Source organism: Thauera propionica (assembly GCF_002245655.1).
In the GTDB taxonomy this organism is placed as follows: Bacteria; Pseudomonadota; Gammaproteobacteria; order Burkholderiales; family Rhodocyclaceae; genus Thauera; species Thauera propionica.
Map to the genome: position 1 here is coordinate 57,134 of NZ_NOIH01000008.1, position 110,328 is coordinate 167,461.

109 protein-coding genes and 2 tRNA genes (2 of these 111 only partly in view) are annotated in these 110,328 nt (G+C 66.7%); 66 read left to right on the forward strand and 45 right to left on the reverse strand.

Going from position 1 to position 110,328, the window contains the following annotated elements:
• From infB to pnp, 5 genes are all read left to right on the forward strand, one after another.
• Positions 1–85 carry the 3' portion of a translation initiation factor IF-2 gene (infB, locus tag CGK74_RS08290; protein ID WP_094268032.1) on the forward strand. 2,741 nt of this gene lie to the left of the window's left edge, so 85 of the gene's 2,826 nt are visible here — the last part of the coding sequence; its start codon lies beyond the left edge, outside the window; its stop codon occupies positions 83–85.
• 3 nt (positions 86–88) lie between these two features.
• Entirely contained in the window at positions 89–514 is a 426-nt protein-coding gene (gene rbfA / locus CGK74_RS08295; RefSeq protein ID WP_094268033.1) for a 30S ribosome-binding factor RbfA, read from the forward strand.
• The gene (gene truB, locus CGK74_RS08300) at positions 492–1,469 is read left to right on the forward strand and encodes a tRNA pseudouridine(55) synthase TruB (protein ID WP_094268034.1); all 978 of its coding nucleotides are present in this window, start codon (positions 492–494) and stop codon (positions 1,467–1,469) included. The genes rbfA and truB overlap by 23 nt, the downstream gene beginning before the upstream one ends.
• Before the next feature lie 78 nt (positions 1,470–1,547).
• Positions 1,548–1,817, forward strand: coding sequence for a 30S ribosomal protein S15 (rpsO, locus tag CGK74_RS08305; protein WP_004260598.1), 270 nt, complete (start codon positions 1,548–1,550; stop codon positions 1,815–1,817).
• A gap of 199 nt (positions 1,818–2,016) precedes the next feature.
• Positions 2,017–4,116 carry a polyribonucleotide nucleotidyltransferase gene (gene pnp, locus CGK74_RS08310; RefSeq protein WP_094268035.1) on the forward strand — a complete coding sequence of 700 codons (2,100 nt, stop codon included), beginning with the start codon at positions 2,017–2,019 and terminating at the stop codon, positions 4,114–4,116.
• 174 nt (positions 4,117–4,290) lie between these two features.
• Here pnp and dksA read toward each other — a convergent pair whose 3' ends face one another.
• Positions 4,291–4,716 (reverse strand): RNA polymerase-binding protein DksA, encoded by a 426-nt coding sequence (gene dksA, locus CGK74_RS08315; protein ID WP_094268036.1) that lies wholly within the window; start codon positions 4,714–4,716, stop codon positions 4,291–4,293.
• A gap of 177 nt (positions 4,717–4,893) precedes the next feature.
• On the opposite strand from dksA, the gene CGK74_RS08320 reads away from it, so the two are divergent.
• Positions 4,894–5,901, forward strand: a complete 1,008-nt coding sequence (locus tag CGK74_RS08320) for a nucleoid-associated protein (RefSeq protein WP_094268037.1) — start codon at positions 4,894–4,896, stop codon at positions 5,899–5,901.
• A 210-nt stretch (positions 5,902–6,111) separates the two neighbouring features.
• Here CGK74_RS08320 and CGK74_RS08325 read toward each other — a convergent pair whose 3' ends face one another.
• The 4 genes from CGK74_RS08325 to CGK74_RS08340 all read right to left on the reverse strand — a co-directional run bounded on the left by CGK74_RS08325 (position 6,112) and on the right by CGK74_RS08340 (position 10,580).
• A complete protein-coding gene (locus CGK74_RS08325) occupies positions 6,112–7,386 on the reverse strand; it encodes a porin family protein (protein WP_094268038.1) in 1,275 nt (424 codons plus the stop codon).
• Between the two features lie 115 nt (positions 7,387–7,501).
• The gene (gene ettA, locus CGK74_RS08330; protein WP_094268039.1) at positions 7,502–9,166 is read right to left on the reverse strand and encodes an energy-dependent translational throttle protein EttA; all 1,665 of its coding nucleotides are present in this window, start codon (positions 9,164–9,166) and stop codon (positions 7,502–7,504) included.
• Positions 9,167–9,203: 37 nt separating this feature from the next.
• Positions 9,204–9,686, reverse strand: a complete 483-nt coding sequence (locus tag CGK74_RS08335; protein WP_094268040.1) for a glutathione peroxidase — start codon at positions 9,684–9,686, stop codon at positions 9,204–9,206.
• 117 nt (positions 9,687–9,803) lie between these two features.
• Positions 9,804–10,580, reverse strand: a complete 777-nt coding sequence (locus tag CGK74_RS08340; RefSeq protein WP_094268041.1) for a ferredoxin--NADP reductase — start codon at positions 10,578–10,580, stop codon at positions 9,804–9,806.
• 101 nt (positions 10,581–10,681) lie between these two features.
• Here CGK74_RS08340 and CGK74_RS08345 point away from each other — a divergent pair, with 101 nt between their 5' ends.
• The 6 genes from CGK74_RS08345 (at position 10,682) to purT (ending at position 18,343) form a co-directional block, all read left to right on the forward strand.
• The gene (locus tag CGK74_RS08345; protein WP_094268042.1) at positions 10,682–11,608 is read left to right on the forward strand and encodes a LysR family transcriptional regulator; all 927 of its coding nucleotides are present in this window, start codon (positions 10,682–10,684) and stop codon (positions 11,606–11,608) included.
• Between the two features lie 154 nt (positions 11,609–11,762).
• Positions 11,763–12,935, forward strand: coding sequence for a M20 aminoacylase family protein (locus tag CGK74_RS08350; protein WP_094268043.1), 1,173 nt, complete (start codon positions 11,763–11,765; stop codon positions 12,933–12,935).
• A 9-nt stretch (positions 12,936–12,944) separates the two neighbouring features.
• A complete protein-coding gene (locus CGK74_RS08355) occupies positions 12,945–15,443 on the forward strand; it encodes an ABC transporter permease (RefSeq protein WP_094268044.1) in 2,499 nt (832 codons plus the stop codon).
• A gap of 9 nt (positions 15,444–15,452) precedes the next feature.
• On the forward strand, positions 15,453–16,658 hold the full coding sequence (locus CGK74_RS08360; RefSeq protein WP_094268045.1) for a DNA recombination protein RmuC: 1,206 nt from the start codon (positions 15,453–15,455) through the stop codon (positions 16,656–16,658).
• Between the two features lie 74 nt (positions 16,659–16,732).
• On the forward strand, positions 16,733–17,023 hold the full coding sequence (locus tag CGK74_RS08365; RefSeq protein WP_094268046.1) for a hypothetical protein: 291 nt from the start codon (positions 16,733–16,735) through the stop codon (positions 17,021–17,023).
• A 120-nt stretch (positions 17,024–17,143) separates the two neighbouring features.
• Positions 17,144–18,343, forward strand: coding sequence for a formate-dependent phosphoribosylglycinamide formyltransferase (gene purT / locus CGK74_RS08370; protein ID WP_094268047.1), 1,200 nt, complete (start codon positions 17,144–17,146; stop codon positions 18,341–18,343).
• Here purT and CGK74_RS08375 read toward each other — a convergent pair.
• The 5 genes from CGK74_RS08375 to CGK74_RS08395 all read right to left on the reverse strand — a co-directional run bounded on the left by CGK74_RS08375 (position 18,333) and on the right by CGK74_RS08395 (position 24,514).
• Positions 18,333–19,082 (reverse strand): phosphatase PAP2 family protein, encoded by a 750-nt coding sequence (locus CGK74_RS08375; RefSeq protein ID WP_094268048.1) that lies wholly within the window; start codon positions 19,080–19,082, stop codon positions 18,333–18,335. The genes purT and CGK74_RS08375 overlap by 11 nt on opposite strands.
• 4 nt (positions 19,083–19,086) lie before the next feature.
• On the reverse strand, positions 19,087–20,808 hold the full coding sequence (locus tag CGK74_RS08380) for a phosphoethanolamine transferase (protein WP_094268049.1): 1,722 nt from the start codon (positions 20,806–20,808) through the stop codon (positions 19,087–19,089).
• An 84-nt stretch (positions 20,809–20,892) separates the two neighbouring features.
• Positions 20,893–22,152: a sensor histidine kinase gene (locus CGK74_RS08385; protein WP_094268050.1), complete on the reverse strand. Its 1,260-nt coding sequence runs from the start codon at positions 22,150–22,152 to the stop codon at positions 20,893–20,895.
• A 43-nt stretch (positions 22,153–22,195) separates the two neighbouring features.
• Entirely contained in the window at positions 22,196–22,864 is a 669-nt protein-coding gene (locus CGK74_RS08390) for a response regulator transcription factor (RefSeq protein ID WP_094268051.1), read from the reverse strand.
• A 48-nt stretch (positions 22,865–22,912) separates the two neighbouring features.
• Positions 22,913–24,514: an alkaline phosphatase family protein gene (locus CGK74_RS08395; protein WP_094268052.1), complete on the reverse strand. Its 1,602-nt coding sequence runs from the start codon at positions 24,512–24,514 to the stop codon at positions 22,913–22,915.
• Between the two features lie 98 nt (positions 24,515–24,612).
• Here CGK74_RS08395 and CGK74_RS08400 point away from each other — a divergent pair, with 98 nt between their 5' ends.
• The gene (locus CGK74_RS08400) at positions 24,613–25,449 is read left to right on the forward strand and encodes a creatininase family protein (protein WP_094268053.1); all 837 of its coding nucleotides are present in this window, start codon (positions 24,613–24,615) and stop codon (positions 25,447–25,449) included.
• A gap of 32 nt (positions 25,450–25,481) precedes the next feature.
• Here CGK74_RS08400 and ribA read toward each other — a convergent pair whose 3' ends face one another.
• Entirely contained in the window at positions 25,482–26,639 is a 1,158-nt protein-coding gene (ribA, locus tag CGK74_RS08405; RefSeq protein WP_094268054.1) for a GTP cyclohydrolase II, read from the reverse strand.
• Between the two features lie 251 nt (positions 26,640–26,890).
• On the opposite strand from ribA, the gene CGK74_RS08410 reads away from it, so the two are divergent.
• A complete protein-coding gene (locus tag CGK74_RS08410; RefSeq protein ID WP_094268055.1) occupies positions 26,891–27,586 on the forward strand; it encodes a RibD family protein in 696 nt (231 codons plus the stop codon).
• Here the strand turns inward: CGK74_RS08410 and CGK74_RS08415 are convergent.
• The 4 genes from CGK74_RS08415 to CGK74_RS08430 are packed head-to-tail and all read right to left on the reverse strand — an operon-like array spanning position 27,583 to position 31,990.
• Positions 27,583–28,524, reverse strand: coding sequence for a lysylphosphatidylglycerol synthase transmembrane domain-containing protein (locus tag CGK74_RS08415; RefSeq protein WP_094268056.1), 942 nt, complete (start codon positions 28,522–28,524; stop codon positions 27,583–27,585). The genes CGK74_RS08410 and CGK74_RS08415 overlap by 4 nt on opposite strands.
• Positions 28,525–28,566: 42 nt before the next feature.
• A complete protein-coding gene (locus CGK74_RS19165; protein WP_240498671.1) occupies positions 28,567–30,525 on the reverse strand; it encodes a glycosyltransferase in 1,959 nt (652 codons plus the stop codon).
• A 31-nt stretch (positions 30,526–30,556) separates the two neighbouring features.
• Positions 30,557–30,955 (reverse strand): 6-pyruvoyl trahydropterin synthase family protein, encoded by a 399-nt coding sequence (locus CGK74_RS08425; protein WP_094268057.1) that lies wholly within the window; start codon positions 30,953–30,955, stop codon positions 30,557–30,559.
• A gap of 27 nt (positions 30,956–30,982) precedes the next feature.
• Positions 30,983–31,990: a zinc-dependent alcohol dehydrogenase gene (locus CGK74_RS08430; protein WP_094268173.1), complete on the reverse strand. Its 1,008-nt coding sequence runs from the start codon at positions 31,988–31,990 to the stop codon at positions 30,983–30,985.
• 116 nt (positions 31,991–32,106) lie between these two features.
• On the opposite strand from CGK74_RS08430, the gene CGK74_RS08435 reads away from it, so the two are divergent.
• Together CGK74_RS08435 and CGK74_RS08440 are read left to right on the forward strand one after the other, a co-directional pair.
• Positions 32,107–32,859 carry a CDP-alcohol phosphatidyltransferase family protein gene (locus CGK74_RS08435; protein ID WP_094268058.1) on the forward strand — a complete coding sequence of 251 codons (753 nt, stop codon included), beginning with the start codon at positions 32,107–32,109 and terminating at the stop codon, positions 32,857–32,859.
• A 26-nt stretch (positions 32,860–32,885) separates the two neighbouring features.
• Positions 32,886–33,494, forward strand: coding sequence for a YceI family protein (locus tag CGK74_RS08440; protein WP_094268059.1), 609 nt, complete (start codon positions 32,886–32,888; stop codon positions 33,492–33,494).
• A gap of 15 nt (positions 33,495–33,509) precedes the next feature.
• Here the strand turns inward: CGK74_RS08440 and moaA are convergent, their stop codons facing one another.
• On the reverse strand, positions 33,510–34,589 hold the full coding sequence (gene moaA, locus CGK74_RS08445) for a GTP 3',8-cyclase MoaA (RefSeq protein WP_094268060.1): 1,080 nt from the start codon (positions 34,587–34,589) through the stop codon (positions 33,510–33,512).
• A 166-nt stretch (positions 34,590–34,755) separates the two neighbouring features.
• On the opposite strand from moaA, the gene CGK74_RS08450 reads away from it, so the two are divergent.
• A complete protein-coding gene (locus CGK74_RS08450; RefSeq protein WP_094268061.1) occupies positions 34,756–37,185 on the forward strand; it encodes a Lon protease family protein in 2,430 nt (809 codons plus the stop codon).
• A gap of 52 nt (positions 37,186–37,237) precedes the next feature.
• On the opposite strand, the gene CGK74_RS08455 is transcribed toward CGK74_RS08450, so the two are convergent.
• Genes CGK74_RS08455 through CGK74_RS08465 form a run of 3 tightly spaced genes read right to left on the reverse strand, consistent with a single transcriptional unit; the run spans position 37,238 to position 39,191 of the window.
• Positions 37,238–37,849 carry a DUF2238 domain-containing protein gene (locus CGK74_RS08455; protein WP_094268062.1) on the reverse strand — a complete coding sequence of 204 codons (612 nt, stop codon included), beginning with the start codon at positions 37,847–37,849 and terminating at the stop codon, positions 37,238–37,240.
• A gap of 11 nt (positions 37,850–37,860) precedes the next feature.
• Positions 37,861–38,532 carry a 2'-5' RNA ligase family protein gene (locus tag CGK74_RS08460; RefSeq protein ID WP_165770062.1) on the reverse strand — a complete coding sequence of 224 codons (672 nt, stop codon included), beginning with the start codon at positions 38,530–38,532 and terminating at the stop codon, positions 37,861–37,863.
• Positions 38,533–38,564: 32 nt separating this feature from the next.
• Positions 38,565–39,191 (reverse strand): LysE family translocator, encoded by a 627-nt coding sequence (locus CGK74_RS08465; protein ID WP_094268064.1) that lies wholly within the window; start codon positions 39,189–39,191, stop codon positions 38,565–38,567.
• A gap of 253 nt (positions 39,192–39,444) precedes the next feature.
• Between CGK74_RS08465 and CGK74_RS08470 the strand changes: the two genes are divergently transcribed.
• A complete protein-coding gene (locus tag CGK74_RS08470; RefSeq protein WP_094268065.1) occupies positions 39,445–40,521 on the forward strand; it encodes an alkene reductase in 1,077 nt (358 codons plus the stop codon).
• Between the two features lie 68 nt (positions 40,522–40,589).
• Positions 40,590–40,796, forward strand: a complete 207-nt coding sequence (locus tag CGK74_RS08475) for a HAMP domain-containing histidine kinase (RefSeq protein ID WP_094268066.1) — start codon at positions 40,590–40,592, stop codon at positions 40,794–40,796.
• Between the two features lie 116 nt (positions 40,797–40,912).
• Here CGK74_RS08475 and CGK74_RS19170 read toward each other — a convergent pair whose 3' ends face one another.
• The 4 genes from CGK74_RS19170 to CGK74_RS08500 all read right to left on the reverse strand — a co-directional run bounded on the left by CGK74_RS19170 (position 40,913) and on the right by CGK74_RS08500 (position 43,450).
• Entirely contained in the window at positions 40,913–41,497 is a 585-nt protein-coding gene (locus CGK74_RS19170) for a nuclease-related domain-containing protein (RefSeq protein WP_240498672.1), read from the reverse strand.
• Positions 41,498–41,933: 436 nt separating this feature from the next.
• Positions 41,934–42,009: transfer RNA gene (locus CGK74_RS08490), tRNA-Asn, on the reverse strand.
• A 64-nt stretch (positions 42,010–42,073) separates the two neighbouring features.
• Positions 42,074–42,149, reverse strand: a tRNA-Asn gene (locus tag CGK74_RS08495).
• Positions 42,150–42,241: 92 nt separating this feature from the next.
• A complete protein-coding gene (locus CGK74_RS08500; protein ID WP_094268067.1) occupies positions 42,242–43,450 on the reverse strand; it encodes an amino acid aminotransferase in 1,209 nt (402 codons plus the stop codon).
• A gap of 151 nt (positions 43,451–43,601) precedes the next feature.
• Here CGK74_RS08500 and uvrB point away from each other — a divergent pair, with 151 nt between their 5' ends.
• On the forward strand, positions 43,602–45,698 hold the full coding sequence (uvrB, locus tag CGK74_RS08505; RefSeq protein ID WP_094268068.1) for an excinuclease ABC subunit UvrB: 2,097 nt from the start codon (positions 43,602–43,604) through the stop codon (positions 45,696–45,698).
• A gap of 17 nt (positions 45,699–45,715) precedes the next feature.
• Complete coding sequence (locus CGK74_RS08510) at positions 45,716–46,186, forward strand: low molecular weight protein-tyrosine-phosphatase (protein WP_094268069.1); 471 nt, start codon at positions 45,716–45,718, stop codon at positions 46,184–46,186.
• A gap of 99 nt (positions 46,187–46,285) precedes the next feature.
• Here CGK74_RS08510 and CGK74_RS08515 read toward each other — a convergent pair whose 3' ends face one another.
• On the reverse strand, positions 46,286–49,282 hold the full coding sequence (locus tag CGK74_RS08515; RefSeq protein WP_094268070.1) for an Rne/Rng family ribonuclease: 2,997 nt from the start codon (positions 49,280–49,282) through the stop codon (positions 46,286–46,288).
• 445 nt (positions 49,283–49,727) lie between these two features.
• Here CGK74_RS08515 and CGK74_RS08525 point away from each other — a divergent pair, with 445 nt between their 5' ends.
• Both CGK74_RS08525 and CGK74_RS08530 read left to right on the forward strand, forming a co-directional pair.
• Positions 49,728–50,687, forward strand: a complete 960-nt coding sequence (locus CGK74_RS08525) for an RluA family pseudouridine synthase (protein WP_094268175.1) — start codon at positions 49,728–49,730, stop codon at positions 50,685–50,687.
• Entirely contained in the window at positions 50,680–51,336 is a 657-nt protein-coding gene (locus CGK74_RS08530) for an HAD-IA family hydrolase (RefSeq protein ID WP_094268071.1), read from the forward strand. The genes CGK74_RS08525 and CGK74_RS08530 overlap by 8 nt, the downstream gene beginning before the upstream one ends.
• Before the next feature lie 15 nt (positions 51,337–51,351).
• Here the strand turns inward: CGK74_RS08530 and CGK74_RS08535 are convergent, their stop codons facing one another.
• Both CGK74_RS08535 and CGK74_RS08540 read right to left on the reverse strand, forming a co-directional pair.
• Positions 51,352–52,098 carry an SAM-dependent methyltransferase gene (locus CGK74_RS08535; RefSeq protein ID WP_094268072.1) on the reverse strand — a complete coding sequence of 249 codons (747 nt, stop codon included), beginning with the start codon at positions 52,096–52,098 and terminating at the stop codon, positions 51,352–51,354.
• Positions 52,095–52,670: a Maf family protein gene (locus CGK74_RS08540; protein ID WP_094268073.1), complete on the reverse strand. Its 576-nt coding sequence runs from the start codon at positions 52,668–52,670 to the stop codon at positions 52,095–52,097. The genes CGK74_RS08535 and CGK74_RS08540 overlap by 4 nt, the downstream gene beginning before the upstream one ends.
• A 104-nt stretch (positions 52,671–52,774) precedes the next feature.
• On the opposite strand from CGK74_RS08540, the gene CGK74_RS08545 reads away from it, so the two are divergent.
• From CGK74_RS08545 to CGK74_RS08585, 9 genes are all read left to right on the forward strand, one after another.
• Positions 52,775–53,305, forward strand: coding sequence for a YceD family protein (locus tag CGK74_RS08545; RefSeq protein ID WP_094268074.1), 531 nt, complete (start codon positions 52,775–52,777; stop codon positions 53,303–53,305).
• A gap of 29 nt (positions 53,306–53,334) precedes the next feature.
• A complete protein-coding gene (rpmF, locus tag CGK74_RS08550; protein WP_004255959.1) occupies positions 53,335–53,514 on the forward strand; it encodes a 50S ribosomal protein L32 in 180 nt (59 codons plus the stop codon).
• Positions 53,515–53,616: 102 nt separating this feature from the next.
• On the forward strand, positions 53,617–54,633 hold the full coding sequence (gene plsX / locus CGK74_RS08555) for a phosphate acyltransferase PlsX (RefSeq protein WP_094268176.1): 1,017 nt from the start codon (positions 53,617–53,619) through the stop codon (positions 54,631–54,633).
• Positions 54,630–55,595 carry a beta-ketoacyl-ACP synthase III gene (locus tag CGK74_RS08560; RefSeq protein WP_094268075.1) on the forward strand — a complete coding sequence of 322 codons (966 nt, stop codon included), beginning with the start codon at positions 54,630–54,632 and terminating at the stop codon, positions 55,593–55,595. Before plsX ends, CGK74_RS08560 begins: the two co-directional genes overlap by 4 nt.
• 36 nt (positions 55,596–55,631) lie before the next feature.
• Positions 55,632–56,561, forward strand: coding sequence for an ACP S-malonyltransferase (gene fabD, locus CGK74_RS08565; protein ID WP_094268076.1), 930 nt, complete (start codon positions 55,632–55,634; stop codon positions 56,559–56,561).
• Positions 56,562–56,564: 3 nt separating this feature from the next.
• Positions 56,565–57,314 carry a 3-oxoacyl-ACP reductase FabG gene (gene fabG, locus CGK74_RS08570; RefSeq protein ID WP_094268077.1) on the forward strand — a complete coding sequence of 250 codons (750 nt, stop codon included), beginning with the start codon at positions 56,565–56,567 and terminating at the stop codon, positions 57,312–57,314.
• 90 nt (positions 57,315–57,404) lie between these two features.
• Positions 57,405–57,644 carry an acyl carrier protein gene (gene acpP / locus CGK74_RS08575; RefSeq protein WP_004255952.1) on the forward strand — a complete coding sequence of 80 codons (240 nt, stop codon included), beginning with the start codon at positions 57,405–57,407 and terminating at the stop codon, positions 57,642–57,644.
• A 90-nt stretch (positions 57,645–57,734) separates the two neighbouring features.
• Complete coding sequence (fabF, locus tag CGK74_RS08580; protein ID WP_094268177.1) at positions 57,735–58,970, forward strand: beta-ketoacyl-ACP synthase II; 1,236 nt, start codon at positions 57,735–57,737, stop codon at positions 58,968–58,970.
• A 24-nt stretch (positions 58,971–58,994) separates the two neighbouring features.
• Positions 58,995–59,477 carry a protein YgfX gene (locus tag CGK74_RS08585; protein WP_094268078.1) on the forward strand — a complete coding sequence of 161 codons (483 nt, stop codon included), beginning with the start codon at positions 58,995–58,997 and terminating at the stop codon, positions 59,475–59,477.
• A gap of 4 nt (positions 59,478–59,481) precedes the next feature.
• Here CGK74_RS08585 and nadB read toward each other — a convergent pair whose 3' ends face one another.
• Positions 59,482–61,077: an L-aspartate oxidase gene (nadB, locus tag CGK74_RS08590; protein ID WP_094268178.1), complete on the reverse strand. Its 1,596-nt coding sequence runs from the start codon at positions 61,075–61,077 to the stop codon at positions 59,482–59,484.
• A gap of 237 nt (positions 61,078–61,314) precedes the next feature.
• On the opposite strand from nadB, the gene rpoE reads away from it, so the two are divergent.
• From rpoE to mnmL, 17 genes are all read left to right on the forward strand, one after another.
• Positions 61,315–61,914, forward strand: coding sequence for an RNA polymerase sigma factor RpoE (gene rpoE, locus CGK74_RS08595; protein ID WP_094268079.1), 600 nt, complete (start codon positions 61,315–61,317; stop codon positions 61,912–61,914).
• Positions 61,915–61,922: 8 nt separating this feature from the next.
• Positions 61,923–62,480, forward strand: a complete 558-nt coding sequence (locus CGK74_RS08600) for a sigma-E factor negative regulatory protein (RefSeq protein ID WP_094268080.1) — start codon at positions 61,923–61,925, stop codon at positions 62,478–62,480.
• Positions 62,477–63,445, forward strand: coding sequence for a MucB/RseB C-terminal domain-containing protein (locus tag CGK74_RS08605; protein WP_094268081.1), 969 nt, complete (start codon positions 62,477–62,479; stop codon positions 63,443–63,445). Before CGK74_RS08600 ends, CGK74_RS08605 begins: the two co-directional genes overlap by 4 nt.
• On the forward strand, positions 63,445–63,912 hold the full coding sequence (locus CGK74_RS08610; protein WP_094268082.1) for a SoxR reducing system RseC family protein: 468 nt from the start codon (positions 63,445–63,447) through the stop codon (positions 63,910–63,912). Before CGK74_RS08605 ends, CGK74_RS08610 begins: the two co-directional genes overlap by 1 nt.
• Positions 63,909–65,324, forward strand: coding sequence for a Do family serine endopeptidase (locus tag CGK74_RS08615; protein ID WP_094268083.1), 1,416 nt, complete (start codon positions 63,909–63,911; stop codon positions 65,322–65,324). Before CGK74_RS08610 ends, CGK74_RS08615 begins: the two co-directional genes overlap by 4 nt.
• Before the next feature lie 32 nt (positions 65,325–65,356).
• Positions 65,357–65,596 (forward strand): glutaredoxin family protein, encoded by a 240-nt coding sequence (locus CGK74_RS08620; RefSeq protein WP_420823172.1) that lies wholly within the window; start codon positions 65,357–65,359, stop codon positions 65,594–65,596.
• 69 nt (positions 65,597–65,665) lie between these two features.
• Entirely contained in the window at positions 65,666–67,462 is a 1,797-nt protein-coding gene (gene lepA, locus CGK74_RS08625) for a translation elongation factor 4 (protein WP_094268085.1), read from the forward strand.
• Between the two features lie 10 nt (positions 67,463–67,472).
• Complete coding sequence (gene lepB / locus CGK74_RS08630) at positions 67,473–68,261, forward strand: signal peptidase I (protein WP_094268086.1); 789 nt, start codon at positions 67,473–67,475, stop codon at positions 68,259–68,261.
• 17 nt (positions 68,262–68,278) lie between these two features.
• Complete coding sequence (locus tag CGK74_RS08635) at positions 68,279–68,641, forward strand: DUF4845 domain-containing protein (RefSeq protein WP_094268087.1); 363 nt, start codon at positions 68,279–68,281, stop codon at positions 68,639–68,641.
• Between the two features lie 4 nt (positions 68,642–68,645).
• A complete protein-coding gene (gene rnc, locus CGK74_RS08640) occupies positions 68,646–69,317 on the forward strand; it encodes a ribonuclease III (RefSeq protein ID WP_094268088.1) in 672 nt (223 codons plus the stop codon).
• A complete protein-coding gene (gene era, locus CGK74_RS08645; protein WP_094268089.1) occupies positions 69,314–70,243 on the forward strand; it encodes a GTPase Era in 930 nt (309 codons plus the stop codon). The genes rnc and era overlap by 4 nt, the downstream gene beginning before the upstream one ends.
• Before the next feature lie 12 nt (positions 70,244–70,255).
• Positions 70,256–71,008: a DNA repair protein RecO gene (recO, locus tag CGK74_RS08650; RefSeq protein ID WP_094268090.1), complete on the forward strand. Its 753-nt coding sequence runs from the start codon at positions 70,256–70,258 to the stop codon at positions 71,006–71,008.
• Positions 71,008–71,760 carry a pyridoxine 5'-phosphate synthase gene (locus CGK74_RS08655; protein WP_094268091.1) on the forward strand — a complete coding sequence of 251 codons (753 nt, stop codon included), beginning with the start codon at positions 71,008–71,010 and terminating at the stop codon, positions 71,758–71,760. The genes recO and CGK74_RS08655 overlap by 1 nt, the downstream gene beginning before the upstream one ends.
• A gap of 22 nt (positions 71,761–71,782) precedes the next feature.
• A complete protein-coding gene (acpS, locus tag CGK74_RS08660) occupies positions 71,783–72,160 on the forward strand; it encodes a holo-ACP synthase (RefSeq protein ID WP_094268092.1) in 378 nt (125 codons plus the stop codon).
• Between the two features lie 18 nt (positions 72,161–72,178).
• Positions 72,179–73,324 (forward strand): beta-N-acetylhexosaminidase, encoded by a 1,146-nt coding sequence (gene nagZ / locus CGK74_RS08665; RefSeq protein WP_094268093.1) that lies wholly within the window; start codon positions 72,179–72,181, stop codon positions 73,322–73,324.
• 194 nt (positions 73,325–73,518) lie between these two features.
• Positions 73,519–75,336 carry an excinuclease ABC subunit UvrC gene (uvrC, locus tag CGK74_RS08670; protein WP_094268094.1) on the forward strand — a complete coding sequence of 606 codons (1,818 nt, stop codon included), beginning with the start codon at positions 73,519–73,521 and terminating at the stop codon, positions 75,334–75,336.
• A 92-nt stretch (positions 75,337–75,428) separates the two neighbouring features.
• Positions 75,429–76,403, forward strand: coding sequence for a tRNA modification radical SAM protein MnmL/YtqA (gene mnmL, locus CGK74_RS08675; protein ID WP_094268095.1), 975 nt, complete (start codon positions 75,429–75,431; stop codon positions 76,401–76,403).
• Between the two features lie 54 nt (positions 76,404–76,457).
• On the opposite strand, the gene CGK74_RS08680 is transcribed toward mnmL, so the two are convergent.
• The 4 genes from CGK74_RS08680 to CGK74_RS08695 form a co-directional block, all read right to left on the reverse strand.
• On the reverse strand, positions 76,458–76,895 hold the full coding sequence (locus CGK74_RS08680) for a GatB/YqeY domain-containing protein (RefSeq protein WP_094268096.1): 438 nt from the start codon (positions 76,893–76,895) through the stop codon (positions 76,458–76,460).
• A gap of 84 nt (positions 76,896–76,979) precedes the next feature.
• The gene (locus CGK74_RS08685; protein ID WP_094268097.1) at positions 76,980–78,338 is read right to left on the reverse strand and encodes a GAF domain-containing protein; all 1,359 of its coding nucleotides are present in this window, start codon (positions 78,336–78,338) and stop codon (positions 76,980–76,982) included.
• The gene (locus CGK74_RS08690; RefSeq protein WP_094268098.1) at positions 78,335–78,829 is read right to left on the reverse strand and encodes a hypothetical protein; all 495 of its coding nucleotides are present in this window, start codon (positions 78,827–78,829) and stop codon (positions 78,335–78,337) included. The genes CGK74_RS08685 and CGK74_RS08690 overlap by 4 nt, the downstream gene beginning before the upstream one ends.
• 89 nt (positions 78,830–78,918) lie before the next feature.
• Positions 78,919–79,401, reverse strand: a complete 483-nt coding sequence (locus tag CGK74_RS08695) for a cytochrome C (RefSeq protein WP_094268099.1) — start codon at positions 79,399–79,401, stop codon at positions 78,919–78,921.
• Positions 79,402–79,624: 223 nt separating this feature from the next.
• Here CGK74_RS08695 and CGK74_RS08700 point away from each other — a divergent pair, with 223 nt between their 5' ends.
• A complete protein-coding gene (locus CGK74_RS08700; protein WP_094268100.1) occupies positions 79,625–80,542 on the forward strand; it encodes a YihY/virulence factor BrkB family protein in 918 nt (305 codons plus the stop codon).
• Positions 80,543–80,557: 15 nt separating this feature from the next.
• Here the strand turns inward: CGK74_RS08700 and CGK74_RS08705 are convergent, their stop codons facing one another.
• Both CGK74_RS08705 and cobA read right to left on the reverse strand, forming a co-directional pair.
• The gene (locus tag CGK74_RS08705) at positions 80,558–82,000 is read right to left on the reverse strand and encodes a DUF294 nucleotidyltransferase-like domain-containing protein (protein WP_094268101.1); all 1,443 of its coding nucleotides are present in this window, start codon (positions 81,998–82,000) and stop codon (positions 80,558–80,560) included.
• Between the two features lie 72 nt (positions 82,001–82,072).
• A complete protein-coding gene (gene cobA, locus CGK74_RS08710) occupies positions 82,073–82,987 on the reverse strand; it encodes a uroporphyrinogen-III C-methyltransferase (protein ID WP_094268102.1) in 915 nt (304 codons plus the stop codon).
• A gap of 231 nt (positions 82,988–83,218) precedes the next feature.
• Between cobA and CGK74_RS08715 the strand changes: the two genes are divergently transcribed.
• The 9 genes from CGK74_RS08715 (at position 83,219) to ahbB (CGK74_RS08755) (ending at position 90,832) form a co-directional block, all read left to right on the forward strand.
• Positions 83,219–84,901: a nitrite reductase gene (locus tag CGK74_RS08715; RefSeq protein ID WP_004255893.1), complete on the forward strand. Its 1,683-nt coding sequence runs from the start codon at positions 83,219–83,221 to the stop codon at positions 84,899–84,901.
• 107 nt (positions 84,902–85,008) lie between these two features.
• Entirely contained in the window at positions 85,009–85,572 is a 564-nt protein-coding gene (locus tag CGK74_RS08720) for a NapC/NirT family cytochrome c (protein WP_094268103.1), read from the forward strand.
• Between the two features lie 50 nt (positions 85,573–85,622).
• Entirely contained in the window at positions 85,623–86,498 is an 876-nt protein-coding gene (locus CGK74_RS08725) for an ethylbenzene dehydrogenase-related protein (protein ID WP_094268104.1), read from the forward strand.
• 159 nt (positions 86,499–86,657) lie between these two features.
• Positions 86,658–86,990 (forward strand): cupredoxin domain-containing protein, encoded by a 333-nt coding sequence (locus CGK74_RS08730; RefSeq protein ID WP_094268105.1) that lies wholly within the window; start codon positions 86,658–86,660, stop codon positions 86,988–86,990.
• Between the two features lie 119 nt (positions 86,991–87,109).
• The gene (locus CGK74_RS08735; RefSeq protein WP_094268106.1) at positions 87,110–87,484 is read left to right on the forward strand and encodes a c-type cytochrome; all 375 of its coding nucleotides are present in this window, start codon (positions 87,110–87,112) and stop codon (positions 87,482–87,484) included.
• A gap of 61 nt (positions 87,485–87,545) precedes the next feature.
• Complete coding sequence (locus CGK74_RS08740; RefSeq protein ID WP_094268107.1) at positions 87,546–88,760, forward strand: cytochrome D1 domain-containing protein; 1,215 nt, start codon at positions 87,546–87,548, stop codon at positions 88,758–88,760.
• Positions 88,760–89,809 carry a siroheme decarboxylase subunit beta gene (ahbB, locus tag CGK74_RS08745; protein WP_094268108.1) on the forward strand — a complete coding sequence of 350 codons (1,050 nt, stop codon included), beginning with the start codon at positions 88,760–88,762 and terminating at the stop codon, positions 89,807–89,809. The genes CGK74_RS08740 and ahbB (CGK74_RS08745) overlap by 1 nt, the downstream gene beginning before the upstream one ends.
• A complete protein-coding gene (locus CGK74_RS08750) occupies positions 89,802–90,317 on the forward strand; it encodes an Lrp/AsnC family transcriptional regulator (RefSeq protein WP_094268109.1) in 516 nt (171 codons plus the stop codon). Before ahbB (CGK74_RS08745) ends, CGK74_RS08750 begins: the two co-directional genes overlap by 8 nt.
• Positions 90,314–90,832 carry a siroheme decarboxylase subunit beta gene (gene ahbB / locus CGK74_RS08755; RefSeq protein WP_094268110.1) on the forward strand — a complete coding sequence of 173 codons (519 nt, stop codon included), beginning with the start codon at positions 90,314–90,316 and terminating at the stop codon, positions 90,830–90,832. The genes CGK74_RS08750 and ahbB (CGK74_RS08755) overlap by 4 nt, the downstream gene beginning before the upstream one ends.
• Positions 90,833–90,928: 96 nt before the next feature.
• On the opposite strand, the gene CGK74_RS08760 is transcribed toward ahbB (CGK74_RS08755), so the two are convergent.
• Complete coding sequence (locus tag CGK74_RS08760; protein ID WP_133091803.1) at positions 90,929–91,108, reverse strand: hypothetical protein; 180 nt, start codon at positions 91,106–91,108, stop codon at positions 90,929–90,931.
• Positions 91,109–91,533: 425 nt separating this feature from the next.
• On the opposite strand from CGK74_RS08760, the gene nirJ reads away from it, so the two are divergent.
• From nirJ to CGK74_RS08775, 3 genes are read left to right on the forward strand one after another with little or no spacing between them, the layout of a single operon-like run.
• Complete coding sequence (gene nirJ / locus CGK74_RS08765) at positions 91,534–92,745, forward strand: heme d1 biosynthesis radical SAM protein NirJ (protein WP_094268112.1); 1,212 nt, start codon at positions 91,534–91,536, stop codon at positions 92,743–92,745.
• Positions 92,742–94,337 (forward strand): cytochrome D1 domain-containing protein, encoded by a 1,596-nt coding sequence (locus tag CGK74_RS08770; protein ID WP_420823170.1) that lies wholly within the window; start codon positions 92,742–92,744, stop codon positions 94,335–94,337. The genes nirJ and CGK74_RS08770 overlap by 4 nt, the downstream gene beginning before the upstream one ends.
• A gap of 47 nt (positions 94,338–94,384) precedes the next feature.
• The gene (locus tag CGK74_RS08775; RefSeq protein ID WP_094268113.1) at positions 94,385–95,572 is read left to right on the forward strand and encodes an NnrS family protein; all 1,188 of its coding nucleotides are present in this window, start codon (positions 94,385–94,387) and stop codon (positions 95,570–95,572) included.
• Positions 95,573–95,638: 66 nt separating this feature from the next.
• Here the strand turns inward: CGK74_RS08775 and CGK74_RS08780 are convergent, their stop codons facing one another.
• Positions 95,639–96,481, reverse strand: a complete 843-nt coding sequence (locus CGK74_RS08780; protein ID WP_240498673.1) for an EAL domain-containing protein — start codon at positions 96,479–96,481, stop codon at positions 95,639–95,641.
• Positions 96,482–96,719: 238 nt separating this feature from the next.
• Here CGK74_RS08780 and CGK74_RS19380 point away from each other — a divergent pair, with 238 nt between their 5' ends.
• A complete protein-coding gene (locus tag CGK74_RS19380) occupies positions 96,720–98,483 on the forward strand; it encodes a methyl-accepting chemotaxis protein (RefSeq protein WP_094268114.1) in 1,764 nt (587 codons plus the stop codon).
• 33 nt (positions 98,484–98,516) lie between these two features.
• Here the strand turns inward: CGK74_RS19380 and CGK74_RS08790 are convergent, their stop codons facing one another.
• Genes CGK74_RS08790 through CGK74_RS08820 form a run of 7 tightly spaced genes read right to left on the reverse strand, consistent with a single transcriptional unit; the run spans position 98,517 to position 104,427 of the window.
• Positions 98,517–99,287, reverse strand: a complete 771-nt coding sequence (locus CGK74_RS08790; protein ID WP_094268181.1) for a Crp/Fnr family transcriptional regulator — start codon at positions 99,285–99,287, stop codon at positions 98,517–98,519.
• A 17-nt stretch (positions 99,288–99,304) separates the two neighbouring features.
• On the reverse strand, positions 99,305–101,242 hold the full coding sequence (locus CGK74_RS08795; protein ID WP_094268115.1) for a nitric oxide reductase activation protein NorD: 1,938 nt from the start codon (positions 101,240–101,242) through the stop codon (positions 99,305–99,307).
• Positions 101,243–101,245: 3 nt separating this feature from the next.
• The gene (locus tag CGK74_RS08800; protein WP_094268116.1) at positions 101,246–102,265 is read right to left on the reverse strand and encodes a 4Fe-4S binding protein; all 1,020 of its coding nucleotides are present in this window, start codon (positions 102,263–102,265) and stop codon (positions 101,246–101,248) included.
• Entirely contained in the window at positions 102,258–102,680 is a 423-nt protein-coding gene (locus CGK74_RS08805) for a magnetosome magnetite crystal formation protein family (protein ID WP_094268117.1), read from the reverse strand. Before CGK74_RS08805 ends, CGK74_RS08800 begins: the two co-directional genes overlap by 8 nt.
• Before the next feature lie 28 nt (positions 102,681–102,708).
• Positions 102,709–103,521 carry a CbbQ/NirQ/NorQ/GpvN family protein gene (locus CGK74_RS08810; RefSeq protein ID WP_094268118.1) on the reverse strand — a complete coding sequence of 271 codons (813 nt, stop codon included), beginning with the start codon at positions 103,519–103,521 and terminating at the stop codon, positions 102,709–102,711.
• Positions 103,518–103,805: a cytochrome C oxidase subunit IV family protein gene (locus tag CGK74_RS08815; RefSeq protein WP_094268119.1), complete on the reverse strand. Its 288-nt coding sequence runs from the start codon at positions 103,803–103,805 to the stop codon at positions 103,518–103,520. The genes CGK74_RS08810 and CGK74_RS08815 overlap by 4 nt, the downstream gene beginning before the upstream one ends.
• Positions 103,806–103,815: 10 nt before the next feature.
• The gene (locus tag CGK74_RS08820; protein WP_094268120.1) at positions 103,816–104,427 is read right to left on the reverse strand and encodes a cytochrome c oxidase subunit 3 family protein; all 612 of its coding nucleotides are present in this window, start codon (positions 104,425–104,427) and stop codon (positions 103,816–103,818) included.
• 100 nt (positions 104,428–104,527) lie between these two features.
• On the opposite strand from CGK74_RS08820, the gene CGK74_RS08825 reads away from it, so the two are divergent.
• Positions 104,528–105,913, forward strand: coding sequence for a sensor domain-containing diguanylate cyclase (locus tag CGK74_RS08825; protein ID WP_133091806.1), 1,386 nt, complete (start codon positions 104,528–104,530; stop codon positions 105,911–105,913).
• Positions 105,914–105,950: 37 nt separating this feature from the next.
• Here the strand turns inward: CGK74_RS08825 and CGK74_RS08830 are convergent, their stop codons facing one another.
• The 3 genes from CGK74_RS08830 to CGK74_RS08840 form a co-directional block, all read right to left on the reverse strand.
• Positions 105,951–107,021: a type I glyceraldehyde-3-phosphate dehydrogenase gene (locus CGK74_RS08830; protein ID WP_206186216.1), complete on the reverse strand. Its 1,071-nt coding sequence runs from the start codon at positions 107,019–107,021 to the stop codon at positions 105,951–105,953.
• 181 nt (positions 107,022–107,202) lie between these two features.
• On the reverse strand, positions 107,203–108,582 hold the full coding sequence (locus tag CGK74_RS08835; RefSeq protein ID WP_094268122.1) for a cbb3-type cytochrome c oxidase subunit I: 1,380 nt from the start codon (positions 108,580–108,582) through the stop codon (positions 107,203–107,205).
• Positions 108,583–108,618: 36 nt separating this feature from the next.
• Positions 108,619–109,044: a c-type cytochrome gene (locus CGK74_RS08840; protein ID WP_094268123.1), complete on the reverse strand. Its 426-nt coding sequence runs from the start codon at positions 109,042–109,044 to the stop codon at positions 108,619–108,621.
• A 270-nt stretch (positions 109,045–109,314) separates the two neighbouring features.
• Between CGK74_RS08840 and CGK74_RS08845 the strand changes: the two genes are divergently transcribed.
• Both CGK74_RS08845 and CGK74_RS08850 read left to right on the forward strand, forming a co-directional pair.
• Entirely contained in the window at positions 109,315–110,025 is a 711-nt protein-coding gene (locus CGK74_RS08845) for an N-acetylmuramoyl-L-alanine amidase family protein (protein ID WP_206186222.1), read from the forward strand.
• A gap of 138 nt (positions 110,026–110,163) precedes the next feature.
• Positions 110,164–110,328 carry the 5' portion of a PAS domain-containing protein gene (locus CGK74_RS08850; protein WP_094268125.1) on the forward strand. Its footprint extends 363 nt past the window's final position, so only the first 165 of its 528 coding nucleotides appear in the window; the start codon lies at positions 110,164–110,166; its stop codon lies beyond the right edge, outside the window.

Below are 110,328 nucleotides of genomic sequence, written 5' to 3' on the forward strand. Positions count from 1 at the left end.
CCTGCAGCTCAAGAACTACAACGACATCCAGGAAGGCGACCAGCTCGAGGTGTTCGAGATCAAGGAAGTGGCGAGGACGCTGTAAGCCATGCCCAAGGAGTATTCGCGCAGCCAGCGCGTGGTGGAGCAGATCCGCCGCGAGCTGGCGGAACTGATCCGGCTTGAGGTGAAAGATCCTCGAGTCGGTTTCATCACGCTCACCGATGTCGAGATCACGCCCGACTACGCTCACGCCAAGGTGTTCTTCACCTCGATGACGGGCGAGGCTGACGTGCCCGAGATCCAGCAGGGCCTGCGCCGCGCGAGCGGCTTCCTGCGCCGCGAGCTCGGCCGTCGGATTCGGATCCATACGATTCCGGAACTTCACTTCCACTACGATCGCTCGGTCGAGGAGGGCTCGCGCCTTTCCCGGCTGATCGACGACGTGGTGCGCGAGGATGAGGCCCGTCACCAGGACGAAGCCGGCGAAACGGACCCCAAGTCGGCCGACGATGACGGAAGCGCAAAGTCCTGAAGCAGCGGCGCGTCCGCGCCGGCCGAAGCAGCCGCAACGCAAGATTATCCGTCGCATCGTCGACGGCGTGCTGCTGCTCGACAAGCCGCAAGGCATGAGTTCCAACGGTGCGCTGCAGGCGGCGCGGCGTCTGCTCAATGCCGCAAAGGCCGGCCATACCGGCACGCTGGACCCGATGGCGAGCGGCCTGTTGCCGCTGACCTTCGGCGAGGCCACCAAGTTTTCGCAGATGCTGCTCGACGCCGACAAGACCTACGAGGCCGTCGTGCAACTGGGTGTCGAGACCGACAGCGGTGATGCCGAGGGCTCAGTGGTGGCGACCCACCCGGTTGCCGTCGATCTGGCGCAACTCGAAGCCGTGCTTGCGCGTTTCCGTGGCGAGATCGAGCAGGTGCCGCCGATGTATTCGGCGCTCAAGCGCAACGGTAAGGCGCTGTATGAATACGCCCGTGCCGGCATCGAGGTCGAGCGGGAGGCGCGTCGGGTCACGATCCATGCGCTCGATCTGCTCGACTTCGGGGCCGATCGCTTCACCATTCGGGTTGCGTGCAGCAAGGGCACCTACATACGCAGCCTGGCGATGGATATTGGCGCGGCCCTGGGCTGCGGTGCGCATCTGTGTGCCTTGCGCCGCACGCACATCGGGCCGTTCGACGTGACCGACGCAGTTTCGTTGGGCGCACTTGAAGCGTGTGCGGCCGAAGCACGTGACGGCCTGCTGGCTTCGGCCGACGCGCTGGTCGCGGTGTATCCCGAGCTGCGACTTGATGGAGAGCAGGCCCGCGGTCTGCTGCAGGGAAGGGTTTTGCCGCTGGGGCGAGCTGGTGCCGAAGGCTTGGTGCGGGTCTACGGGCCTAAGGGTTTCCTCGGTCTCGGGCAGTGGCAGGATGGGGGCAAGCTGGTCGCACGCCGGCTGATTGCCACCGATGGCGGGGCGTTCGACGCATCCGCATGATAACGATTGAGTTTTTGGTGCGGCTTTGGGTATAATCCGCCGCTTCTGATTGGCAGAAAAACACGAGTAAAGACACACATGGCTCTTGATACCGCATCCAAGTCGAAGATCGTCTCCGACTTCCAGCGCGCCCAGGGCGACACCGGTTCGCCGGAAGTCCAGGTTGCGCTCCTGACCGCCCGCATCAACGGGCTCGCTCCTCACTTCAAGGCCCACGGCAAGGATCACCACTCCCGCCGCGGTCTGCTGAAGATGGTCAGCCAGCGCCGCAAGCTGCTGGACTACCTGAAGGGCCGCAACGCCGACAGCTATCGCAATCTGATCGAGCGTCTGGGCCTGCGCAAGTAATTGCGTCCGTGACCAGCCCGACAGCGCCGATCAGGGCGAAGTAAGCCATCAAAGCCGGTGCGTGCCCCTGCGGCACCGCCGGCTTTGTGCCGTCTAAGGCCGTGCTTGCGTCGGGTTCGTCTTCCGGCGGAAGCGGATCGCTCGATCCGCAGGCCGCGCGCAGTTGTGGTTCGCTGCATTCATTGTTAAAGGAATCCCCTTGCTGAACGCAATCAAGAAAACTTTCGCCTATGGCGCCCATACCGTCACGCTCGAAACCGGCGAAGTTGCTCGTCAGGCTGGCGGTGCCGTCATCGTGAACATGGACGAGACCGTGGTGCTGGCCACCGTGGTCGCCGCCAAGGAAGCGCGCCCGGGACAGGACTTCTTCCCGCTCACCGTCGATTACGTCGAGAAGTTCTACGCCGCCGGCCGCATTCCCGGCGGTTTCTTCAAGCGCGAAGGCCGTCCTTCCGAGAAGGAAATCCTCACCTCGCGCCTGATCGATCGCCCGATTCGCCCGCTGTTCCCCGAAGGCTTCATGAACGAAGTCCAGGTGATCGTGACGGTGCTGTCGCTGAACCCCGAGGTCGATGCCGACATCCCGGCGATGATCGGCGCCTCGGCTGCGCTCGCCATCTCCGGCATCCCGTTCGACGGCCCGATCGGCGCAGCGCGCGTCGGTTATGCCGGCGGCCAGTACATCCTCAACCCCACGGCCACCGAACTGCAGACCAGCCAGATGAACCTGGTGGTTGCCGGCACCCAGGCAGCGGTGCTGATGGTCGAGTCCGAAGCGCAGGAACTGTCCGAGCAGGTCATGCTGGGCGCCGTCGTGTTCGGTCACGAGCAGATGCAGACCGCCATCAAGGCCATCAACGAGCTGGTCGAAGTCGCCGGCAAGCCCGAATGGGACTGGCAGGCACCGGCAGCCAACGAGGCGCTGATCGCCAAGGTCACCGAGCTGGCCAAGGCCGAGATGGAAGAGGCCTTCCGCATCACCAGCAAGCAGGAACGTTCGACCCGTCTGGGCGAGATCCGCAAGCGTGTGATGGCCGCGCTGACCGAAGGCGTGGAAAACCCGCCGTCGGCGACCGAAGTGAAGGACATCTTCTTCAACATCGAGTCGGGCATCGTCCGTAGCCGTATCCTCAACGGCGAACCGCGCATCGACGGCCGCGACACCCGCACCGTGCGTCCGATCACGATCCGCACCGGTGTGCTGCCGCGTACCCACGGTTCCGCGCTGTTCACCCGTGGCGAAACCCAGGCGCTGGTCGTGGCCACGCTGGGTACCGGCCGCGACGAGCAGATCATCGACGCCATCGCCGGCGAGTACAAGGAGCGCTTCCTGCTCCACTACAACTTCCCGCCGTTCTGCACTGGCGAGACCGGCCGTTTCGGCGTGACCAAGCGCCGCGAAGTGGGCCACGGCCGTCTGGCCAAGCGTTCGCTGGTGGCCGTGCTGCCGAAGGCCGAGGACTTCTCCTACACCGTGCGCGTGGTGTCCGAGATCACCGAGTCCAACGGTTCGTCGTCGATGGCTTCCGTTTGCGGCGGTTCGCTGGCCATGATGGATGCGGGCGTTCCGCTCAAGGACCACGTCGCCGGCATCGCGATGGGCCTGATCAAGGACGGCAACCGTTTTGCCGTGCTGACCGACATCCTGGGCGACGAGGATCACCTCGGCGACATGGACTTCAAGGTCGCCGGCACCGAGAACGGTGTGACCGGCCTGCAGATGGACATCAAGATCCAGGGCATCACCAAGGACATCATGCAGGCTGCGCTGGAGCAGGCCAAGGCCGGCCGTCTGCACATCCTCGGCATCATGAAGCAGTCGCTGGGTGAGTCGCGTGGCGAGGTGTCCGAGTACGCGCCGCGCATGATCAACATCAAGATCAACCCCGAGAAGATCCGCGACGTGATCGGCAAGGGCGGTGCGGTGATCCGCGCGCTGCAGGAAGAGACCGGCACCGTGATCGAGATCGAGGACGACGGCCAGATCACAATCTCGTCGGTCAGCGCCGAAGGTGCCCAGGCCGCGAAGGCCAAGATCGAGGCGATCACCGCCGAGGTCGAGGTTGGCAAGATCTACGAAGGCACCGTCATCCGCCTGTTGGACTTCGGTGCCATCGTCAACATCATGCCGGGCCGCGATGGCTTGCTGCACGTGTCCCAGATCGCCAACGAGCGCGTCAATAACGTGGCCGACTACGTGAAGGAAGGCCAGGTCGTGCGCGTCAAGGTGCTCGAGACCGATGAGCGCGGCAAGATCCGCCTGAGCATGAAGGCGCTGCTGGGCGAAAACGCCGGCTGAGTGCAATGCGAGGGGTGGCGGTAAGGGCACCCCGCGCTGAAAAAATGGGACGCCACGGCGTCCCATTTATTTTGTCTCAGCCTGACGGAACCCGGGGTGTGTGCGTGTCGCGACCCGGGAAAAAGGCAAAAAAAAGGACGCCGCAGCGTCCTTTCCGCGTATTGCACCGTCCGCTTACTTCGCGACCTGGCGCTCGCGCATTTCTTCCAGCGTCTTGCAGTCGATGCACATGGTGGCGGTCGGGCGCGCTTCCAGGCGCTTCAGACCGATTTCCACGCCACAGCTGTCGCAGTAGCCGTACTCGCCGGCCTCGATGCGGCCCAGGGCTTCATCGATCTTCTTGATCAGCTTGCGCTCGCGATCGCGGTTGCGCAGTTCCAGCGCGATGTCCGATTCCTGGCTGGCGCGGTCGTTCGGGTCGGCAAACACCGTGGCCTCGTCCTGCATCGTGTGCACGGTACGCTCGATGTCATCCATCAGCTCGCTCTTGAGCGTGCTGAGGATCTCGCGGAAGTGGGCCATCTGCTTCTCGCTCATGTATTCCTCGCCAGCGGCGGGAACGTAGGGCGGGAATTGCTTGTGCAGGGTATCGTCAGCCATGAATCAACTTCCGTAGGTTGGTGAATGGGTAGAGGCGACTTAATAGCAGAATCGGCTTGATGCGGCAAGCCGACGGGCATGAACGGTGCAAGTCCGGCGCCGTCCGCGCGCCAGGCGGGCATCCTGCCCGCGCCCGTGCGAGAATCGCGCCCCCGTTCATCCGCCCGGAGCCCTCCGATGCCTGTCTCCCAGCACACCGTCACGCAGCTCATTGTCCATCGCCTCGTCAAGGAGGCGGAAAGGCCGGCATCCCTCATCTGCCGACCGGTCAACTGCACGCTGGATGCGGTGGCCGTGCGTCTGGTCGAGCGGCTCTGCGGGCAGTACGAGTCGCGTTCCGCGAAGGGCTTCGGACGCTTCGAGGAGGACGAGGAGGTCTTCCCGCTCGCACGCTGGCTGCGTGCTCTTGTGAGCGAGCAGGGGCTCGACTTTGCGGGCTTCTCGCAGCAGGTCGCGCAGCACCTGCAGGCGATCGCGGACGAGGAGGAACTGGAGCAGGGCGGCCTGGTCGTCGTGGCGCGCATCGACGAGGGCGGTGCCGACTGCCTGTGGATCGCGCTGGTCGCCGAGGAGGCCGGGATCTCGGTCAGCGGCGGGCTCGACGTGAGCGACTGCCTGCATGTCGATTTCGCCGGGCTGCAGGCGGCGGGTCGGATCGATCTCGATGGTTGGCGACGGGGGGACGAGCGCTACATCGGTTTCCTGCGCGGACGCGGTAAGGGCGGAGCCTTCTTCAAGCGTTTCCTCGGCTGCAGCGATGTGGTCGTCGCCTTGCAGGAGACGAAGAAGCTGGTCGCTACGCTGAGTCACTTTGCCGACCAGCAGCAGCTCGAGCCTACACGGCGCGACAGCCTGCTCGAGCGCGCCCACGGCTATCTGGACACGCTGGGCGAGAACGGCGAGCCGGTGAGTTTCGAGGAGTTGGCGCGGGAGGTGTATCCGGAGCAGCCGGCGCGACTCGGTTCGGCCCTCAATGCGCCCGAGGCGCGCCTGGCGAGTGGGTTCGTGCCCAACCGGCGCGCGATCAGGCCGCTGGTGCGCTTCAGTGCCAGCGGCGAGCAATGGAAGGTGGAGTTCGATCGCAGCAGCCTGCATTCGGGCGCGGTGCACTACGATCCGGCGACCGACACGCTGGTCCTGTCGGGCGTGCCCGACTACCTGAAGCGCATGCTCGAGGAAGGCTGATCCTCACGCGGCGGGCCAAAGTGCCCGCACAAAAGAAAAGCCCGAGCGCTTGCGGGCCCGGGCTAAATCCACACCAAAGGAGGAAGTGGAGGAGACGGTTCGAATCATAATGCAGGGATTGCTGCGTTGCAACAATTCAACCTGCAAAATTTTTCTATCGGGCTATTTGCTTGAGCTGGGGCGGATTCGACGGTGTGCGAACCTCTTCGATCAGAACACGAAATCCATGGTGACGCTGAAGACGGTCATGTCGCCGTCCCAGTCTGGCGTTTCGCCACGATAGGGGAAGATCGACTCGGGCTTGCCGTCGATGCGGTCGATCTGGCCCTTGAGCGCGATTCGCGGTGCGACGTCCCAGCGCACGCCCAGCGCAACGGTATTCTGGTGCGCGTAGAAATTGCTGGTGATGAGGTCGATCAGCGGACGGGCGCCGGACGGGATCGGCGACCTGATGTCGGGCGCGGACGAGCGGATCTGGGAATAGCCGAGGTAGGGTGTGACCGATCCGATACGGTAGGCGCCGATGACGTAGGCCGAGCGGGTGTCACGATAGAACTCGCTGTCATGGACGACACGGTTCGCCATGGCCTGGATTTCCAGCGGGCCGTCCTCGTAGGCGATGCCGATCGCGTCATAACGCGTCTTGCGTCCTTTCACCTTCAGTTCGGGCGCGATGGCGAAGGCATTCGCGCCCACCAGTTCGACGATCGGAATCTCATGCTCGAAGCGGACCTGCGTCGTGCCCAGGCGCAGTTGCCAGGGGCCGACCGTGTAGTCGAGATAGCCGCCACGGATGTCCGAACCACGCAGGTCCCAGGTCAGCGAGTCCTTCATCGAGGTCTTCTCGGCCGCCTGGCCGGCGAACAGCTTGGCTTCGAGCAGGCCGTTTCCGAGCGGGAAGGTGCCGGTGACATCGACGCCGTCGAAGTAGGAGAAGATCAGCTGGCCGTAGAAGTCCTGCGGCGGGCGCACGGTGAGATTGGCGTAGCCGACGAGGCGGGAGTCGGCATGCATGTAGAAGTCCGTTCCCATCCGGCCGGCACGCGCGGCCCACTGCGACGAGAACTCGTGGCGCAGGAAGGCCCATGAGATCTCGGGGCCGTAGCTGCCGTCGTAACGGTAGCGGCTCAGTGCCTGCACCACCGCGTTCGTCTGCGGCGTGAGGCGCATGTTGGCCTGCACGCCAAGCAGCGAGTCGATCTTGGGGCTCCAGTCGGTCCGCACGCCATAGGCCTGCGAGAGGTCGCGCACGAACTCGGCGTCGTCGTCGTCGGAGCGCGCAAAGCCGAGCGTGCCGAAACCGAGCAGGCTGATGGATGGGGTGTAGGCGGGAGAGGCGGTGGACGGCTCGGCCTGGCTGGTCTGCGGGACGCTGCAAAGCACCATCGACAGCACCGCGGGCAGGCATGCGGAAAGCATGCGCAGGGCGGGTGTGCGTCCGCGCCGCGTCACCGGGCGACGCTGGCGAGTGTTGGCCAAGTCCATTTCAATTCCGCAAGACCTATGGATATGCAGGGCAGTATAGCGGAATGATCCATGACAACGTCGAGGGCCGAGCCGCGCGCGCGGGCGGGCGCTCGCGGCTCGATCCGACGGCCGATCAGCGCGCGATCGGCTTGTAGCGGATGCGCTTCGGCTTCGCGCCTTCCTCGCCCAGGCGCTTCTTCTTGTCCTCTTCGTACTCCTGGTAGTTGCCGGCGAAGAAGGTCCATTGCGAATCGCCTTCGGCCGCCAGGATGTGCGTGCAGATGCGGTCGAGGAACCAGCGGTCGTGCGAGATCACCAGCGCGCAGCCGGCGAACTCCAGCAGCGCGTCTTCGAGCGCGCGCAGGGTCTCGACGTCGAGGTCGTTGGACGGTTCGTCCAGCAGCAGCACGTTGCCGCCCTGGATCAGGGTCTTGGCCAGGTGCAGGCGGCCGCGCTCGCCACCCGAGAGGTTGCCGACGATCTTCTGCTGGTCGCCGCCCTTGAAGTTGAAGCGGCCGATGTAGGCGCGGCTGGGCATCTCGAAGCGGCCCACGGTAAGCACGTCGGCGCCATCGGCAATGGCGTCGAACACCGTCTTGTCGTTGGCCAGGCCCTCGCGGGTCTGGTCGACGGCGGCGATCTTGACCGTGGTGCCGATCTCGACCGTGCCCGAGTCGGGCGTGTCGCAGCCTTCGATCATCTTGAACAGCGTCGATTTGCCCGCGCCGTTGGGGCCGATGATGCCGACGATGGCGCCCGGCGGGATGCTGAAGCTGACGTTGTCCATCAGCAGCTTGTCGCCGAAGGCCTTGCTGACCCCGTGGAACTCGATGACCTTGTCGCCCAGGCGCTCGCCGGGCGGGATGAAGATTTCCTGCGTCTCGTTGCGGCGCTGGTACTCGACGCTCGCCATCTCCTCGTAGCGGGCCAGGCGGGCCTTGGACTTGGCCTGGCGCGCCTTGGGGTTGGAGCGCGCCCACTCCAGTTCGGTCTTCATTGCCTTCTGGTGCGCGGCTTCCTGCTTGGCTTCCTGCGCCAGGCGCTCGCCCTTCTGCTCCAACCAGGAAGAGTAGTTGCCCTTCCACGGGATGCCGTGGCCGCGGTCGAGTTCGAGGATCCACTCGGCGGCGTTGTCGAGGAAGTAGCGGTCGTGGGTGACGGCGACCACGGTGCCGGGGAAGCGGGTGAGGAACTGCTCCAGCCAGTCGACCGATTCGGCGTCGAGGTGGTTGGTGGGCTCGTCGAGCAGCAGCATGTCGGGCTTGGACAGCAGCAGCTTGCACAGCGCGACGCGGCGCTTCTCGCCGCCGGACAGGTTGCCGATGACGGCGTCCCAGGGCGGCAGGCGCAGCGCGTCGGCGGCGATCTCCATCTGGGTCTCGACGTCGCTGCCGGCCGTCGACAGGATGTTCTCGTACCTGGCCTGTTCCTCGGCGAGCTTGTCGAAGTCCGCGTCCGGTTCGGCGTAGGCGGCGTAGACCTCCTCGAGTTTCTGGCGCGCTTCCATGATCTCGCCGAGCGCCGATTCCACCTCTTCCTTCACGGTCTTGGCCGGGTCGAGCTCAGGCTCCTGCGGCAGGTAGCCGATGCGCTGGCCGGCGAGCCACTGCACTTCGCCGTCGTATTCCTTGTCCACGCCGGCCATGATGCGCAGCACGGTGGACTTGCCCGAGCCGTTGAGGCCGAGCAGGCCGATCTTGGCGCCGGGGAAGAAGGAAAGGGAGATGTCCTTGATGATCTGACGCTTGGGCGGAACGATCTTGCTCACGCGCAGCATCGACATGACGTATTGGGCCATGGGGGAGGGGTCCTGCCGAGTCGGAAAAGGCAGGAGTCTACAGCATCCCTTCGATGTCCTTCACCAGTTCTTCCGGCGCGGTCGTCGGCGCGTAGCGCTCGATCTGCTGGCCGTCGCGGCTGACGAGGAACTTGGTGAAGTTCCACTTGATCGCCTCGGTGCCGAGGATGCCCTTGGCGTGCTGCTTCAGGTGCTTGTACAGCGGATGGGCGCCGTCGCCATTGACGTCGATCTTGGCGAACATCGGGAAGCTTACGCCGTAGTTCTTCTCGCAGAAGGCGCCGATTTCCTCGGCGCTGCCGGGTTCCTGCGCGCCGAACTGGTTGCACGGAAAACCGAGCACGACCAGGCCGCGGTCCTTGTAGGTCTGGTAGAGCTTCTCGAGGCCGGCATAGTGCGGGGTCAGCCCGCACTGGCTGGCGGTGTTGACGATCAGCAATACCTTGCCGGCGTACTCGCCGAGGGTGGTGGTGGCGCCCGAGAGGCGATCGACTTCGATTTCGTACAGGGTAGAAGACATGCGGGGCTCCTGAGTGAGGAGGGGGTCGGAAGCGCTTCGAGCCCCGCATGCGGAAAAAGTTTGACGCGCCGATGCGGTCGGGCGGCGGTGCTCGCCGCGTGATATTACTTCTCGAACTTACTTCTCGACGAAGGCGCGTTCGATCACGTAGTCGCCCGGCTGGCCAATACGCGGCGACATTGCGAAGCCGCGGGCGTCGAGCAGGGCGCAGCAGTCGGCATTCATCGCCTGGCTGCCGCAGATCATCACCCGGTCCTGCGCCGGGTCGAGGTCCGGCAGGCCGATGTCGGCGAACAGCCGCCCGGATTCGATCACGTGGGTGATGCGGCCGGTGTTGCGGAAGGGCTCGCGCGTCACCGTCGGGTAGTAGATGAGCTGGTCGCGCACCTGTTCGCCGAAGAATTCGTTCTGCGGCAGCACCCGGGTGATGAAGTCGGTATAGGCCAGCTCGGATACGAAGCGGACGCCATGCACCAGCACGACTTTCTCGAAGCGCTCGTAGGTTTCCGGGTCCTGGATCACGCTCAGGAACGGGGCCAGCCCGGTGCCGGTGGCCAGCAGGTAGAGGTGCTTGCCCGGGTTCAGGTCGTGCAGCACGAGGGTGCCGGTGGGCTTCTTGCTGACGATGATCGGGTCGCCCTCGCGCAGGTGCTGCAGGCGCGAGGTCAGCGGGCCGTTCGGCACCTTGATGCTGAAGAACTCCAGGTGTTCCTCGTAGTTGGGGCTGGCGATGCTGTAGGCGCGCGTCAGCGGCTTGCCTTCCACGTCGAGCCCGATCATCACGAACTGACCGTTCTCGAAACGCAGGCCGGGGTCGCGCGTGGTGCGGAAGCTGAACAGCGAGTCGTTCCAGTGATGGACGCTGAGGACACGTTCGGTAAGCAGGTTGCTCATGGCGGCGCAGGTGCAGGCGGATTGACGGTGGAGCAGATTCTAGGTGCGCTGAGTTAGCGGTTAAGTGGATAATTTGGATATCCGTTACCGGAAAAATCGATATGCGATTCACCCTGCGCCAGATCCAGGCCTTCGTCGCCATCGCCAGCTGCGAGAACGTATCGCGCGCGGCCGAGGCGCTCAGTCTGTCCCAGTCCGCCACCAGCGCGGCACTGGCCGAACTCGAGAACCAGTTCGACCAGCAGTTGTTTGACCGCCACGGCAAGCGCCTGCGCCTCAACGAGCAGGGCCGGCTGCTGCTGCCGCACGCCGTGGAGCTGCTCGACCGCGCCGAGGAGACGGACGCCTTGCTGCGCGGCGAACGCGGCCTGGGCAGCCTGCGGGTCGGCGCCACGCTGACGATCGGCAACTATCTGCTGCCGCTGATCGTGTCGGGTTTCCTGCAGCGCCACCCGGAGAGCCGGGTCAGGCTCGAGGTGCGCAACACCGCCACCATCGCCGCCATGCTGGCGCGCTACGAGATCGACCTCGGCCTGGTCGAAGGCCAGGTGGTCGATGGCGAACTCGAATCCCAACCCTGGGTGGAGGACGAGTTGGTCGTGTTCTGCGCACCCGAGCATCCGCTGGCCGGGCGGACGACCGTTGCCCTTGCCGAGATCGCCGCCGAGCCGTGGATCCTGCGCGAGCGCGGCTCGGGCACGCGCGAGACCTTCGACCAGGCCGTGCGCCACTGGTCGGGCGGCGTGGTGCCGCGGCTGGAACTGGAGCACACCGAGGCCGTCAAGCGGGCGGTGGAGAGCGGCCTGGGGCTGGGCTGCCTGTCGCGCCTGACGCTGCGCGACGCCTTCCGCCGCGGCAGCCTGGTGCCGCTGGAGACGCCCGAGCTGGACCTGAAGCGGCACTTCAGTTTCGTCTGGCACCGGGGCAAGTATCACAGTGCGGCGATCCGCCGCTTCCTCGACGATTGCCGTGCCTTCGCTGCCGGCGCCACCCGCAGCGACCAGATCCCGTTGCCGGCCGTGCGTTGAGGCGGGGCGGTGCACTGCGGGAACTTCCGGACGCTGTGCCCTTCACAATGCCGACACGCGCAGCGCACGCGATCTCCTTTTTCTGGCCGTCGCCGCCGGTGCGGCCTGTAATACACTCGTCACCCCCAACCGAATCCCCTCACACGGTGCAGCCATGAGCGTCATCGAATCCGTCCGTCCCCTGCACAGCAAACTCACCGCCATCCGCCGCGACATCCACGCCCACCCCGAACTCGCATTCGAGGAACACCGCACGGCCGAACTCGTCGCCCGCCATCTGGAGGCGCTGGGTATCGAGACGCACCGCGGGATCGGCGGCACCGGCGTGGTCGGCGTCGTGCGCGGTGGTCGCAGCCTGCGCGCCATAGGCCTGCGTGCCGACATGGATGCGCTGCCGATCACCGAGCGCAACGAGTTCGCGCACCGATCCACCGTGCAGGGTTGCATGCACGCCTGCGGTCACGACGGCCACACGACGATGCTGCTGGGCGCGGCCGAGGCGCTGGCCGCGCGCAAGGATTTCGACGGCACGGTGTATCTGATCTTCCAGCCCGCCGAGGAAGGCGAGGGCGGCGCGCCGGCGATGATCGCCGACGGCCTGTTCGACCGTTTCCCGATGGAGGCAGTGTTCGGCATGCACAACTGGCCGGGCATGGAAGCCGGCAGCTTCGCCATTCATAGCGGCGCGGTGATGGCCAGCGCCGACCGCTTCGACATCCGCTTCACCGGCGTCGGCGCGCACGCCGCCATGCCGCATCTCGGCGTCGATCCGGTGGTCGCCGGGGCGGCCTTCGTGCAGGCGGCGCAGACCCTCGTCAGCCGCAGCCTCGATCCGATCGACGCCGGTGTGGTGTCGGTGACGCAGTTCCATGCCGGCGAGGCCTACAACGTCATTCCCGACCGCGCGGAGCTGTGCGGTACGGTCCGTACCTTCTCGGCGGAGGTGCGCGACCGTCTCGAGCGCGGCCTGCGCCAGGTTGCCGAAGGCATCGCGCAGAGCCACGGCGTGCAGGTGCTCTTCGAGTACCGCCGCGGCTACCCGCCGACGATCAACACCGCCGACGAGGCGGCGCTGTGCGCCCAGGCCGCGCGCGCCGTGGTCGGACCGGATCGCGTCTTCACCGACCGTCGCCCGAGCATGGGCGCGGAGGATTTCGCCTACTTCCTGCAGGAGAAGCCGGGCGCCTACGTGTGGGTCGGCAACGGCCCGGGCGAGGGCGGCTGCATGCTGCACAACCCCAACTACGACTTCAACGACGAAGTCCTGCCCACCGGCGTTGCCTACTGGTGCGAGCTGGCGCGCACGCTGCTGTCGACCGCGCGCTGAACGGACCGGATGATGAAGACGCTGCGCCTCGCCTTCCGCATGATGCTGCGCGACCTGCGCGCGGGCGAACTGCACCTGCTCGGGCTGGCGATCGTCATCGCGGTGGCCAGCCTCACCAGCGTCGGCTTCCTGGCCGACCGGGTCGGTCGCGCGCTGGACCGCGAGGCCAACCAGCTGCTCGGCGGCGACCTGCTGCTGCGCGCCGACCGCCCCTGGCCGGCGGGCTTCGCCGATGAGGCGGGCGAGCGCGGCCTGCGCACCGCCGAGACCGTGCTGTTCACCAGCATGGCGAGCACCGAGGAGGCCGCGGTGCTCGCCGGCGTCAAGGTGGTCGAGGACGGCTACCCGCTGCGCGGCGCGATCCGCATCGCTCCCGGTCCCAACCAGCCGGATGAGGCCGCCGGCCGCGCGCCGGCACCGGGCGAACTGTGGCTGGACGAGCGCCTGTTCGCCGAGCTGGGCGTCAAGGTCGGCGACAAGGTCGGCCTGGGCGAGATCGAGTTCCGCGTCGGCGCCATGGTCAGCTTCGAGTCCGACCGCGGTGCCAACTTCTTCAGCCTGCTGCCGCGCGCGATCTTCAACCTCAAGGACCTGGACGCGACCGGCCTCATCGCCGAGGGCAGCCGCGCCACCTGGCGCCTGCACGTGGCCGGCGATGCGCAGGCTGTCGAAGCCTACGAGAAATGGGCGCGGGCCAACCTGGGCCGCGGCCAGCGTGTCGAGACGGTAGAGAACGCCCGGCCGGAGGTGCGCGCCGCGCTCGACCAGGCGCAGCGCTTCCTGCGCCTGGCGGCACTGCTGGCGGTGATCCTCGCCGCGGTGGCGGTCGGCCTTTCGGCGCGGCGCTTCATGGCGCGTCACCTCGACGGCTGCGCAGTGATGCGCGTGCTCGGTGCGCGCCAGTCGCAGGTGCTGGGCATCGTCGTCGGCGAATTCCTGCTGTTCGGCCTGACGGCGGCGGTGGTCGGCACCGCGCTCGGCTGGTCGGTGCAATGGGGGCTGGCAGGCGGACTGCGCGAGATCCTCGCCACCGAACTGCCCGCGCCCTCGCTGCTGCCGCTGGCGCATGGCGTGGTGGTCGGCATGGCGCTGCTGGCGGGCTTCGTGCTGCCGCAGTTGCTGCGCCTGGGCAAGGTCAGCACCTTGCGCGTGCTGCGGCGCGAGTTCGAGCTGGCCGAGCCGCTGTCTGGCACCGCCTGGGCCCTGGGCCTGGCCGCGCTGCTCGGGCTGATCTTCTGGATCGCCGCGGATGCGCGCCTCGGCGCGATGGTCGCGGCCGGCTTCGCGGTGGCGCTGGGGGTGTTCGCGCTCGCCGCGTGGTGGGTCTTGCACCTGGCCGGACGCCTGAAGGGGCAGGGCAGCCTGCGCGGCGGCGGCTGGCGCTACGGCGTGGCGTCGCTTGGCCGGCGCATGGGCGGCAGCGTCATTCAGGCCGCGGCGCTAGGCCTGGGCATGACGGCGCTGCTGTTGCTGACCCTGGTGCGCGCCGACCTGCTCGACAACTGGCGCGCGATGGCGCCGCCCGACGCGCCCAACCGCTTCGTCATCAACATCCAGCCCGATCAGCGTGCCGCCGTCGCCGACCTGTTCGTTGCCGAAGGCCTGTCGCGACCCAACATCCAGCCGATGATCCGCGGCCGCATGGTGGCGATCAACGGCGAGGCGATCGACCCCAGTCGCTACGACGAGGAGCGCACCCGCCGCCTGGCCGAGCGCGAGTTCAACCTGTCCTATGCCGCCGAGCTGCCGGGTGGCAACGCGGTCTCCGCCGGGCGCTGGCACGGCGCCGAACGAACGCCGCAGTTCTCGGTGGAGCAGGGGCTGGCGCAGACCTTCAATCTCAAGGTGGGCGACCGTGTCGCCTTCGAGATCGCCGGCCAGCGCGTCGAGGCGCCGATCACCAGCGTGCGCAAGCTCGACTGGGATTCGATGCGGGTGAACTTCTTCTTCATCGCCTCCGAGGGCCTGCTCGAGGCCTACCCCGCCAGCCTCATTACCAGCTTCCACCTGCCGGCCTCCAACCACGACTTCACCACTAGGCTGATTGGCGCCTTCCCCAACCTGTCGGTGATCGACATCGCCGCGGTGATCGCCCAGGTGCAGGCCATGACCGACAAGCTCATCCTCATCGTGCAGTTCGTGTTCGGCTTCGCGGTGCTGGCGGGCCTGGTGGTGCTGTATGCGGCGCTGCAATCGACGCACGACGAGCGCGAGTACGAACTGGCCATGCTGCGCACGCTGGGTGCGCGCAACCGCCAGGTGCGGCAGGCGCTGCTGGCCGAATTCCTCGTGCTGGGCGGCGTGGCCGGCGTGCTGGCCGGCGTCGGCGCCAGCGCCATCGGCTGGGTGCTGGCCGAGCAGGTGTTCAGGATGACTTATGTGCCGGCCCTGTTGCCGGTGGTGGTGGCGGTGCTGCTTGGTGCGGGTGGCGTGGTGGCGGGTGGCTGGCTGGGCACGCGCAAGCTGCTGTCGCGCCCGCCGCTGGCCAGCCTGCGCGCGTTGGCCTGACGGCGCCGCATGCTGCCGATGACCCCGTCCGAACTGTTGCTGGCCGGCCTGCTCGCCGCCGTGCTGGTGCTGCTGGTGTGGCTGCTGGTGCGCAGCTACACGCGCGAGCGCGCGGTGCGCGACCAGCTCGTCGATGCGCTGGCCGACCAGATGGAACAACAGCTCGGCGCCCAGCACCGCGAGATCCTGCGCGACCTGCACGAAGGCCTCGCGCGCCAGACCGACCGCATCGGCGAGCACGCCCGCGCCGACCGCGACCTGCTACAGCGCGGCCTCACCGCCGCCTCGGTGCAGTTGTCGCGTGGCATGCAGGCGCTGACGCAGAGCGTCGACGGCCGTCTCGACACCTTGTCGGGGCAGGTCAACCAGCGCCTGGACGAAGGTTTTCGCAAGACCAACGAGACCTTCGCCAGCGTGATGGCACGGCTGGCGACCATCGACGAGGCGCAGAAGAAGATCGACGGCCTCACCACCAACGTCGTCAGCCTGCAGGAACTGCTCGGCGACAAGCGCGCGCGTGGCGCCTTCGGCGAGGTGCAGCTCGAGGCGCTGGTGCAGAACATGCTGCCGCCCGACGCCTTCGCCTTCCAGCACGTGCTGCCCAACGGCACGCGCGTCGACTGCCTGCTGACACTGCCGGCGCCCACCGGCCTGGTCGCGGTCGATGCCAAGTTCCCGCTCGAGAACTACCACCGCATGTTCGACGCGGCCGCGGGCGAACTGGAGCGCCGCGCCGCGCAGCAGGCTTTCCGCGCCGACGTCAGGCGCCACGTCGACGCCATTGCCGGCAAGTACATCCTGCCCGGCACCACGTCGGATGGCGCGGTGATGTTCCTGCCCGCCGAGGCCGTGTTCGCCGAGGTCCACGCCTACCACCCGGAAATCGTCGCCTATGCGCAGCAGAAGCGGGTTTGGATCGTGTCGCCCACCACGCTGATGGCGGTGCTCAACACGGCCCGCGCGGTGCTGAAGGACGTCGAGACGCGCAAGCAGGTCCACGTCATCCAGGACGCGCTCGGCAAACTGGCGAAGGACTTCCAGCGCTTCGACGAACGCATGGCGGCGCTCGCCCGCCACATCGAACAGGCGAGCCGCGACGTGCAGGACGTTCAGACCTCCAGCCGCAAGATCAGCGCGCATTTCCACAAGATCGAGGCGGCGCGCTTCGACGAGCTGGAGTCGGACGCTGACGAGATCCCGCTGCCGCGGACTTGACCCCGGACAGGTACAGGGTGCGCCCCGCCACCTAGACTGCGGCTATTCCCGACTTCCTGCCGAGGCGCTTGCCCATGTCCAGATTCCTGCCGGTGCTGTTCCTGATCGGGCTGTTCTTCTTCATGTGGCTGTTTCTGTATGCGCACCAGCGCCGCGAGAAGCAGAAGCGGGCCTTGCCGCTGCGCGAGGACTACCTCGTGGCCCACGGCCATGACGAGCCGGCCTGCTTTGCGTGCGGCAAGGATCAGCTGAAGGACGAGGGGCTGACTTCGGGGCGGGACACGCGCCGCATCGTGTCGTGCGAGGGCTGCAACACCCTGCTGTATCGCTATGAGCGTCCGGCCGAAGTGGTGGACGACGAGTGAGGGCCGACGAGTGATGGCCCACGACTGAGGGCCGACGACTGACCCGCGCCGCGGGTCGGCTGACGTATTACCATGCGCACTCCGCGGTCTGTCGCGATTCCGACCTTTAGGAGTGATGCCATGAAGCTGGGTACCCCGCTTTCGTCCAGTGCTGTGCGCGTGATGCTGCTTGGCGCCGGCGAGCTCGGCAAGGAAGTCGTCATTGCGCTGCAGCGCCTGGGTGTCGAGGTGATCGCAGTCGATCGCTATGCCAACGCGCCGGGCCACCAGGTGGCGCACCGCGCGCACGTGATTCCGATGACCGACGGTGCTGCCCTGCGCGCGCTGGTCGAGGCCGAGCGCCCGCACCTGATCGTGCCCGAGATCGAGGCCATCGCCACCGACATGCTGGGCGAGATCGAGGCGGCCGGTCTGGCCGAGGTGATCCCCACCGCGCGCGCCACCCGCCTTACCATGAACCGCGAGGGCATCCGTCGCCTAGCGGCCGAGGAGCTGGGTCTGCCGACCTCGCCCTATCGCTTCGCCGATTCGCTGGAAGAACTGCAGGCCGCCATCGACGGCGGCATTGGCTACCCGTGCATCGTCAAGCCGGTGATGTCCTCCTCGGGCAAGGGCCAGTCGATGTTGCGCGGGCCGGAGGACGTGCAGAAGGCCTGGGACTATGCGATGCAGGGCGGGCGCGTCGCGCAGAGCCGGATCATCGTCGAGGGCTTCGTCGATTTCGACTACGAGATCACCTTGCTGACCGTGCGGGCGCGCGATGCCGGCGGCGCGGTGCAGACCTATTTCTGCGAGCCGATCGGCCACGTCCAGGTCGCCGGCGATTACGTCGAGTCGTGGCAGCCGCAGCCGATGAGCCCGGTGGCGCTGGCCGAATCGCGCCGGATCGCCGCGGCGGTCACCGGCAACCTCGGCGGGCGCGGGCTGTTCGGCGTGGAGCTGTTCGTCAAGGGCGACCAGGTGTGGTTCTCCGAGGTCAGCCCGCGTCCGCACGACACCGGGCTGGTCACGCTGTGCTCGCAGCGCTTTTCCGAGTTCGAGCTGCACGCGCGCGCCATTCTCGGCCTGCCGGTCGACACCACGCTGCGCGAGCCGGGTGCGTCGGCGGTGATCTACGGCGGCATGGACGAGACCGGCATCGCCTTCGAGGGTGTGGCCGAGGCGCTCGCCGTGCCGCGCAGCGACCTGCGCCTGTTCGGCAAGCCGGAATCCTTCGTCAAGCGCCGCATGGGCGTGGCGGTGGCCAACGGCGCCGACATTGCCGAGGCGCGCGAACGGGCGAAGCTGGCGGCGAGCAGGGTGAAGCCGGTCAAGGACTGACCGCGGTCGCTCTGCGACCGGGCGCCAGGTCTGCGCGTACCAGGAGCGCGAGCGTTACGCTGAGCGCCCACGCAAGCCATAGCGTCCACAGGGTATGCGACAGAAAATGTGCGCCTTGCAGCATGCGCACGGCGCCGAGCACGCCGCCCGCGAGCAGGGCGGCAAGCAGGCCAAGCCGCGCCACGCGAAGCCCGGCGGGCCTTAACGCCACTGCCCACACGATCCACAGGAATCCGGTGGATGCATGTCCGGCCGGAAAGCACTGCCCGGCCTTCATGCCCTGGGGGGCGGGGGCGAACAGATTCAGGTAGGGGGCGTAGCCGCCGAAATCGACGATGTCCCAAGGGCAGTACCGATTTGTCAGGAGCTTGATGGTCGACGTTGCGACGGGGATGGCGACCATGCCAATGGCTGCCAGCAGGGCGTTGCGCGGTGGCAACCAGTCAACGCGACCTTTCCAGCCCTGCCAGCACAGGTAAAGGCTTGCGGCTACCAGGATGTAGGTGGCCTGCTTGGCGCCCCTGTGCAGCACGGCCTCGAGGAACCAGTTCCGCCGCAGGGGGAAGATTCCGAGTTCGGAGTCGAAGAGCTGAAGGGCGATCTGGCGGTCGAGATCGGACTGCTCGAAGATCCACAGCAACAGCAGGGCACTGATGGTCAGCAGGGCGTATTGCCAGCGGACCCAGGGCTGCCGGAGCGTGAGGACGGGGGCGGAAGGAGCGAGGTCTGTCGCGGGCATCTGATCAGTTCCGGCAGGCGGCGGTGAGGTCCAGCGCGTCTTCGCGCACCGACGTCGTGACGTCGAGCAGGGCAAGAACGGTGTGGAACAGGTTGTCGTGCGAGGCGGGTTTGTCCGCTTGCGCGCGCAGGCAGGCCTGGTCGAGCCGGTTGCGCGCGGCGAAGCCGGAGGACAGCCACATCACCATCGGAACGCGGGTCTGCTCCTGCGGGGCGATCGAGTAGGGTATGCCGTGAAGATAGAGGCCGTTCTCGCCGAGTGACTCGCCGTGGTCCGATACGTAGAGCATCGCGGTGTCGTATTCGGATTCCAGCGCCTGCAGCAGGTCGATGGTGCGCCCGAGCACATGGTCGGTATAGAGCAGGGCGTTGTCGTAGCTGTTGGCGACTTGCTCCCGGCTGCACTTCGATAGATCCTCATCGTCGCAGGTCGGCGTGAAGCGGCGGAAGGCATCAGGATGGCGCCTGTAGTAGGCCGGGCCGTGGTTGCCGAGTTGATGCAGCACCAGCACCAGGTTGCCCTTCGCGTCGCGCAGCAGTTCTCGACTGTTCTCGAGCAGGGCCTCGTCAAGGCAGCGATCGCCCGCGCACAGCTCGGGCAGCTTGGCCGGATCGGGGCGCAGGGTTTCCACATCGGTGCATACGCCCTTGCAGCCGGACTGGTTGTCGTTCCACACCACGCGCAGACCGGCATGTTGCAGCGTGTTAAGCAAGGATTCGCTGTAGCGGATTTCGTCTTCGTCGTAGTGGCGCCGGCCCTGAACCGAGAACATGCAGGGCACGGAGACTTCCGTGTTGGTGCCACAGCTCGTCACATCGGGAAAGTTGATTACGTCGCGGCGACGCAGCTCGGGTGTGGTGTCGCGGATCGCAGTGCCTTCGCCCTGGGCGTTCAGGCCCCAGTTCGCCGCCCGCGCCGTTTCGCCGACGACGATCACGAACAGCGCAGGCTTGCTGGCCGACTGCCAGCTCGCGCCGAGCCGGGCATCCGTGCCGATCGGGCGGCGCGGTACATCCTGGGCGCGCGCATCGCTCGTCAGCACGCGGCCGAGCGACCAGATCGCCGCCGCAGGCGTGATGAGGTAACGGACTTCCTTCTGATTGCGCATCTGCCCGGAAAAGTCCTTGAACACGCTGCCCAGTGCGCACACGGCAACGACGAGCACGAGCAGGAGCGAGCCAGTGCGGATCGCCAGGGCGCGGCCTGCGGGGCGGCGGCGCAGTTGCACGCGCTGAAGCACGAGCAGGGGCGGAAGGGCAAGCGCGAGGACGTGCAGCAAGAGGCCGGGCGTGAGCAGTTCCCGCGCCTCTGCCACATCGGTTCGCAGCACGTTGCGCAGCATGCTCGGATCGAAGTACACGCCGAACTGTCCCGCGTAGTAGCTCGTGCTGGCGGCAACCAGGACGAGTGCGCCAAGCAGCGGCTTTGCCGTCCAGCGATTGAGCAGGGGCGCGAGCAGAACGAAATGCAGTGCCGTCAGTGCGGTGCCGACGGCAAGCACATAGGACAGGCCGCCCTCGCTGCTGCGACCACTCGTCAGCGCATGCCAGAACGGCGTATTGCAGGCGGCGGTGAAGTAGAGGCTGAAGCCGAGCAGCAGGGTCTCGACCGATACCACCGGGCGCCAGCGCATTGGCCGCAGCCGCGCGGACGGGGCCAGCCCGCCGGCGTCGGGGGAGGTCGGGGCGAAGGCTCTGGATGCGAGGGACAGACTCTGGTCGGACATGGTCGCGCGGGTCGGGGACGATCCGCGCAATCTACGAGGCTGTCTGTTGGGGAAGCGTGATGCGGGTGTGAGGAAAGTGTGAGTTCAGCCTGCGCCTGGGCGTATCGACGCTTCACCGAAGTCGATCGACAGGCAGGCGCCGCCATCGGGACGGTTCGCAGCACGTGCCGTCCACCCGCAGGTGGTGCAGATGTGCCTGACGAGGGCGAGGCCGAGTCCATGCCCGGGCTTGCGGCCGCCGCGCTGGAAGCGCTCGAAGCATTGCATCGGATCGTCGGCATCGAACCCGGGACCCCGGTCGCACACGCTCAGTCTGTGACCCTCCAGGGTCACCTCGATCGCGCGCCCTTCGCCATGCTTGAGCGCGTTCTCGAGCAGGTTGTGCAGCACGAGTTGGAGCAGGGTGGTGTCGGTGACCACCTGGAGCGCCGGGGGGATATGAACGGTCAAGGCTGCGGGCTGGCTGTCCGCCGCCTGCAGGCGGCTCCAGGCATTGCGCACGGCGTCTGCGAGGTTGACCGGCTCGATCGCCTGGGGCCGTGCTTCGCGCGCTAGCAAAAGCAGGCTGTGCGCCAGCGCCGTGGTTCGATCGGTCGTCGCGATGATGCGCTCGGCGCGCCGGCGTGCCCGATCGGACAGCGCAGGGTCGGTGAGCAGCATTTCCGCGTCGCTGCGGATGGCGGCGAGCGGCGTGCGCAGCTCGTGCGACAGGTTCGCGTTGAAGTCACGCTCGCGTGCGAGCAGGCTGGCCTGGCGCGCCTCCGCGCGGTCCAGCGCGCGTGCTACGGCCAGCAGCTCGTCGTCGAGTCCGGCTTGCGCAAATGGGGCGCCGTCGCGCTCGCGCTCGACCCGTGCTGCCAGGGTCTCGAGCCCGCGTGTCAGCCTGCCGGCAATCGCGTAGACGAGCAGGAATGACAGCGCAGTCAGGATCGCCGCGCCGATGACGATCGCGGTGAAAACGGCTGTCTCGCGGGCGAGGTGCTCGGACTCGTCATACACCAGCACGTAGCGCAGGCCCTCGATCTCGCGTACCGCGACGTGCAGTTCGCCGCCGGACGAGCTGTCTTCATGGTTGCCGATGGGCAGTTCGGCCAGCGCGGGGGAAAGGCCTGCGGGCAGCGCTGCGCCGGGCGACAGTCTGTACAGGCGCATGTTGGGGGTTTGCGGTTGCACCAGGGTGCCGAGCTGGCGGCTGTTCTCGATGCTGTAGTGCAGTTGCTCGTCGAGGATGGCCTCGATGAACTCCTCTTCCATGTCCTCGAACAGCGTCACGAGGGCCATCGACTGCGCAAGGATCAGGCCGAGCAACACCACCGTGACCGAGATGGCGATACGTGCCCGCATCCCGCCCGGCAGCCAACGCCGCCCGCCGTGGCGCCTGGTTCCCTCAACGGCTGACGAGCTTGTAGCCGAGGCCATGGACGTTCACCACCTGAGTCGGGGCATCTTCGCCCAATGCACGGCGCAGCGTATGAAGAACGCTGCGCAGGTTGTCGCTGCTGTCCTGTTCGTGGCCCCACACGGCAATCTCCAGCTCGCGCCGGGAGAACACCCGGTTGGGCTGGGAGAGCAGTTCGCCGAGCAGCCTCAGGGCTTTGGGTGGCAGGCTGAGCTGGCGCCCCTGCAGCCGTGCCTCCTGCGTTGCGCTGTTGAGTTCCAGTTCGCCGTGGCGCAGCACGGGGTTCGCCTGCCGGGCCTCGCTGCGCCGTCCCAGTGCGAGCAGGCGGACTTCGAGTTCCTGTAGCGCAAAGGGCTTCACGAGATAGTCGTCGCAGCCGGACTCGAAGCCGAGCAGCTTGTCCTCCAGCGTTTCACGCGCGGTCAGGATCAGGATGGGCATTGCGTTGCCCTCGGCCCGTAGCCGGCGTGCAAGTGCAAGCCCGTCGCCGTCGGGCAGGTTGCGATCGAGGACGGCCGCGTCGAAGCGGCTGCGGGTCAACAGCGTGCTCGCCGTGGCGAGACAGTCGGCGTAGTCGCACTGGTGGCCACGGGACTCGAGGTACTCGTAGATGTTCTCGGCGATCGTGCGATCGTCTTCGATGATCAGCAAATGCATGAAGGCAAGATACTCCAGGCCGTTGGCTTGTGGAATGTGGCGAAGGGCTCAGTCCTGGCCGAATGCATCGAGCAGTTGGAGCGTCAGTGTGCGCATCGGGCCGAGGGCGGGAGGCTCGGGTGCGAGCCCGGGGCGAAAACCGCGGTTCAGTAGATGCGCCAGTACCGCTTCATTGCGCGTGATCACGTGCATCGGCACGTCCCAGTCCGCACCGGGGCCGGTCACGGTGCCCATGGGCTGATGGTCGCCGACCACGATCACGACGGCGTCGGCTGGTGCGTGTGAGGAAAGCCAGCCCGCCAGCCAGTCGAACTGGTAGCGCATGGCCGCGAGGTAGGCGGGGACCGGGTCGTCCCATGACACCGCTGCCTCGCGTGCGGCGACCGCATCGGGGCTGTCGTAGGCATCGGTGCCGAGCACGGCGGACCAGTCCGCCACATAGGGCGCCAGCGGGCGGAAAGGCGCGTGCGTGCTGACCGTCGGAAAAACCACCAGGCGCGGACGATGATCTTCGCCCCGCGCCGGGCCGAGTTCCTGCGCCTGCAGCTGCGCCATCGAAGCCTGGTCGGGGATGCGCCAGTAGCCGAAGGGCGGGCCGCGGTAGCCGATGCCTTCGGCGTCGGCGATGCGGTCGAAGCCGTAGAAGCGGCCCTCGGGCCAGGGGCGCTGGATGCCCGGCATCCAGCCGACGGTGCGATAGCCGTGCGCGGCGAAGTGGCTGACCAGCGTAGGGCGCTGCGTCGTCAGCAGCAGGCGGTAGTCGTTGGGGGCGCGCATGTCGAGGCCGGACAGCAGCTCCGCGTGCGCCAGCCACGAGCCGCCGCCGAAGGTCGGGGAGGTGAGGCGGGCGGAGACGACGCTGCGCCCGCCGGCGGCAATGGCGTCAGCAAGCCGCTGGCGCGAGGCCGCAAGGCTGGCGGCGAAGTCGGGCTTGTCGAGCGTGATCGCGCCGTAGGCTTCGGCGAACACGATGACCACGTCGGCGCCCTCGAGCGCGCCGAGCGTGCCGGCGAACGCGGGACTGGTGCCCAGCAGGCGCTCGTCCTCGTCCGCGAAGACTGCCCGGTGCAGCATGCGCGCCTGGTCGGCGACGAGGCTGCCGACGGCAGGGGCGAAGGCGCGCTGCAGGGCGGGTGCGAGCTGCAGCGCCAGCACCCCGGCGCCCAGCACGGCAACGGCGCCTGCCAGCACGCCGGCCCGGAGCGCCCGGTGCTGCAGACTTTCGGCGAGCACGACGACGCAGCGCCGGATCAGGCGGTAGAGCGCGGCGATGGCCAGCGCGACGATCACCGCCACGCCGGCGAACTTCATCGCCGACGGGCTGGCAGCGCCCATCTTCAGCACTTCCCAGGCGTGCTGCCCGTCCCAGTAGAGGTCGAGCCGTCGCCCGAGCACGGCCGGCACGGTGACATTGATGTAGTGCAGCAGGACACCGGCCGAGATCACGGCCGAGGCCACGACGACGGCTGTACGGCGCAAGGGGCCGCGCAGGCTCAGCAGCGCCAAGGCCAGCACGATTGCGGCCAGGTCGATCGACAAACGCGCTTCCGGGCGCGGCCAGAGCGTCGGCCAGGCGTTGCCGAAGCTGAGCAGCAGGTTCAGCAGCACGAGGGCGACGAGGGCCTGGAGTACGGCGCGAGGGCTGTTCATGAGGGGGCGCCGCTGGTGTCTGCGGTCCGCGGGGCTGGTCCGTCCGCGGCGGGCCGGCTAGCATGCGCCTCATCCCCAGGCACGATGGAGTGCGCCTCATGTCCGACCAAACCGAGCGAAGCACCGCAAGTCCGTGGTGGCAGGAGTGCACGCCGCAGGAGATCGCCGCACGCGCTGCGGCCGATGGCGTCGCGCTGCTGCCGCTGGCCGCGATCGAGCAGCATGGCGAGCACCTGCCGTTGTCCACCGATCTCGACATCGCGCTCGGTCTCATCGACGCCGCCTTGCCGCGCGTGCGCGAGGGGCTGCCGGTGTGCGTGCTGCCGCCGCTGGCGGTAGGCCTGAGCCTCGAGCACTGCGGGTTTGCCGGCACGCTGAGCCTGAGCCCGGAGACGGCGCTGGCGGTCATCGTGGAGCTGGGCGAGCGCGTGGCCGCCGCGGGTTTCCGTCGCCTGGTGCTGTTCAACAGCCACGGCGGCAACAAGGCGCTGGTCGATCTGGCTGCGCTCAAGCTGCGCGCCACACGGCGGATGCTGGTCGTGCGCGCCAACTATTTCCGCTTCGCGCCGCCGCCGGACGCGCTGCCCGCCGACGAACTGCGGCATGGCCTGCATGGCGGCGCGCTGGAGACGGCGATGATGCTGCACCTGGCGCCGGCCAAGGTGCGCATGGACCGCATCGCGCACTTCGACTCGCTCGGGCGGGAGATGGCGCGTGAGGGGTGGCTGTTGGGCCCGGAAGGCGAGGCCGGCTTCGCCTGGATGGCGCAGGACCTGAATGCGGGGGGCGTGACGGGCGATGCGCGCCTGGCCACGCCGGCCTTGGGTGCGCGCTTGGTCGAGCACTATTCCAGGCAGCTCGCGCGACTGATCGAGGACGCGCATGCGTTCGATCTCGCGCGCCTTGCCGACGGGCCGCTCGACGGCGCGGGCTGAGCTGCGGCCGCGCGCCATCGTCGCTGTGCAGCTCAGCCGCGTGTGGCGGCCTCGGGGGCCGGCAGGCTTTCGGGTGTGGGCGAGGCAGGCTCGCCCTGTTCGTTGAGCAGCTCGTGCAGCCAGTGACCGTGACGGCTGGCCTTGGTCTTGAGGTAGCGCTGGTTCTGCTGCGTGACTTCGCCGTAGATGGCCTGGCGTGCGGTGACGTTGATGCCCGCGCGCTGTAGCGCCTCGACCTTGCTCGGGTTGTTGGTGAGCAGCAGGATGCGCGACACGCCCAGTTGCTCGAGCATCTCGTGGGCGACGCGGAAGTCGCGTTCGTCCTTCGAGAAACCGATCGTCTGGTCGGCGTCGATGGTGTCCAGGCCTTCGTCCTGCAGGCCGTAGGCACGCAGCTTGTTTGCCAGGCCGATGCCACGTCCTTCCTGCGACAGGTAGAGCAGGATGCCGCCGCCTTGGGCGTTGATCGCCGCGACGCCGCGGCGCAACTGCTCGCCACAGTCGCAGCGCAGGCTGCCGAAGAGGTCGCCGGTGAGGCAGGACGAATGCAGGCGCACCGGCACGTCCTGCGGCCACTCGGCCGGGTTGCCGATGACGATGGCGACGTGTTCGTGGATGCCGTCGGCCTCGCGGAACAGTACGAAGCGGCTGTTCTCGGCCTCGGCCAGCGGCACGCGTGCCTCGCTGATGCGGGTCAGCGCGCCCGGGCCGCTGGCGCACAGTTCGAGCGCGGTGTCGGCGTCGACCGACAGCAGGTTGCCGCGCGCCACTTCCGCCGCGATGTGCTCGGCTTGCGTCGGCGCCACCGGGCAGGCGATGGCGGCGGGAACGAGCTGGGCGCGCGCCAGCAAGCGGATCGCCGCCTGGCTTGCCTTGTCGGCAACGGACTGGCGGGCGTTCGCCGGCAAGTGTGCGCCGCGCATGCAGGCGAACTCCCGCAGCTGCAGGCTGTCTGGGAGGGGCGACAGTGTGATCGCGACGGGCGCGGAGGCATCGGCGAAGCCCAGCGCGGCCATGCGGTGACTGGAGAGCACCAGGCGGGGCGCGGAGCCGCTAAGCGTCCGGAGTTCGGCCAGCGCCTTGTCGTCGAGGCCCTCGACGGCCTGGACGAGGGTGGTGCTGCCGTTGTCGCGCACGAGGATGGGAAGGCCGCGTCGCAGGTCGAAAATGGCACGTTCGGCTTGGCGCATCGGGTGTTCTCCGTGGGAGTGTTCGGGTTTGTTTTTGGCGCGTGGGTTCCGCCGGGGCGGTGTGGGCAGGCGCAAACCGAATCAGTCGAGGTTGTCGGATGTCAGGTACAAAACTAGGTCTAGATTGGGGCTGGCGCTGTATTTTGCAAGCCCGCGAGCACGATTGGTCCTTACATCCCGTCACAAGGTTCCGTGAGGGCGATCACTCGCTCGAGGTCCGTGTCGGCGGGGACTGGCGCTGCGAACATGCCTTGGCGGCCGAAGCCGTTGATCTGCTGTCGCTTTTTCTTCCGCTCGTGGCGCGCACCGGACCGCTTGCCATCGCCCAGCTTGGGCAAAGCCTGGACGGGCGCATCGCAACCGAAAGCGGGGCTTCGCACTATATCAACGGGTTGGAGGCACGCACACACCTGCACCGGCTGCGCGCGGTGGTGGATGCGGTGCTGGTGGGTGTGGACACGGTCAATGACGACGATCCGCAACTGACGGTGCGCCATGTGGCGGGGCGTAACCCGGTGCGCGTGGTGCTGGACCCGCGCGGGCGGGTGCGCCGGGGCAGCCAGCTTCTGCACGACGGGGCTGCGCTCACCGTGCATGTCGTTTCCGGCGCCGCGGGGGGCGATGACCTTGCCCCCGGGGTGGAGCGGGTCGTCTTGCCGGTGTCGGCGGAGGGCCGGTTTGACCCGGGCGCAGTGCTGGGTTGGCTGCAGACGCAGGGCTTGCGCAGCGTGCTGGTCGAGGGCGGAGGCCGCACGGTGTCGGCCTTCATGCACGCCCGTGGGCTCGACCGTCTGCACTTGCTGGTGGCGCCGTTGCTGATCGGCTCCGGCCGGCCGGGCCTGCAACTGCCGCCGGTCTTGACGCTCGACGAGGCCTTGCGTCCGCGCTGCCACAGCTACCGCTGCGGCGAGGACACCATCTTCGACCTGGAACTGCGCCGCAGCTAGGGCGTGCGCCGCGCCAGCACCCAGGCGCCGGGCAGGGTAGACAGCAGCACGACGAGGCCGTAGCTGATCGAGATCGCCACGCCCTGCGCCACGTCCAGTCCGGCGGCGGCCCACAGCAGCGCGGCGGCGCCTTCGCGCAGGCCCCAGCCGGCCATCGACAGCGGCAGCGCCATCGCCAGCAGCACCCAGGGAATCAGTGCCAGCAGGGTCGTGGCCGGCGTGTTGATGCCCAGCATGCGGGCACAACAGAAGTAGACGGCGATGTAGCTCGCGGTAATCGCCAGCGAGGCGAGCAGTTGCCGCCACAGCGCGTCGTGGGCGAGCAGCGCACGCTGGCCGGCATTCGCGAGGTGGCGCAGGAGTCCGCTTCGGCGCAGCACGAACAGCAGCAGCACGAGCGCCGCGCCGATCAGTGCGAGCCGTACCGGGAGCGAGGCCGCGCTGCTGTCCTGGTCGATGCCGGCGAATGCCCGGCCGAGGATCTGCCCGATCACGGGCGAGAACAACAGGGTCGTGAGCGCGATCAGCAGCAGGGCGAACTGGCCGGAAGCGCGCTCCAGCACCACAGCCAGCCAGGCCGCGCGCGGACCGGGCGAGTCGGTGGCCTGCGTACGCGCGTGGCGCCAGGCGCGGCTGGCGTCGCCGAGCACGCCGCCCGGCAGCACCTGGTTGAGGAAACTGCCAAGGTAGTACTCGGCCAGGGCGCGGCCGAAAGGCAGGGGCGCATCGAGCCGGTGCGCGGTGAGCTGCCAGCGCCAGGCTGACAGGGCCATCTGCGGCACGCCCAGCAGCAGCGCCGCCGCGAGCCAGCCGGGGGACGGCGCGACGAGGGCGGCGCGCAGGGCGTCGCGATCCAGCCAGGCGAACACGGCGGCCAGCAGGATGAGGCTGCCCAGGGCAGGCAGCAGGCGGGCGGCGAGGCGTCGGCTAGTGGCCATTGCTATCCGGGCCAGCGGGCTGTGGCAAGGCGATCATCGGGCTCAGCGGCCTGGTGGCAGCGCCAGCAGGTCGAGGTGGCCGACCTCGATCCGCAATGCACCGCGCGCCAGTTCAGACAGGCGCCGACGGTGCCACGCGGCGATGCGCTGGTGGGCCTCGGGGCACTGCTCGGCGGCAGCCTCTCGCCAGCCGTCCATCAGCGCACGGGCAAGGGCGGCTTGTGCAGGGGCGGTTGAGGACAGCCGCCACGGGCTGGGCGCCAGCGCCACCGCGAATCCCCGTGCCTGCAGCAGCGCGGCGAGGCGGGGGGCGGCGTCGGGGCCCAGCGCCCGGCCCGCGCCCTTGTCGCGACGCTGGTGGGCATTGAAGGCGGCGCGCACGAAGGCGTCCTCGGTCGCGTCGGCCTGACGAGCGCTGTCGGTGTTGTCGAGCGCCTCGATCCGCCAGTTCCCATCCACGCTCAGCGCGATCAGCAATGCGCAGCCGGCTTCGCGGCAGGCTTCGGCCAGACGCTGCAGCCAGCGCTCGTCGACCAGGTCGAGCAGGGCCGAGGCGGTGACGAGGTCGAAGCCGGCCAACAGGGACGGATCGAGTGTCTGGAGGTCGGCCACGCGCGCTTCGACCGCCAGTGCGTGGCCGTCGCGGTCGTTGAGGTGGTGGCAGCTCTCGACTGCACGCGCCAGCAGCGCGGGGTCGTGGTCGAGCAAGGTCCAGCGCTGCGGGCCGGGCAGGCGTGGGGCAAGGTAGTGCGGATTCGAGCCGCTGCCGGTGCCGAGATCGAGGATGCGCAGCGGACGCTGGCCGAGCGGCGCGAGCCAGTCGGCAGCGAGCGCATTCAGCCGCGGGTCGCGTGCCGCATGGTCGGCCGCGCGGCGCAGCGCGAGCCAGTCGGCATCGAACACGGTGTCGGGGTGGAGGCTTGAGGAGCAAGCGGGCGGAAGACCGGACAGGCGCTCGAGCGCGGTCGCGAACGTGGCGCCGGCCTGCGTCCAGTCCGCCAGCCGCACGCGCGCCACGCGGGCGCCGTCGCGCAGCACGAGGCGTTCGACCGGGTTCGCCAGCAGCCGGCGCAGGGCCTGCGCCAGCGCGTCGATGTCGCCCGGCGGCACGGCGAGGCCGGTGCCGGGCGGCAGGGTGTCGGCGAGCGCGCCGCCCGTCGTGGTCAGCACCGGCAGGCCGGCGGCCAGCGCCTCGCTGATGACCATGCCATAGCCCTCGTAGTGCGAGGGCAGCACGAACAGGTCCGCGGCCGCATAGGCGGCGTGCAGCTCGGCTTCGGCGCATTCGCCGCGCAGGCGGATGCGATCCTCGAGGCCGTGGCCGAGGATGAGCGCGGCGACGCGGTCGGCGTGGCGAGGGTCGCGGGTCGCGCTGCCGACGAAATCGCCCTGCCAGTGGAGATCCGCGACGCGGGCCAGAGCCTCGACCAGTACGTCATGCCCCTTGCGCGGGGTCAGCGTGGCGACGCACAGCAGGCGCGGCGGGGTGCGATCGGCTGCGGCGAGCGGCTGCGGGGCGACGCCCGGTTCGACGACCGTAATACGGGCCGCGGCGACGCCCATGCCAGTGACCCGTCTCGCGGTGAAGCGGCTGGTGGTGATCACGCCGCGCATGGATTGCAGGGCCGCGGTTTCCTGGCGTTCGAAGCGGCGGGCCTGGTCCGCGTCCAGCCCGCGCTCGTCCGCCAGCGGGTGGTGCACCAGGGCGATCAGTCGCAGCCGCTGCGCGTGGGGCGCGACGGTCTCGGGCAGGCCGCCAAGCGCGAGTCCGTCGATCACGACGAGGCTGTCGTCCGGCAGCGAGGACAGCGCGGCGCGCAGGGCGTCGCGTGCGACCTCGTCCGCATCGGGGAAACGTCCGGCAAGCCCGATCACCTCGACCTGCCAGCCGCCGTGCCGCAGCTGCGCGACGATGTGCGCGTCGTACAGATAGCCGCCGGTGCGCTGCGCGGGATCGCCGGCGACGATGAAGGTGAGCCGCTGCATGCGCTCTGCGCTCATCGACCGTCCCGATGCCGGCATTCGCGCAGCCTCACAGCGCGCCTTCGTAGCTCGCCCAGGCGATGTGCGATTCGTGCAGCGTCACCTTCAGCCGTTCCAGGCCGCGGCCGCCTTCGCCCAGACGGCCGTCGCGAATCGCAGCTGCAAGCCGGTCGAAAACCACGCGCGCCATGAACTCGGTGGTGGTGTTCCTGCCCGTGAAGGCCGGCTCATCGTCGAGGTTGCGGAAGTTGAACTCGGCCAGCACGGACCGCAGCGTGTCGCTCGCCAGGCCGATGTCGACCACCAGCCCGTCCGCGTCCAGTTCGGTGCGCTGGAAGGTGGCGTCGATCAGGTAGGTGGCGCCGTGGACGCGTTGCGCCGGGCCGAAGATCTCGCCGCGGAAGCTGTGGGCAATCATGATGTGGTCGCGAACGGTCAGAGCGTACATGGGTGTGTCTCGTGAAAGTGGGGAGAGTCAGCGCTGCGGATAGCGGATGCGGTGACACAGCGCGCCGGCGGGCGAATACGCCAGCCGGTGCATCGTGGCCGGCAGGTCGGCGAAATCGCTCTCGCCGCTGATCAGCACGTCCGGCACGCTATCGACGAGCAGGGCCAGCGCGAGTTCCATGCGCCGGCGATAGTTCCAGCGCGGCAGGCGCTGCGGCGGCAGGTGGCCGACCTGGCTCGAGCGCAGGCTGAGGCGGCGGGCGTGGAAAGCCTCGCCCAGCGCAAGCGGCACGGCGCGCTGGCCGTACCAGCTCATCTCGATCACGCTGGCTTCCTGGCCGGCGAGGGTAAGCGCCGTCGACAGGCCTGCCGGCGCGCCGCTGGCGTGGAAGACGAAGTCGCAGTCGCCCGTGGCCGCGCCTGGCTCGGCGAAGCGGGCCCCGAGGGACTTTGCCAACTCGGCCCGGCCGGGATCGACGTCGATCAGCTGCACCTCGGTCCCGGGAATGCGCGCGCACAGCCAGGCCACCAGCGCCCCGACCACGCCGGCGCCGACCACCGCGATGCGGTCGCCGACGGAGGGTGCGCCGTCCCACACGGCGTTGATCGCGGTCTCCAGGTTGGCTGCCAGCACGGCGCGTTCGCTCGGCACGGCGTCGGGCACCACCACCACGGCGCTTGCGGGCACGACGTAGGCCTGCTGGTGCGGATGGAGGCAGAACACGCGGCGACCGACGAGCGCTTCGGCCTGCGCGCCGCAGCCGGCTTCGACCACGCCGACGTTGATGTAGCCGTACTTCAGCGGGCCGTCGAATTCGCCTTCCTGGAAGGGCGCGCGCATGCGCTGGTGTTCGCTCGGCGGCACTTCGCCGCGGTAGACCAGGCCCTCGGTGCCGCGACTGATCGCGCCGAAGAGGCTGCGCACGCGCACCTCGCCGGGCGAGAGCGGCGGCAGTGCCACCGGGCGCAGTTCGCCATGGCCGGGCGGCAGGGTCCAGAATGCGAGCGGATGGTCAGCAGAGGGGGCGGAAGGCATGCGGTCGGTCCGGATGGGCGGGAGGAATGCAGGCACGCCGAGCGTCGCGGCAGGCAGCGATCGGCGCATGTCGGGTTGCAGCGAACCACCGCCACGGGCGGTGGGTCTGAACGCGCATGAACAAGCATAGCCCGACTCCCGATGCCGGCGCAGCGGCGCGCGCTGTGGGCGTGCCGCCCGCGTGGGCGGAGCTCGCGGCCGGCGCCGTCGTGCTGGTGCTCATGCTGGGGGCCTTGCATGGCGCATTGGCCTGGCCGCTGGGCGCCGCAGGGTTGGCGCTCGCCGTCTATGCTGCAATGGCGGGGCTGGTCTGGCGCTACTGGCCGGATGCGCGCCGCGGACTGGGGCCAGCGAACCGCGTGACCCTGTTGCGCGGCACGCTGGTGGCGATCCTGGCAGGGGCGCTCGCGGGCTTCCCGGTCCTGGCGGGACAGGCGGGATGGCTGGCCGCACTGGCGTTGGCGGCGCTGGCGCTGGACGGCGTGGATGGCTGGGCGGCGCGGCGCTGGCGGTGCGCCAGCGCATTTGGCGCGCGCTTCGACATGGAGCTGGACGCCTTCCTGATCCTGGTGCTGTGCGGCCTGCTGCTGGCGCTGGGCAAGGCGGGCGCTTGGGTGCTGGCGATTGGGGCGATGCGCTACGTGTTCGTCGCCGCGATGGCCGCGTGGCCCTGGCTGGATGCGCCCTTGCCGGAGCGCTGGCGGCGCAAGGCGGTGTGCGTGTGGCAGGTGGCGAGCCTGCTGCTGTGCCTGTTGCCGCAGGTCGGGGCCAGTCTGGCCGGCGGCCTGCTGGGTCTTGCGCTGGTGCTGCTGGGGTGGTCGTTTGCGGTCGATGTGCGCTGGCTGTATCGCCACAGGCCGCGGCCTTGATGGATTCTTATGGAGGAGGAGTCGAGATGAAGCTTTCACGTCCAGTCCAAAGTGCGCGCGCAGCCCTGGTCGGACTGGTTGTCGCCGCGGCGATGGTCGGTCCGGCCCGCGCCGAGCCGCGCACCTACCAGATCGACCCCGATCATTTCTCGATCGCCTTCAGTGTGCGTCACCTTGGCTTTGCCGACACCATCGGCCTGTTCCTGAAAGGTAGTGGCAGCTTCGTGTATGACGAACAGACGCGCGCGCTGAGTTCGGCCCGCGTGGTGGTGAAGGCCGACAGCGTATTCACCAACCACGGTGCGCGCGACAAGCACGTGCGCGACAGCGATTTTCTCGATGCGAAGGCGCATCCGGAGATCGTGTTCGAGGCCACCGGTTTCGAGCCGGGCGCAGATGGCAGCGGCACACTTTCGGGCAGGTTGACCCTGCTCGGCCAGACGCACCCGGTCGCGCTGGATGTGCGCCTGAACAAGTCGGGCGCCTATCCCTTTGGTCACCGCAAGCACACGCTGGGCATCTCGGCGAGCACGACGATCAAGCGCAGCCAGTGGGGCATGGACTACGGCGTCGACCGCGGCATGGTGGGTGACGAGGTGAAGCTCAACTTCGAGATCGAGGCGCTGCGCGACTGATACTGCCCCGCAGCCTCAGCCGCCGATGTAGGACATCTCGATCTTGCGTAGCGCGGCGGTCTCGGCGGTACGGATCTCCGAGTAGCGATCCTCGCGGCCTTGCCACACGTGGGCGATCGCCGCGTCCAGCGCCGCGTCGTCGGCCCCGGCGCGCAACAGGCTGCGCAGATCGTGGCCGGTCTGCGCGAACAGGCAGGTGTAGAGCTTGCCTTCGGTCGACAGGCGGATGCGGGTACAGGTGGAGCAGAAGGCCTGCGTGACCGAGGAGATCACGCCGATCTCGCCCGCTCCGTCCTTGTAGCGCCAGCGCTCGGCGACCTCGCCAGTGTAGTTCGGGTCGACCGGCTCCAGCGGGTACAGGCGGTCGATGCGGGCGACGACGGCCTGCGAGGGCAGCACCTCGTCCATCTTCCAGCCGTTGGAGGCGCCCACGTCCATGAATTCGATGAAGCGCAGGATGTGGCCGCTGTGGCGGAAATGCGCCGCCATCGGCTCGATGTCGCTGTCGTTGGTACCGCGCTTGACCACCATGTTGACCTTGATCGGTCCGAGGCCCACCGCCTGCGCGGCGGCGATGCCTTCCAGCACCTTCCCGACCGGGTAGTCGGCGTCGTTCATGCGGCGGAACAGGGCGTCGTCCAGCGCATCCAGGCTGACGGTGACGCGGTGCAGACCGGCGTCCTTCAGCGAGCGCGCCATCTTCGGCAGCAGCACGCCGTTGGTCGTCAGCGTCACCTCCACGCCGTCGAGTCGGGCCAGCATCTCGATCAGCCGTTCCACGTTCTTGCGCAGCAGCGGTTCGCCGCCGGTGATGCGGATCTTCTTCACGCCGCGCGCGACGAACAGCTTCGCCACCCGCAGGATCTCCTCGAAGCTCAGCAGATCACGCCGTGGCAGGAAGGCATAGTCGTCGTCGAACACCTCGCGCGGCATGCAGTAGATGCAGCGGAAGTTGCAGCGGTCAGTGACCGAGATGCGCAGGTCGCGCACGCTGCGTCCGCGGCGGTCGAACAAGGCCTCGCCCGCTGCGGGCACGTTCTCCCGTGCGTCGACCGGGATGGCGGCGGGGGCGTCGTGGATGGGGATGACTTTCATGTTCTTGTGGCTGCTGGGGTGTGCGGATTATGGGTAGCGGCGTGGCGCGGTGCAATGATGCCGGTCAATCTTCGACTGCGACCGCGGCCCCGGGTGCCCGGGGGCGCTGGAGCGGCGGTGTATCATTCGCCACCGGATCGAATCCGGCTTCTGGAGAACAACGACGATGGCCGAACCTGTGGCCCTGCCGGCATCGGCACTGCGCACCTACTGCGACCCCGCCTGTTTCACTTTCGACACCACCGAATCCCTTGCCGATCACGCCGGTGACCTCGGCCAGGCCCGCGCCGTCGAGGCCATCCAGTTCGGGCTGGCCATGGGCCACAGCGGCTACCACGTGTTCGTACTGGGCGAGCCGGGCAGCGGCAAGCATGCCACTACCTTCCGCCTGCTGCGCGAGCGCGCGGCGAGCGAGCCGGTGCCGCCCGACCTGTGCTACCTGCACAACTTCGACGAGGCGCTGAAGCCAAAGTTGCTGACCTTGCCGGCAGGTCGGGGCGCGGCGCTGCGTGCCCACATGCAGACCTTCATCCGCGAGCTGGGGCCGGCGCTGGGGGCAGCCCTGGACAGCGACGCCCATACCGAGCGCGTCGAGGCCCTGCAGACCGCGCACAAGGCGCGCGAGGAAGGCGCGTTGAAGGAACTGAGCGAGGGCTGCGCGGCCGAGTCGATCTCGCTGCTGCAGACGCCGGAAGGCTTTGTCTTCGCGCCCACGCGCGAGGGCGAGGTGATGTCGCCCGAAGCGTTCGAGGCGCTGCCCGAGGCGGAGCGCAACGCCATCGAGGCCCGCGTCACCGCCTGGAGCGAGAAGCTCGAGGATCTGCTCAACGATTTCCCCGGCTGGCGCAAGGCCGTGCGCGAGTCGATCGAACGCGCCGAAACCGAGGTGCTCGGCCCCGCGGTTTCGCACCTGCTGCGCGAAGTCCGCGAGGCGCATGCCGACCTGCCCGAGGTGCTCGCCTTCCTCGACGCCGTGCACAAGAACGTGCTCGACAGTGCGATCAAGGGCACGATGCTCGAGGAGGAGGACGAGGACATCGCCGAACCCGAGGAGGCGAGCCGCTACCAGCGCTACCAGGTGAAACTGCTGGTCGATCACTCGGCCTCGCAGGGGGCGCCGGTGGTGTTCGAGAACAACCCCGGCTACGGCAACCTGATTGGTCGCATCGAGCATGTGGTGCAGCAGGGCAACCAGGTCACCCACTTCAACCTGATCCGCGCCGGCGCGCTGCACCGCGCCAACGGCGGCTACCTGGTGGTCGACGCCGAACGCCTGCTGACCCAGCCCTACGCATGGGAGGGGCTGAAGCGCTGCCTGCGCGCGGGCGAGATCCGTATCGAGCCGCCGGCCGAGGCGCAGGGCTGGAGCGGCACGCTGACGCTGGAGCCCGAGGCGGTGCCGAGCGCGCTGAAGGTGGTGCTGATCGGCGACCGCGACATCTACTACCTGTTGATGGACAACGACCCGGAGTTCGCCGACCTGTTCAAGGTGGCGGCCGACTTCGACGACGACCTGCCGCGCACACCCGCGAACGAGTGCGAATACGCGCGCCTGATGGCGCTGCTGGTGCGCAGCGCGAAGTTGCTGCCGATTGACCGCAGCGGCGTGGCGCGGCTGGTAGAAGAGGGCGCGCGCCTGGCCGAGGACGCCGGGCGCCTGTCGCTGAACACGCGGGCGCTGTCCGACCTGATGCGCGAGGCCGACCACCAGGCCCGCCTGAAGGGTCTGGCCGCGACCGGGCGGGCCGAGGTTGAGGCCGCCTTGGCCGCGCGTGCCCGGCGCTGCAACCGCTATCCGACGCGGGTGCGCGAATCCATCCTCGACGGCACCACGCTGATCTCCACCGACGGTGAGCGTGCCGGCCAGATCAACGGACTGGTGGTGGTCGAACTCGCCGGCGAGCGCTTCGGCCACCCGGTGCGCATCACCGCGACGGTGCGCATGGGTGAGGGCGACGTCGTCGACATCGAACGCGAGACCGAGCTGGGCGGCGCGATCCACTCCAAGGGCGTGCTGATCCTGTCGGCCTTCCTGGCGGCGCGCTACGCCCGCCACCAGCCGATGTCGCTGTCTGCCAGCCTGGTGTTCGAGCAGTCCTACGCGCCGGTCGAAGGCGACTCGGCCTCGCTGGCCGAGCTGTGCGCGCTGCTGTCGGCGCTGACGCAGATCCCGATCCAGCAGCGCTTCGCCATCACCGGTTCGGTGAACCAGTTCGGCGAGGTGCAGGTGATCGGCGGCGTCAACGAGAAGATCGAGGGCTTCTACGACCTGTGCATGGCGCGCGGGCTGGACGGCGGCCACGGCGTCGTCATTCCGGCCGCAAGCGTGCGACACCTAATGCTGCGTGAGGACGTCGTGCAGGCAGCGGCCGCGGGCCGGTTCCACATCTATGCGGTGAAGACGGTCGATGAAGCGATGAGCGTCCTGACCGGCGTGGCCGCGGGCGAGCCCGATTCGAAGGGCGTGATCCCGAAGGGCACGCTGAACCACAAGGTTGCCACCGTGCTGGCCGAGATGACGGCGGCGCGCCACGCGCATTCCGACGCCGAGGGTTCGGCCGGCTCGCGCCAGCACCGCCGCCGGCACGGGGTCTGATCCAGTCCTTGGCGGACGGCGGGCAGAGCGGCTACACGCGCCGGGCCCGCCGTCAGGCGTGCTTGCGCGCGAGTCGCGCCAGTTGCCGATCGTGCCAGCGCCCGAGCAGCGCCAGGGCCGTCACCGCGCCGAGCAGGGCCATCAGCATGTCGGCCTGGGCGTCCCACGGGTCGCCCTGCATGCCGATGAACTCCACAGAGCCGCCGCCCCAGAACACCGCCGCGGCCCACTCCACCAGCTCGTAGGTGGCGCTGATGCCGAGGCAGCTGGCGACGACGAGGAAGGACAGCCATTTCCCGGGGCGCAGCGGCGAGGTGCGCAGCAGCAGCTCGCGCCCGAGGATGGCCGGCGTGACGCCCTGGAAAAAGTGGCCGAAGCGGTCGTAGGGGTTGCGCGCGAGTTCGAACATCTCCTGCACGACGTTGCCGATCGGTACCCGCGAATAGGTGTAGGCCCCGCCCAGGATCAGGATCAGCGAGAAGAAGGCGATCAGCCCGTAGGTCAGTGGCGTGAGCGGGAAGCGCCGCGCGGTGGCGACCAGGATGGGCAGGGCGATGAGCACCGGCATGACCTCGGCCCACCACACGTTGCGGTCGTGAGGCGCGATGCCCGACAGTGCAAGGGCAGTGAGGACGAGGACCAGCAGGGCGGCGCGCAGGCTCATCGGACGATTGGTCACGGCAGAGGGAAGGGCAGTATGCCTGTCTCGTGCCCGTTCAGCGTCTGGGTGGTGAAGTCGTAATCGGCGATGCGGGTCAGCCTGCCGCCGATCACGGGTGCCGCGTAGCCGAACAGGCTGAGGCGCGAGATCTGCAGGCGCAGCGGGGCGCCGGGGTTGAATTCGGCCAGCCGCGCGCGCACCGCATCCAGTGGCCAGCTGCCGTCGTAAAGGCCTGTTGTGACGTGGGGTGTGTAGTTGTCGCGTGCCAGCGGATGAGCGGGGGGCTGCAGGCAGGTGCGCAGGGTGGCGATCCGCGCCTCGGGGTCATGCACCGTCAGGTAGGGCGCGGAGGTGAAGCCGTCGAGTGCGCCAATCTCGATCGTGAAGGGCTCGGGTGCCAGGCGGCGAAGCGCGTCGATCTGTCCCTTCAACAGGGTGACACCGAAGTCGTCGTCGTGGAGTGGGGACGCGCTCGGGAAACCGCACAGGCTCAGCGTGACGTGGGGTTCGCGCACATAATCGTCCAGCAGCAGGCCCGACAGGTGGTATTGCGCCAGTGCCATGCGCTCGCGCACCGGCGCGACATCCACGTCGAGCGCCCACAGCACGTAGTGGGGCCGGCCGAGATGCCACTCGGGAAAATCGCGGCGCACGTTGCGTACCGTGGTGTCAGTGTGCGGCGGCATGACGTGAATCCAGGCGCTCATGGTGGTGCTTTTCAGGTCGACACGACGAGGCGGATGCCCAGCCCGACGAAGATTGCGCCGGCAAAGCGGTCGAGCCAGCGACCCGCGCTTGGCCTGCGGTTGATCCACTGGCCGATCGTGCCGGCGAAGAAACCCAGCAGGCCGAAGATCAGGACCGACTGCGCGGTGAAGGTGAGGCCGAGCGCCGCCATCTGCATGTCGACGCTGCCGTTGCCCGCGAAAACGAACTGGGGCAGGAAGGAAATGAAGAACAGGCCGACCTTGGGGTTGATCGCGTTCGCCAGCATGCCGCGCCAGAACAGTCCCGCCAGCGAAGGCTCACCGGCGACCTTGCCGTCGACCCGCACGCGAGCGGTGCTGCGCAGGGCCTGGACGCCGAGCCACAGCAGGTAGAGCCCGCCGACGATCTTGAGCATCGCGAACGCGGTCGGGGACGCGGCGATCAGGGCGCTGACGCCCAGCACGGCGAGCGCCGTGTGTGTCAGGCAGCCGAGCGCGCAGCCCAGGCCGAAAGCCACCCCATGCCAGCGCCCCTTGGCGATGCCGATGCCCAGCACCATCAGGTTGTCCGGCCCGGGTGCGACGGTGATGGCCATCGCGGCCAGCAGGAATCCGGAGAACTGTTCGGGCGTCAACATGCGGCGATGATAAGGGGAAGGGCGCTGCTGCGACCAGTTGCAGGGAGCTCGCAGGAGGTGGGAGGAAACACGAAAGCCAACCTCGAAGGATCGGCTTATCTGATTTTTGGCTCCCTGAGTCGCCCCCCAAGCTCGAAACAATCGCGCGTCCATCCGGTCTCAGCCAGGTCTCGCAGCCTCCCACGCTGCGCGGCCCCAGGCCCATACAATCCATCCTCCTCATTCACCCTTTTCAACCGAGGACCGTTCTCTCATGACCGATCTGTTCACCCCGCTCCAAGCCGGCGACCTCGTCCTGCCCAACCGCATTCTGATGGCGCCGCTGACCCGCTGCCGCGCCGAGGACGGCCACGTGCCCGGTGAGCTGATGGCCACCCACTACGCCCAGCGCGCCAGCGCCGGCCTGCTCATCGCCGAGGCGACGATGGCGATGGAAGGCAACTCCGCCTTCTGGCACGAGCCCGGCATCCATTCGGAGGCACAGGTCGCCGGCTGGAAGAAGGTGACCGACGCGGTGCATGCCGCCGGTGGGCGAATCGTGCTTCAGATCTGGCACGGCGGCCGCGCCTGCCATCCGCTGCTCAACGAAGGCCGCCAGCCGGTGGCGCCCAGCGCGCTCGCGATCACCGGCGACGAGGTCCATACGCCCGAGGGCAAGCAGCCTTACGTGGTGCCGCGTGAGCTGCGCGACGACGAGCTCCCAGGCATCGTCGCCGGCTTCGCACGCGCGGCCGAGAACGCGCGCGTCGCCGGCTTCGACGGCGTCGAGGTGCACGGCGCCAACGGCTACCTGCTTGACGAATTCCTGCGCGACGGCAGCAACAAGCGCAGCGGCCCCTATGGCGGCCCGCGCGAGAACCGCGCCCGCCTGCTGTTCGAGGTGCTCGAGGCGGTGTGCAAGGTGTGGGGCAGCGGCCGCGTCGGCGTGCGCCTGTCGCCGCTCAACAGCTATAACGACATGGTCGACAGTGACGCCGTGGGCCTCATCGAGTGGCTCGCCGGCTGCCTCAACGACTACCACCTCGCCTACCTGCACCTGATGCGCGGCGACTTCTTCGGCAAGCAGCACGGCGACGTGATGACGCCGGCGCGGGCGATGTTCCGTGGCGTGCTGATCGGCAACATGGGCTACAGCGCCGACGAAGCCGAGGCCGCGATCGCCGCCGGCAAGCTCGACGCAGTCGCCTTCGGCACCGCCTTTCTCGCCAACCCCGACCTGCCCGAGCGCACTCGTCGCAAGGCCGCGCTCAACGCACCCGACCCCGCGACCTTCTACACACCGGGACCGCAGGGCTACACCGACTATCCGACCCTGGCTGCAGGCGCGTAAGGCCCCGCCACACTGCGCCGGCATGCCGTCCGCGGCGTGCCGGCCGCCGCGCTCGTCCCCAGGCGGCAGTGATCAAGGACGTCGCCATGGAGCTGGCGCCGCCCGCGCTCAAGCGCAACATCGATCTCACTTGGGAAGGCATCGGCCACGCGCTGATGATCGAGGGCAACACACCCATGCTGCGCGAGATGTTCAGTAAGCTGATCGACAACGCCATCCGCTACGGCCCGACTGCGACCGTCTGGATTCGACTGGTTGAGCCGCCGTTCGATTGACAGTTCCACGGCCGGGCCGAGTGACGGGTTGTGGTCGAGGTTGTGTAAAGAGGTGAATAGTCGGCAAGTCGGTTGAGAGTTTTCCCGACTGGCAGAAGGGTACAGGAAGCGCGAAGTCACACCTTCAGCGCTTCCGGCCACAGGAAATACGGCCCGAATTTCTTGCTCATCCGAAACTCGCCGCCCGCTTCTTTGCCCTTCGGGGTGATGTATGGCTTGCCTTCACGCAGTTCCAGTAGGCCGAGGGTGACTAAGCGCTCGACGAGGTCGGCTGTCTTGAGCCCAATCTTCTGGGCGAGCTTCGACGTCGTGAGCTTCCCGGTGGAATCCTCGGTAACGCTGGCCGGTCCCTCAACGGGTTCCGCTACGACCGTGCGTGGTGCTGCCGGTGCCGCGACAACCTCAGTCTTCGTTTCGAGCACATAGACTTCCAGCAGTCGGTTCAGCACCAGATGGTCGATCTGCGCGACGCGCCCGTTGAGTTCGAGGCGGAGATCGTGGATCACGATCCGATTCTTGCTGGCGCCACTGTAGAAGTCGATGTCGTAGGCAGAGTCGCGCTCACCCTTGATTCCGGCTCGGAGGATTTTCAGTTCCCGCTCGATTTGCAGCTTCTTCTCCGGGGGTACGCCCAGCGCAGCCATCAAGGCTTCGAGCTCGGCAAGCTGGCCTGCCTTGGAGTCCGTCTCTTTCAGGATCATTCGTTGCGGTGCGCGCCAAACCCTAGGCCAAAGGCATGGATGGCACGTCATATGACGTTGGAGATGCTGAATGTTAGCCGACCAGATCCCGACAGGTAGTGACATGTGCCTCGTATGGGTGCAATTCGGGAGGAGGGGCAGTCTCGCAGCGTCGGCCATTTGAGCGCGGGTGAGGACAGATGGGGCAGGGCTGATCGTCTGCGGTCGCCGTAGGGCTGCCGTCAGTTCGGTTGGGCGCAAGGCAAGGTCGATGGGCTGCAGGGGCGGGTTCGGCGTGTGAGAAGCCCACAGGCGCCACCAGAACGGCCCAGTTCGGCCAGCCGACCATCAGGAGGAGGGTATGGGGATGCAGTGCGCAAGAAACGGCGCAGATGTCCGCTCTGATACCCGGTGAACGAAAAATGCCATCCGGAAGGATGGCATTCTCGTTTGAAGCTGGCTCCCCGACCTGGGCTCGAACCAGGGACCTACGGATTAACAGTCCGGCGCTCTACCGACTGAGCTATCGGGGAATTACCTTTTTGCAGCGTTGGCTGCGACTCGCTGTTCCTTTGGGAAACACCAAGTTCTGAAACTTGGCTCCCCGACCTGGGCTCGAACCAGGGACCTACGGATTAACAGTCCGGCGCTCTACCGACTGAGCTATCGGGGAACAGAGGCGCGCATTGTAGGTAGGGTGCGCCTTTGCGTCAAGGCGGGGTGAGGATTTTTTTGTGTCCTCGCCCCGCCCGGATCAAGCGAAGATCAGCCCTTGACGACCTGGGCGATCGCCTTGGCGACGTAGCCGATGTTCTTCGAGTTCAGCGCGGCCAGGCAGATGCGGCCGGTGGACACGGCGTAGATGCCGAAGTCGGACTTCAGCTTCTCGACCTGGTCGACGGTGAGGCCGGTGTAGGAGAACATGCCGCGCTGCTTGATGACGAAGGAGAAGTCCTGCGCCACACCTTCGGCCTTGAGCTGCTCGACGAGGCTGGTGCGCATGCTGCGGATGCGGTCGCGCATGCCGGCCAGCTCGTCTTCCCACATCTGGCGCAGTTCGGGCGAGTTCAGCACTGCGGCGACGATGGCGCCACCGTGGATCGGCGGGTTGGAGTAGTTGGTGCGGATCACGCGCTTGACCTGCGACAGCACGCGGCCGGCTTCTTCCTTGCTGGCGGTGACGATCGACAGTGCGCCGACGCGTTCGCCGTAGAGCGAGAAGCTCTTGGAGAAGGAGCTGGAGACGAAGAACTGCAGGCCGCTGGCCGAGAACGCGCGCACGGCCACGGCGTCGGCGTCGATGCCGTCGGCGAAGCCCTGGTAGGCCATGTCGAGGAAGGGGACCAGACCGCGGCTGCGGCACACGGCGACCACTTCATCCCACTGGGCGTCCGACAGGTCGGCGCCGGTCGGGTTGTGGCAGCAGGCGTGCAGCACGATGATCGAGCCGGCGGGCGCGGCTTCGAGGCTGGCCTTCATGCCGGCGAAGTTCACGCCACGAGTGGCGGCGTCGTAGTAGGCGTAGTTCTGGACCGGGAAGCCGGCGGATTCGAACAGCGCGCGGTGGTTCTCCCAGCTCGGGTTGGAGATGTAGACGCTGGCGTTCGGCAGCAGGCGCTTGAGGTAATCCGCGCCGACCTTCAGCGCGCCGGTGCCGCCCAGGGCTTCGACGGTAACGACCTGGCCGCTGGTGGCCAGTGCCGAGTCCTTGCCGAACAGCAGGTTCTGCACCGCGCTGTTGTAGGCGACGGGGCCTTCGATCGGCTGGTAGCCGCGCGGCGGCATGGCTTCGAGGCGGGCCTTCTCGGCGGCACGCACGGCAGCCAGCAGCGGGATCTTGCCGTTGTCGTCGTAGTAGACGCCGACGCCGAGGTTGACCTTCTCGGCACGGGTGTCGGCGGCGAAGGCCTCGTTCAGGCCAAGGATCGGGTCACGGGGCGCCATCTCGACGGCGGCGAAGATCGAAGCGGACATGAGGACTCCAGTCGTTCCAGTGGGGCAGCAATGGTCTCGTGCGGCAGGATCGGCAATGTGCCGTGCCTTGCGGCGCGATTTGGGAAATAATCGGCGTTTTCGTCCGGTGCTGCCGTGCGGCGATGCACCGGAATAGAGCGGGAATTTTAGCATGACGAGTCAAGGCAATAGCGCCGGAAACGATGCGCCGCAGCAAGGTGCGCAGGGTGGGCAGGTGGTCACCTTCGAGGGCAGCCCCTTCCGCCTGCACCAGCCGTTTCCGCCTGCCGGCGACCAGCCCGAGGCGATCCGCCTGCTGTGCGAGGGCGTGGAAGATGGCCTGATGTACCAGACCCTGCTCGGCGTGACCGGCTCGGGCAAGACCTACACCATGGCCAACGTCATCGCCCGGATGGGCCGCCCGGCACTGGTGCTGGCGCCGAACAAGACGCTGGCGGCGCAGTTGTACGCCGAGTTCAAGGAGTTCCTGCCCGAGAACGCGGTCGAGTACTTCGTCAGCTACTACGACTACTATCAGCCCGAGGCCTACGTGCCCTCGCGCGACCTTTTCATCGAGAAGGACTCTTCGATCAACGAGCACATCGAGCAGATGCGGCTCTCCGCCACCAAGAGCCTGATGGAGCGGCGCGACGTGGTCATCGTGGCCACGGTGTCGTGCATCTACGGCATCGGCGACCCGGTCGATTACCACGCGATGATCCTGCACCTGCGCGAAGGTGAGCGCATGGCGCACCGCGACCTCATCCAGCGCCTGGTGGCGATGCAGTACACCCGCGCCGACATCGACTTTCGGCGCGGCACTTTCCGCGTGCGCGGCGACGTGATCGACGTCTTTCCGGCGGAAAACGCCGAGCTCGCGGTGCGCATCGAGATGTTCGACGACGAGATCGAGCACCTGACCCTGTTCGACCCGCTCACCGGCCACCTGAAGCACAAGCTGGCGCGTTTCACCGTGTATCCGTCCAGCCACTATGTGACGCCGCGCGCCACGGTGCTGCAGGCGATCGAGGCGATCAAGGAGGAGCTGAAGGAGCGCATCGCGCTGTTCCAGCGCGAGGGCAAGCTGGTGGAGGCGCAGCGCATCGAGCAGCGCACCCGCTTCGACCTCGAGATGTTGAACGAGATGGGTTTCTGCAAGGGCATCGAGAATTACTCGCGTCATCTGTCTGGCCGCGGGCCGGGCGAGCCGCCGCCGACCTTGATCGACTATCTGCCGCAGGACGCACTGCTGTTCATCGACGAGTCGCACGTCGCCATCGGCCAGGTGGGCGGCATGTACAAGGGCGACCGCTCGCGCAAGGAGAACCTCGTCGGTTACGGCTTCCGCCTCCCATCCGCGCTGGACAACCGGCCGCTGAAGTTCGACGAGTTCGAGCGCCTGATGCCGCAGACCGTTTTCGTGTCGGCGACGCCGGCGAAGTACGAGGAGGAACACCAGGGGCAGGTGGTGGAGCAGGTGGTGCGCCCGACCGGCCTGATTGATCCGGTGGTCGAGGTGCGCCCGGCAATGACGCAGGTGGATGACCTGCTCACCGAGATCAAGAAGCGGCTCGAGGTGAACGAGCGCGTGCTGGTCACCGTGCTGACCAAGCGCATGGCCGAGGACCTCACCGACTACCTCGCCGACAATGGCATCCGTGTGCGCTACCTGCACTCGGATATCGACACGGTGGAGCGGGTCGAGATCATCCGTGACCTGCGCCTGGGCGAGTTCGACGTGCTGGTCGGGATCAACCTGCTGCGCGAGGGCTTGGACATCCCCGAAGTGTCGCTGGTGACAATCCTGGATGCGGACAAGGAGGGCTTCCTGCGCTCCGAGCGTTCGCTGATCCAGACCATCGGTCGCGCTGCGCGCCACCTGCATGGCACCGCCATCCTCTACGCCGACCGCATGACCGACTCGATGAAGGCCGCCATCGGCGAGACCGAGCGCCGCCGGCAGAAGCAGATCGCCTTCAATGAGGCCAACGGCATCGTGCCCAAGTCGGTGACGAAACGCATCAAGGACATCATCGACGGGGTCTATGATTCGGATGGAGCCAAGCGCGATGCCGCACGCGTGGCCGAGAAGGATGCCGATTATGCGGTGATGGACGAGAAGGCACTGGCGCGGGCGATCAAGCGCCTGGAAAAAGAGATGCAGGAACACGCCCGCAACCTGGAGTTCGAGAAGGCCGCTGCAGCGCGCGACGAGCTGTTCAAGCTCCGCCAGCGCGCATTTGGCGCAGACCAGCACGGCAGCGTCTGACGAGGAGGAGACGAAGAATGACGAAGATCCTGTTCGTATGCACGGGCAACATCTGCCGCTCGCCGACGGCCGAGGCGGTGGCGCGGCATTTCATCAGCACGGGCGGGCTGGACGGGCTGATCGAGGTCGACTCGGCCGGGACGCACGGTTACCACGTGGGCGAGGCGCCCGATCCGCGCACGCGCAAGGCGGCGCAGCTGCGTGGCTACGATCTGTCGGCCTTGCGTGCGCGCAAGCTGGATCCCTTCGATTTTCAGCGCTTCGACCTGCTGCTGGCGATGGATCGCGGGCATCTGGAGACGATGCGCCGCCTGTGTCCCGAGGTCTATCGTCCGCGTCTCGGACTGTTCATGGAGTACGCGAGGGGGAGTGAGTACGATGAAGTGCCCGATCCCTACTATGGCGGGCCGCGGGGGTTCGACGTGGTGCTCGACATGTGCGAGGACGGCGTGAAGGGGTTGCTGGACACCGTGACAGCGCGCGCCTGAGCGCAAGTGCCGCCGTGGGTGCCTGGCTCGTCGGGCACCGAGAATGAAAAAAGGCCATCCTTGCGGATGGCCTTTGTGTTTCGGCAGTGCGATTGACGCTTACTTGTTCGTCTCGACCTGCTGCAGGGGCTCTTCGACGACCACAGGCGCCGGGCGTGGCTTGCGGCCCAGGCGCACGGCCTGCTCCGGTGCGCCCGTGCCGAAATCGGCGCGCTTGGAAGGATCGGTCTCGATCATGATCAGACCGCTTTCCGTCGGCGTCGACGGCAGCTCGATCGGTGCGCTCGGCGCCAGCGCGGGCTTGGCTTCCGCCACGCTCGCTGCGGCTGCAGGAGCCGCTTCGGTCGTTTGCGCTGCAACTGCACGCTCGATCAGCGAAGGCGCTTCGGCCGGGGCGGCCGGCTCGGTCTCGACGCTCGGCGCTTCGATTGCCGCCGGGGCTTCCGCCGGGGTCTCGGTCGGGACGAATTCGGGCTCGAGCTTCACAGGCGCGGGTGCTTCCTCAGCCGCCTCTTCCGCAGCAGCCTCGACGGTGACAGCTTCGGCAACCGGCAGCGGCATCGGCGCAGCCTCTTCGGCCACGAGGACAGGCTCGAGCTTGGCGGGTTCGGTAGCGGCTTCCGTCGCGGCGGGTTCCTCGGCTGTTTCAACCGGCGTAGCTTCGGCCGTGGCGGCCTGGAAGGGCGCCGCAGCGGGCGCTTCGACGGCCACCTGCTCGCCGGCCGGAGCAGGCGTCTCGACCGGTTCGGCCGCGACAGCGGGCGCCTCGACCTTAGCGGGTGCCGCTTCAACGGCAGCAGCTTCACCCTCGGTTGCCAGGTCCGCTGCTTCGCCCGTCACGGTCTCATCCGCTCCGGCAATGGCGGCTGCGCCCTGGGCCTCGCCGGAGCGACGACCGCGACCACGGCCACGGCGGCGACGCTTTTCGCTGGGGGTGCCGTCCTCGCCAACCGTCGGTTCGACGACGAGCCCTTCGGTAGCATCGGCTGCGACCGCCGGCACGGCGGCCTTCAGCAGGGCCTCGCTGGCCTCGGGCGCGACGGTTTCGCCGGCGCGTTCGGTGTCCTCGGTGCGCTGGCTGCGCTGGCCGCGACCGCGACGGCCTTCGCCGCGTTCCTGGCGCTCACCACGTTCCTGGCGGTCGCCGCGCTCGGCCTTTTCGGCCTGTGCCGCGCGCTGCGGCTTCTCGCCACCCTCGGTGCGTTCCTGGCGTTCGCCGCGCTGGCCACGTCCGCCCTGGGTCTCGCCATCGCGTTCGCCACGGCGGCCACGATTGCCATTGCCACGACGGCCTTCGCCGTTGCGCTCGTTGCGACCGCGGCCTTCACGCTTCGGTGCGGCCTCGACCACCGGCTCGGCGACCGGCTCGGCAGCCTGCGGCTTGCCGCCGGTAAACCACCCCATGATGCGCGCGAGCAGGCCTTTCTGCGCCGGAGCGGCGGGCACTTCCGCCGCAGCCGGGATCGCAGCGGCGGCCATTGGTGCCGGCTGCGCAGGTTCGATGCCCTTGACGGCCGCTTCCTGGCGGGCGGGGCGCTCGTTGGCCTTGGTCGGCAGGCGCTGCTCTTCCTCGGCGGGCTTCTGCACCATCTGGTAGCTGGCCAGCGCGATGTCCTCGGCGTTCAGCTGGTCGTGGCGCAGGCGGATGATCTCGTGCGCCGGCGTTTCCAGATGACGATTCGGCACGATGATCAGCTGCACCTTGTGACGCATCTCGATGCGGGCGATGTCGACGCGTTTCTCGTTGAGCAGGAAGGTGGCGACGTCGACCGGCACCTGCAGGTGCACCGCGCCGGTGTTTTCCTTCATCGCCTCCTCTTCGAGGATGCGCACGATGTGCAGCGCGGACGACTCCGTGCTGCGGATGTGGCCGGTGCCGTTGCAGCGCGGGCAGGTGATGTAGCTGGTTTCGGCCAGAGCCGGACGCAGGCGCTGGCGCGACAGCTCGAGCAGGCCGAAGCGACTGATCTTGCCGGTCTGCACGCGGGCGCGGTCGTGGCGCAGCGCGTCGCGCAAGCGGTTCTCGACCTCGCGCTGGTTCTTCTGCGACTCCATGTCGATGAAGTCGATGACGATCAGGCCACCCAGGTCACGCAGGCGCAGCTGGCGGGCGATCTCGTCGGCCGCCTCGCAGTTGGTGCGGAAGGCGGTTTCCTCGATGTCCGAGCCCTTGGTGGCACGGCCGGAGTTCACGTCGATCGACACCAGCGCTTCGGTGTGGTCGATGACGACGGCGCCGCCCGAGGGCAGGCCGACCTGGCGCGAGTAGGCGGACTCGATCTGGTGTTCGATCTGGAAGCGTGAGAACAGCGGCACGTCGTCGCTGTAGCGCTTCACGCGGTTGACGTTGCCCGGCATGACGTGGGCCATGAACTGGCGCGCCTGCTCATAGACGTCATCGGTGTCGATGAGGATCTCGCCGATGTCGGGCTGGAAGTAGTCGCGGATCGCGCGGATCACGAGGCTACCTTCCTGGTAGATCAGGAATGCGCCGGTCTGGCCCTGAGCTGCGCCTTCGATGGCGCGCCACAGCTGCATCAGGTAGTTGAGGTCCCACTCCAGCTCTTCGGCGTTGCGGCCAATGGCGGCGGTGCGGGCGATCAGGCTCATGCCCTGCGGCACGTCGAGCTGATCCATGACCTCGCGCAGTTCCGCACGCTCGTCACCCTCGACGCGGCGCGAAACACCGCCGCCGCGCGGGTTGTTGGGCATCAGCACCAGATAGCGGCCGGCCAGCGAGATGTAGGTGGTGAGCGCCGCGCCCTTGTTGCCGCGCTCGTCCTTCTCGACCTGGACGATCAGCTCCTGGCCTTCCTTCAGGGCTTCCTTGATGGAGGCCTTGCCGGCGTCAACGCCAGGCTGGAAGTAGGAGCGGGAGATTTCCTTGAACGGCAGGAAGCCATGGCGCTCGGCGCCATAGTCGACGAACGCCGCTTCGAGGCTGGGCTCGATGCGGGTGATGACCGCCTTGTAGATGTTGCTCTTTCGTTCTTCTTTTGCGGCCGATTCGATATCGAGGTCGATCAGTTTCTGACCATCCACGATCGCGACGCGCAGTTCTTCGGCCTGCGTCGCATTGAAAAGCATGCGCTTCATTTGGATCGTTCTCCCGCGTCAGAAGCACGGGCAGGACGAACGGCGCGCACCATCGCGCTTTCCGGGTTCAGGAGCGATTGGGTAGGGCTTCTGCTTTCATCCGGTGGGTTTGTCGGGCTGTGATGGGTCGGCTGGTCGATATTCTCTTGCTCCCGCCGGCGCGCCGGGTAGGGCTGCCGGGCCGGAACATTTGATCCTGCAAGTGCGAGTAACGCGTCAATATCCAACCCGGGGGCTGGATGGGTGTATCGAAGTTGGCGATTGCGTTACCATCGGCGCCTTTTTCGGCTTTGGATGGCACGCAGCGGTGACGCCGGGAGCGCTCTTCAGGGCTCATCGCCAGCAGTCTGCCGTCGTCTGTCGGCTTCGTCGTTCTGACGCACGAAACCTCGACGTGATGCACTTGGCTGGCAGCGACCGGGTCAACCGCCCGAAAGTATATTTCATGACGACTATCGAAGGCAAAAGCATTGCGGTAAGACACGAGCGTATCGACGAGGCTTCGGCCGGTCAGCGCATCGACAATTACCTGTTGCGCGTCGCCAAGGGCGTGCCCAAGAGCCACATCTACCGCATCCTGCGCAGCGGCGAGGTGCGTGTGAACGGCGGCCGGGTGCAGCAGACCTACCGCCTGGCGGAAGGCGACGAGGTGCGCATTCCGCCGATCCGCGTCGCCGAGCCGACCCGCAGCGCGCCTGCGCCCGCGGGCAAGCCGTTGCCCGTGGTATTCGAGGATGAGGCACTGATCGTCATCGACAAGCCGGCGGGCAAAGCCGTGCATGGCGGCAGCGGCGTGAGCTATGGCGTGATCGAACAGTTGCGCGTGCAGCGCCCCGACGTGCGCATGCTCGAGCTTGCGCACCGCCTAGACCGCGAGACTTCCGGTCTGCTCATCGTGGCGAAGAAGCGCTCGGCGCTGACCGCGCTGCACGACATGATGCGCGAGGGGCGTATCGAGAAGCGCTACCTGACGCTGGTTCCCGGGCGCTGGAACAATCCGCTGCAGCACGTGAAGGTGGCGCTGCACAAGTACCTGACTGCGGACGGCGAGCGCCGCGTGCGTGTCAGCGACGAAGGCAAGCCGGCGCACAGCATCGTCCGCCTGGTCAGGCGCTGGCGCGACTACAGCCTGCTGGAGGTGGAACTCAAGACCGGCCGCACCCACCAGATCCGCGTGCATCTGGCGCACCTGGGCTTCCCGCTGTGCGGCGACGACAAGTACGGCGACTTCGCGCTCAACAAGCGGCTCGAAGGCGAGGGGCTGAAGCGCATGTTCCTGCATGCGGCGAAGCTGAAGTTCGCTCATCCGCTGACGGGTGAGGCCTTGTCCTTCGAGGCGCCGCTGCCCGACGAGCTGCAGGGTTTCGTTGATGCGCTGGGCGCACCGGAGAAGATCCATGGCTGAGCGTTTCGACCTGATCGTGTTCGACTGGGACGGCACGCTGATGGATTCGGCCGCGGCCATCGTGCATGCGATCCAGGCTTCGTGCCGTGATCTCGGTCTGCCCGAGCCGCCGGACGAGCGTGCGCGCTACGTGATCGGGCTGGGGCTTGGCGATGCCCTGCGCCACGCCGTGCCCGAGCTGCGCGAGCCCGACTATCCGCGCATGATCGAGCGTTATCGTCATCATTTCCTTTCGCGCGACCACGAGCTGACGCTGTTCGAAGGCGTCGAGGCCTTGGTCGGCGAACTGGCCGGGCGCGGCAAGATGCTCGGTGTGGCGACCGGCAAGAGCCGGGCGGGGCTGAATCGCGTGTTGGGCAGCACCGGGCTGGGTGTGCATTTTCACGCCACCCGCTGCGCCGACGAGTGCTTCTCCAAGCCGCATCCGGCGATGCTTGATGAGTTGATGGACGAACTCGGTGTGATGCCGGAGCGCACCCTCATGGTGGGCGACACGACGCACGACCTGCAGATGGCGAAGAATGCGGGTGTCGCTGCGCTGGGGGTCAGCTTCGGGGCGCACCCACGGTCCGCACTCGAGGCGGAGTCGCCGCTGGCCTGTGTGCAGACGCCCGGCGACATGGTGCGCTGGCTGCTCGAGCGCGCCTGATCTGCGCGGCGGTCTTCAGGCGAGCAGCAGGAACAGGCTGGGGCGTTTTGCGAGCGCGGGGCGCTCCGCCTTCTTCCAGTCGCGCACGCTGCGGGTCTGCAGCAGTTCGTTGGCCGTGCTGAGGTCGCAGGCGACGCAAAGGCGTGTTACGGGCTTCAACGTTTTCAGCAGGGCGTCGAACATGCGCTCGTTGCGGTACGGCGTTTCGATGAAGATCTGCGTGCGTCCGAGCTTGCGTGATTCGTCCTCGAGGGCGCGCAGCGCGGTGTCGCGCTCGGCTTCGTTCACCGGCAGGTAGCCGTGGAAGGCGAAGCTCTGGCCGTTGAGCCCGGAGCCCATCAGGCCGAGCAGGATCGACGACGGGCCGACCAGCGGCGCAACACGGATGCCGAGCGCGTGGGCGCGGGCGACGAGACGGGCGCCGGGGTCGGCGACGGCCGGGCAGCCGGCGTCGGACATCAGGCCGATGTCGCGGCCCTCGAGTGCGGGGGCGAGCAGGGCGTCGAACTCGGTGTCCCTGGCCTTTGCAGGGTCGGCAGGTAGTTCGCGGATGTCGGTGTCGCGCAGCGGGTGCGGGTAGTCGAGCTGCTTCAGGTGGGCGCGTGCGGCGCGCGCCGTTTCTACGACGAAGTGGTGCAGCCTGGTCGTGATCGCCTGGGCCTGGGTGGGCAGGAAGCCGGGCCAGGGGGTATCGCCAAGTGCGACAGGAACGAGGAACAGCGTGCCTTGCTCGCCGGGGCCGCGTTGGGGGAGGGCGCTCATGGCAGTTCGACGCCTTCGGCGCGCAGCATGCGGGACAGTGCGATCAATGGCAGGCCAATCAGTGCGGTCGGGTCGTCGCCCGACAGCGCGTCGAGCAGGGCGATGCCGAGACCTTCGGACTTTGCGCTGCCGGCGCAGTCGAGCGGGCGTTCCTTGGCGACATAGCGCCGGATCTCGTCGTCGCTCAGTGTGCGGAATCGCACCGAGGTCGGTACGCCCTCGATCTGCACGTTACCGCTGCGGGTGTTGAGCAGGGCGAGTGCGGTATGAAAGACCACCGTCTGGCCGCTCATCCGCTGCAGCTGCTCGATCGCGCGGGATTCCGTGCCGGGCTTGCCGAAGATTTCGTTGCCCATGTGGGCCACCTGATCGCTGCCGATGATCAGCGCGTCGGGCCAGTCCCGGGCGACGGCGCGCGCTTTCTCGGCGGCGAGCCGTTCTGCGGTGGCTGCGGGCGATTCGCCGCTGAGCGGGGATTCGTCGATGTCCGGGCGGGCGACCGTGAAAGGAATGGACAGGCGTTCGAGCAGCATCCGCCGGTAGGTGGAAGTGGAGGCGAGGACGAGTTTCATCGGAGGCAAGGGCGGGTGGTGCGGCGGAGCGGACGCCCGCGAGGGCGTCACGATGCATGACGGCTTTGACACAAAGCCAGAAAAAATAATATCATGCACGGCTTATGTCGCAACAAAGCGCATCGTCCGGCAAGATTGCCGATCCGTTTCGTTTCGCTGCCGATGCACGAACCCTGCGGGGCGAGGTGGCGGTGGCGAAGCTGTCGCGTCTGGCAGATTCGCTCGTCAGCACCGACGGGGCGATCAGCTGGTCGGTTGAGGGCTCGATGTTCGAAGGCGTGGTGTCCGGTCAGTCCGACCCCCGCCTGAAGCTCCGGCTCGATGGCACGCTGAATCTGCGCTGCCAGCGCTGCCTCGGTGGTCTCGACTGGGTGCTGGCGGTAGAGACCGTGCTCCAGCCTGTGCGGGTCGGTCAGCCGATTCCGGATGAGGAACTCGAGGACGACGAGGTCGATGCAATCGAGATCGACGGCGAACTCGATCTGCTCGGGCTCATCGAGGACGAGATCCTGCTGGCGTTGCCGATTGCGCCGCGACACGAACAATGTGAAGCGCCCCGGGGTGGTAATGGGGCGAATGAAGAATCGCCTTTCGCTGCGCTGGCGTCGCTGCGAGGCAGTCATCGCGCAGACTAGGCGCATTAATTTGTATCAGGAGCATTTTCATGGCCGTCCAACAGAACAAGAAGTCCCCGTCGAAGCGTGGCATGCACCGCGCCCACGATTTCCTTACCGCCCCGGCGCTGGCCATCGAGCCGACCACGGGTGAAGTGCACCTGCGTCACCACGTCAGCCCGAGCGGGGTGTACCGTGGCAAGAAGGTCATGAAGGCCAAGGGCGAGTAATTCCGCCTCTCGAGCGCGAGGGCGGCGCATGGCGCAATGCGCCTGCGCCGCTTTTTTTCCGCGTTTCTTTTCCAATCACTGTCTGAATCACGCGAGATGCCGATGGGTGTCACCATTGCGATCGACTGCATGGGTGGCGATCACGGCCCGGTCGTGACCGTGCCTGCTGCGCTCTCCTTTCTGCGCAGTCATCCTGATGCAAATGTAATTCTCGTCGGTCGGGAAGAGGCGATCGAGCCCCATCTCGGCTCGGCGGTTTCCGAATTCGGTGCCCGGATCCGCATCTATCCGGCGTCCGAGGTCGTCACCATGGACGACCCGCCCGCCATCGCCATGCGCAACAAGAAGGATTCTTCGATGCGCGTCGCGATGGACCTGGTCAAGGCCGGCGAGGCCTGTGCTGCCGTCTCGGCCGGAAATACCGGTGCGCTGATGGCGATTTCGCGTTTCGTCCTCAAGACGCTGCCGGGCATCGACCGCCCGGCGATCGCCACCGTCCTGCCCTCGATGAAGGGGCACACCTACGTGCTCGATCTCGGTGCCAACGTCGACTGCACGGCCGAACATCTGCTCCAGTTCGGGGTCATGGGCTCGTCGCTGGTCGCGGCCATCGAACACAAGGAGCGACCCAGCGTCGGTCTGCTGAACATTGGCGAAGAGGCCATCAAGGGCAACGACGTCGTCAAGGAGGCCGGCGAGTTGCTGCGTGCCAGCGGCCTCAACTTCTTCGGCAACGTCGAGGGGGACGACATTTACGAAGGCACGGTCGATGTGGTCGTCTGCGACGGCTTCGTCGGTAACGTTGCGCTGAAGACCTCCGAAGGCCTGGCGCAGATGCTGGGCGCCTTCCTGAAGCAGGAGTTCAGTCGCTCGCTGCTGACCAAGCTGATGGCGGTCGTGGCGCTGCCGGTGCTCAAGCGTTTCAAGAAGCGTGTCGATCACCGGCTGTACAACGGCGCGCCCCTGCTGGGCTTGCGCGGGGTGGTGCTCAAGAGCCACGGTTCGGCCGACGCGGTTGCCTTCGGCAATGCGCTGTCGCGCGCGGCCGATGCGGCGTCCAATCGACTCATCGAACGCATTTCCGAAAGGATGGCGAGCATGAACGAGGTAAAAGCATGATCTACGCAAGGATCGCGGGCACCGGGAGCTATCTGCCCGGCAATCCGGTGAGTAACGATGATCTCGTTGCGCGCGGCATCGATACATCGGACGAGTGGATCGTCACTCGCTCGGGCATCCGCAGTCGCCACCTGGCGGCCGCCGATGTCGGTGCCAGCGATCTGGCGCGCATCGCGGCGGAGCGGGCGATCGAAGCCGCAGGCTGCGAGGCCGAGGACATCGATCTGATCATTGTCGCGACCTCGACCCCCGACTACATCTTCCCGAGTACGGCGGCACTGGTGCAGGCCAAGCTCGGCATCCGCAATGGCGGCGCGGCGTTCGATGTGCAGGCGGTGTGCAGCGGCTTCGTCTATGCGCTGACCGTCGCCGAGAAGTTCATTCGCTCGGGCAGTCACAAGCGTGCGCTGGTGATCGGTGCCGAGGTGTTTTCGCGCATCCTTGACTGGTCGGACCGCGCGACCTGCGTGCTGTTCGGCGATGGTGCCGGCGCGGTGGTGCTGGAGGCGTCCGAGCAGCCTGGCATTCGCGCCTCGGCACTGCATGCGGACGGCAGTCATCACCCGATCCTGTGCGTGCCCGGCGGCGTGGCTTCCGGTCAGGTCATCGGCGACCCCTTCCTGCGCATGGACGGTCAGGCGGTGTTCAAGTTCGCGGTCAAGGTGCTCGGCGACGTCGCCCACGAAGTCCTGGAAGTGGCGGGCGAGAGCGCCGACAGCGTCGACTGGCTCATTCCACACCAGGCCAACATCCGCATCATCCAGGCCACGGCCAAGCGCCTGGGGCTGTCGATGGACAAGGTCATCACCACGCTCGATCATCACGGCAATACTTCGGCCGCGTCGATTCCGCTGGCGCTTGACGAGGCAGTGCGCAGCGGCAAGCTGCGCCCGGGCCAACGCGTCATCATCGAGGGCGTCGGCGGCGGTTTCACCTGGGGCGCAGCCCTGATCGATTTCTGATTCTTCATCTTCATTTCTGACAACCGGAGAGCAGGCATGGCATTTGCGCTGGTTTTTCCCGGGCAGGGTTCGCAATCGGTCGGCATGATGGCCGCCTATGGCGAGTCTGCAGTGATTCGTGAAACCTTCGCTGAAGCGTCCGATGCGCTGGGCGAAGACCTGTGGGCCATGGTGTGCGATGGGCCGGCCGAGCGCCTTGCGCTGACGGTCAACACCCAGCCGCTGATGCTGACCGCAGGTGTTGCCGCCTATCGTGCATGGCTGGCGGCGGGTGGCGCCAAGCCGGCGCTGGTGGCGGGTCACAGCCTCGGTGAATATTCGGCGCTGGTTGCGGCAGGCGCCATGGCGTTCAAGGATGCCGTGCCGCTGGTGCGCTTCCGCGCACAGGCGATGCAGGAAGCCGTGCCTGCCGGTGAGGGTGCGATGGCCGCGGTGATGGGGCTCGAAGCCGACGCGGTGCGCGAGGCTTGCGCAGAGGCTGCGCAAGGGCAGGTGGTCGAGGCTGCCAACCTGAATGCGCCGGGACAGATCGTGATCGCTGGCGCGAAGGCAGCGGTCGAGCGTGCGGGCGAGATCGCCAAGGCCAAGGGCGCCAAGCGCGCGGTGCTGCTGCCGGTGTCGGCGCCGTTCCACTGTGCGCTGATGCGCCCGGCCGCCGAGCGCCTGGCGGAACGCCTCGCGGGCGTTGCCATCGTCAAGCCGCAGATCGACGTCATCAACAACGTCGATGTCGCCGTCTATGATGATCCGGAGAAGATCCGCGATGCGCTGGTGCGCCAGGCCTATTCGCCGGTGCGCTGGATCGAGCTGGTGCAGGCAATGGCGGCGCGTGGCATGACTCATGTCATCGAGTGTGGGCCGGGCAAGGTGCTGGCCGGCATGACCAAGCGCATTGCGAAGGAAGTGGAAGGCGGTTCGGCGCACGATGCGGCGAGCCTCGAGCAGTCGATTGCGGCGGTGGGGTAAGGAATGAGTTTTTCGCTTGAAGGACAGGTGGCGCTGGTCACCGGCGCGTCGCGCGGCATTGGTCGCGCAGTGGCGCTTGAACTGGGGCGCCTCGGTGCGACCGTGGTCGGCACCGCCACCTCGGAGTCCGGCGCCGCCGATATCGAGAAGGCGCTGCTCGAGGCTGGCTGCAAGGGCGCGGGCATGGCGCTGAACGTGACCGACGCCGATGCCTGCGATGCGCTGGTCGGCGATATCGAGAAGCGGTTCGGGGCGATCGGCATCCTGGTGAACAACGCCGGCATCACGCGCGACAACCTCGCGATGCGCATGAAGGATGAGGAGTGGGATGCGGTGATCGACACCAATCTGCGTGCCGTCTTCCGCATGAGCAAGCTGGTGATGCGCGGCATGATGAAGGCGCGCACCGGTCGCATCATCAACATCACTTCAGTGGTCGCAAGCGCTGGCAATCCGGGTCAGGCCAACTATGCGGCTGCGAAGGCCGGCGTGGCCGGCATGACGCGTGCGCTGGCGCGCGAACTGGGCAGCCGCAACATTACGGTGAATTGCGTGGCGCCCGGTTTCATCGATACCGACATGACCCGTGCGCTGCCCGAGGCGGCGCGCGACGCACTGCTCGGCAACATCGCACTTGGGCGCCTGGGGCGTCCGGAAGAGATTGCGGGCGCGGTCGCGTTCCTTGCATCGCCTGCCGCTGCCTACGTGACGGGGACCACCCTGCACGTGAATGGCGGCATGTACATGTCCTGACCAACGGTCAGGATAGCGGTTCAGCCGGGTTTTGGTAGAATACGCCGGCTTTTTCAATACACCCGTTACCCTCTGGGAAGGAGTTAGTTCATGGAGAACATCGAACAGCGCGTCAAGAAGATCGTCGCTGAGCAACTTGGCGTGAACGAATCGGAGATCAAGATCGAGTCTTCGTTCGTCGATGATCTTGGCGCGGATTCGCTGGACACCGTGGAGCTGGTCATGGCCCTCGAAGAAGAATTCGAGTGCGAAATCCCGGACGAAGAGGCCGAGAAGATCACCACCGTCCAGCAGGCGATTGACTACGTCAACGCCCATCTCAAGAAGTAATTCGCTTCCTTGAGTTCCTGCGGTCCGGACGCCGCGTGAGCGGTATCCGGACTTCTCGTATTTTCTTCATTGATTTCAACGGAGTTGCCCGTGTCGCGTCGTAGAGTCGTCGTCACCGGTCTGGGTCTGATTTCGCCGGTCGGCAATACTGTTCCCGAGGCCTGGGAAAATCTGATTGCCGGCAAGAGCGGCATTGGTCCGATCACCCGATTCGACGCAAGTGCCTTCGCCGCCCGTATTGCGGGCGAGGTGAAGAACTTCGACGTCACCGAATACCTGTCCGCCAAGGACGCGCGCCGCATGGATGTCTTCATCCACTACGGCATGGCTGCGGGCATCCAGGCGATCCGCGACTCCGGCATTGAGGTCAATGAGTCCAACGCCGATCGGATCGGCGTCAATATCGGTTCCGGCATCGGCGGCCTGCCGATGATCGAGGACACGCACGACGACTTCCTCGGCGGCGGTCCGCGCAAGATTTCGCCCTTCTTCATTCCGGGCACCATCATCAACATGATCTCCGGCAACCTGTCGATCATGTTCGGAATGAAGGGGCCCAACATCTCGGTGGTGACCGCGTGCACCACCGGCCTGCATGCGATCGGCCTGAGTGCGCGCATGATCGAATACGGCGATGCTGACGTCATGGTGTGCGGAGGTGCCGAGTCCACCGTCACGAACCTCGCGATCGGCGGCTTCGCTTCGGCCAAGGCGCTGTCGACCCGCAACGACGATCCGGCCACCGCGAGCCGCCCGTGGGACAAGGACCGCGACGGCTTCGTGCTGGGCGAAGGTGCGGGCGTGATGGTGATCGAGGAGTACGAACACGCTGTCCGCCGTGGCGCGAAGATCTATGCCGAGCTCGCCGGTTTCGGCATGAGCGGCGATGCGTACCACATGACGGCACCTGATACCGACGGTCCGCGTCGCAGCATGGTCAACGCCATGAAGAACGCTGGCGTGAATCCGGACCAGATCCATTACCTGAACGCGCACGGCACCTCGACGCCGCTGGGCGACAAGAACGAGACCGAGGCCATCAAGCTGGCCTTCGGCGTCGATGCGGCGAAGAAGCTTGTCATTAACTCGACCAAGTCGATGACCGGCCATCTGCTCGGTGGTGCCGGCGGGGTGGAATCGGTGTTCACGGTGCTGGCGGTCCACAACCAGATCTCGCCGCCGACGATCAACATCTTCGAGCAGGATCCGGAGTGTGACCTGGACTACTGCGCTAATGTGGCCCGTCCGATGAAGATCGACGTGGCGCTGAAGAATAACTTCGGCTTTGGCGGCACCAACGGCACGCTGGTCTTCCGGCGCATCTGATCGCGGGCGGGGCATGGCCGCTCCATGCACTTCCCGCTGACAATCGCGCTGCGTCCTTCGCGGCGCGTCATGGCGTCAATCCTGGCCCTGCACGTCGGGGCCGGATTGGCGCTTTTTCATGTTCCGGCGCTGTCGCTCGCGCGGGGTGCGTTGCTCTCGATGTCGACCTTGGCGCCTCTCGCGGCGTGGGGCGCGGTGCTTTTGTCCCTCGTTCTCGCGCTGCGGGCCGAGCTGGCCAAGCGCGGCGTGGTGCTGACGCTGCACGGCAACGGCCTGCTCAGTCACGGGGAGGGGGCGATCTCGCGTTCATTCGCGCTCGCCGACGGCCATGTCGATCTCGGTTGGGCCGTGTGGCTCCCGCTCGCAGAGGAGCAAATCGGCGTACGGAGGGGCAGCAGTTGGTTTGGCTCGCGCCTGATGCTGACGCGGGCGAATCTCCCTGAGTCGCAGTGGCGGCCGTTGCGGATATGGATCCGCCACAAGGCCGCCCCGGTCGACGAGGGCTGAGGGCTCAGCGACGTTCGCGTTTGCGCCGCGGGCGCAGAATCGTTTCGCGGGCGCGCGGGAGCAGGTCGGGAAAGTCGCGCGAGTGGTGCAGGCCGCGGCTTTCCTTGCGCTTGAGTGCGCAGGCGACGATGAGGTCGGCTGTGACGACGAGGTTGCGCAACTCGATCAGGTCGTTGCTGACACGGAAGTTCGAGTAGAACTCGTGGATCTCGCGCGCCAGGAGCCGGATGCGATGCTGGGCGCGCTTGAGGCGCTTGGTGGTGCGTACGATGCCGACGTAGTCCCACATGGCGCGTCGCAGCTCGGCCCAGTTGTGCGAAATGACGACTTCCTCGTCGGCATCGGTCACGCGGCTTTCATCCCAGTCGGGCAGCGCGGGCGGCGATTGTCGCGGCTTGGCGAGGATGTCCTGTGCCGCGGCCTCACCGAACACGAGGCATTCGAGAAGCGAATTGCTGGCGAGGCGGTTGGCGCCGTGCAGGCCGGTAAAGGCGGATTCACCGACGGAGTACAAGCCGGGCACGTCGGTGCGGGCCGCAAGGTCGGTGACGATGCCCCCGCAGGAATAGTGCGCCGCCGGCACGACAGGGATTGGTTCCTTGGTGATGTCGATCCCCAGTTCCAGGCAGCGTGCGTGGATGTTCGGGAAATGCGAGCGCAGCCAGTCGGCCGGCTTGTGACTGATGTCGAGATACACGCAGTCGATGCCGCGCTTCTTCATCTCGAAGTCGATCGCGCGCGCGACGATGTCGCGTGGGGCGAGTTCCTCGCGCGGGTCGTGCTCGGGCATGAAGCGGGTGCCGTCCGGGAGCTTCAGCAGTCCGCCTTCACCACGCACGGCTTCGGAGATCAGGAAGGACTTCGCCTGCGGGTGATACAGGCAGGTGGGGTGGAACTGGATGAACTCCATGTTCGCGACCCGGCAGCCAGCGCGCCAGGCCATTGCCACGCCATCCCCGGTGGCGACGTCCGGATTCGTCGTGTACAGGTAGACCTTGCCGGTGCCGCCGGTGGCGAGTACCGTGTTGCGGGCCGCGAAAGTCACGACCTTGTCGGTCTTGATGTCGAGCACGTACGCGCCGAGGCATCCCGCCCCCGCTTGTCCGACCTTGTCGCCGAGCACCAGGTCGATGGCGATGTGGTGCTCGTAGATGTCGATGTTCGGATGCGCACGCACCTGTGCCGAGAGGGTGGTCTGTACCGCGGCCCCGGTCGCGTCGGCGGCATGAATGATGCGCCGGTGCGAGTGGCCGCCCTCGCGGGTGAGGTGGTAGCCGAGTTGGGAGTCGGCCTCGCGCGTGAAGGGTACGCCGCGGTCGATCAGCCATTCGATGGCGCGCTTGCCGTTCTCGACGACGAAGCGCGTGGCAACCGGGTCACACAAGCCCGCGCCGGCGGTGAAGGTGTCCTGGATGTGCGCCTCGACGCTGTCGGTGGTGTCGAGGACCGCGGCGATGCCCCCCTGCGCCCAGTTGCTTGCGCTGTCGGAGAGCTCGCGCTTGGTGACGAGGGCGACCTTGAGGCATTCCGCAAGCCGCAGAGCCATCGATTGCCCCGCGGCGCCGCTGCCAAGAATGAGTACGTCGTACTGTTTCAGCAAGATGTCGCCCTGGCTCGTGAGAAAGGGCAAAAATATAGCACGCACGCACGCGCTTACGGGACTGTGGCCGGGGCCGGGAGGATTGTTGACTTTGAGGCACAAGACCTTGCCGGCGTATGAACTAATCGCACAGGGTCGTGTCTGTGCCTGTGTCTTCCGCTTCTGGTGAGTGCAGGGGTGCTCGCATATAATCCGGACGCTTTGTCATTTTGAATTTCCGGAAAGTACGAACACTCCATGACCGATCGTGAAATCGATCAGCAACTCGTCGAGCGCGTGCAGCGCGGCGACAAGCAGGCTTTCGGCTTGCTGGTATCCAAGTACCAGCGCAAGCTGAATCGCCTGCTGTCCAGACTGATCCGCGATTCAGCCGAGGTCGAAGACGTGGCGCAGGAAACCTTCATCAAGGCTTACCGTGCGCTGGGTTCGTTCCGTGGGGACAGTGCGTTCTACACGTGGTTGTACCGGATCGGTATCAACACCGCGAAGAACTACCTCGTCTCCCAGGGAAGAAGGGCGCCGACTTCGACGAGTTTCGACTCGGAAGAAGCGGAAACCTTCGAAGACGGTGACCAGTTGCGCGACATCAACACGCCCGAGCGGCTTCTGATGACGCGACAGATTGGTGAAACCGTCGACGATGCGATGGCAGCTCTACCCGAGGAGCTGCGGACTGCCATCATGTTGCGCGAGCTGGAAGGCCTCAGTTACGAGGAGATCGCCAACATCATGGAGTGCCCGATCGGTACGGTGCGCTCGCGGATCTTCCGCGCGCGTGAAGCGATTGCAGAGCGCCTGCGGCCGTTGCTGGATACGGCGCCGGACAAACGTTGGTAGGTGTAGGCATGAAGGACAAACTCTCGGCCCTGATCGATGGCGATCTCGACGAACAGGCGATGCGACCGATTTTCGAAGGCTTGCGCCGGGACGAGGCGCTGCGTCGCGACTGGGATGCGTACTGCCTGATTGGCGATGTCATTCGGGGTGAGCGAACCGGCTCCGTCAGCTTTGTCGATCGCGTCATGTCGGGGCTGGAAGACGAGCCCACGGTGTTTGCACCGGTCGCTCTCGCCAGCAGCGCGGCACGCAGCGGCCTCTGGCACAAGCTGATGCCGATTGCGGCTTCGGTGATGGGTGTTGCAGCTGTCGGACTGGTGGCCGCCACCCTTTATTCGCAGGACGATCCGGTGCCTGCGACGATTGCCGTGCAACGGGTTGCCGCGCCCCCGATTGTCGCCAACAGCGCCCAATCCGCCGTTGTGGTTTCGCGCGTTCAGGCGCTGGTCGACGATCCGCTGCGCGAGTACGTGTTCGCCCATCAGGGCGTCAGCGGTGGCCCGATGCCGACCGCGGTACAGTATGTCAGAACCGTTTCGGCGCAGCCCGAGGGCACGGGTCGATGAGGGGTTTCGCGGCAGTTCTGGGAGTATGCGCGGCCCTGTTGCACGGGGCCGCGATCGCCGAGGCGCCGGCCGACCCCCTGGCCTGGATGGGGCGGATCGCAACGGCCGGGCAACGGCTCAATTACGTTGGGACGTTCATGTATCAGTCGGGCGGCCACGTCGAGACCTCCCGCATTGCGCATCGTGTCGATGCCAGTGGTGAGTATGAGCGGCTTGAGGTGCTGGACGGTAGTCCGCGAGAAGTCATCCGCACGGGCAGCGAGGTCCGCTGCGTGCTGCCCGATCAGCGCACCGTGATCATCGATGAATCCGCCGGCCGCAGGGCTTTTCCCGCTCGTTTGCCGCTGTCGCCGGTCGGGCTGGCCGAGAGCTACCGCATCCGCAAGGGAGAGGTCAGTCGTGTCGCCGGGCTCGAGGCCCAGGCGTTGATTCTCGAGCCGCGCGACGACCTGCGCTACGGTCATACGCTGTGGGCCGAGTTGCAGTCGGGATTGTTGTTGAAGGCGCGTACGGTCAACGAGGCGGGGCAGGTCATCGAGCAGTTCGCCTTCAGCGATGTGCGCATCGGTGGCGATGTGGACGCCCAGTTGCTGAAGCCGCGCTTCGACGATGTTGACGGCTGGCGTGTCGTCAATGCCCGGGGCAGCGAACTCTCCAAGGCCGATAGCGGCTGGACGGTGGCGTCGGCGCCACAAGGCTACGCGCTGACTTCGGTGATGCGCAGGCCGCTGGGCCCCGAGCGCGGGCAGGCCGTTCATATGGTTTTCAGCGATGGGTTGGCCTCGGTGTCGGTGTTCATCGAGCCGCTCAACGATGGCGTGCAGGTCGGACTCGGTCCCCTGGCCAGTGGTGCCATCAATATCTACAAACGTTCGGTCAATGGTCATCTGGTCACGGCGCTTGGTGAGGTGCCCGAGCGTGCGGTCAAGCTCATCGGCGACGCGATCCTGCCCGCGGGTCAGTGATGCAGGCACATGCACAAGTGCTGCAGGTGGAGCCCGGGCGCGTGCGCCTGCGCGTTGCCGAAGCGGGCGGCGGCTGCGGTCGCTGTGATGAGCCCGGTGGGTGCCGTTCGGTCCAGATCACGCAGGCTTTCGGACCCGCCAAGGCGGAGTTCTGGCTGCCGAGTGAGTTGATGCTGGTGCCCGGCGATCGGGTGCTGGTCGACATTCCTGATGGTGGGCCCCTCAAGGCCGCCATGGCGAGCTACGGCCTGGGTGCCGTGCTGCTTCTGCTTGGGGCAGGCGCAGGTGCGGCGCTCGGCGGTGAAGCTGCGGTCGACGCTGCGGCGGCAATCGGCGGCGCACTGGGGCTTGCGCTTGCGTACGGCCTGAATCGTCTGCTGTTTCGCAGCCGCAACTGGCGCGCCCAGCTCACGATGAAGCTCGCGCCCGAGGCAACCTGCCTCCACTCGTTCGAGGAAACGCGATGACTCTTCCCTTCATGCGACGGCTGTGGGTCGTCGTCGCGCTCCTGCTTTGGATTCCGGCCGCGATCGCCGCGTCGTTGCCCGATTTCACCGCGCTGGTGGAGCGGCAGGGTGCAGCCGTGGTAAACATCAGCACCACGCAGGAGCGCAACGAGAAGACGCAGCTGCCCTTTCCGAACTTCGACGAGTCGGACCCGATGTTCGACTTCTTTCGCAAGTTCATTCCCAAACACCCGGAGTTTCCCGGCTCCGATCCGGACAATCAGTCGCTGGGCTCGGGTTTCATCATCAGCGATGATGGCTACATCCTGACCAATGCGCATGTGGTGGAGGAGGCCGAGGAGATTCTCGTGCGGCTCGCCGACAAGCGCGAATTCAGCGCGCGTGTCATCGGTGCGGATGTGCGCAGCGACGTCGCGCTGATCAAGATCGAGGCCGCAGGACTGCCGCGTGTGACGCTGGGCGATCCGGAACGGCTGAAGGTCGGCGAATGGGTCGTCGCGATCGGTTCGCCGTTCGGCTTCGATCAGTCGGTGACGGCGGGGATCGTCAGTGCGAAGGGGCGCTCGTTGCCGGACGAGAACTTCGTGCCATTCATTCAGACCGACGTGGCGATCAATCCGGGCAACTCGGGTGGTCCGCTCTTCAACCTGAAGGGCGAGGTGGTCGGCATCAACTCGCAGATCTACAGCCGCACCGGTGGCTTCATGGGCCTGTCGTTCGCGATTCCGATTGACGTGGCAATGGATGTGCAGCAGCAATTGCGGACGAAGGGACGCGTGCAGCGTGGCCGTATCGGCGTTGCGATTCAGGAGGTTACGCGCGATCTGGCCGACGGCTTCGGCTTGCCGCGGGCGGCTGGCGCGCTGGTCAGTTCGGTCGAGCCTGACAGTCCCGCAGCCAAGGGCGGGATCGAGCAGGGCGACGTGATCGTGCGCTTCGCTGGCCGCGAGGTCGGCGCATCGAACGACCTGCCGCGCATCGTCGCGGCAGTGCAGCCCGGCACGACCGTTCCGGTCGAGGTCTATCGTGGTGGGGCAGCGCTTGGTCTCAAGCTTACGGTGGGCGAGTGGCAGGATCCGAAGCAGCCTGCAGTGGCGGGCAATGGTTCGCGCTCGGCGATGCCGCCGAACCGGCTAGGCCTGGTGCTTGCGCCGCCGACGGCTGCGCAGCGGCGCGATCAGGGCCTGTCCGAAGGGCTCGTGGTGCAGCGTTCGCAAGGGGCGGCTGCGCGCGCCGAGATTCGCCAGGGCGACGTGGTGCTGGCAGCGGTGGTTGGTGGGCGACAGGTGCGCCTGAACTCGGTGGGCGACTTCGACCGCTTTGTTGGTGGGCTTGAGGGCGGACAGCAGGTGACGCTGCTGGTTCGGCGTGGCGAGGCGACTTCCTACGTCAGCCTGAGGGCGGGCAAGTGATCGCGGTTGCGGGCGCGCGCAGATTCACGGTGCTGAGTCGCGAGTGGTGCCACCTTTGTCATGACCTGGTCGCCGCGCTCGAGCCGGTCGCAGCCGAGTATGGCTGGGAGATCGAGGTCGTCGATGTTGATCTGCATCCGGAGCTCGAGGCGCGCTGGGACGAACTGGTGCCGGTGCTGATGCACGGTGACCGCGAGCTGTGCCACTACCACCTCGACGAAGCCGCAGTGCGCGCTTATTGCAGCGGTTTTCCGCTAGAATCGCGGGCTTGACGAGCCTATCCAGGCGCTTTCCCGAACTCATTCCGAAACGGGTGCTGCGAGGCACCCTTTTCGTTTCGCATGAACCATATCCGAAATTTCTCGATCATCGCCCACATCGACCACGGCAAATCGACCCTGGCCGATCGTCTGATTCACTTCTGCGGCGGCCTGTCCGACCGCGAGATGGAAGAGCAGGTGCTCGACTCGATGGACATCGAGCGCGAGCGCGGCATCACCATCAAGGCGCAGACGGCGGCGCTGAGCTACAAGGCCAAGGATGGTCAGGTCTATAACCTGAACCTCATCGACACGCCGGGGCACGTCGACTTCTCCTACGAGGTCAGCCGCTCGCTAGCAGCCTGCGAAGGCGCGCTGCTGGTCGTCGATGCCTCGCAGGGTGTCGAAGCGCAGACGGTGGCGAACTGCTACACCGCGCTCGATCTGAACGTCGAGGTGGTGCCTGTCCTGAACAAGATCGACCTGCCGGCGGCCGATCCGGACAACGCGCGCAGTGAGGTGGAGGACGTCATTGGCGTCGATGCATCCGAGGCCGTGCTGTGTTCGGCGAAGACCGGGCTCGGCGTGCAGGACGTGCTTGAGGCGATTGTCGCCCGCATTCCGCCGCCGAAGGGCAATCCGGAGGGACCGCTCAAGGCGCTGATCATCGACTCGTGGTTCGACAACTACGTTGGCGTGGTCATGCTGGTGCGCGTGGTCGATGGCGTGCTCAAGCCCAAGGATCGCATCCTGCTGATGTCGACCGGCGCGCAGTACCCGTGCGACCAGGTGGGCGTGTTCACGCCGCGTTCGGTCGGGCGCGAGCAGCTTTGTGCCGGTGAGGTGGGTTTCATCATCGCCGGCATCAAGGAGCTCGAAGCGGCCAAGGTCGGCGACACGGTGACGCTGGCCAACAAGCCGGCCGCGGAGCCGCTGCCGGGCTTCAAGGAAATCAAGCCGCAGGTGTTCGCCGGCCTGTACCCGGTCGAGTCGTCCGAATACGACCAGCTGCGTGATTCGCTCGAGAAGCTGCGCCTCAACGACGCCTCGCTGCAGTTCGAGCCCGAAGTCTCGCAGGCGCTGGGCTTCGGTTTCCGCTGCGGCTTCCTCGGCCTGCTGCACATGGACATCGTGCAGGAGCGCCTCGAGCGCGAGTTCGACATGGACCTCATCACCACCGCGCCGACGGTGGTCTACGAGGTGGTATTGAACAGCGGTGAGATCATCCATGTGGAGAATCCGGCCAAGCTGCCCGAAGTGGGCAAGTATGCCGAGATTCGCGAGCCGATCATCACCGCCACCATCTTCCTGCCGCAGGACTATGTGGGGCCGGTGATCACGCTGTGCAACCAGAAGCGCGGCGTGCAGGTCGACATGCGCTACCACGGCCGTCAGGTGCAGCTGACCTACGACATGCCGATGAACGAAGTCGTCATGGATTTCTTCGACAAGCTGAAGTCCGTTTCGCGCGGTTACGCCTCGCTCGACTACGAGTTCAAGGAGTACCGCCCGGCCGACCTGGTGAAGCTCGATCTGATGGTAGGCGGCGAGAAGGTCGATGCGCTGTCGGTCATCGTGCACCGCGTCAGCGCGCAGTACCGCGGCCGCGAACTGGCGGCGAAGCTGCGTGGCCTGATCCCGCGTCAGATGTTCGACGTCGCCGTGCAGGCCGCGATCGGTTCGCACATCATTGCGCGCGAGACGATCAAGGCGCTGCGCAAGAACGTGCTCGCCAAGTGCTACGGCGGCGACATCACGCGCAAGAAGAAGCTGCTGGAGAAGCAGAAGGAAGGCAAGAAGCGGATGAAGCAGGTCGGCAACGTCGAGATCCCGCAGGAGGCCTTCCTCGCCGTACTGCGTACCGACGAAGGCAAGTGACGGACAACGCATGAACTTTGCCCTGATCCTTTTCCTGCTGCTCGTCGCTACCGGCGTGCTGTGGTTCTTCGACCGCTTTCACGCGCGCAAGCGACGCCCGTCCCACGCGCCGGCGCCGTGGTGGGTGGAGTACGGTGCGAGCTTCTTCCCGGTCATCGTGATCGTGTTCGGCCTGCGCTCCTTCGTGGTCGAGCCGTTCAAGATTCCTTCGGGCTCGATGATCCCGACCCTGCTGGTGGGCGACTTCATCCTCGTCAACAAGTGGACCTACGGCATCCGGCTGCCGGTGATCAACAGGAAGGTCATCGAGGTGAACCTGCCCAGGCGCGGCGACGTGATGGTGTTCCGCTATCCTGCCGATCCGTCGCTCGATTACATCAAGCGGGTGGTGGGGCTGCCGGGCGACCGTGTCGAGTATCGCAACAAGCGCCTTACGATCAACGGCGAGGCCGTCGCCATCGCCGAGGCCGGCACTTACCTGCACCCCGATCGCCTCTACTATTCGCCGCAGTACACCGAGAAGCTCGGCGAGGTCGAGCACGCGGTGCTGATCGAACGCGATGCGCCGGCCTTCGTGCCGCAGGTGATGAACTTCCCGTTCCGTGAAAACTGCACTTACACCAGCGCCGGCGTTGCGTGTACCGTTCCGGATGGGCATTACTTTGTCATGGGTGACAATCGTGATGCCAGCAGCGACAGCCGGGTGTGGGGTTTCGTGCCGGAAGAGAACATCGTCGGCAAGGCCTTCTTCATCTGGTTCAATTTCAACGACATGAAGCGCATCGGCAGCTTTCACTGACGTTCGGGGGAAGATAGATGAACCACAGGCAACAAAAGGGCGTGACCCTCATCAGCGTGCTCATCGTGGGCGCGTTCGCGGCAATGGCGATACTTGTGGGCTTCCGCAGCGTACCCGCGGTCACCGAGTACATGGCGTTGGAGCGCATCGTCAGTGCGCTGGCGAAGGAAGGTGATGACGGCGCGTCGGTCAGCCAGATTCGCAGCAGCTTCAGCCGCCGCGCCGATGTCGACAACGTGACTTCGGTGCAGGGTGCGGACCTCTTCATCGAGAAGGTGAGCGGTCGTACGCTGGTCGAGGTCGAGTACGAGCGTCGCGTGCCTCTTTTCGCCAACGTCAGCCTGGTGATCGATTTCCACGCCACCAGCGAGGGGCGTTGAGCCGATGTCGCTTGACCGCCTGCAGGACAGGCTCGGGCATCGGTTCCGTGATGCCGGCCTGCTCAACGAGGCGCTGACGCACCGCAGTTTCGGTCAGCCGAACAACGAACGCTTCGAGTTTCTCGGCGACAGCATCCTCAACTGCGTGATGTCGATCGCGCTGTTCGGCCGCTTCGGTCAGCTGCGTGAAGGTGAGCTGTCGCGCGTGCGGGCCTCGCTGGTCCGCCAGGATGCGCTGTACCGTATCGCGCTCGATCTTGACCTCGGCGATTCACTGCGGCTGGGCGAGGGCGAACTGAAGTCGGGCGGCGCACGCCGCCCATCGATCCTGGCCGATGCCATGGAGGCGGTGTTCGCCGCGGTCTTCCTCGATGCGGGCTTCGATGCGGCGAAGGCCGTGATCGACCGTCTCTACGCGCAGGCCCTAGGCGACGTCGATCCCAAGCGGCCCAGCAAGGACCCCAAGACGGCCTTGCAGGAATGGCTGCAGGCGCGCAAGGTGGCGCTGCCGACATATTCGATGGTGCAGGCGCTCGGCGAGGCGCATGCGCAGGAGTTCGAGGTGGCCTGCGAGGTGCCGAAGTTCGGCATTCGCACCCTCGGACGGGGCCCCAGCCGCCGCGTGGCGGAACAGCAGTCGGCCGAGCTTGCGCTGGCAGCATTGAGGAACAAATGAACGAACAGCATCCGGATCAGAACGCGGCAGGCCAGGGTGAAGAGGGCGGATTTCGCGCCGGCTTCGTCGCCATCGTAGGCCGCCCCAACGTCGGCAAGTCGACGCTGCTCAACCGCCTTATCGGACAGAAGATCAGCATCGTCTCGAGCAAGGCGCAGACGACGCGCCATCGCGTCACCGGCATCCTGACCGAGGCCGGCGCGCAGTTCGTGTTCGTCGACACGCCGGGCTTCCAGACCAAGCACCGCAACGCGCTCAACCGCGCCATGAACCGCAGTGTGTCGCAGGCGCTGGCCGACGTCGACCTGGTGTTCTTCGTCATCGAGGCGGGACGCTTCGGCGAGGACGACCGCAAGGTGCTGTCGGTGATTCCCGAGGCGGCGAAAGTCATCCTGGTCATCAACAAGGTCGACCAGCTCAAGGAAAAGGCGCGCCTGCTGCCCTTCATCGACGAGGTTCGCAAGGTACGTGATTTTGCCGAGATCGTTCCGTTGTCGGCCGAGAAGGGACGCAACGTCGAGGAACTGGTCAAGGCCGCCACGCCGCTGCTTCCGCTCGGCGAGCCGATGTTCGAGGAAGACGAGATCACCGACCGCAGCGAGCGCTTCCTGGCGTCGGAATTCCTGCGCGAGAAGCTGTTCCGCCTGCTCGGCGACGAGTTGCCCTACGGTATTGCGGTCGAGATCGAGAAGTTCGAGGTCGAGGGCAACCTGCGCCGCATCCACGCCGCGGTCATTGTGGACAAGGCAGGCCATAAGTCCATCGTCATCGGCAAGGGCGGCGAGAAGCTCAAGCGCATTTCCAGCGAGGCTCGCGTCGAGCTCGAGAAGCTGTTCGACGGCAAGGTGTTCCTCGAGGTCTGGGTCAAGGTCAAGAGCGGCTGGGCCGACGACGAGCGCGCGCTGAAGAGCCTCGGCTACGAGTAAGCCGGACAGCGCATGGCGGGTCCGAAACAGCGCGTCGAGCAGCAGCCCGCCTGGGTGCTGCACGCCCTGCCGTGGCGCGAGACCAGCCTGATCGTCGAGGTCTTCTCGCGCGACCATGGTCGCGTCGGCCTCGTCGCAAAGGGCGCGCGGCGGCCGTATTCGCAGTTGCGCGGCGTGCTGATGGCCTTCCAGCCCTTGCTGATGGACTGGTCCGGCGGTGGAGAGGTCAAAACCCTGGTGCGCGCCGAGTGGCAGGGCGGCCAGCCCTTGCTGACCGGTCGCGCGCTGATCTGCGGCTACTACCTCAATGAACTGCTGGTCCGTCTGACGGCGCGCGAGGACCCGCATCCGCGCCTGTTCTCGGCCTATGCCGAGGCGGTGCGCGGACTGGGCCGGGGCGAGCCGGAATCGCCGATCCTGCGCCGTTTCGAGCTCGCCCTGCTGCAGGATCTGGGCTATGAGGCGGGGCTTGCCGAGGAGGCCGAGAGCGGTGAGCCGGTGCGGCCCGAGGGGCGCTACCTTTATATAATCGAACGCGGTCCGGTGCGGCTGGAGGCCCTCGAGCATGAGGGCATCGATGTGGCTACGCTCGGCGACCAGCCGCTGCTGTCAGGGCAGACCCTGCTCGACATGGCGGCGGACGATTTTTCCCGCGCAGAGACGCTCGCCCAGTCCAAGCACCTGCTGCGCATGCTGATCAACCACACCCTGGGCGGCCAGCCGCTGCAGTCGCGCCGGGTGCTGAAGGAATTGCAGGAACTCTGATGATCGAACTCGGCGTCAATATCGACCACGTTGCCACGCTGCGCCAGGCGCGCCGCACCTGGGAGCCCGATCCGGTGTGGGCCGCGGTGGAGGCCCATCTCGGCGGGGCGGACGGCATCACCATCCACCTGCGCGAGGATCGCCGCCACATCAACGACGAGGACGTGCGCCGCCTGGCCGAGCTCACCCAGGTCAAGCTCAACCTCGAGATGGCGGCGACTGACGAGATGGTCGCCATCGCCTGCCGCACCCAGCCGCAGATGGTGATGCTGGTGCCCGAGGGCCGCCACGAGATCACCACCGAAGGCGGCCTCGACGTGCTGGCGCAGGAGGCGCGGCTGAAGAACGTCATCGCTCGCCTGGCCGACGCCGGCATCGTCACCAGCGTGTTCATCGACGCCGAGCCCGAGCAGATCGAAGCCGCAGCCCGCATCGGCGCCCGCGTGTGCGAGATCCACACCGGCCCCTACGCCCACGCCTTCCATGCCGCCGGCCGCGATGCCGATGCGCCGGCGGTGCTTGTCGAGATCGACAAGATCCGCGCAGCGGGCGAGGTGGTGCGTCGCCTGGGGATGCGCTTCAACGCCGGCCATGCGCTTAACTACTACAACGTACAGCCGATCGCGTGCCTGCAAGGCATCCGCGAGCTGCACATCGGCCATTCGATCGTCAGCCGCTCGGTCTTCGTCGGCCTGCGCGAGGCCGTGGCCGAGATGAAGCGCCTGATGCGCGAAGCCGCGCAGACCGCCTGATCCGGTCCGCGACGCACCGCGCATGATCCACGGCATCGGCACCGACATCGTGCGCATCGAGCGCATCCGCAAATCGCTCGAGCGCCACGGCGAGCGCTTCGCGCTGCGCATCCTCGCCGCCTCCGAGGTCGAGGCGTGGCGCGCCCACCGCGACCCGGCGCGCTTCCTCGCCAAGCGCTTCGCCGCCAAGGAAGCCTTCGGCAAGGCGCTCGGGACCGGTGTCGCCGTGCCCGCAACGCTGCACGCTGTCGCCGTCGGCCACGATGCCCTTGGCAAGCCCGATTACCGTTACGACGATCGCCTCGCCGCGCACATGCGCGAGCGTGGACTGTGCGCCCACCTGAGCATCAGCGACGAGGACGACAACGTCGTGGCGTTCGCGCTCATCGAACGTGTCTGAGAGCAAGGACCTGACCCCATGACCCAGACCATCCACCGTCCGCGCGGCCCCGTGATGATCGACGTCGCCGGCACCGCCCTGACCGATGAGGAGCGAGAACGCCTGCTCGACCCCCTGGTCGGCGGCGTGATCCTGTTCGCGCGCAACTACACCGGTTCCGACCAACTCCGTGCGCTCACCGCCGAGATCCGCGCACTGCGCGACCCGGCGCTGATCATCGCGGTGGATCACGAAGGGGGCAGGGTGCAGCGCTTCCGCAGCGACGGCTTCACCCGCCTGCCCGCCATGCGCAGCCTCGGTGCCTTGTGGGCGCAGGACCACCTTGCAGCGCTCGACGCCGCCCGCGCCACCGGCTTCGTGCTTGCGGCGGAACTGTTGGCGCATGGCGTCGACCTCAGCTTCACCCCGGTGCTCGACCTCGACTATGGCTGCTGTAGCGCCATCGGCAACCGCGCCTTCCACCGCGACCCGCAGGCCGTCGCCGCGCTCGCGCAGGCACTGTGCGCAGGGATGGCCGAAGCCGGCATGGGCTGCGTCGGCAAGCACTTCCCCGGCCATGGATTCGTCGAGGCCGACTCGCACCACGACGTGCCGGTCGACGACCGCGACTTCGACACCCTCTGGGCCGAGGACATCGCCCCCTACCGCCACCGCCTCGGCCGCCAGCTCGCCGGTGTGATGCCCGCCCACGTCATCTACCCCCATGCCGACCCCAGCCCCGAACCCCAACCGGCGGGCTTTTCGCCCTTCTGGCTCAGGGACGTGCTGCGTCAACGTCTCGGCTTCAAGGGCGTGATCTTCAGCGATGATCTCAACATGGAAGGCGCCCGCGTCGCTGGCGACATCGTCGGCCGCGCCAAGGCCGCCTTTGAGGCCGGCTGCGACATGCTGCTCGTCTGCAACCGCCCGGACCTTGCGGCCGAACTGCTCGACCGCTGGGCCCCGGTCCCCGACTTAGACAACCTTGCCCGCCTCGCGGCAATCGTGCCGAACACGGTCCGGCCCGCCTGGCTCGCCGATCCCTTCGCACTCGAACTGCACGCCCCCTATGTCCAGGCTCGCGAGCACCTCGCATCCATTCCCGAAGACACGAGTGCCGCGCCGACGATGACCGCCGCCACCATCGGCCAGCAACGTACCGAAGTCCTGCGCAAGGACGGATAATCCCCGGGTAGCGCAGCGCGTCTCTCAAGCGGCCGTCGCGTATCGACTGCGCTGGAGCGGATGCGGGGTGTTCCTGAAATGGGCGAGGACTGTCTGAGCGAGCAGCGCGAGCGAGTTCCGCAGACCATGGAAGGAGCACCCCGCATCCGCTCCAGGTCACCGATGGTTTCCAGCCCCGTTCAACACGTCCCCCCATGACCGATCCGACGCCTGTTAGCGCCTTCGACCCCAAGCCCTTCCTCCGTACCCTCACCGAGGAGCCCGGCGTCTATCGCATGATCGGCGCCGACGACAAGGTGCTCTACGTCGGCAAGGCCAAGAACCTCAAGCGCCGCGTCTCCAGCTACTTCCAGAGAACCGTCTCCAGCCCGCGCATCGCCATGATGGTGGCGCAGGTGCAGCGAGTCGACATCACCGCCACCCGCTCCGAGGCCGAGGCCCTGATCCTCGAGAACAACCTCATCAAAAGCCTGGCGCCGCGCTACAACATCCTCTTCCGCGACGACAAGACCTACCCCTACATCGAGCTCTCCGCCGACGAGTATCCGCGCCTGGCCTACCACCGCGGCGCCTTCACCAAGGGCGCGCGCTACTTCGGCCCCTTCCCGAACGCCTGGGCGGTGCGCGAAAGCATCCACCTGCTGCAGAAGACCTTCCAGCTGCGCACCTGCGAGAACACCGTCTTCGCCAACCGCTCGCGCCCCTGCCTGCTGCACCAGATCAAGCGCTGCACCGCGCCCTGCGTCGGCCTCATCGAAGCCGAGGCCTATGCCGCCGACGTGAAACTCGCCACCCGCTTTCTCGACGGTCAGGCCAACGAGGTGATCGACGACCTGACTGCGCGCATGCAGTCCGCAGCCGAACGCCTGGCCTTCGAGGAGGCCGCTGCCTGCCGTGACCAGGTGCGCGTGCTGCAGGCGGTGCTGCACAAGCAGTTCGTCGACAGCCGCAAGGACGAGGATGTCGACGTGCTCGCCGCGATCGAGGAGGACGGCATGACCTGCGTGAACATCGCCATGGTGCGCGGTGGCCGCCATCTCGGCGACCGGCCGCAGTTTCCCAGCGGCGCGGCGGTATCGGGCGCGGCGGACAGCCTGCTCGCCTTCGTCGAGCAGCACTACAGCCAGCACCCCATCCCCGCGCGCATTCTGGTGAATCTCCCGCCGGAGGCGGTCAAGGAGACGCTGGCCGAGATCACGGATCGCCCGCCCGGCGTGGTCTCGCCGCGTTTTGCCGCCGAGAAGGCGTGGATGGAGATGGCGGAGAAGAACGCCCGCCTCGCCATCCAGGCGCGCGCACGCGACACCGGCCGCATCGAGCAGCGCCTCGAAGCCCTGCGCGCCGCGCTCGACATGGACGAGGCGCCGCAGCGGATCGAGTGCTTCGACATCAGCCACACCATGGGCGAGGCCACGGTGGCATCCTGCGTGGTGTGCGAGGCCGGTGCGATGAAGCGCGCCGAGTACCGTCGCTACAACATCACCGGCATCACCCCGGGCGATGATTTCGCCGCGATGCGCCAGGCGCTGGAGCGCCGCTATGGCAAGGTCGCGGCGGGCGAGGGCGTGTGCCCCGACCTGATCCTGATCGACGGCGGCAAGGGCCAGGTCAGCGCCGCGCGCGAGATTCTCGCCGAGGTCGGCCTCGAGTCGGTGGCGATGGTGGGCGTGGCCAAGGGCGAGGGTCGCAAGGCGGGTCTGGAAACACTGATCTTTCCCGACGGCCGAGAGGGGCTGGCGCTCGGCGGCGAATCGGCCGCCCTGCACCTGATCGTCGAGATCCGCGACGAGGCGCACCGTTTCGCGATCACCGGCCACCGTGCCAAGCGCGGCAAGGCACGCGTCGGCTCCAAGCTCGAGGATATCCCCGGCGTCGGCCCGTCGCGCCGGCGCAACCTGCTCGCCGCCTTCGGCGGACTGGACGGCGTGCGCGACGCGACGGTGGAAGACCTGTGCCGCGTCGACGGTGTCAGTCGCAAGCTGGCCGAACAGATCTACGCCGCATTGCACTGAAGTCCGGGCGCCGTTTGCGCCGGGTCAAGGGCGGCGCGCGGTGCCCGCGGCATACTGCGCCGCCTCCGATCCGTCCAGCCGATGCCGTACCCATGAATGCAGTTGCCACGCCTGCCGCCGCCGTAACCAGTTCGCCTTTCGGTGCGCGCCGCTACAACGCCTGGAACGATCACGTCAAACGCCGCTACGGCGGCCGCGTGCAGAAAGTGTCGGTGGCCGCTGGCTTCACCTGCCCGAACCGCGACGGCACGCTGGGGCAGGGCGGCTGCACCTTCTGCAACAACGCCGGTTTCACGCCCGGCTATCTCGACCGTCGCGATTCGATCCATGCCCAGATCGACACCGGGTTGCGCTTTCTCGACCGGCGTTACCCGGGCACGGCGCGCTTCATCGCCTATTTCCAGAGCTACACCAATACCTATGGCGAATTCGAGCGCCTGAAGGCGGTTTATGAAGAGGCGCTCGCGCATCCGCGTATCGGCGGGCTGGCGATCGGCACGCGGCCCGACTGCCTGCCGGATGCGGTGCTGGACTACCTGGCGGATCTTGCGCGCGAGCACATCGTGGAACTGGAGATCGGCGTCGAGTCCTGCGACGACGAGGCGCTCCGGCGGGTCAACCGCGGCCACGACTTCGCCTGCAGCGAGGACGCCATCCGCCGTGCGGCAGCGCGCGGACTGGAGAGCACCGCCCACCTGATCCTCGGCCTGCCCGGCGAGACCCGCGCGGGCATGCTCGACGCAGCGCGGCGTTTGTCAGCGCTGCCGCTGGCAGCCCTGAAGCTGCACCAATTGCAGCTGGTGCGGGGCACGGCAATGGCGAGGGACTGGCAGCGGGATCCGGCATCCGTGCCGTTGCTGGACGAGGACGCCTACATCGCGCTGTTGGCCGATTTCGTGGAACGGCTGGCGCCGCATATCATGCTGCAGCGCCTGGGTAGTGAGGTGCCGCCGGCGCTGAAGCTGGCGCCGCAATGGAACATGCGCCTGGCCGAACTGGCGCCGCGGCTCAGTGCCGAACTCACGCGGCGGGGAAGCTGGCAGGGGCGCCTTTACGGGGCTGCCTGATCGCAGGGTGCGGTCCCCGGTGCCAGACGCGCGTGGCGCCCGCCGGCAAAGCCGTCAGCCCAGCGCAGCCTTGACCCAGGCGTTGGCCTGCTTGGCATCGAAGCCGCTGCCGTACTTCGCCTTCAGTGCGCCCATCACCACGCCCATCTGCTTGGGGCCGCGCTCGGCGAGGCCGGCGACGGTGTCGGCGATGAAGGCCTTCACCTCTTCCTCGGTCGCCATCGGCGGCAGGTAGGCAGTAAGGATCGCGGATTCCTGTTCCAGCACGGCGCGGCGTTCGGCATCCTTGATGACGCCGAGCGCCTCCTGGTTGTTCTTGAGGAACTTGCGGATGGTCTGCTGCACCTCGTCGTCTGTGCTCTCGCGGTTGCCCGCGTTCTTGCCGACCATCTCGGCTTCGCCGATCAGCGTGCTCAGCAGTGTGGCGCGGACACTGTCGGCCGCCTTGCGTGCGAGCATGGAATCTTTCTTGAGTTGGGCCAGCAGGCTCATCTAGGGCTCCGGGTGCATTGAATGGATGCGCGGAAGTTTACCGCAGCGTCGGGCGCGTACGACCGTTTCCCGCATTACTCCGAGTCAGTGCGACGCGATAATGCCGACGAGTTCGACGGGTCGCGCGAGCCGCAGGCGGATGCAGCCGCGGGCGGGCTTGTCGATGCGGATCGCGGCGCTCTTTTCCTGCAGGCGGCGCGACAGCAGGATCAGCCGTGCCTCCAGGTTGTCGCTGAGGTCGGGCAGGCGGATGCGGGGGTCGAGCCGCAGTTCGCGGTTGGTGAAGGCGGTCCGCCCATGGTTCGCGTAGTCGTTCAGCAGCGCCCACAGGATTGCGCCGGCGACGCCCTTGATGAGGTAGTCGCCATCGAGGAAGACGCTGTCGTTCTCGGCATAGTGCCGCACCGTCAGTGGCTGCCCCTCGTTGCTGAGGGTGTCGGGCACAGCGGCGTCCGGAGTGCTGGTCCGGCCTGACTCCTCGGTGCCTTGTTGCTGCAGCAACTGAATTGCGGCCCCGAGCCCACCCGCCAGGGCGACCAGCGCGTCTTCGTCATCGTAGCCGAAGCGCTGCTCGAGGGGGCTCTCGACATAGAGCACCCCGACCAGCTGCCGGCCGGCGTGGATCGGCAGCGCGAGCTGGCTGCTCGAGCGCGCCAGCCCGGGCAGCGGAATCTCGTGCCCGGTCGACACCAGTCCCTCGCGCGCCAGGCTGTTGCGGATGGCGCGGCCGTAGCTGTAGTCCGCCGCGAAGTGGCCGATGCGGATCGGCGTCCGCTCCCGCGCAGCGACGCCGATGACGCCGTCGCCGAGCGCGATCTCCGAGCCGATGCCCGAGACTTCGTAGCCGCGGCTGGCCACGGTGTAGAGCCGGCCAACGGCGGCGTCCAGCATCAGGATCATCGCGTGGTGGATGTCGAAGCGCAGTTCCAGACAGTCGAGCGTCTGCCCAAGCAGACCTTCGAGGTCGGTGCAGCGGCACAGTTGCTCCGCACTGGCGCGCAGCGCGGCGAGCAGGTTGTGGCGCGGCGGCGGGGCGGGCAATGTTGCGCCCGGTACGCGCTCGATGCGCAGCACGCGGTAGATGTCTGCGCCCAGCAGCTTGAATACGCCCGTCATGCCGGCATGCGAGGCGATGCCGGCGAGCTTGGCCTTCATAGTCTCGAATAGCGGCCCCGCCGACTCGGTTCGCAGGTATTGCAGCGACAGACGATACTGAGCTGCGGTCACCGGGTCGATGACCGCCACGCGTGCAAACGGGATGTCGAGGATGTTGCGGCGGGTGCTGTTGAAGAACTGCCAGGACAGCGCGACGTGACTCGCATCCACGTACTGCACCTGCGACAGGTAGGCGACGTTGGGCGTGCCATCGGCCGCGACCGTAGCGATCTGGCCGGGAATCGCGCCCTCGAGGCAGCTACGGATCGCGTCGAGGGCGATTTTCATGATGCGCTCCGCAGCGGTGTCCCAGCCTCGGGGCCGGGCGTCTGGAAGCTGCCGCGGCTGGGGGTGAAGGCCAGCGCCGCGAGATCTTCCGGCGCACAGGCGAGCAGGGTGCGCAGCACGTCGACCGGATAACCGAGCGGTTCGAGCCGCGCAACGAAGCGGTCGACGTGATGCTGGGCGCGCGCCGGATCGCCGGGCTCCAGGCCGACCTCGCGTGCGTCCGTGCCTTTCAGCTGCAGCGTGCGATGGCTGTCGGGCTCGCTGAACACCACGGCGATGCGGCCGTTGTCGGCGACGTCCTGCAGCAGGGCGGCCGATGCAGGGCGTGACAGGAGCAGCGTCACCGTGCAGCGATCGGTGGATACCCGGCAGCCGGTGGCGCGGGCGAGGTTGGGCAGCGCGCCGGGCTGGCAGGCGGCAGCGCTGATCGACAGGCCGCTGCTGATGAAGGCGGCCTGCTCGGCATCGAGGAGGGGCGGCGGATGGGCCATGGTTCTGCAACTATAGCCATCCGTGCAGTCCTCCGGAAAGACGATTCGGGTGTCCGTACCATCTGACAGGCCCCTTCGTGGATCCCCGCTCAGCGCGACGGGGGCGGCGCGGGAAAGATGATGGCAACGCCGGCCGGTTCCTGCCCGGGCGGCAGGTAGGCCGGAGCGGGTTGTCCGGCGGGGCCGAGCGAGCGCACGAAGCGGTACAGCGCGCGCAGGTCGTCCTCTGCCATGTCGCGCAGCGCAAACCAGGGCATCGGCGGACGGGCCGTCTGCGTGCGCGCAGCCTCGAGCCATTGCTGCTCGCTCATCGCCGCCATGCTCAGGCGCAGGTTGGTCGGGTAGGTCGTGCCCCACGGGCCGCGCCAGCCGACGGCATCGCCGGTCAGCCAGTCCTGCTCGGGTACCTGGCCACCGCTCATTGCATAGCCTGCGGTGTGACAGTCGTTACAGCCGGCAATGCGGGCGATGTAGCGGCCGCGCTCGATCAGGGCGCCGTCGTCGGCGTGGGCGCTGGCGACCCCGAGCAGGACTGCGATTGCGGAAAGCGTGGTGCGGAGGATGGACTTCATGGGGGACTTCATGGCATTCGGCTCCTTGGATGCAGTTCGACGGTGGCATGTGCCGGCGAGGAAACCAGTGTGGCGATGCCAGGGACCGATGATTGCTAAATTACAGCTCGGCGAATGCTAAGAATTTGCTAAGTGCGCCACGCCAGTCCGGGGAAGAAGGCTTGCATGAGCCTGGTGGCGGCGGCCTAATGACGGAGGGCTGCCAAATTGCAGGAAGGGATGCATGAGCAACTGGATTCGGTACTGGATCGAGGTAGCGAAGACGACGCTGCGGGTGTGGCTGGAGGCGCAGGTGTTCGTGCATGCGGCGGCGCTGGCCTTCTTCACGGTGTTCTCGGTGGCGCCGGTGGTGATCGTGGCGGTGAGCATCGTCGGCCTGGTGCTGGGCGAGAGTGCAGCCCAGGGCGAGATCGCCCTGCAGCTCGAGTCGGCCATCGGTGCCGGGGCAGCGGCGGCGGTGCAGACTGCGGTGCAGAACAGCCGCATCGAGCACAGCGGTCTGCTGCCCACCATCGCCGGTTTCGGTGCCATGGTCTTCGGCGCGACAACGGTGTTCGCGCAGATGCAGGGGGCACTCAACGCGATCTGGAGCGTGGCGCCAAGGCCCACCCGCAGCGGCGTGCTGCTGTATCTCAAGACACGCCTGCTGTCGCTGACGGTGGTGCTGGCGATCGGTTTCGTGCTGCTGGTATCGCTGATGCTGAGCGTGGCGGTGCGGGCGCTGGTCACCTTCGCCCAGGACTGGCTGCCGGTGCCGGGCGTGCTGCTGCTCGGCCTGGACTGGGCGGTGTCGCTGGTGGTCGTGACCCTGCTGTTCGCGACCATCTTCCGCGTGCTGCCGGACGTGGTGCTGCGCTGGCGCGACGTGTGGCTGGGGGCGCTGGTCACCGCGCTGCTGTTCGCCTTCGGGCGCGCGCTGATCGCGCTCTATCTGTCGACCACGGCCACGGCATCCACTTACGGCGCTGCCGGTTCGCTGGTGCTGCTGCTGATGTGGGTGAACTACTCGTCGCTGATCCTGCTGTTCGGTGCCGCCTTCACGCGCGCAATGGTCGAGGCCGGTGGGGGGCGCATCGTTCCGCGGCCCACTGCGGTCCGCGTTGCGCGCAGTCCGGTACAGGACGTCGAGCCGGCGGGTTGAGCGCCGGCTGCCGGGTCAGTTGCGCAGCAGGTGCAGGCGGAAATGATGCTTGATGAAGCCCTGGAACTTCGCCACCTGCTCGAGCGCCAGCCGCAGTTCGCCCTGCTGCATGACGTTGAGCATGTCCATCGACACGTAGTTGGTCGGCTCCTGGCCGGCGCGCAGCGCTTCGACGTGGCTGCGCAGGCGGGTCATGACGAGGAAGTCGAAGCTCGCGACCAGGTTCTTGGCGTCCTCGGGCTTGATGACGCCCGCTGCGGTCAGCGCCTCGATACGGTCATGGGTGGTGCCATCCAGCGCGTGGGCCTCGATCGCCAGCGCCTTGATGCCGTCGGTGATGGCGAAGATGCCCGCCTTCTTGACATCGAGCTTGCCGTGATGCGGGCCAGATTTTTCCAGCTTGATCTTGCCGAACCAGCCCAGTGGGGGCAGGAAGTTGGTCATGTTCTGCGCCATGCGCATCAGGAAACCCTGGTCCTTGCTCAGGGTGGCGAAGGCGTGGTTCCTGAGCGCCTGGACGAGGTCGTTGCGGCCGTACAGCGCGCGCAGATCCATGAACATGCTGCCGGTCATCACGTTGTCGGGCGTGGGCGTGGATAGCCACCGGTTCAGCTCCATCTTCCAGCCCGACAGGCTGCGACGCCATGGCGGGTTCTTCGCCATGATGCCGCCGGGGCAGGGTGGTACGCCGATCGAGATCAGCGCCTCGATCAGGTCATGGGAGAAGGCTTCGAGCCGGGTGATCTCGTCGGCCGTGAGGGTGTCGGCGTAGATGATCGCGTTGTCCTGGTCGGTGGACAGGGTCTGTTCGCCACGGCCTTCGCTGCCCATGACGACGAAGGCGAAGTCGTGGGTGAGGTCGTGGTACTTGTCTGCGCGCAGCAGCGCGATGAGGCGGATCAGCACCTGGTCGTTGAGGTTGGCGATGAGCTTGACCATGTCGCGGATCGGGATGCCCGTGCCGGACAGGTGCAGCACCAGCGCCTGGATGCGACCGTGCAGCGTGCGCAGGTCGTCGATGGAGGCCGCCTTCTCGATGTCGAGCACGAGCTGGTGCGGCGAGTGGGCCTGCAGGCGCAGGATGTCGGTGTCGGTGATGATGCCGGACAATGCGCCGGCGTCGTCGACCACCACCAGGCGATGGATCTTGAGGCGCGACATGCGATACAGCGCCTCGTACAGCACGTCGTCCTCGCCGATGGTGGCAAGGGGCGAATGCATGATGTCGCCGACCTTCAGCTCGACCGGCGAGCGCCCGGGCGCGACGACCTTGTTGCGCAGGTCGCGGTCGGTGAAGATGCCATGCGGCTTGCCGGCCTCGAGCACTACCATGCTCGAGATGTTGCGCTCGCGCATGGTGCTCACGGCCGATACCAACGCATCGTCCGCACTGCAGGTCATGACGCTGCGCTGGCAGAAATCGCGAACGGGGCGGAAAAACTGGTTTTCTTCGGCCATGGAGGGCATCCGCAGATGTTGGGTATGAACTGCGGATTATACCCATGGCCAAAGTGCAGTTATTGCGCTGGATCAGCCCTGTGATGGCGTGTTTGCGCCACTCGTTATGGCACAGGCGGTCTGCACCGTGGCGTCGCCCACGCTGACGACATTGCCGATCATGATCAGCGCAGGCGGGCGCAGGCCGGCTTCGCGCACGGCGGTCGGCAGGTCGGCCAGGGTGCTGGCGATACCGCGCTGGTCGGGCGTGGTGGCCCCGTGGATGACGGCGGCCGGCGTGTCGGCGGGCAGCCCGTGCGCGACGAGTTCGCGGCAGATGATGTCGAGCGCGCCCAGGCCCATGTAGATGACGACAGTCTGGTTCGGACGGGCGAGCGCGTCCCAGTCGAGATCGACGGTGTCGTCCTTGAGGTGGCCGGTGGCGAACACCAGCGTCTGTGCATGTTCGCGGTGGGTCAGAGGGATGCCGGTGGTCGCGCCGGCGCCGGCCGCCGCGGTGATCCCGGGCACGATCTCGCAGCGCAGGCCGACGGCCTGCAAGGCCTGCATTTCCTCGCCGCCGCGACCGAAGATGAACGGGTCGCCGCCCTTCAGGCGCACCACGCGCAGGCCCTCGCTGGCCAGATCGACCAGCAACTGGTTGATCTCGTGCTGGGGCAGGGCGTGATTGCCCGCTTCCTTGCCCGCATACACGCGGCGGGCGGAGGCCGGGATCAGCTCCAGCACCGCCTTGCCGACCAGATGGTCGTAGACCACCACCTCCGCAGATGCGATCAAGCGTGCGGCCTTCAGCGTGAGCAGGTCCGGATCGCCGGGGCCGGCGCCGACCAGAAACACACAGCCTTCCTTTCGGTCTTCGGCGATGGTCCGTCCCTTGGGGGCGCTGGTGTTCTCGCGCTGCGAGACCGTTGCGCTTCTGGCCTGTCGGGCCGTACCGGCCTGAACGGATTTGAGGGCGGCCGTTTGATCGAGGGTGGCTGCGTACATGGGCGGCTCCGGCATGTCCAGGGGAATCCGGGATGCGCCGTGTACACCGCGTTCCCGAATATCGTCTTTTGCTTATTCAATCAGCAATTTGGCGTCGCTGATCGGGTGACGGAACTGTATCCCCACAACGCGTGTGGAAAATTAACTCAAATCAAGGATCAGAAGCCCCCTGCAACTGAATACTGGCGCCGCTGTGTTGTTCCACGTCCCGTGATGCTTAAGGAGAGGGAAATGCAAAACAAGAGTTGGATCGGCAAAACCCTGGCGCTGGCAATTCTGCCGATGGCGCTTGGCAGTGCCTGGGCGCAGACCGCGCCGCAGTTGACGCCCGACGAGATGGCCAAGGCGAAACAGATCTACTTCGAACGCTGTGCCGGCTGCCACGGCGTGCTGCGCAAGGGCGCCACCGGCAAGAACCTCGAGCCGCACTGGGAGAAGACGCTGGCCGACGGCACCAAGATGGAAGGCGGCACCCTCAAGCTGGGTACCGATCGTCTCGAGAAGATCATCGCCTACGGCACCGAAGGCGGCATGGTCAACTACGACGACATCCTGACCAAGGAAGAGATCAACCTGATGGCGCGCTACATCCAGAATGAGCCGCCGATCCCGCCCGAGTTCTCGCTCAAGGACATGAAGGACAGCTGGAAGCTGCTCGTTCCGGTCGACCAGCGTCCGACCAAGCAGATGAACAAGGTCAACCTGAAGAACGTGTTCGCGATCACGCTGCGCGACGCGGGCAAGCTGGCCTTGGTCGATGGCGACACCCACAAGATCTGGAAGGTCCTCGACACCGGCTACGCGGTGCACATCTCGCGCCTGTCGGCCTCGGGTCGCTACGTCTACACCGTCGGTCGCGATGGCCTGACCACCATCATCGACATGTACTACGAGGAGCCGACCACCGTCGCCACCGTGCGCCTGGGTTCGGATGCCCGTTCGGTCGATACCTCCAAGTTCAAGGGCTTCGAAGACAAGTACCTGATCGGTGGCACCTACTGGCCGCCCCAGTACTCGATCATGGACGGCGAGACGCTCGAGCCGATCAAGGTCGTCTCGACCCGTGGCCAGACCGTCGACGGCGAGTATCACCCGGAGCCGCGCGTGGCCTCCATCGTGGCCTCGCTGACCAAACCGGAGTGGGTGGTCAACGTCAAGGAAACCGGCATGATCCTGCTGGTGGACTACAGCGACATCAAGAACCTGAAGACCACCACCATCGAGTCCGCCAAGTTCCTGCATGACGGCGGTTGGGATGCCTCGGGGCGCTACTTCATGGTCGCGGCCAACGCGTCGAACAAGGTTGCCGCAGTCGATACCAAGACCGGCAAGCTGGCCGCCCTGGTCGACACCGCCAAGATCCCGCACCCGGGTCGCGGCGCCAACTTCGTCCATCCGCAGTTCGGTCCCGTGTGGTCGACCGGCCACCTCGGCGATGCCGTCGTGTCCCTGATCTCCACGCCGTCCGACGACGCCAAGTTCTCCAAGTACAAGGAGCACAACTGGAAGGTCGTCCAGGAACTGAAGATGCCGGGCGCGGGCAACCTGTTCGTCAAGACGCATCCGAAGTCCAAGAACTTCTGGGCCGATGCGCCGATGAACCCCGAGCGTGAGATCGCCGAGTCGGTGTTCGTGTTCGACAAGGCCGACCTGTCGAAGGAGCCGGTGCGCATCGACGTCGCCAAGGATTCCGGTCTGCCGGAAAGCAAGGCGATCCGTCGTGCCGTCCAGCCCGAGTACAACGAGGCGGGCGACGAAGTGTGGATCTCGCTGTGGGGCGGCAAGACGGACCAGTCGGCCATCGTGATCTACGACGACAAGACGCTGAAGCTGAAGAAGGTCATCACCGATCCGTCGATCGTGACCCCGACCGGCAAGTTCAACGTCTACAACACGATGCACGACGTCTATTGATCGCCTAGCCGATCATTGACCCGGACCCCCGCGCCTCGGCGCGGGGGCACGAGGGGACTCCCATGACAGATCGAGACAGCTCCAAACAACAAGATTCCGGCGGCCTCATGGCCCGCCTGCGCCGGCCTTCCACGAAGTATTCGCTGGGTGGCCTTTTGTCTGTCGGCATTCTGCTTGGCGTGCTTTTCTGGGGCGGTTTCAACACCGTGCTGGAGGCCACCAACACCGAGACGTTCTGCATTTCCTGCCATGAAATGGAGCAGAACGTGTACATGGAATACAAGGAAACGATTCACTACAACAACCGCACCGGTGTGCGCGCCACCTGTCCCGACTGCCATGTGCCCAAGGACTGGACGCACAAGATGATCCGCAAGGTCCAGGCCTCGCGCGAGGTGTGGGGCAAGCTGACCGGCACCATCGACACGCGGGAGAAGTTCGAAGCCAAGCGCCTGACACTCGCGCGCAGTGAATGGGCGCGCATGAAGGCGTCGGATTCGCGTGAATGCCGTAACTGCCACAGCTTCGAGAGCATGAAACCCGAGATGCAGAAGCAGCGCGCACGCAAGCAGCACGAGATGGCCATCGAGGACAAGATGACCTGCATCGACTGCCACAAGGGTATCGCGCACCACAAGCCGGAAGGCATGACCGAGGAAGACGAGGAGTGATTCGCACGCGTGCGACGCTTGTCCGACCCATCCACAGTGAGGAATCGACCATGAAGAAAACAATGATTGCAGGCGCTGTCGGTGCCATTCTCGCCTTCGGTGCCGGTTCGGCCCTGGCTGCCGCGCCGGCCGACTGGAGCAAGGTTGCGGCCAAGGACATCACGCTGTTCTACCCGGGCGTATCGCCGCTGGAGTGGATCCAGAAGGGCACCGAGCACGGCGGCGCACGCGCGCTGAAGAAGGGCGAGACCTGTGCCGACTGCCACGACGAGGAAGCGGCAGACATGGGCAAGAAGATGGCCAGCGGCCAGAAGATCGAGCCCAGCCCGATCGCCGGCAAGGCTGCCTTCATCCCGGTGAAGGTGCAGGCCGCGCACGACGGCGCCAACCTCTACCTGCGCTTCTCGTGGAAGCAGCCTGCGGCTTCGGGTGCGGCCAAGATGGACGACAAGAACCCGGTCAAGATCGCGTTCATGCTCGAGTCCGGCGGCAAGGTCGAGCTTGCCGACCAGGCTGGCTGCTGGGCGACCTGCCATCAGGATTCGCGCACCATGCCGGGCGCCGCCGACACCAAGACCAAATACGTCAAGGGCGCGTCGCTGGCCGAGGGCAAGTTCTACGACCTGTACCAGTGGCGCAGCGGCGAGAAGAAGGGCTTTGACGGCCACGTGGCCGAGTCGCGCGTGATGGAAGGCGGCACCGCGCTGGTCAGCGCCGAAGGCAAGCAGGACGGCGACACCTGGACCGTCGTGTTCACCCGCAAGTTCGCGGGCGGACAGGGCGATGTGGCGCTGGAAGCGGGCAAGACCTACAACTTCGGCTTCGCCATCCACGACGACAGCGCGGCCGGCCGCTTCCACCATGTCTCGTTGGGCTACAAGCTGGGCATCGATGCCCAGGCCGACGTCACCGCGGCCAAGCAGTAAGAGGCGGTAGCGCGGCCCTGGCGCCGCGCACATGATGGACGACGGGAACCCACGCGGGCGCGCGGGTTCCCGTCATGCCTTGTGTGTCAATCACGCCGTTTCGATGCGCCGGATCGCGGGTCACGAACTGGTGGTCGTGGGCGGCTACGGGAGAGGATCGTGAACACGAAGCGCATCACACGCGGCCTGTACGCCGGCCTGTTCGCCACGTCGCTGTTCGCAGGTGTGGCATGGGCGGCCGAGCACGAGATCCAGATCGTCCAATACACCTACACACCGGCCGAACTGACGATCAAGGTGGGCGACACCGTGACCTGGATCAATGGCGAGAAGCGCGTGAGCCATTCGGTCCTGTTCAATGCCACGGGCGAGGAATCCGAACGCTTCTTTCCTGGCGAGCGCTGGTCGCGCAAGTTCGACCAGCCCGGCCGCGTCGAGTATCGCTGCGGGCCGCACCCGGAGATGCAGGGCGTCATCGTCATCGAACCCTGAGCTTGGCAAGGTCCGGTCGCGCGCCAAGACCGTGGCGTCATCAGGGTTGATGCGAGTCAAGGTATCGCCCGGGCCTTGTCGCCATCCTGTCACGCACTGACCTGCCAACGGATTGCGTGATGAAGATCCCACCCCTGCTAGCCCACGTTGCCGTCTTCCTCGGCGCAGCGCTGGTCGCCGCATTCGCCTCAGCTTCCGAGACGAAGGCGGTCGCCCCCGAAGAGCAGCGTGCCCGTGAGCTGATCCACATCGTCCGCCAGGACTGCGGTTCCTGTCATGGCCTGACGCTGGCCGGCGGGCTCGGTCCCGCACTCACGCCCGACGCCCTGGCCGACAAGCCTTTCGAGGGTTTGGTCGCGACTGTCGTCAGCGGCCGACCCGGCACGCCGATGCCACCTTTCCTCGGCATCGTCAGCGAGCCCGAGGCCGAGTGGATTGTCGACCAGCTGATGCGCGGCTTCCCGCCCGACGCCGGACTGCCGCCTTCTCGCTGATCAATCGCGCTGAGCCACACCCACGCTCCATCCGAATTCCCCTTCTGCAGCTGGAGTCTCCATGTCTTCGCAAACCAAGGTGCGCCTGGCGCCGCCCGCCCTGTGGGCGGTGATCCTTCCAGCCATCGTCTGGCTGCTTGCGGCCTGTTCCAGTGTCCCTCCCGCGGCCGGGCTGCGTGGCAGCGGCGACCTGGGTGTGGTCATCGAGCGCGCTGACGGCCGTGTGAAAGTCATCGAAACCACCGGACGTTCGGTGCTCGCCACCGTCGATGGCCTGGGCGACCTGTCGCACGCCTCGGTGGTGTTCTCGCGCGATGCGCGCTACGCCTTCGTGTTCGGCCGCGACGGCGGGTTGACCAAGGTCGATCTGCTCGAAGCGAGGATCGTCGGCCGCGTGCTGCAGGCGGGCAATTCCATTGGCGGCTCGATCTCGCACGACGGCCGCATCGTGGTCGCGCAGAACTACGCGCCGGGCGGCGTGAAGGCGTTCGATGCCAATACGCTGGAGCTGCTCGCCGAGGTGCCGGCGATCACCGAGGACGGTCGCCGCTCGAAGGTGGTCGGCCTGGCCGACCTGTCAGGCAATCGCTTCATCTACGCGCTGTTCGAAGCGGGCGAGATCTGGATCACTGACTTCTCCGACCCGAAGAAGCCGCAGACCCAGCGCTTCGCCGGCGGCAACCAACCCTACGATGCGCTGGTGACCCCCGATGGCCGCCACTACATCGCCGGCCTGTTCGGCGAGGACGGTCTGGCCATGCTCGACCTGTGGAACCCGGAGCAGGGCAGCCGCAAGATCCTGTCGGGTTATGGCAAGGGGCAGGAGCCGCTGCCGGTGTACAAGATGCCGCACCTGCGCGGCTGGTCGGTGGCCGGTGGTCGCGCGTATCTGCCCGCAATCGGGCGCCACGAGGTCCTGGTGGTCGATACCGGCACCTGGCAGGAAGTGGGCCGCATTCCGGTCAAGAGCCAGCCGGTGTTCGCCATGGCGCGGCCCGACGGGCGGGAGATCTGGGTGAACTTCGCCTTCCCGGACAATGGCTGGGTGCAGGTCATCGACACCGTCAGCGGCAAGGTCACGCACACGCTGCAGCCGGGACGCGGCATCCTGCACATGGAGTTCCTGTCCAAGGGCCACGAGGTCTGGATGTCGGCGCGTGACGACAACAAGGTCGTCATCTTCGACACCGCATCCAAGCAGCAGGTCGGCGGCTTCGAGTCGGCCAGCCCGAGCGGCATCTTCTTCACCACGCGCGCCGCGCGCACGGGGTTCTGATGCCGCGCACCGTCACGCTGCCGAGTGCGGTCGATGCGACCGACTTCCGCCTGCTCAACGAATGGCAGCGCGGGTTTCCCCTTGATCCGCAGCCATTCGCCCGCGTCGGCGAGGCCGTCGGGCTGGACGAAGCGCAGGTGATTGCTGCCTACCGCCGCCTGATCGACGGCGGCCTGGTGAGCCGGGTCGGTGCCGTGTTCGCCCCGCGCCGGCTGGGTGCGAGCGCACTCGCTGCCCTGGCGGCGCCTCCTGAGCGGCTCGAGGAGATCGCGGCCCGCGTCAGCGGAGAACCCGCGATCAACCACAATTACCAGCGCGAGCACCGTTACAACCTGTGGTTCGTGGTGACCGCGGCGTCCGAAGGCCATCTGCAGGACGTCGTGGCCGGCATCGAACGTGATACCGGCTGCGCAGTCATCGTGCTGCCGCTGGAAGAGGAGTTCCACATCGACCTCGGCTTCGACCTCGGCGCGGATCAGGGCGGACAGCGTGCTGCGTGCCACCGCAGCGCAGAACCGCGTCCCATCGCCACGGCGCAAGGCGCGGCCTGTGCGCTGCCCGGGCTCGAACGCGATCTGATCACCGTGCTGCAGGCGGGTCTGCCGCTGGTGCCGCGCCCGTATGCGGCGCTGGGCGAGCAGGCGGGCCTCACCGAGGCCATGGCGATCGAACTGATCGAGCGCTGGCAAGCCGAGGGCCTGATCCGGCGCCTCGGCGTCGTGGTTCGCCACCATGAACTGGGGCTGGAGGCCAACGCGATGTGCGTGTGGGACATTCCGGACAACAAGGTGAGCGAGTTGGGCCGTCTGCTCGCTCGCGAGCCCGCGGTGACCTTGTGCTACCGCCGGCGCCGCGTGATGCCCGGCTGGCCCTACAACCTGTTCTGCATGATCCATGGGAGCGCGCGCGACGATGTGCTGGCGGCGCGCGGCGAGATCGCGGCCCGACTGGGGCTCGATGTTGCGCCCCACGACGTGCTGTTCAGCTGCCGGCGCTTCAAGCAGACCGGCGCGCGCTATCTGTCGGCCAAGGAGGGCGCCCATGTCTGAGACGTCCACGCCGGGCGTGGCGGCACCGGCGGCTAGCCGCCGCGGCCTTGCCGCTACGCGCGAACCCGATGCAACCGACCGCAAGCTGATCAACGCGCTGCAGGGTGATTTCCCGCTGACCGAAACGCCTTTTGCCGATGTTGCGGCTGCAGTCGGACTCGACGAGGCCGAAGTGATCGCGCGGGTGCAGGCCATGCTGCGCGACCGGGTGTTGACGCGCTTCGGCCCGATGTTCCAGATCGAACGCATGGGCGGCGCCTTCTGCCTTGCGGCGATGGCGGTGCCCGAGGCGGCGTGGGGTGAGGTGGCGGAGGCGGTGAACGGCTTTCCCGAGGTGGCGCACAACTACCGCCGGGAACACAGCCTCAACATGTGGTTCGTGCTTGCGACCGAACGTCCGGAAGGCATCGCCGATGTGGCAGGCCGCATCGAGGCGGCCACCGGGCTGCCGGTACATCTGTTCCCGAAGGAAAAGGAATACTTCGTCGAGATGAAGCTGGAGGCATGATGGCAAGCCCTGCACCTGACCATAGCGGTCTCGATGAACTCGACCGGCGTATCGTGCTGGCCACGCAGGATGGCCTGCCGGTGGTGTCGCGACCGTATGCCGCCGTTGCCGCGCAGGTCGGCTGCACCGAGGAAGCGGTGCGCGAGCGGCTGACGCAGATGCTGGAGAGCGGGCGCATCCGTCGTATCGGCGCCGTGCCCAATCATTATGCGATTGGCTACACGGCCAACGGCATGAGCGTGTGGAATATCGACGATGCCGTGATCGATCCCGTCGGCGAGCGCGTGGGCGCACTCGACTTCGTCACCCACTGCTACCGGCGCCCCCGGCATCTGCCGGACTGGCCGTACAACCTGTTTGCGATGGTGCATGCGGCGTCGCGGGAGGCCGCGCTGGCGCGGGTGGACGAGATTGCGATGCTGCTCGAACGCGAGTTTCGCGGAGCCTGCAAGGGGCGGGACGTTCTGTTTTCCGCCGGTATTCTCAAGAAAACGGGACTTCGTATCGCCGGCTGAGCGCGGCGGATCGACGATCAGGCCGGCCTTCGCGGCCCGCGCGGTTGTGGACTGCAGCCAGATCCGATGCCGCGTCAACCGTTGTGCGTGGACGCCTCAGTGCGGCAGGCTGCCGTTCGGACGTTCTTCGACCGCACGCCGCTGCGTAGCGGTTTCGTCGTCGAACTCCCTGAGGCCGGGGGTCAGCTCGCAGATCTCCATCAGCAATTCCCAAGTCTCGTCGGAGAGCTCCGGAATGGAGATGAAGCGGTCGTTGTGCGATTTGGGGGTAGTCATGGCGTTGGCTCGCATTGATAAGGCAACCTCACCGAATTAAACCGTAGAAAAACACAAAAATGTAAAAAACGATAATCCGTGTGTGTCATTTGCACGCTTTCGGTGCATTCGCTGGCCACGGGATGCAGTATGGGGTTACGTCGTGAGGTATTCGACAGACGCTGGCGCCCTGAAATCCCGCTTGGCCAGGTGCGTCCCGCGTGCTCGGAGACAGGTTGCGCAATTCGGGCGAAGCATAGACCAGGTACTTCTTCGCGCGCCGTGAAGCGGGTCACGAGCTGCCGGCGTCCGCAGCAGCCGGCGGAACGGGCGCTGCTGGCCAGCGGCAAGCGCCGCATCCGCTGTGTTTCGCCCGGCCCCTTGACCCGTGTCATTTTTCCCGCACTCCGGCTCGGCTCTAATGAGCTGCACTCAGGAGAGCCCTCATGTTTCGCATCGCCCACTTCATCCGCGAACTCGACCAGCCCACGCCCGCCGGACCGCGCCGCAACCCACCGGGGCCGGTCGTCATCTGGAACCTGATCCGGCGCTGCAACCTGACCTGCGAGCACTGCTACTCGATCTCGGCGGACAAGGATTTCCCCGGCGAGCTGAATACCGCCGAGGTCTTCAAGGTCATGGACGACCTGAAGGCCGCCCGGGTTCCGGTACTGATCCTGTCCGGCGGCGAGCCGCTGCTGCGCCCCGACATCTTCGACATCGCCCGCCGCGCCAAAGCGATGGGTTTCTACGTGGCGCTGTCGTCCAACGGCACACTGATCGACGAATCCAACATCGACGCCATCGACGAGATCGGCTTCGATTACGTCGGCGTCAGCCTCGACGGCATCGGCGCCACGCATGACCACTTCCGCCGCAAGCAGGGCGCCTTCGAGGCCTCGATGCACGGTATCCGCCTGTGTCTGGCGCGCGACATCAAGGTGGGCGTGCGCTACACGATGACCGAAGGCAACGCCCACGACCTGCCGGCGTTGCTGAAGCTGGTGGAAGACGAGGGCATCGACAAGTTCTACTTCTCGCACCTGAACTATGCCGGGCGCGGGAACAAGAACCGCGCCGGCGACGCCCGCCACCGCACCACGCGCGAGGCGATGGAGCTGCTGTTCGAGACCTGCCTCGATCTGCACCGCCGCGGCATCGAAAAGGACTTCGTCACCGGCAACAACGATGCGGACGGCCCCTTCCTGTTGCAGTGGGTGCAGCGCCGCTTTCCCGAGCGTGCCGCGCATATCGAGGCCAAGCTACGGCAGTGGGGCGGCAACGCCAGCGGCGTCAATGTGGCCAACATCGACAACCTGGGCATCGTGCATCCGGACACCATGTGGTGGCACGTGCCGCTGGGCGACGTGCGCAAGCGCGCCTTCGGCGACATCTGGAACGATCTTTCCAACCCGCTGCTGGCCGGGCTCAAGCAGCACCCGCGCACGCTCGAGGGGCGTTGCGGCGCCTGCAAGTACCTGGACATCTGCAACGGCAGTTCGCGCGTGCGCGCCTCGCAGGTCACCGGCAATCATTGGGCGGAAGACCCGGGCTGCTATCTGGACGATGAGGAGATCGGCGTCACCGCCGCCAGCTACGAAGGTGGCGAGCGTGTCGTGACGACCCCGTGGGTCCGCATTGCAAAGGTGTCGGCATGATGATCCGTCACTCCATCCTGTTCGCCGGTTTGGCGCTGGCCGCGGTGGGCGCTGCGACAGCCACCCAGGCCCATGCGGCCGACGACGGCGTGGCGAAGGTTGCCGCGAACTACGCCCAGCACTGCGCTAGCTGCCATGCGGCCGACCGGCTCGGTGGGATGGGCCCGGCGCTGCTGCCGGACAACCTGGCGCGCCTGCGCAAGCCCGAGGCGCTGAAGGTGGTGGCCGAAGGCCGCACCGCCACGCAGATGGCCGGCTTCGCCGCGCAGCTCTCGAAGGACGAGATCGCCGCGCTGGTCGACTGGATCTACAGCCCGGTCGAACCGCCGCCGCGCTGGACCGACGAGGACATCCGCGCCTCGCGCATCCAGCATGTCGATCCGGCGACGCTGTCCGATACGCCGGTGTTCGATGCCGATCCGATGAATCTCTTCCTCGTCGTCGAAGGCGGAGATCACCACGTCAGCGTGCTCGACGGCGACAAGCTCGAGCCCATCCACCGCTTCCAGTCGCGCTTCGCGCTGCACGGCGGGCCCAAGTTCGCCGCCAACGGGCGCTACGTGTTCTTCGGCTCGCGCGATGGCTGGATCACCAAGTTCGACCTGTGGAACCTGAAGGTGGTGGCCGAGGTGAGGGCGGGCATCAACACCCGCAACGTCGCTGCGTCGCCCGATGGCAAGCACGTCGCAGTGGCCAACTACCTGCCCAACAGCCTGGTGCTGCTCGACGGTGACCTCAATCTGGTCAAGACCCTCGCCGCTACCGACCGCGACGGCAAGCATAGCTCGCGTGTATCGGCGGTGTACGACGCCACGCCACGCCAGTCCTTCATCGCCGCGCTGAAGGACGTACCCGAGGTGTGGGAGATCAGTTACACCAAGGCGGTCGAGGACATTCCCACCGGCTTCATCCATGACTACGCGCAGAAGGAAGGCAGCTTCATCCCCGGCTACCTCAACCCGCGCCGCACCATCCTCGACGAAGTGCTCGACGACTTCTTCTTCACCCAGGACTACGCCGAACTGATGGGTGCCTCGCGCGAAGGCGTGGGGCAGGTGGTGAATCTCGACATCCGGCGCAAGATCGCCAACCTGCCGCTGGACGGCATGCCGCATCTGGGGTCGGGTATCACCTGGGAGTGGATAGACACCAGCGGCAAGGCGCGCACCGTGATGGCCAGCACCAACCTCAAGGCGGGCGAGGTCACGGTCATCGACATGAAGACCTGGGAGGTCATCAAGCGCATCGCCACGCGTGGCCCCGGCTTCTTCCTGCGCAGCCACGCCAACAGCCGCTACGCCTTCGTCGACTCGATGATGAGCCCGCAGGCCAAGCACATCCTGCAGGTCATCGACAAGCAGACCCTCGAGGTCGTGCGCGAAATCACCGGCGAACCGGGTAAGACGCTGGCGCACATCGAGTTCACCCGCGACGGTCGTTATGCGCTGGCCAGCCTGTGGGAAGACGACGGCGCCGTCATCGTCTATGACGCCCGGACCCTGGAAGAAGTGAAACGCCTGCCGATGAGAAAGCCGGTGGGCAAGTACAACGTGTGGAACAAGATCACACGCGAAGAAGGCACCAGTCACTGAGTCCAGTGGCCGAGTGTCCCGGCAATACCCCATAGAGAAAAAGCAACATGGCCCTGATTCCCCTCGAAGAACCGACTACCAAACGCATTCCGCCCGACACATTTTCGCTCTGGGCACTGGCCTTCCGGCCCTTCTACCTGCTGGCTGCAGCGCTGGCCGTCATCGCCATACCAGTGTGGGCGGTGGCTTTTTCCGGCGGCCTGCAACTACCCATCCCGGGCATGTGGTGGCACGCGCACGAGATGATCTTCGGCTTTGCGGCCGCGGTCATCATCGGCTTCCTGTTCACCGCGGGGCGCAACTGGACCGGGCTGGATACGCCCTCGGGCGCGCCGCTGGCGCTGCTCGCCGGGCTTTGGCTGGCCGGGCGGCTGGCGATGGCCTTCGGCAGCGGCGCATGGGTGGCGGTGATCGACATCGCCTTCCTGCCGGTCGCGGCGGTGCTGCTGCTGCGCGTGCTGGTCAAGGCCAAGAGCAAGCGCAACTACTTCGTCGGCGTGCTGCCCGGCCTGCTGGCGCTGGCCAACCTGGTGTTCCACCTCGCGGTGCTGCAGGTCATCGACGCCGATCCGCTGATGGCGATGCATCTGGCACTGGGGCTGATTGTGGTGCTGGAGACCATCATCGGCGGTCGCGTGATCCCGATGTTCACCTTCAACGGGATCCGCGGCATCAAGCAGTGGCGGGACAAGCGCGTGGATTGGGCGGCGGCCATCGCCACCGGCGTCGCACTGCTGCTGTGGGCGACCGGCGCGGGGACCTGGGCGGCACCGGTGTCGATCATCGCCGCGCTTCTGCAGGCGGTGCGGGTGGGCGGCTGGAACCCGTGGGCGACGCGCAAGGTGTCGCTGCTGTGGATCCTGCACCTGTCCTACATGTGGATCCCGATCGGCCTCGCGCTGATCGGCCTCGCCCAGCTCGGCGTGCTGCCGCGCACGGCCGGCATCCACGCGCTGGCCATCGGCGCCACGGGCGGGCTCATCATCGGCATGATCACCCGCACCGCGCTCGGCCACACCGGCCGCATGCTGGTGGCCGGGCCGATGGAGACCGCGGCCTATGTGCTGGTGCAACTGGCGGTGCTGATCCGGGTGCTGACCGTCGTGGCGATTCCGGCCGCGGCGGTCGGCGGCATTCACGCCGCCGCAACGGTGTGGTCGCTGGGCTTCCTGCTCTACCTGTGGCGCTACACGCCCTTCCTGCTGCGGGCGCGGGTCGACGGCAAGGAAGGCTGAGGAGGGATTCGCCGGGGCTGCTGTGGCGCCCCGGATGGCCTAAAGGCGGGCTGGCGCGGCGAGCGTTCAGCCCGCCTTCACCTTTTCCAGCATTGCCATGTCGGGCTGCGGCAGGCTCTCGAAGCCCGGTCGCGCGTACGCATAGCCCTGGTGCAGCGTGATGCCCAGGTCGGCCAGGCAGCGTGCCTCGTCAGGCGTCTCGATGCCTTCGGCGATCAGCGTGCAGGGCAGCTCGCCGGCCAGCTGCACCAGGTTGCGTACGATCAGCCGGCGGGTGCGGTCCTGGTCGATGCCGCGTACGAGGTTCATGTCGATCTTCAGCACATCGGGCTGGAAGTGCGTCAGCAGGTTCAGGCCGGCGTAGCCCGCGCCGAAGTCGTCGATCGCGGTGCCGAAACCGATGGCGCGGTACTCCTCGACGATGCGGCGCAAATGGCCGTCGTTGCGCACTTCCTCGACTTCGGTGATCTCGAACTGCAGCCGCTCCAGCGGGAAGCCCACGCGGTTGGCGGCCTCGATGGTCGCGCGGATGCAGGCGCGCGGCTCATACACGGCATTGGGCAGGAAGTTGATGCTCAGCCGCGCCGGGATACCCAGCCCGTGGGCCAGCTCGATGGCGCGGATGCGGCAGTGCTGGTCGAACTGGTAGCGGTTGTCCTCGGTGATGCGCGACAGGATGCTGCCCGCGCCTTCGCCTTGCGGGCCACGCACCAGCGCTTCCCACGCCCACACCACGTCGCTGCGGACATCGACGATGGGCTGGAAGGCCATGCTGAAGTCGAAATCGAGCGGCGCGAGGCCGCGACAGCGATTGCAGCCGCCGACCGGCGTCTCGCCGTCGCGGCTGCAGGGAGAGGGTGCGGGGGCTTGCGTGTTCGATATCAAGTCGGCATCCAGAATTGAGGGCAAGGCCTGTGTGTTGCCTTGCTTCGTTGCGAGTGTTCCACGTTTCCGTGTTCGCGGGTGCGTTCAGTTGGCGCGAAAGCGTGCAGTTTTTCGCGAGCGATGGTCTGAATGCGCTTGCGGCTGGCGTCTCGGCTGTCCATCGTGACGCGGCGTGATGGGCTCCCCTCTGCGCTCAAGCCTGCGGTTTTGCGGCCGTTACTGTCTGATCGAAACGCCTGACCAGCACCAAGGAAACCCTCTGATGTTCAATCTCTTTCGCACCAAGCGCGCGCTGGATGTCATCGATGCGATCGAGCAGACCCAGGCCGTCATCGAGTTTGACCTGCAGGGCAACATCGTCCGCGCCAACAAGCGCTTCCTCGACCTGCTGGGCTATTCCCTCGAGGAAGTCCGTGGGCGGCCGCATCGCATGTTCGTGCATCCGAGCGATGCCGAAACCGACGCGTACCGCGCCTTCTGGCAGGCGCTGCGCGCGGGGAAACCGCAGACAGGCGAGTTCCGCAGGATCACGAAGAGCGGTCAGCCCGTGTGGATTCAGGCGACCTACACGCCCATCGTGCGCGGGAGCAAGGTTGTCCGCGTGATCAAGTTCGCGACCGATGTGACCGCGCAGGTCGTTTCGCGCGCGCGGGTCGAATCCCAACTCGCGGCGATCAACCGCGCGCAGGCAGTCATCGAGTTCAGCCCCGACGCCACCATCCTTGACGCGAACGAGAACTTCCTCAGGCTGATGGGCTATTCCATTGCAGAGATCCGGGGGCAGAAGCACCAGATCTTCGTACCCGAGCAGGAGCGCGGATCGCGGGCGTACGCCGATTTCTGGCAGAAGCTGCGCGCAGGCCAGTTCCAGACCGCTGAGTTCGAGCGGGTCGCCAAGGGTGGGCGCTCCGTATGGATCCACGCCACCTACAATCCGATCCTCGGGGCGGGGGGCGAGGTCGTCAGGGTGGTCAAGTTTGCCAGTGACATCACGCCCCAGATGCTGCGCAACAGGGAGTTCAAGCTGCTGTCGCTGGTGGCGAACGAGACCGACAACTCCATCGTCATCACGGGCAAGGACGGCCTGATCCAGTATGTGAACCGCGGGTTCGAGAAGCTGACCGGCTACACCTTGGACGAAGTCCGGGGCAAGAAGCCCGGCCCGCTGCTGCAGGGCCCGGCGACCGATCCGAAAACGATCGAGCGGATCAGGGACGCTCTGCAGCATCGCCGCCCGATCTATGACGAGATCCTGAACTACCGCAAATCGGGCGAGCACTACTGGATTTCGCTCGCCATCAATCCCGTGCTCAACGATGACGGCGAGCTGGAACAGTTCATCTCCATCCAGGCGAACATCACCGCCACCAAGGAGCTGTCGCTCGAATCCGAGAAGCGCTTTGCGGCCATCAGTGTCAGCAACGGCGTGGCCGAATGGGAAACCACTGGCCAGATGATGTCGGCGAACGAGTACATGGCCCGGCATCTGGGCTACAAGACCGCCGCCGAGTTGCTCGCGCGCAAGCGCAACCTGCGCGACATCCTCGGCGAGGAGCGGTTCGGCATGCTGCTCAAGGGCGAACAGATCACGGGTGAATTCGACGTCCGCGACAAGGATGACCGGCCCGTCCGCTTCGACGGCGCCTTGTGCCCGATCACCGATTCGATCGGCAAAATCAAGCGTATCGTCAGCTACGGGGTGGATGAGCAGGCGAAGCTGGAGGCCGCCGAGGTGACCGATCGCGAAATGCGCCTGGTGCAGGAGTCCAGCCGCCATATCGCGAGCATCATCGGCAGCATCAACGACATTACCGACAAGACCAACCTGCTGGCGCTAAACGCCGCGATCGAGGCCGCACGGGCGGGCGAATCCGGGCGGGGCTTTGCCGTCGTCGCCGACGAGGTCCGCAAGCTCGCGCAGCAGTCGGCCGTGTCGGCGAGCGAAATCACCCAGCTGGTGCGCGAGAGCAACGAGCGCATCGACCGTTTGAGCGCTTCGCTCAATAAGCTGCTGTCCTCGTCCTGAGCCCGCCTGCGCTTTGAGGCGGCCAACTGGCCCTTATTCCAGGCTGCCGCGCAGCTTTTCGATGTCTGGAATGTGGATGGTCCGTCCTTCTACCTCGATCAGGCCCGAGTCCGTCAGCTCGTGCAGGATGCGTGAGAAGTGTTCCTGCGTGAGGTTGAGGCGCGAGGCGATGGTGCCCTTGCTCGTGGGCAGGCGGATCGAGACGCGGCCGGTGCCGACGCCTTCTCCGCTCATCTCTTCCTCGCGCAGCAGGTAGCCGATGATGCGTTCGCGCCCGGAACGCAGCGAGTAGCTTTCGACGTCGCCCATCAGGCGGTGCAGGCGCTGGGCGAGGCCGGCGATGATCTTGCGGCAGAACAGCGGGTCGCCGTTCATTTCCTCGAAGAAGACCTGCTTGCCGATGTGCAGCAGCGTGCTGTCGGTAAGCGCTTGGGCCATCACGACGTAGGGCTTGTCCATGAACATGACCGCCTCGCCGAAGCTCTGGCCGGGACGCAGGATGTCGACCACCTTCTCGTTGCCTTCGGAAGACGTGAACGCGAGCTTGATCTGGCCCGACAGGATCAGGTGGAAGCCGGTGCAGGCGTCGCCGCGGTGGAACAGGATGTCGCCCTTGGGGGCCTTGATCTCGCGCACGCCGCGGGCGAAACGGGCGATCTCGTCGCAGCCCAGGCCCTGGAACATGGCCGCGTGGCGCAGCAGGCGGCACAGGCGCTCGACCTCTGGCGGCAGGGAGGGAGTTTCCGAGGGGGCGGGCGCCTCGCGCAGCGCCTCCTGGCACGGGATCTCGCAATAATCGTTCATGGCGTTCGCCTCATGCATCAGCGGGTGAGTTGGGCGTAGAACATCGGCAGGCGGGCGGGCAACTCGTCGGGCTCGCGGATCACGGCGTAGCCGCCCGGGCCGAACAGGTGGGGCAGGTAGCTGGCGCCTTCGCGGTCGATGGTGACGCAGAAAGGCACGACGCCCCGGGAGCGCGCCTCGATGACCGCGACGCGGGTGTCCTCGATGCCATAGCGGCCGTCGTAGAGGTCGAGGTCGTTGGGCTTGCCGTCGGACAGGATCAGCAGGATGCGGCGTGCGGCGGTCTGCTTCTCGAGCACACTGGTGGCGTGGCGGATGGCGGCCCCAAGGCGGGTGTAGTAGCCGGGCTTGATCGCCATGATGCGGCCACGCGCGGCGTCGTCGAAGCGCTGCGAGAAGTCCTTCAGACGATGGAAGCGCACGTTGCTGCGCTTGACCGAGGAGAAGCCGCACAGCGCGAAGCGGTCGCCGGTGGCGGACAGGGCTTCGCCGAACAGCAGCAGCGAGTCGCGGATGACGTCGATGACACGCGCCTCGGACGAGATCCAGGCGTCGGTGGACAAGGAGAGGTCGGCCAGCGCAAGGCAGGCGAGATCGCGTTCGCGCTTTTCGAGCGACAGATAGAGCTGGTCGGAAGGATGGTGGCCGATGGCGCGGTCGGTGGCGGCGCGCACCACGGCGTCGAGGTCGAGTTCGCTGCCGTCGACCTGGCCCTTGAGCCAGCGCCGGCCGGGCTGCAGCGCGGCGAACTGGCGGTGCAGGTGGCGTGCGGTGCGGCGCAGGTGCTGCGGCAGCGGTACCGGGGCGGCGCGCGGGTCCCGGGGTGAAGCGGCGAGCTCCTGCAGGCGCACATGGTCCTCGCGCAGCAGGCCCTTGCGGTAGTCCCATTCCGGCAGCGGGATGCCGTCGCCGAGCACGACGTCGTCCTCGGCCGCAGAGGGCAGGTCGAGGTCGAAGCGCACCTTGGAGGCGACGCGTTCCTCGTCGCGCGACAGGGCGAGCTGCTCGAGGTTGGCAGCGGCGTCGGCGGCGTTGTCGTCCGGGTCGTCGTCGGTGCTGCGCTTGACCTTGAGGAACTCGGCCACCGACAGCAGGCTCTCGGCGCGGAAGATGATCATCAGGCCGTGCTTTTCCTGCGGCTGCTCGACGCGCTCGACGCGGTGGGCCTGACGCTCGGTCTCGCGTTCGTCCCGCTTGCTCTGTGCGTTGGCGCTGGCCTCGGCGCCCTGGCTGTTGCGTTTCTCGGCCGCAGCGCTGGTGACGAGGTCGCCCAGCCACAGCAGCACCGGCTGGTGCGGCATGCCCTTGGGCGGCATGGCGGGCAGGGCAGCGACGCTGCCGGGCTGTTGCAAGGCCTGGCGGATCAGTTGCTCGCGTTCAGCCTCTCCGGGCGGCAGGCGGGCGGGATCGGGACGCTGCTTCAGCACGGCAGCAACGAGGCGGTCGTAGCGCGCCTTGAGGCCTGGCCAGCGCAGCAGGGCGCGCAGCGTGGCGAGCTGGTTCAGGCGCAGCTCCAGGGTCGCCGGGTCGGCGCTGGCGCCTTCGGGCAGGGGCGCGAGCCGCGCCTGGGCTTCGGCCAGGGCGGCCTCGTCCTCGGGACCGATCGGGGTGCCCTGCGCAGCCGCGAGCGCCGCCAGCCACAGGTAGAGGTCGCGGTTGAGACTGCGCTCGGGCAGGGCGTCCAGTTCAATTGGCAGGCGCAGCGTACTTGCGTCCATGCGTGCGCGGGCGATGCGCTCGTCACTGCCGGCGATGCGCGACAGCAGGCTGCGGCGCGCGCCATGCACGTCGGCGGTCGCAGCCGCGACGCGCAGGCCGGGGTCGCCGCCGAGGGCGCGGAAGAACACGCCCGTCATGCGTTCGATCTCCTTCAGTTTCACCACGGCCTCGGGGTAGTGTCCGCCCGCTGCGCGGGTGATGAAACGGTGCCAGAGCTTGCCGACGACTTCTTCCATGCTTCAACGCTCCCGGATTGCACGGAAGCCGGCTTCGTTCTGCCGCGCGGCCTCGCCCGACACCCAGGCCAGCAACGGGCCGTCCGGGTTGTCGCGTTGGGTCTCGCCGCAGGCATCGACGCACTGGGCGCATTGCGTGCAGGTGAACATGTGGCGCTTGATGTTGCGCGGCTTGAGCCGCATCGGGCACACCGCGTCGCAGGCCGACTGGCGTTCGGGCAGGCAGCTTGCACAGTCGCTGGCGCGGTCGCGCTTGAAACCGACCACCATCGCGTCCTTGTTGCTCATCCACGCCAGGCTCTGGAACAGGCCGACGGCGCACACGAAGCGGCAGAACAGGTGGCGGGCGAAGAGGAATTCCAGGCTCAGCACCACGGTGGCGGCGGTGATGAAAATGAACTGGTTGCGGGTGAGACTGCCGCTGAACAGGTTGCCGTAGACCTCGGCCGGCGGCAGCAGGTAGGTGAGCAGCACCACTGCCCACAGGAAGGCGAAGGCCACGGCTGCCGGCACGACCACCGCCCACCAGCGCGCATCCACGCGGCGCGGGCTGCCATCGCTGTTCCAGCGCGGCAGCGGGAACTTCTCCCACACGCTGGGCTTGCCCGAGGCGCGCGCCATCAGCTTGTTGATCGTCTCGACGACAGAGAAGTGCGGGCACAGCCAGCCGCAGTACAGCCGGCCCCACTTCCACGCCGCCCAGATGAAGAGCCCGGCGCCGGCGAACAGGGGCACGAACAGGCGCAGCATGATGTTGCCGGCCGCTTCCAGCGCAGTGGCCTTGCCGGCGAGGAAGTCGTCCAGCCCCAGCCGCCATTCCATGCCCAGCAGCCAGGCGTGGTCGGCGTTGAGGTCGTAGCGCAGCAGGTCGAATACCGGTGCGAGCACGAACAGCACGAAGAAGCCGACCTGGAAGGCGAGGCGCTTGCCTTGGCGGCTGCGCGGCGCGGCGGCGCCGGCCACGGCGATGGGGATGAAGCGCTGCGGCCGTGGCGTGCTGCTAGGGGAGCTCAATTCAGTCATGCTCGCGCGGCCCGAAGATGGGATAACGCCAGCTGCGGCCGTTGATTGCGCGCGACAGACCCAGCACGCCGAGCAGGATCAGCCCGGCGTGGACGAGCGTGAAGTACAGCACGCCGATGACCCACGACCAGGGGTTGTCGAAACCGCCGAGGGCGAAGATGGCGACGCTCAGGCTCACCAGCAGGGTGCCGCCCCAGATGCAGGTCCAGCCGGTCTGGCGCAGGTGGTTGCGTACCAGCGGGTCAGGATTGTTGTGGTGCTTCGCCCACAACACCATCAGCACCAGGAAGGCGAGCCCCGGCGCCAGCATCAGGTTGATGAGGAAAAGGGCCTCGGCCACCACCGCGAGGCGGGGGCCTGGCATCACATGACGCAGTGGGTCCGGGCGCAGTGGGTCGGGGCGTTCGATCGGCATGGTCGGCGGCTCGGGTCGGCGGCGAGCGTCAGCGGCCGAAGGTGGCAGAGACCACCTCCATCAGTGCCTCGGCCACTTCGGCGTCATCGGTCAGGCTCTCGATGATGCCGACGCGGCAGGCGGCCACCGGATCCATGCCGTCCTTGACCAGCAGTGCGGCGTAGATCAGCAGGCGGGTGCTGGCGGCTTCCTCGAGGTCGCGGTCCTTGAGCGCACGCAGCGCGCCTGCGATGGTGACCAGTCGGCGGGCAAGGTCGGGCGCGCAGCCGGTCTCGCCGAGCAGGATGGCTTCTTCCTGTTCCGCGCGCGGGAAATCGAAGCGGATGCTGACGAAGCGCTGGCGCGTGGAAGGCTTCATGCCCTTGAGCAGGTTCTGGTAGCCCGGGTTGTAGGACACGACCAGCATGAAGCTGGGTGGTGCCTCGAGCAGTTCTCCGGTGCGGTCGATGGGCAGGATGCGGCGGTCGTCGGCCAGCGGATGCAGCACCACCGTGGTGTCCTTGCGTGCCTCCACGACTTCGTCGAGGTAGCAGATGCCACCTTCGCGTACGGCGCGGGTCAGCGGGCCGTCGCACCATACGGTCTTGCCGTCGCCGATGAGATGGCGGCCGACCAGATCGGCGGCGGTGAGGTCGTCGTGGCAGGCCACGGTGTACAGCGGAAGGCCGAGGCGAGCCGCCATGTGGGCGACGAAGCGGGTCTTGCCGCAGCCGGTGGGGCCCTTGATCAACAGCGGCAGGCGGTTCTTCCACGCGTGCTCGAACACCGCGATTTCGTCTCCGGCGGCCTGATAGTAGGGCAGGTCGAGTTGTGCGGCGCCTGCGAGGTTTTCCATTTTCATTGCGGCAGTCCCTTGATGTATGCGATGGCGATGATGGCCCAGACGAGGATCATCCAGCCCAGCGTCAGCGCGCGCCAAAGCAGCGGCGCGTGGCGTAGCGCCATGAAGTCGAGGATGATCACGGCGCCCTTCCAGAACGAGATCAGGGCCAGGATGGCGATGGCGCCCTTGCCGGTGGCGCCCAGGGCGCCCATGCCCCAGGTGAGCAGCGTGGCGACGATCAGCGTCGCCCACAGCAGGGTAGCGCGGCGCGGGGTGCCATGGACGTCGGAACTGGAATGCATGCCTGTGCCCTCAGTGGATGACATAGACCAGCGGGAACAGGATCAGCCACACCAGATCCACCATGTGCCAGTACGCGGCGCCGGTCTCGAGGCCGTTCATGTCGCCTGGGCCATATCGTCCCGCCCGTGCGCCATTCCACATCGCGACCAGGATCACCATGCCCAGAATGACGTGCATGAAGTGGAAGAAGGTCAGCGACAGGTAGAACATGTGGAAGGGGCTGCTGGACAGACTGATGTTGTGCTCGAATGCCGCTGCGTACTCGAACATCTTCACCATCAGGAAACCGCCACCGCAGGCGATGGCTGCGAGCAGCCAGCGTGCGCACGATTGCGACAGGCGGTGTTCGGCAGCCTGCACGGCACGGACCACGAAGTAGCTGGCGGTGAGCAGAAGGATGGTGTTCAGCGCGCCGGCGTTGCGGTTGAGCGCCGCCTGCTCGGCATCGAACAACTCGATGTTGTTCGCGCGGGTGAAGGCATAAGCGGCGAAGAAGACGCCGAAGGCGAGCAACTCGGCGAGGATGAAGAACCAGATCGCGAGATCGCCTGCCAGGCGTGGACCGGCGGACGTCTGCTCGGGCGCCGCGACGGGCGACGCGGAAAGGGTGTGCTGTTCCATGCGGCGCAGTCTAGGCAGGGGCGCGGCAAATTAAATTGATCGCGGTTAACCGGGGCCGCGCGATGTGCTGACTGCGGGCCTTCCGGCAGTCGGGGGGCGGTTGCAGGGGCTCATGTTGCGGTCGTTTGGGGTCGGGGCTATCGTTTCGTCGACAAGCCTTGGGGCCGGCATCTGCAGGGAGGTGGCGATGGTTCAGGGTGTGCAGGATCTGGAGTTGCTGCAGAAGCTGCACGTGGGTGTCGTCGTGCATGCGGCCGATGCACGCGTCATTTTCCTGAACGACCGTGCCTGCGACCTGTTGGGTATTTCGAAGCGCGACATGCTTGGCGCACTGGATCTGATGCCGGGCTGGTCATTGCAGGATGAGAAGGGTCACTGGCTTTCGCCCGAGGATTACCCCGTCAATCGCGTGATTTCCACCCGCCTTCCGCTGGCGGAGCAGGTACTGGGTGTGGTGCGGCCCGGGATCGAGGGGGTGGCTTGGGCCATGGTCAGCGCTTTCCCTGTCTTCGATCCGCGTGGTGCCCTCGAGAAGATCGTCATCAGCTTCTACGATGTCTCGCAGCTCAAGCGTACGGAGGCCGTGCTCAAGGAGCGCGCCGAGCAGTTGCGCTTCGTCCTCGAGGGCGCGGATCTCGGGCTGTGGGACTGGAGCATCCTCACCGGCGAGGTGATGCGCAACGAACGCTGGGCAACGATGCTTGGCTATACCTACGAGGAAATCGAACATACGACGATGCAGTGGTCCGACTTCGTCCATCCGGATGACCGTGAGCGGGCGTGGGCTTCGATCAATGCGGTGCTCGCCGGGCGGGCGCCGACCCACAAGCTCGAGTACCGGATGCAGCACAAGGACGGTTCCTACCGCTGGATTCTCGATCAGGCCAACGTCACGCAGCGCGACGAGCAGGGCAGGCCGACCCGGATGTGCGGCATCCATGCCGACGTGACCGAGCGCAAGCTGCTCGAGGAAGAAGTCGCGCGGCAGGCGCGGACGGATTACCTGACCGGCGTCTTCAACCGCAGACATTTCATGGCCCTGGGCGGCGCCGAGATCGAACGCGCCAGGCGCTACGTAAGTGAGCTATCCATCCTCATGCTGGACGTCGATGCCTTCAAACGCATCAACGACCGGTATGGACACCACGTCGGCGACGCCGTGCTCCGCAAGCTCGCCGATGGTTGCCACAGCGCGTTGCGATCGCTTGACGTATTCGGCCGGCTCGGCGGGGAGGAGTTCGCAATCCTGCTGCCGGAAACGGGCCTTGCGGCGGCGGCGGAAGTCGCCGAGCGCCTGAGACTGCTGCTTGCCGAAGCGCAGGTGCCTATCGAGGGCGGGCAGGTCGTCCGGTTCACCGTTTCAATCGGGGTTGCCTCGATGTCCTCGCCCGAGGACAGCATCGACACCCTGCTCAATACCGCGGACCGAGCGCTCTACGCGGCAAAGCATGCGGGGCGGAACAGGGTGCATACCCTGAGCAGCTAGGGTCGCGTCTGCGATCCGCACGGGCTCCGGCGCCGGGTCAGGGGCGTTCGGTCGTCAGGACGGTTCCAAGCCAGTGCCGCGTCACATCTAGCATGCGGCTGGCGAAGCCCCATTCGTTGTCAAACCACACCACCAGGTTGAGCAGCCTTGGCCCGATCATGCGCGTCTGGCCGCCATCGACGATGGCCGAATGCGGGTCGTGGTTGAAATCGATGGAGGCGTGGGGGTCGTCCGACCAGGCGATGAGCCGGCGATAGGCGCCCTCGCTGGCGGCGCGCAGCAGCGCGTTGATGCGTGCGGCGTCGGCATCCTCCGCCAGTTGCAGCACCATGTCGATCGCCGAGACGTTGTGCGTGGGCACGCGTATGGCCTTGGCCTGCACTTTGCCGGCCAGTTCCGGCAGCAGGCGCTCGACGCCGCGCGCGAGGCCGGTGGACACCGGAATGATCGACTGCATGGCCGAGCGCGTGCGGCGCAGGTCGGCGTGGTGGTAGCCGTCGATCAGGGGCTGGTCGTTCATTGCCGAGTGCAGCGTCGTCAGCAGCACGTTCTCCAGGCCGAGCTCGCGCTGCAACAGCGCCAGCACCGGGATGACGGCGTTGGTGGTGCAGGAAGCGTTCGACACCAGGCGAGCATCGGCGCCCAGGCCGGATTCGTTGATGCCGTAAACGATGGTCGCGTCGACGTCCTCGGCGCTGTTGCCTGGGTGCGACAGCAGCAGGCGCGGGCAGCCGGCATCGAGAAAGCGCTTGAGCGCGCTGCGGCTGCTGTACTGCCCGGAGCATTCGACGACGAGGTCGACCTCGTGGGCCGACCAGTTGACCGCCTCGGGCGTCGTGGCGTGGCTCACCTCGATCGCATGGCCGTCGATGACCAGCCTGCCTTCGGCCGCTGCCACTTCGCCGGGGAAGCGGCCATGCGTGGAGTCGAAGCGGGTCAGGTAGGCGATGCTGGCAAGGTCCGCCGGCTCGTTGATGGCGACGACCTGGAACTGCCCGGCCAGCCCGGACTCGTGCAGCGCGCGCAGATAGCAGCGGCCGATGCGACCATAGCCGTTGATCGCAATACGGTGGGGGCGGGGCAGGGCAGGCTGGCTGGGGCGGGACACGTCGGATTCCGGGGGTGTTGCGGAAAGGGGAAACGGGATTCTAACGGCTGCCAGGGGGCTTCCCGCGTGGGGGACGCAAAAAGCACGCGGAGCGTGGACGAAAAAAGGGGCGGCCTAAGCCGCCCCAACCCCTTCCCCTGGTCGCCCAGGAGTTACTGCGGAGAGACACCGGTTATCGTCGTCATGCCTTTGCAGGCTGGGTTTCACCCTTGACGAAGAAGCTGGCGACGTAGACCAGGAGGCCGACGAAGAACATCACACCCGCCCATTCACGCATCCAGTAGAACAGGGAGACCTGATCCTGGGTCATCATGAACGACATCGGGGTGTCGGACACGCGCTGCAGCCACACTTGCAGGATGCCGGCGGCGGTGAGGAACAGCGTGATGAAGACCATGGCGATGGTCATCAGCCAGAAGCTCCACATCTCCAGCACTTGCGCCTTGTTCGAGTTGGCGGCGCGGCCGCGCATGATCGGCATGGCGTAGCTGATGATGGTGAGCACGACCATCACGTAGGCGCCGTAGAAGGCCATGTGACCGTGAGCGGCGGTGATCTGCGAACCGTGGGTGTAGTAGTTCACCGGAGCCAGGGTGTGCAGAAAGCCCCACACGCCGGCGCCGAGGAAGGCCATCACACCGGTACCCAGCGCCCACAGCACGGCAGCCTTGTTCGGATGTTCGCGACGACGGCGGTTGACCATGTTGAAGGCGAAGACGGTCATGGCGAAGAAGGGCAGCGGCTCCAGCGCGGAGAAGATGGAACCCCACCACTGCCAGTATTCCGGCGTACCGATCCAGTAGTAGTGGTGGCCGGTACCGATGATGCCGGTGACCAGGGCCAGCGTGATGATCACGTACAGCCACTTCTCGATGACTTCGCGGTCGACACCGGTCACCTTGATCAGCACGAAGGCCAGCAGCGCGCCGAGGATCAGTTCCCACACGCCTTCCACCCAGAGGTGAACCACCCACCACCAGTAGAACTTGTCGCGGACAAGGTTGGTCGGGTTGTAGAAGGAGAACAGGAAGAAGATCGCCAGACCCCACAGGCCGAGCAGCAGGACCATGCTGATGGCGGTCTTGCGGCCCTTCAGGGTCGTCATGGTGATGTTGAACAGGAAGGCGAGTGCGACGACAACGATGCCGATCTTGGTCAGCAAGGGCTGCTCGAGGAACTCACGCCCCATCGTGGCGAGGATGTCGTTGCCCGTCATCTCGGCCAGCGTGGCATACGGCACCAGTAAATAGCCGAGGATGGTGGCGGCACCCGCGACGAGGAAGACCCAGAACAGCACCAGCGCCAGTTTCGGGCTGTAGAGTTCGGTTTCCGCCTCTTCCGGAACCATGTAGTACGCCGCGCCCATGAAGCCGAACAGCAGCCACACGATCAGCAGGTTGGTATGGACCATGCGCGCCACGTTGAAGGGGATTTCCGGGAAAAGGAAATCGCCGACGACGTACTGCAGACCCATGATCAGGCCGAAGATGATTTGCCCTACGAATAGACCGATCGCCGCGATGAAGTAGGGCATGGCGACCGCTTGTGACTTGTATTGCATGGATGATCCCCTTGTCGGTTCTCCGGGTTTGCCCAATTAGCCTTCGATGTTCGGCGGCCAGTTGGCCGTGTTGATCTCGGACGTGTACTTCAGGAAGGCGACGAGGTCGTCGAGCTCCTGGTCGGTCAGGTGGAAGTTGGGCATCTGGCGACGGCCCGGCGCACCGGTGGGCTGGCTCTGCATCCAAGCCTTGATGAATTCCGGTCCGCGGCGGGTGTAGACGTTGCCGAGTTCCGGAGCGAAGTAGGCGCCTTCACCCAGCAGGGTGTGGCAGCCCAGACAGTTGCGGGTTTCCCAGATGTGCTTGCCGGCAGCGACCTGGGGCGTGATGTTGGCCGAGTTGTCCCGCGATGGCAGTTCGCGTTCGGTGTCGAAGGTCAGCGCAAGGAACAGGAGGAAGAAGAAAACCGTTCCCCCGTAGAAGATGTTCCGCGCCATTGATTTGGTGAAAATGCCGCTCATCGCGCACTCCTCATCATTGGTCTCGTTTTCAGGATTGGTGTCAGTGGTCAGGGGTACAACTGAAGGGATACTGCATCCCACGGCAATGCCGATGGTGAGCGCATGGTAGGGAGGGGGGGCAGCCCCCTCCATGATTTGCATCAAGATTGGCCAGGCGCCTGCGAGACGCGGCGGATGCCTGCGTGCAGGTGCAGAACCGCGGCACAGGCCGGGTTGGAGGGCAGCATGGCAATGACGGGATGGTGGCATGGGGCGCGACGGTGGCTCGGTATGGCGGCAGTGGGACTGTGCGTCGCATCGCCTCCCAGTGCGGCAGAGATTGCCGTGGACGTCGGTCATACGCTGGTCGCGCCGGGCGCGACGAGTGCGCGCGGGCGTAGCGAGTTCGAGTTCAACCTGGATCTGGCTCGGGCATTGGTGGAGGCGCTGGAGGGACGTGGTCTTCCGGTGCGGCTGATCAACGAGGATGGCCGGATCCCGAGCCTGCAGGCTCGCCCGCAGGCCGCGTCGGGCAGCGACTTCCTGATCTCCGTGCATCACGACTCGGTCGGGGAGCACGAGCTGCGCCCCTGGGTGTGGGAAGGGCAGGCGCTGAACTACAACGATGACTTTGCCGGCCACTCGCTCTTTGTTTCACGCGATAATCCCGATACCGCGCGCAGCATCCTGTGCGCGCGAATCATCGGTGCCCGTCTGCAGCGCATGGGTTTCGTCCCGACGCACAAGAACGGCCGCAGACGCGCCTATGCCGATACCCAGCATGCCGTGCATTACTACGATGGCCTGGCGGTGCTGCGTCATGCGCGGATGCCGGCGGTGCTGTTCGAGGCCGGGGTCATCAAGAACCGCGACGAGGAGCTGCTGCTACGCGACGAAGCGCGCATTCGCCTGATGGCCGACGGCATCGCCACCGGTCTGGCGGCCTGCCTGAGAAATGGCGTGCCGGCTGACGGCGAGGCCGAGGCGGATGCGCTGTCCTGAAGCCGCCCACGCGCGGGGCTAAAGATTCGCCGTTTGAGGCCGTGAGTGACATTGTTGGCGGACAGTGTGGCGGCCGGGGCTCGGCATGCGCCGGAGGCCCGACAACGGGAAGGAAATCCCGAATCTGGAGAAAGACAATTGAAGCCCAAGATCGCCCCGACACAGCATGAGGTGCGACTGCAGGACAGCGACCTCATCGTGTCCAAGACCGACCTTACCGGTCGCATCACCTACGTCAACCGCACCTTCATGCGCATCTCGAACTATTCGGAGTCCGAGGTGCTGGGCAAGCAGCACAACGTG

What these genes read in the sequence shown, in the direction of transcription:
- CGK74_RS08605 (WP_094268081.1), top strand. Translation starts at nt 62,477, where the DNA reads ATGAGGGGTTTCGCGGCAGTTCTGGGAGTATGCGCGGCCCTGTTGCAC.
- CGK74_RS08390 (WP_094268051.1), bottom strand. Translation starts at nt 22,864, where the DNA reads ATGCATTTGCTGATCATCGAAGACGATCGCACGATCGCCGAGAACATC.
- CGK74_RS08530 (WP_094268071.1), top strand. Translation starts at nt 50,680, where the DNA reads ATGGCTGAGCGTTTCGACCTGATCGTGTTCGACTGGGACGGCACGCTG.
- CGK74_RS08815 (WP_094268119.1), bottom strand. Translation starts at nt 103,805, where the DNA reads ATGCATTCCAGTTCCGACGTCCATGGCACCCCGCGCCGCGCTACCCTG.
- CGK74_RS08385 (WP_094268050.1), bottom strand. Translation starts at nt 22,152, where the DNA reads ATGCGGGCACGTATCGCCATCTCGGTCACGGTGGTGTTGCTCGGCCTG.
- ahbB (WP_094268108.1), top strand. Translation starts at nt 88,760, where the DNA reads ATGCCGCGCACCGTCACGCTGCCGAGTGCGGTCGATGCGACCGACTTC.
- cobA (WP_094268102.1), bottom strand. Translation starts at nt 82,987, where the DNA reads ATGTACGCAGCCACCCTCGATCAAACGGCCGCCCTCAAATCCGTTCAG.
- nirJ (WP_094268112.1), top strand. Translation starts at nt 91,534, where the DNA reads ATGTTTCGCATCGCCCACTTCATCCGCGAACTCGACCAGCCCACGCCC.
- CGK74_RS08600 (WP_094268080.1), top strand. Translation starts at nt 61,923, where the DNA reads ATGAAGGACAAACTCTCGGCCCTGATCGATGGCGATCTCGACGAACAG.
- CGK74_RS08440 (WP_094268059.1), top strand. Translation starts at nt 32,886, where the DNA reads ATGAAGCTTTCACGTCCAGTCCAAAGTGCGCGCGCAGCCCTGGTCGGA.
- CGK74_RS08805 (WP_094268117.1), bottom strand. Translation starts at nt 102,680, where the DNA reads ATGCCGATCGAACGCCCCGACCCACTGCGCCCGGACCCACTGCGTCAT.
- CGK74_RS08635 (WP_094268087.1), top strand. Translation starts at nt 68,279, where the DNA reads ATGAACCACAGGCAACAAAAGGGCGTGACCCTCATCAGCGTGCTCATC.
- CGK74_RS08545 (WP_094268074.1), top strand. Translation starts at nt 52,775, where the DNA reads ATGTCGCAACAAAGCGCATCGTCCGGCAAGATTGCCGATCCGTTTCGT.
- CGK74_RS08720 (WP_094268103.1), top strand. Translation starts at nt 85,009, where the DNA reads ATGGCCCGCCTGCGCCGGCCTTCCACGAAGTATTCGCTGGGTGGCCTT.
- CGK74_RS19380 (WP_094268114.1), top strand. Translation starts at nt 96,720, where the DNA reads ATGTTCAATCTCTTTCGCACCAAGCGCGCGCTGGATGTCATCGATGCG.
- CGK74_RS08380 (WP_094268049.1), bottom strand. Translation starts at nt 20,808, where the DNA reads ATGTCCGACCAGAGTCTGTCCCTCGCATCCAGAGCCTTCGCCCCGACC.
- purT (WP_094268047.1), top strand. Translation starts at nt 17,144, where the DNA reads ATGAAGCTGGGTACCCCGCTTTCGTCCAGTGCTGTGCGCGTGATGCTG.
- CGK74_RS08735 (WP_094268106.1), top strand. Translation starts at nt 87,110, where the DNA reads ATGAAGATCCCACCCCTGCTAGCCCACGTTGCCGTCTTCCTCGGCGCA.
- CGK74_RS08790 (WP_094268181.1), bottom strand. Translation starts at nt 99,287, where the DNA reads ATGAACGATTATTGCGAGATCCCGTGCCAGGAGGCGCTGCGCGAGGCG.
- CGK74_RS08760 (WP_133091803.1), bottom strand. Translation starts at nt 91,108, where the DNA reads ATGACTACCCCCAAATCGCACAACGACCGCTTCATCTCCATTCCGGAG.
- CGK74_RS08510 (WP_094268069.1), top strand. Translation starts at nt 45,716, where the DNA reads ATGACGAAGATCCTGTTCGTATGCACGGGCAACATCTGCCGCTCGCCG.
- CGK74_RS08335 (WP_094268040.1), bottom strand. Translation starts at nt 9,686, where the DNA reads ATGTCTTCTACCCTGTACGAAATCGAAGTCGATCGCCTCTCGGGCGCC.
- CGK74_RS08615 (WP_094268083.1), top strand. Translation starts at nt 63,909, where the DNA reads ATGACTCTTCCCTTCATGCGACGGCTGTGGGTCGTCGTCGCGCTCCTG.
- rpsO (WP_004260598.1), top strand. Translation starts at nt 1,548, where the DNA reads ATGGCTCTTGATACCGCATCCAAGTCGAAGATCGTCTCCGACTTCCAG.
- moaA (WP_094268060.1), bottom strand. Translation starts at nt 34,589, where the DNA reads ATGAAAGTCATCCCCATCCACGACGCCCCCGCCGCCATCCCGGTCGAC.
- ahbB (WP_094268110.1), top strand. Translation starts at nt 90,314, where the DNA reads ATGATGGCAAGCCCTGCACCTGACCATAGCGGTCTCGATGAACTCGAC.
- CGK74_RS08345 (WP_094268042.1), top strand. Translation starts at nt 10,682, where the DNA reads ATGCGATTCACCCTGCGCCAGATCCAGGCCTTCGTCGCCATCGCCAGC.
- CGK74_RS08680 (WP_094268096.1), bottom strand. Translation starts at nt 76,895, where the DNA reads ATGAGCCTGCTGGCCCAACTCAAGAAAGATTCCATGCTCGCACGCAAG.
- CGK74_RS08715 (WP_004255893.1), top strand. Translation starts at nt 83,219, where the DNA reads ATGCAAAACAAGAGTTGGATCGGCAAAACCCTGGCGCTGGCAATTCTG.
- CGK74_RS08320 (WP_094268037.1), top strand. Translation starts at nt 4,894, where the DNA reads ATGCCTGTCTCCCAGCACACCGTCACGCAGCTCATTGTCCATCGCCTC.
- CGK74_RS08690 (WP_094268098.1), bottom strand. Translation starts at nt 78,829, where the DNA reads ATGGCCCATCCGCCGCCCCTCCTCGATGCCGAGCAGGCCGCCTTCATC.
- recO (WP_094268090.1), top strand. Translation starts at nt 70,256, where the DNA reads ATGGCGGGTCCGAAACAGCGCGTCGAGCAGCAGCCCGCCTGGGTGCTG.
- CGK74_RS08585 (WP_094268078.1), top strand. Translation starts at nt 58,995, where the DNA reads ATGCACTTCCCGCTGACAATCGCGCTGCGTCCTTCGCGGCGCGTCATG.
- era (WP_094268089.1), top strand. Translation starts at nt 69,314, where the DNA reads ATGAACGAACAGCATCCGGATCAGAACGCGGCAGGCCAGGGTGAAGAG.
- CGK74_RS08775 (WP_094268113.1), top strand. Translation starts at nt 94,385, where the DNA reads ATGGCCCTGATTCCCCTCGAAGAACCGACTACCAAACGCATTCCGCCC.
- CGK74_RS08325 (WP_094268038.1), bottom strand. Translation starts at nt 7,386, where the DNA reads ATGGACTTGGCCAACACTCGCCAGCGTCGCCCGGTGACGCGGCGCGGA.
- rpoE (WP_094268079.1), top strand. Translation starts at nt 61,315, where the DNA reads ATGACCGATCGTGAAATCGATCAGCAACTCGTCGAGCGCGTGCAGCGC.
- fabD (WP_094268076.1), top strand. Translation starts at nt 55,632, where the DNA reads ATGGCATTTGCGCTGGTTTTTCCCGGGCAGGGTTCGCAATCGGTCGGC.
- rnc (WP_094268088.1), top strand. Translation starts at nt 68,646, where the DNA reads ATGTCGCTTGACCGCCTGCAGGACAGGCTCGGGCATCGGTTCCGTGAT.
- CGK74_RS08500 (WP_094268067.1), bottom strand. Translation starts at nt 43,450, where the DNA reads ATGTCCGCTTCGATCTTCGCCGCCGTCGAGATGGCGCCCCGTGACCCG.
- ettA (WP_094268039.1), bottom strand. Translation starts at nt 9,166, where the DNA reads ATGGCCCAATACGTCATGTCGATGCTGCGCGTGAGCAAGATCGTTCCG.
- fabG (WP_094268077.1), top strand. Translation starts at nt 56,565, where the DNA reads ATGAGTTTTTCGCTTGAAGGACAGGTGGCGCTGGTCACCGGCGCGTCG.
- ribA (WP_094268054.1), bottom strand. Translation starts at nt 26,639, where the DNA reads ATGCGCCAAGCCGAACGTGCCATTTTCGACCTGCGACGCGGCCTTCCC.
- CGK74_RS08840 (WP_094268123.1), bottom strand. Translation starts at nt 109,044, where the DNA reads ATGAGCGGCATTTTCACCAAATCAATGGCGCGGAACATCTTCTACGGG.
- lepA (WP_094268085.1), top strand. Translation starts at nt 65,666, where the DNA reads ATGAACCATATCCGAAATTTCTCGATCATCGCCCACATCGACCACGGC.
- CGK74_RS08845 (WP_206186222.1), top strand. Translation starts at nt 109,315, where the DNA reads ATGGCGGCAGTGGGACTGTGCGTCGCATCGCCTCCCAGTGCGGCAGAG.
- CGK74_RS19165 (WP_240498671.1), bottom strand. Translation starts at nt 30,525, where the DNA reads ATGAGCGCAGAGCGCATGCAGCGGCTCACCTTCATCGTCGCCGGCGAT.
- rpmF (WP_004255959.1), top strand. Translation starts at nt 53,335, where the DNA reads ATGGCCGTCCAACAGAACAAGAAGTCCCCGTCGAAGCGTGGCATGCAC.
- plsX (WP_094268176.1), top strand. Translation starts at nt 53,617, where the DNA reads ATGGGTGTCACCATTGCGATCGACTGCATGGGTGGCGATCACGGCCCG.
- CGK74_RS08700 (WP_094268100.1), top strand. Translation starts at nt 79,625, where the DNA reads ATGAGCAACTGGATTCGGTACTGGATCGAGGTAGCGAAGACGACGCTG.
- lepB (WP_094268086.1), top strand. Translation starts at nt 67,473, where the DNA reads ATGAACTTTGCCCTGATCCTTTTCCTGCTGCTCGTCGCTACCGGCGTG.
- CGK74_RS08515 (WP_094268070.1), bottom strand. Translation starts at nt 49,282, where the DNA reads ATGAAGCGCATGCTTTTCAATGCGACGCAGGCCGAAGAACTGCGCGTC.
- CGK74_RS08655 (WP_094268091.1), top strand. Translation starts at nt 71,008, where the DNA reads ATGATCGAACTCGGCGTCAATATCGACCACGTTGCCACGCTGCGCCAG.
- CGK74_RS08425 (WP_094268057.1), bottom strand. Translation starts at nt 30,955, where the DNA reads ATGTACGCTCTGACCGTTCGCGACCACATCATGATTGCCCACAGCTTC.
- CGK74_RS08560 (WP_094268075.1), top strand. Translation starts at nt 54,630, where the DNA reads ATGATCTACGCAAGGATCGCGGGCACCGGGAGCTATCTGCCCGGCAAT.
- CGK74_RS08610 (WP_094268082.1), top strand. Translation starts at nt 63,445, where the DNA reads ATGCAGGCACATGCACAAGTGCTGCAGGTGGAGCCCGGGCGCGTGCGC.
- CGK74_RS08525 (WP_094268175.1), top strand. Translation starts at nt 49,728, where the DNA reads ATGACGACTATCGAAGGCAAAAGCATTGCGGTAAGACACGAGCGTATC.
- CGK74_RS08415 (WP_094268056.1), bottom strand. Translation starts at nt 28,524, where the DNA reads ATGGCCACTAGCCGACGCCTCGCCGCCCGCCTGCTGCCTGCCCTGGGC.
- CGK74_RS08835 (WP_094268122.1), bottom strand. Translation starts at nt 108,582, where the DNA reads ATGCAATACAAGTCACAAGCGGTCGCCATGCCCTACTTCATCGCGGCG.
- CGK74_RS08400 (WP_094268053.1), top strand. Translation starts at nt 24,613, where the DNA reads ATGTCCGACCAAACCGAGCGAAGCACCGCAAGTCCGTGGTGGCAGGAG.
- CGK74_RS08365 (WP_094268046.1), top strand. Translation starts at nt 16,733, where the DNA reads ATGTCCAGATTCCTGCCGGTGCTGTTCCTGATCGGGCTGTTCTTCTTC.
- CGK74_RS08770 (WP_420823170.1), top strand. Translation starts at nt 92,742, where the DNA reads ATGATGATCCGTCACTCCATCCTGTTCGCCGGTTTGGCGCTGGCCGCG.
- CGK74_RS08460 (WP_165770062.1), bottom strand. Translation starts at nt 38,532, where the DNA reads ATGCCGCCGCACACTGACACCACGGTACGCAACGTGCGCCGCGATTTT.
- CGK74_RS08450 (WP_094268061.1), top strand. Translation starts at nt 34,756, where the DNA reads ATGGCCGAACCTGTGGCCCTGCCGGCATCGGCACTGCGCACCTACTGC.
- CGK74_RS08685 (WP_094268097.1), bottom strand. Translation starts at nt 78,338, where the DNA reads ATGAAAATCGCCCTCGACGCGATCCGTAGCTGCCTCGAGGGCGCGATT.
- CGK74_RS08360 (WP_094268045.1), top strand. Translation starts at nt 15,453, where the DNA reads ATGCTGCCGATGACCCCGTCCGAACTGTTGCTGGCCGGCCTGCTCGCC.
- CGK74_RS08535 (WP_094268072.1), bottom strand. Translation starts at nt 52,098, where the DNA reads ATGAGCGCCCTCCCCCAACGCGGCCCCGGCGAGCAAGGCACGCTGTTC.
- CGK74_RS08455 (WP_094268062.1), bottom strand. Translation starts at nt 37,849, where the DNA reads ATGAGCCTGCGCGCCGCCCTGCTGGTCCTCGTCCTCACTGCCCTTGCA.
- uvrC (WP_094268094.1), top strand. Translation starts at nt 73,519, where the DNA reads ATGACCGATCCGACGCCTGTTAGCGCCTTCGACCCCAAGCCCTTCCTC.
- CGK74_RS08695 (WP_094268099.1), bottom strand. Translation starts at nt 79,401, where the DNA reads ATGAAGTCCATCCTCCGCACCACGCTTTCCGCAATCGCAGTCCTGCTC.
- CGK74_RS08470 (WP_094268065.1), top strand. Translation starts at nt 39,445, where the DNA reads ATGACCGATCTGTTCACCCCGCTCCAAGCCGGCGACCTCGTCCTGCCC.
- CGK74_RS08810 (WP_094268118.1), bottom strand. Translation starts at nt 103,521, where the DNA reads ATGAAAATGGAAAACCTCGCAGGCGCCGCACAACTCGACCTGCCCTAC.
- CGK74_RS08375 (WP_094268048.1), bottom strand. Translation starts at nt 19,082, where the DNA reads ATGCCCGCGACAGACCTCGCTCCTTCCGCCCCCGTCCTCACGCTCCGG.
- CGK74_RS08705 (WP_094268101.1), bottom strand. Translation starts at nt 82,000, where the DNA reads ATGGCCGAAGAAAACCAGTTTTTCCGCCCCGTTCGCGATTTCTGCCAG.
- CGK74_RS08800 (WP_094268116.1), bottom strand. Translation starts at nt 102,265, where the DNA reads ATGACTGAATTGAGCTCCCCTAGCAGCACGCCACGGCCGCAGCGCTTC.
- CGK74_RS08355 (WP_094268044.1), top strand. Translation starts at nt 12,945, where the DNA reads ATGATGAAGACGCTGCGCCTCGCCTTCCGCATGATGCTGCGCGACCTG.
- acpP (WP_004255952.1), top strand. Translation starts at nt 57,405, where the DNA reads ATGGAGAACATCGAACAGCGCGTCAAGAAGATCGTCGCTGAGCAACTT.
- CGK74_RS08740 (WP_094268107.1), top strand. Translation starts at nt 87,546, where the DNA reads ATGTCTTCGCAAACCAAGGTGCGCCTGGCGCCGCCCGCCCTGTGGGCG.
- rbfA (WP_094268033.1), top strand. Translation starts at nt 89, where the DNA reads ATGCCCAAGGAGTATTCGCGCAGCCAGCGCGTGGTGGAGCAGATCCGC.
- nagZ (WP_094268093.1), top strand. Translation starts at nt 72,179, where the DNA reads ATGACCCAGACCATCCACCGTCCGCGCGGCCCCGTGATGATCGACGTC.
- CGK74_RS08340 (WP_094268041.1), bottom strand. Translation starts at nt 10,580, where the DNA reads ATGAGCAACCTGCTTACCGAACGTGTCCTCAGCGTCCATCACTGGAAC.
- CGK74_RS08430 (WP_094268173.1), bottom strand. Translation starts at nt 31,990, where the DNA reads ATGCCTTCCGCCCCCTCTGCTGACCATCCGCTCGCATTCTGGACCCTG.
- CGK74_RS08435 (WP_094268058.1), top strand. Translation starts at nt 32,107, where the DNA reads ATGAACAAGCATAGCCCGACTCCCGATGCCGGCGCAGCGGCGCGCGCT.
- CGK74_RS08350 (WP_094268043.1), top strand. Translation starts at nt 11,763, where the DNA reads ATGAGCGTCATCGAATCCGTCCGTCCCCTGCACAGCAAACTCACCGCC.
- truB (WP_094268034.1), top strand. Translation starts at nt 492, where the DNA reads ATGACGGAAGCGCAAAGTCCTGAAGCAGCGGCGCGTCCGCGCCGGCCG.
- CGK74_RS08395 (WP_094268052.1), bottom strand. Translation starts at nt 24,514, where the DNA reads ATGAACAGCCCTCGCGCCGTACTCCAGGCCCTCGTCGCCCTCGTGCTG.
- CGK74_RS08820 (WP_094268120.1), bottom strand. Translation starts at nt 104,427, where the DNA reads ATGGAACAGCACACCCTTTCCGCGTCGCCCGTCGCGGCGCCCGAGCAG.
- CGK74_RS08750 (WP_094268109.1), top strand. Translation starts at nt 89,802, where the DNA reads ATGTCTGAGACGTCCACGCCGGGCGTGGCGGCACCGGCGGCTAGCCGC.
- acpS (WP_094268092.1), top strand. Translation starts at nt 71,783, where the DNA reads ATGATCCACGGCATCGGCACCGACATCGTGCGCATCGAGCGCATCCGC.
- uvrB (WP_094268068.1), top strand. Translation starts at nt 43,602, where the DNA reads ATGACGAGTCAAGGCAATAGCGCCGGAAACGATGCGCCGCAGCAAGGT.
- CGK74_RS08725 (WP_094268104.1), top strand. Translation starts at nt 85,623, where the DNA reads ATGAAGAAAACAATGATTGCAGGCGCTGTCGGTGCCATTCTCGCCTTC.
- CGK74_RS08795 (WP_094268115.1), bottom strand. Translation starts at nt 101,242, where the DNA reads ATGGAAGAAGTCGTCGGCAAGCTCTGGCACCGTTTCATCACCCGCGCA.
- CGK74_RS08540 (WP_094268073.1), bottom strand. Translation starts at nt 52,670, where the DNA reads ATGAAACTCGTCCTCGCCTCCACTTCCACCTACCGGCGGATGCTGCTC.
- mnmL (WP_094268095.1), top strand. Translation starts at nt 75,429, where the DNA reads ATGAATGCAGTTGCCACGCCTGCCGCCGCCGTAACCAGTTCGCCTTTC.
- CGK74_RS08465 (WP_094268064.1), bottom strand. Translation starts at nt 39,191, where the DNA reads ATGTTGACGCCCGAACAGTTCTCCGGATTCCTGCTGGCCGCGATGGCC.
- CGK74_RS19170 (WP_240498672.1), bottom strand. Translation starts at nt 41,497, where the DNA reads ATGATCCTGAAAGAGACGGACTCCAAGGCAGGCCAGCTTGCCGAGCTC.
- dksA (WP_094268036.1), bottom strand. Translation starts at nt 4,716, where the DNA reads ATGGCTGACGATACCCTGCACAAGCAATTCCCGCCCTACGTTCCCGCC.